The organism is Streptomyces nojiriensis, assembly GCF_017639205.1.
Classification (GTDB): domain Bacteria; phylum Actinomycetota; class Actinomycetes; order Streptomycetales; family Streptomycetaceae; genus Streptomyces; species Streptomyces nojiriensis.
Map to the genome: position 1 here is coordinate 3,072,088 of NZ_CP071139.1, position 114,095 is coordinate 3,186,182.

Here is a 114,095-nt window from a genome sequence, read left to right on the forward strand (position 1 = left end):
GACCCGGCGGGCCTGGTCGGGGCGGTGTGGCGGGACCTCGCGGCCTTCACGAAGGGCGGCCCGAACGACGACGTGGCCCTGCTGCTGCTGTCCCTGGACGGACGGGACCCGGCGGCGTAGACCGTGCCGGGCGGTCCCGGCCGACCACGCTCGGCCGGCCGGAACCCCTGTCATGCGGTGCGTGACGAGCCGTGGCGACCACGGCCGGCAACTGCTGCCCGACGGCTGGCGCCTGACGCCTGACGCCCGACGGCTGACGCCTACGACTCCATGATGAACGCGCGCACCATCTTGCAGGTGACGTTCGACGGCCGGTGGATCCCCGTCCGGACGGCCATCGTCCGGATCTTCCGGTTGGTGGCACGGCGGGCGTCGTACGTCCCCGAGTCGAGCAGGGATATCGCCAGCCGCATCGCCTTCAGACGGCGGTTGTGGCTCTCGTACCACTCGCGGGGAAGCCCCGCCGGCAGCGGCTTCTTCTTGACGTGCTGGACGGTGGTGGCAGTGGCCATCTACAGCCTCCCAAACGGTAGTTGGCTTCCTGTCGTTCTTCCTCGATTTTACCGGGGACCACTGACAAAAGCCCCTGGCCAGACCGACCCTGGGTAGGGTTGGCGCCATGGAGATCTGGATCAATCCCGCCTGTTCCAAGTGCCGCAGCGCCCTGACCCTGCTGGACGCGGAGGGCGCCGACTACACCGTGCGCCGCTACCTGGAGGACGTGCCCTCGGAGGACGAGATCCGCGAGGTGCTGGGCCGTCTCGGACTGGAGCCGTGGGACATCACGCGCACCTCGGACCCGCTGGCCAAGGAGACCGGCGTACGGGACCTGCCGCGCGAGGAGACCGACGCGGCGCGCGGGCTCTGGATCGCCCACCTCGCCGCTCACCCGAAGCTCATCCAGCGCCCGATCATCACCGCCGAGGACGGCACGGCCGTGGTCGGCCGCTCCGAGGAAGCCGTCCGCGAGGCGCTGTCCCGCAAGGGTTAGAAGACGCGCCCGGTGATCTCCGCGGCGGCCGCCAGCGGCAGTGCGTGGTGCGTGACCCCGGGCAGTACGTCGACCCGCACGCCCGGCAGCGCCTCCCGCGCCGCCCGGGCCGCACGGCCGGAGTCGTGGCAGCGGGCGCGACCCGCGAAGAGGACGTCGACCCGGGGGCCCGCGCCCGAGGGCCGCCCGAGCCCGGCCAGGTCCGGCCGCGGCCCGGTGACCGGCCGTACGGTGGGGAAGCCGGCGCTCTCCTCCTGCAGCCGCAGCCAGGCCGGATCGAGCGCGGCCCCACGGGTCTCCCAGGCGAGGAAGGAGCGGATCCGCTCCGGGGTGGGCCGCACCAGCATGGGCAGCGCGCGCAGCACGTAGCCGGGGCGCAGTCCCGCGAAGACCTGGGTCGGGTCGAGCAGCACCAGGCGGCCGAGCCGGTCCGGGCGCAGGGCGGCGTAGTGGGCGGCGATCCAGGCCCCGTACGAGTGCCCGGCGAGGGTCACCGGCCCGTGCTGCGGGCCCAGCCCGTCGAGGACGGCGTCGAGCCAGCCGACCAGGTCCCCGACGGCCCGGACCGCCCGGTCGGGGGCCGGAACGCTGAGCCCCGGGTCCCCCACCAGGTCCACGGCGTGCACCCGGTGGGCGCGGGCCGCCCCGGCGGCGACGCAGGCGCCCCACACGGTGGAAGTGGACCCGCCGCCGGGCAGCAGCACCAGCGGCGGCGCGTCGGCCGGACCGCAGCGGTTGACGCGGGTGACCCCGTACGGGGTGGCCAGGTCGACGGCCTCGACGGGGCCGGGCCACCGGCCGAGCACCGCGTCGTAGGCGGCGCGGAAGGAAGACGTCCGGTACACGTGCCGCTCCAATGCCTCATCCGACATCCCACCCAATGTCTCGCTGGGCGATAATCTCGCTCAACGAGAGATTCCGCCAGGGGGCGACATGGACGACAGCGGGAACCCGGACCACCGGGACCCGGTAACCGGGGAACCCGAAAACCTCCGGCTGGTGCACCTCCTCCGCGCGGTGACCGTCGAGTTCGGGCTGCGCCAGGCCGACTTCGCCGCCCGCAACGGCATGCACCCCACCGACGTACGGGCCCTGATCTGCCTGCTCGACGCGGCCCGCGCGAACGAGGCGGCCACCGCAGGGCTGCTCGGCGCCCGGCTCGGCCTCAACTCCGCCGGCACCACCGCCGTGATCGACCGCCTCGAACGGCTCGGCCACGTGGCACGGATCCGCGACGACCACGACCGGCGCCGGATCCTGCTGCGCGTGGAGCCGCAGGCGATCCGTCTGGGCCGGGAGTTCTTCGGCCCCCTGATCGACGGGGTGCTCCAGGTGCTCGACGCCTTCGACCCCGCCGAACGGGAGACCGTACGCCGCTTCCTGACGGCCACCCACGCCGCCTTCGCGCCGGAGCCGCGCCCGTGACCGCCCCCGGCCAGGGACCCGGCGGCACCGACCTGCACCTGGAACTCCCCGCCGAGGGCGCCCGGCGGACCGCCCTCGCGCAGGCCCTGCGCAGCGCCGTACGCAGCGGCCGACTGGCCGGCGGGACCCGGCTGCCGCCGTACCGGACGCTGGCCGCCGACCTCGGACTGGCCCGCAACGCCGTCGCCGACGCGTACGCCGAGCTGGTCGCCGAGGGCTGGTTCACGGCCCGGCAGGGCTCCGGCACCCGGGTCGCCGAGGGCGTCGCCACCGCCGGCGCACCGGCCGCCCCGGCCGGGCCCGCGCCCGACCGGCCCCGCCACGACCTGCTCCAGGGCAAGCCCGACCCCGCCTCCTTCCCGCGCGCCGCCTGGGCCGCCAGCGCCCGCCGGGCCCTGGCCGAGGCACCCACCGAGGCCTTCGGGCCCGGCGATCCGCAGGGCCGCCCAGAACTGCGGCGGGCCCTGGCCGGCTACCTCTCCCGGGCACGGGGCGTGCGCTGCGGCCCCGAGAACATCGTGATCTGCTCCGGCTTCGCCAACGGACTGCGGCTCCTGTCGTCCGTCCGCCCCCTGGACTGGGCCGTCGAGGCGTACGGGCTCCCCTTCCATCACGGCATCCTCCACGCCGCCGGGGTCCGCCCGCACCCCGTCCCGGTCGACGAGGACGGCGCCCGGACGACGGAACTCCCCTCCCGGGCCCGTACGTTGCTGCTCACACCGGCGCACCAGTTCCCGACGGGCGGCCGCCTGCTGCCCGCGCGACGGGCCGCCGCCGTGGAATGGGCCCGCGCCGCCGACGGCGTGATCGTGGAGGACGACTACGACGGGGAGTTCCGCTACGACCGCAAACCGGTCGGCGCGCTGCAGGGACTGGCCCCCGAACACGTGGTGTACGCGGGCTCGCTGAGCAAGAGCCTCTCCCCCGCGCTGCGCCTGGGCTGGCTGGTCCTCCCCGACCGGCTGCGCGACCAGGTGCTGGCAGCGAAGGGGCTGCGGGAGTCCTGGGCGAGCGCCCTGGACCAGCTGGCGCTGGCCGACTTCATCGAGTGCGGGGCGTACGACCGCCACGTGCGCCGGATGCGCCTGCGCTACCGGGACCGCCGCGACCAGCTGGTAGCGGCACTGGCGGCACGCGCCCCGGAGGTCCGGGTCACGGGCATCTCGGCCGGCCTGCACGCCGTACTGGAACTCCCCGCGGGCAGGGAATCCCCCGCCCTCGCGGCGGCCCACGCGGCGGGCCTGGCCCTGGACGGCCTGTCGTCCTACCAACACCCGGCCGACCCGACTCCACCCCGCGAGGGCCTGGTGATCGGCTACGCGGCACCCCCCGACTCGGCATTCACCCGGGCACTCGGAGCCTTGGCGGGGGTGGCGGGGGCGGCGAGCGGGGCGTGCTGAAGAGGAGCGGGAGCCTCTCGACCACCGAAGCCACCGCCCGCCCGCCCGGCCGCCCCCTCTTCACCTCGCCCCCACCTCCCGACCCCTAGGGTGGCCAGGGCAGCAAAGAGGGACGTATCGGATCAAAGGACCCGTTGTGAATGAGGAGCAGCAGCCACACGGCCAGGCGGCACGGTCGGCCCTTCCCGCCGGGGCGGGCTCGCGACCCGGGCGGCGGGGGGCCGACTGGATGTTCGGCGGGGTGTACGGGACCGTGCTGGCCAGTGCGTTGTTGGCCGCGCTGCACCAGAAGGGCGAGGACTTCACCCCGTACTACGACGCCAGCTGGGTGCTCGTGACGGCCGCGACCGCCGGGCTCGCGCACGGGTACTCGCACCACATGGCCTCGCACCGGCAGGACTCCGCCGCGCACCGGTGGCGGATGCTGGGCCTGGCGCTGTGGAACGAGTGGCCGCTGATCGTGGCCGCCCTGCCCACCGTCCTGCTGCTGGTCGCCGCCGGGCTGTTCGGCTGGGACGCGTACGCGGTGACCGCCGTCGGGCTGGGGCTGAACACCGCCCTGCTGTTCGCCTGGGGTGCGCTGGTCGCGCTCCGCGTGGGCTACCGGCTCGGCTCCGCCCTGGCGATCGGCATGGCGGACGCCACGATCGGCCTGGCCATCATCGTGGCGAACGCGGTGATCAAGTAGGGAGCTGTGCCTCCGCCTCGGCCAGGATCTCCGTCAGCCGGGCCCCGAACTCCGCGCCGCGCGGATCCGGCACCCCGGTCCGGGCCGCGGTGAGCAGCGCGTCCAGGGCGCGCCCGTAGGCGCCCGGTACGTCGCTCCAGCCGGGCAGTTCGTGGACGCCTTCGGTGCCGCGCAGTTCGAGCCCGACCCCGGCGGCCGCGCGCGGCGCGCTCAGGCTGAGCACTGCGGTGCTGGCCGCGCCGGAGGTGTGCCTGAGTGCCAGTTGGACGAGGTCGGAGGGGCCCGCGGTGGCGCTGATCGCGGTGACCTCGCCGAGGACCGGGATCAGGACGGACAGGGCGTGCGGGCCGACGTCCCACAGTCCGCCCTTGGCCTTGCGCCAGGGCGAGTCGGCGTAGGCGCTGGGTGCTCCGTCGGAGGGGAAGACGGCGCCGAGCCAGTGGGCCGCGGCCGTGAACCAGCCGGTGCGTGCGGCCTGCTCCTCGACCCAGCCCGCGGTGGGCTCGGCGAAGCGCAGGGTGAGGAACACGACGGAGGCGACCTGGTGGCGCGCGGCCGCTTCGGCGACGGCGCGGGCGTCCTCCGCGGTGGTGGCGACGGGCTTGTCGAGGAGCAGGTGGCATCCCGCGGCGGCGGCGCGGACGGCCATGGCGGCCTGGACGTCGGGCGGCAGGGCGAAGGCGACGGCATCGCAGTCGGCGAACAGCTCGTCGGGGTCTTCGTACACCTTCACGCCGTACTCGTGCGCCAGCTCGGCCGCGGCCTCGGGCCGGCGGCCCCATACGCCGGCGAAGTCGGAGCCGGCGTGTGCGGCGAGGGCGGGGGCGTGGGTGCGGTGCGCCCAGGGGCCGGTGCCCAGCAGTCCGATCCGGGGGCGGCGGCCCGCGGGGGCCTGATCGGCGGTGTCGGTGGCGTCGGCGCTGCCGGCCGGGCTCTCGGCGGAGTTCCCATCAGACGAAATGCTCACGCGGTCAGTCTGCCCCACCCGGACGGGCGCGCCGCCGTCAACCCGCACAACCCACCCGACCTGCGGTGCAAACCTCGGTAACACGGGGTTCACACACGGGCAACGGAAGAGAAATCGCGGGCGGGCACGCTGCGGTCATCACCGCAGCGATGAAGCAGCGACCAGCAGCACCCGCAGAGTCTGAGGATGGGGCCCGTGAGCTACAAGGCTGAGTACATCTGGATCGACGGCACCGAGCCGACGGCGAAGCTTCGCTCCAAGACGAAGATCATCGGGGACGGCGACGCGCTGCCGATCTGGGGCTTCGACGGATCGAGCACGAACCAGGCCGAGGGCCACGCGTCCGACCGCGTGCTCAACCCGGTCTTCTCCTGCCCGGACCCGATCCGCGGCGGCGACAACGTCCTCGTCCTGTGCGAGGTCCTGAACATCGACATGACCCCGCACGAGTCGAACACCCGCGCGCTGCTGCGTCCGGTCGCCGAGAAGTTCGCGGGCCAGGAGCCGATCTTCGGCATCGAGCAGGAGTACACCTTCTTCGACGGCATCCGTCCGCTCGGCTTCCCGGTGGGCGGCTTCCCGGCCGCGCAGGGCGGCTACTACTGCGGTGTCGGCTCGGACGAGATCTTCGGTCGCGAGATCGTCGAGAAGCACCTGGACCACTGCCTCGCGGCGGGCCTGAGCATCTCCGGCATCAACGCCGAGGTCATGCCCGGCCAGTGGGAGTTCCAGGTCGGCCCGGTCGGTCCGCTGGAGGTCTCGGACCAGCTGTGGATCGCGCGCTGGCTGCTCTACCGCACCGCCGAGGACTTCAACGTCTCCGCGACGCTGAACCCGAAGCCGGTGAAGGGCGACTGGAACGGCGCGGGCGCGCACACCAACTTCTCCACGAAGGCGATGCGCGAGGACTACCGCGCCATCATCTCCGCGTGCGAGGCGCTGGGCGAGGGCAGCAAGCCGCTCGACCACGTGAAGAACTACGGCGCCGGCATCGACGAGCGCCTGACGGGTCTGCACGAGACCGCCCCCTGGAACGAGTTCAGCTACGGCGTCTCGGACCGCGGCGCCTCGGTCCGCATCCCGTGGCAGGTGGAGAAGGACGGCAAGGGCTACATCGAGGACCGCCGTCCGAACGCGAACGTGGACCCGTACGTGGTGACCCGCCTCATCACGGACACCTGCTGCGCGGGCCTGGAGAAGGACGGCCTGGTCTGACGACCGGCACCGCCGGGGCCACGCCCGGCCGATGACCACTGACAGCGCCCGCCGCGCCCCCTCGGGGCCGGCGGGCGCTGTCAGTTACCAGCGGCTGCGTCTCGCCCTGAGCAGCGTGGGGAGTTTCCTTTTGTCCCGGATTGGCCGGGGTGCGAGTTCGACATGTGAGATCTGCATCCACGAGGTGAGACGGAGCCTGCCCCGGAGACATGAGATCTGCTTGAATGGGGCCATGGCCAGTCATTCGCACACCTCGTCAGGTCGCAGCGACCTCGAGCCTTTCTGGCCGTCCCGTCAGGATCACGATTACGACCGGGAGTGTTGCCGCGCGAAGAACGCGCCGGCCCTCTAAAGCCTCCGGGATCACCCACCTGACCTTCCCCGAGGCCTTCGGTCTGCGCGGTATCGACATCGACGACGTACGCACGTCTCCTGCCGACCCTTCCGCGTGAAAGAGCTGACCACTCATGGCGAACACCCGCTCCCTCTCCTCCGCCGCCACCGCTGCGACCTCTCCCCTGACCTATCCGCCCAGTCCGCGCCATCGGCTCCGTTCCGTCGACCGGGACGAAGTGGCCCGAGTCGTGGACTTCCTGCCGCCGGGGGCCACCTGGCTGCCCGCGCCCCAGCACACCCTGCCGGCGCTGCCGGGCCAGCCGCCGATGATCGGTTACCTGGTGCTCGTACCGGCCGAGCACCAGCCTCCGATCGCCTTCGCCCCGCAGGCGGTGGCCGCCGCCGTCGCCCCGGCTCCCGCCGCCCCCGCGACCGCCGCCCCCGCTCCGGCCGGACCGGGTGACGGCCGGGTCCGGATCGACCCGGCGCAGCGCACCGCCGAGATCGACGGCCGGGTGCTCGACCTGACGTACCTGGAGTTCGAGCTGCTCTCCCACCTGGTGCAGCACCCGCACCGGGTGCACAGCCGGGACCAGCTGGTCACCACCGTCTGGGGCTACGGGCACGTCGGCGACGGCCGGACCGTGGACGTCCACATCGCCCGTCTGCGCCGCAAGCTGGGCGCCTCCCACCGCGCCGCGATCCAGACGGTGCGCCGGGTCGGTTACAAGTACGCGCCCTGACGTGCCGGTTGGCCCGACGACGGTGGGCCCGTACTCCCCTGGGGAGTACGGGCCCACCTCGCTCGTGACGGCCGTACGGCCGTGCGCCTGTGCGGCTACGCGGCCTTGGCCTTGCGGCCCGCGACGAAGCCCAGCACGACGTCGACCGCGAGGAAGGCGACCAGGCTGATCCCGAGCAGCGGGACGAACCAGCCGGTCACGACGGTCACCGCGGCCAGCGGCAGCAGCACGGTCACCGGGAGCTTGCGCCACGCACCGCGCGGCTGCGCGCGGCCGACGGACAGCTTGCGGTCCTTCGTCGGCCGGCGCAGCCACCACATGCGGTAGCCCCAGAAGACGAGGAACATCACGGCGACGGCGAGCGCGGCCAGCGCGATCTGGTTGGCGAGCCCGAAGGTCGTACCCATGTGCAGGTCGATGCCGAAGCGGGTCATCTTGGCGAGCAGCGGGTAGTCCGCGAAGCGCAGTTCGTCCATGACACGGGCGTCCGCGGGGTCGACGGCGACCGAGTCCAGGTGCACCGGCACCAGCTTGTCCTGCTCCTTGATGACGTACCCCTTGCCCTTGGCGGGCAGGGTCACGCGGAGCGCCTCGGTCACGCCTGCGGCCCGGGCGGCGTCCACGGCCTTGTCGATGCCGACGTCCGTGGTGGGCGCGGGCGGCGGGGCCATCGGCGTGCCGTCGGGCATGGTGTGCCCGGCGTGCTCGTCGGAGCCGGCGTCCGCCCCGGCGCTGAGCTGCGCGGAGACGGCGGGGGTGGCGCCGCCGAGGCTGTCCTGGAGCTGCCCGATGTTCTCGCCGGCATACTTCGACCAGGTCAGGCCGGTTGCGGAGAGTACGACGAGTCCGGCGACGGCCCACAGGCCGACGACTCCGTGCCAGGACAGGGTGCGGCGCCGGCCGGTGGCCTTGCGGTCCGGGAGGACCAGCTGCGACCTGCGCTTGCGGCGGCGGCCGATCCACAGGGCGAGTCCGCCGAGCGCGACCACCCACATCCAGCTCGCGGCGAGCTCGCTGTAGTTCCGGCCGAACTCGCCGAGCTGGAGGCTGGAGTGGAACTCGCTCAGCCAGGCCCGCAGCGGCAGCGCGTCGCCGGCGGTGGCGAGCTGACCGCGCACCTCGGCCGTATACGGGTCGACGAAGACGGTGAGGGTCTCGCCCTCGGGGAGGCCCGGGCTCTCCATGATCACCCGGGTGGTGGCCTCGGTGTCCGGGGCGGGCCACACGGACACGACCTCGCCCTGGGGGGCGGCGCCCTTGGCCGCCTCGACCTGGGCGCTGAGCGGCAGGGCGCTCTCGCCGACGCGGGCGACGGTCAGCTCGTCGGAGTAGATGATCTTCTCGGCCTGCCAGGAGGCGGCGTAGAGCAGCCCGGTGGCGGCGGCGAGGAAGATCACCGGGGCGATGAGCAGCCCCGCGTAGAAGTGCATGCGAAGGAGCAGCGGCCGTACGGCGGCCCAGCCGCCGCGGTTCTTGGCCGTCGCGGCCGGTTCGGCGTCCGGGGTGCGGACGTCTTGAGCCTCGTCAAGAGACATGGGGATCCTAGGTGTTGGCGAAGACATGGGGACTCGTGCCCCGGGCCTCGCCGCTTCGCCAGGTCAGGCGTGAGCAGGCCGGCCGGGGGCCGTGGGACGCGGGAGCGGAGCGCGTCCGGGCGGCCCGCGGCGCACCACGGCATGGGCGTGTACGGCTCCGCGCAGGCGGCGCGGCCGTTCGTACCGGGCGGGGAAGACGGGCGGCGCCGGTACGGCGGCCGCCCGTGCGCGGACCAGGGCGAGCGCGCGGGCGAGCGGCCGGGCCGCGTGCAGCGCGGCGGTGGCCAGGACGCGGGCCAGCCGGAAGACGGCGGCCTCGCCGCGCGCGAGCCAGGCGGCGCAGAGCAGCCCGGCGAGCACATGGGCGGCGATCATCGCAGCGCCGCCGTGACCGGCCGTGCCGGCCATGTCCGTGGCGCCCGCCATTCCTGCGGTGCCCGCGAGGTGGGCCATGTCGGCCATGTCGGCCGTACCGGGGGATTCGGCGGCCATCGCGCCCGCGTCCGCGGCCGACATGGGGTGGTGGCCGTGCATCGGGGCGGGAGCGGCGAACGGATGCCCGGCCACGCTCCCCGAGAAGACCAGGTGCAGCACGCCCTGCACGGAGAGCACCGCGGCGGTGATGCCCACGGGGCCCCGGCGCCGTCCGGCGGCGAGCCATGCGAACCCGCAGGTCACCACGAAAGCACCCAGAAGGCCGAAGAACGGGATATCCGTTCCGGACATGTACGAATGCCCCGTCGCGCCCAGGGCGACGCACATCGCCGCGAAGGTTGCGGCTCGCGTGGCGCGCATCGGCGCAAATGATTCGAACATGGCCGGGACATGTTCGCACGGGGGGCCTCGGTTCCCGCCAGAGGCTTATCCGATCATGAGTAGATGAATCCAATTCCGTGGGGAGCGGTGTACGCCGGAGGGGTGCAGTTCGGGGCCTACGCCCTGGAGCGCCAGGAGGCGGCCGAGCGGGAGCGGCTGCTCCGGGACTGCTCGACGAATGTCGACAATCTCGCCGCCGGACGCTGGGAGACGCTGCTGAGCAGCGCTTTCGTCGTCGAGGAGCCCATGCCCCTGCCCTACGCGCTGCTGCTCGTCGCGGTCCTCGGATACGCCGAATACGCGTACGGAGCCTGGTGGGCGGCCTCGGTGTTCCTGTTCGGGCACGCCGCGGCGACCCTCCTCGTCTACGGCGCCCTGCGCAGGACCGCCGATCCGCGGACGCGGCGCGCGGTGGACGTGGGGACGAGCTACGGGTTCAACGCCGTGCTCGGCTCGCTGACCTCGGCCCTGCCGCGCGGGGCCGTCCGTACGGCCGCGCGGGTGGGGCTGCTGGCGCTCGCGGCGGCGCCGGTGGTCCGGCGCGGGCGGACCTTCACGGACGCCGGGCACCTGGCCGCGCTCGGGGTGGGCGTCGGGGTCTCGCTGGCCCTCGATTACCTTTCCGGGGCGAAACATCCGAAAATTACATGAACCACACCTCGCAGGAGCCGCCACGATGACCGCCATCCCGTCCACCACCGTCGCCAACGTCCGCGACCTCGGCGGCACCCCGCTCCCCGGCGGCCGCACCGTCCGCAGCGGCCTGGTCCTGCGCTCCGGTCAGCTCGACCGGCTCGACCTCGACGCCGACCCGGTGGTGGCCGGGCTGGGCCTGCGCACCGTCATCGACTTCCGCACCGATGCCGAGCGCGCCGACCATCCCGACCGGATACCCGCGGGGGCCCGGGTCCTGGTCGGCGACGTCCTCGCGGACAAGCTGAACTCCGCCCAGGTGCCCGCCGCGCAGCTGAAGGACCTGCTGTCCGACCCGGCCGTGGCCGAGGAACACCTGGGCGGCGGGCGGGCGCAGGCACTGTTCGCCGACACCTACCGGTCCTTCGTGAACTCCGCATCGGCGCAGGCCGCGTACCGGATGCTGCTCACCGAGGCCGCCGACGCCGACTCGGGCCCGCTGCTGTTCCACTGCACGGCCGGCAAGGACCGCACCGGCTGGGGCGCGACGGTCATCCTGGCGCTGCTGGGCGCGGACGACGAGACGCTGATGGCCGAATACCTCTCCGTCAATCCGGCGGTCAGGCAGGCCTTCGCCCCGATGATCGAGGGCTTCACGGCGGCCGGCGGCGACCCGGACATCGCGCTCGCGCTGATCGGCGTCTTCCCCTCCTACCTGCGGGCGGCACTGGACGAGGTCGAGACGCAGTACGGCTCCATGGAGAAGTACGTGCGCGAGGGGCTCGGTGTCGCCGACGAGACGGTCGAGGCGCTGCGCGCCCGCCTGGTGGTCTGACTCCTCGACCCGTCCGGGGCCGGGAGCCGGGGCCGGGACCGGGGGCCGGGACCGGTGACCATCCGACGATTCGCTCGTTCTGCTGAACGTGACTGCGCCGGATACCGCCACCCGCCCCCTTTCTCCCGTGCCGCCGGACGTCGAGCAGGCCGAGGCCGCCATCGTCGAGCACTACCCCCGGCTGGTGCGGCTCGCCTATCTGGTGCTGCCGCCCGCCCTCGGCCGCAACCGGCGGGTGCTCACCGCCCACTCGCTGGTCCAGCGGGCGCTGCCGCGCGGGCGGCGGGACTCGTCCGCGGCCGCCGTGCGGGGCGGGGTTCCGGGGCAGCGGGACGGGGCGGAGGACTCCGGGTACGCGTACGTCCGGCTGCGGGTGCTGCGCGCCGCCCTGGAGGCGGGGATCCCGCTGACGTTCCGGGCGCTGCCGCGGCGCGCGCAGCTCCCGCCGGTGCTCCCCCAGGTGTGGGGGCTGCGGCTGTTCCCCCGCTCGGGCGGGGCCGAGGAGCTCGCCCTCGACCAGTGGCTGGCCACCCTCGACGGTCCGGGGCGGGCCGCCTGCGTACTGCGGGCCCTGGAACGGCTGTCCGAGCCGGAGGTGCTCCGGGTGCTCGACGAGGCCGGGGTCCCGGATCCGGCCGGCGCGATCGCGGAGTCCGGGGATCCGGCGAACGACGCCCTGTTCACCTCCCCCGAGTTCGACCCGTGCGTGCTCCAGGCCCGGCCCACCGACCTGCTGCGGCGGCGCCGTCTGGGGCGGGCCGCGCTGGCCGCCGGGGCCGCCCTCGCCGTGTGCGGGGCGCTGCTCGCGCTGCCCGGCGGGGGCTGGGGCTCGGACGGGGCCGCCGCCCCGCTGTACGCGCGCAACGCGGCGGCCGAGCAGGCGCTGGATCCCGCGAAGCTGGTCCGGGCCTCGCCCGCCCTCTGGCGTACGTCGTCCCGTACGGACTTCTCCACCTGGCCCGCCCGCGGCGACCGGGCCGGCGACACGGAGCTGCTGCGCCGGGCGCTGGCCGTGTGGGCCCGGCCGGGTCCCTCGGTGGTCACCTCGGCCACCGCGGGCACGCCCGCCGGGCCGCCGATGGGGCCCGCGCAGCTGCTGTTCGCGGGCGCCGTGGACCAGGCGGTCGTGGTCCTGATGTACGACGGCCTGCGCGTGGTCCGCTACGCCGAACCGCGGACCGGGACCGCGGGCGCCGCCCTCGACTTCGCCCGGACCGACGGCGCCTCGGCGGAGACCGCGACCGCGCTGGTGCTCAGCCGGGTCGACGGCAACGTCCGCTATCTCACCGCGCCCTGGGTCACCGGTACGGCCCTGCGGGACCTGCTCAAGCCCGCCGCCCCCGTGGTGGCGCTGAAGCCGACCCCGGACGGGGTGACCCCGCCGGTGGCGGGCCCGGCGCCCGCGGGCACCTGTACGAGCTGGAACGCGCTGGCCCTGACGGGCGACGGCGCCACCCGGCTGATCACCGACCTCGGTGAACTGACCCCGGCCCGGCTGACGTCGGGTGCGCCGGGTGCCGAGCGCGATGTGACGGAGGCCGCGGAGCTCGCGGACTGGTCGCGGATCGCCTGTCTGCTGCCGGCGGTCCGCTCGCACGGGGTCCGTACGGTCAACGCGTGGACGTACGCGAAGCAGCCGCTGCCGGAGGGCGACGGGACGGCGGCCTGGCTGTGCACGCGGGCCGAGACCTGGCAGGGCGCGGCGGACCGGGTGCAGGCGCAGTTCCTGGCCCCGGGTGCCGCGATGGCGGCGCAGGCGGCCCGTTCGGAGGGGTCGGCGGCCTGCGGGCCGCGGGAGCCGCGGGTGCTGGCGGGCGTGCTGTGGAAGTCGCGGGCCGGCCAGTGGTACGTGCTGGCGGCGGGCAGTGCGCAGTTCGCCTCGCTGTCGGTGTCGGGCGGCGGGGTGAGCGGGTCGGCGAACGGCAACCGGCTGGCGGTGAAGGCGCCGGCGGGTGCGCAGGTGGACCTGTCGGGCAAGTTGACGGACGGCACGAAGGCGGGCGTGCTGCGGTAGGGGTGTCTTGTCGATCAGGCCGGATCAGAGCCCCGCGGGTGGGTGAAGCTTCAACAGTCAGGAATGGTCGGGTAGTTGGCGGGATCCGGACATGACGGTCGGCGTGCACACATGGCATGATCGGGTTCCGGTTACCAAGCGGTAACCCCCAACACCCCTCCCCCACCCGAAGGTCACCCCACGTGCGCACGCTCGCCCGAAGCCTCCTCATACCCGGCCTGACCGCCCTCGCCCTCACCGCCACCGGCTGCGGCTCGACCCCCCACACCGCCGCCGACGGACCGGCCGCCCCCGCCGCCGTCAGCCCCTCGTCCGACGGCACGTCGCAGCAGCTCGACGTGGCCGCGGCCCCGCAGGGAACGCCCACACCGGCGGCCGTGGCCCGGGCCGACGGGAAGGGCAAGACCGAGCAGTCCACGCTGAAGGTCGCCTCCTACGACAAGGCCAGCGGTCGGGCCGTCATCGCCAAGTCCGCGCAGGAACCGGTCCGTTCGCCCTCGCCCGGCAAGTCGTCCGGGACGGACAAGTCCCCTGGGACCGGCAAGTCTCCCGAGGCGGGCAAGTCCCCCGAGGCCGACAAGCCCGTCGCGGTGGGCGACGTCATCGCCAGCGCGCCCGCCCCCGGCGCCCCGGCCGGACTGCTCGCCAAGGTCACCGAGGTCGTCGGCAAGACCGACAAGGGCACCGAGGTCAAGACCGCCTCCACCACGCTGGCCGCCGTCCTGGGTGACGACAAGGCCGACGGCAAGGTCCCGGTCGACCCGGCGGCGGTCACCGTCGAACCCCTGACCAAGGGCGTCACCTTCTCCTGGGCCAAGGGCCCGGGCCTGACCTTCGGCCCCGAGGGCGGCAAGCTGCCGCTCGGCAACCTGCGGCTCGACGTCAACGCCTCCGTCGACACCGCCCCGGACGCCCCGGCCTCGGCCGGCGCCTCGGTGTCCGGGTTCGTCCAGCTCGCCCCGCAGGTCGAGTTCGCGTACGACGGCAGCACCGGCGGCACCCCCGGCCCGCGCGGCGCCTTCCTCGGCATGAGCGGCGACTGGTCCTCGCAGTGGAAGCTCCAGGGCCGCGCCGCCGCGAGCACCGGAGCGCCCAAGCGGATCCCGTTCGCCAAGCTGCACAGCTCGCCCGTCATCCAGGTCGGCCCGGTGCCGGTCGTCGTCAACCTCGACCTGACCTGCTACATCCAGGTGGAGGCCGACGGCCGCGTGACCCTCGACGTCCAGCAGGACGTCAAGGGCGACTTCAAGGTCGGCGGCAGCTACGCCGCGGGCAAGGGCTGGACCCCGGTGAGCGCCTCGAACGTCAAGAGCACGCCGGTCAAGGCGAGCGTCACCGCCGCCGGAAAGGTCAAGGGCGCGCTCGGCGCCGAGGCCTCGGTCGGCCTGTACGGCGCCGTCGGCGTCACCGCGGACTTCGCCCCGTACCTGCGCGGCGAGGGGGACGTCAAGGCGTCCGCGTCCAGCGACGGCAAGACCTCCCTCGACGGCGCCTGGGCGCTGTACGGCGGCTTCGACCTGAGCGGGAACCTCCAGCTCCAGCTGTCGCTGTTCGGCACGCCCGTCTTCGAGCGCCGCATCCCGCTGGGCACCCTGAACCGCGAGTGGGCGCTCACGACCGGCCACGTCGGGCGATAGCCCGCGCACCCCTCACGCACACCGACACACAGCAACACACAGCAACACACACTGCCCGGGCCGCGGACGCGCCCGGGCAGTGCGGTGTCCGGAGAAGTCCGCCCAGGGGGCTTCTCCTCCCACCTACCCATCAGTACATTGACGCCATGTCTAATACGCCGCTCGCGCCCGCCCCCGTGGCGTCGGAACACGTGGACCTGAGGCCCCGGAACGTGTCCTTCGGCTGGGAGGACACCCCGCTCCACTGGCTGCCCGGCGACCCCTTCGCCGGGCACATGATCAATGTGCTGCACCTGCTGCTCCCCGCCGGGGAGCGCTGGTTCGTACACGTCTACAAGCAGGTGCTCCCGCACATCGAGGACGAGCAACTGCGGGCGGACGTGGTCGGCTTCATCGGCCAGGAGGCCATGCACGCCACCGCGCACGACGACGTGCTCCCCCACCTGAAGCGGCTCGGGCTGGACCCGACCCCCTACACCGCGCAGGTGGACTGGCTGTTCGAGAAGCTCCTCGGCGACCGGACCCTGCCGCCCGGCCGGGCCCGCCACTGGTGGCTGATGGAGCGGGTCGCGATGATCGCGGCGATCGAGCACTACACGGCGTTCCTGGGCGACTGGGTGCTGAACGCCGACGCGCTCGACCGGCGGGGCGCCGACCCCACCATGCTGGACCTGCTGCGCTGGCACGGGGCGGAGGAGGTCGAGCACCGCTCCGTGGCCTTCGACCTCTTCATGCACGTCGACGGCAACTACCGCCGCCGGGCACGGACCTGGGCGACCGCCTTCTCGGCCCTGGTGTTCCTGTGGCAGCGCGGGGTGCGCTTCTTCATGGAGAACGACCCGCACCTGGTGGACGGCAAGGCCTCCTTCGGGAAGTTCTTCGTGGCCGGGCAGCAGGGGGTGCTCCCGTCGACGGGAGCGATGCTGAAGTCCGTCCCCAAGTACCTCTCCCGCACCTACCACCCCTCGCAGGAGGGCTCGACGGCCCAGGCGGTGGCCTATCTCGCCGCCTCCCCCGGTGCGAACGGCGGGGTACGGGCATGAGGCGCGCCCTCGTGGTCACGGCCGCCCTGGGCACGGCCTGGCTGACCAGGCGCGCCCTGAAGCGCCGCATCGGCGACTCCCCGCTCTGGCCGCTGCCGGCCCTGGAGACGCCGGTCTCCGGCCACTCCCCGCGCCGCGCGCTGCGCGCGCTGATCGTCTCCCGTGCGGAGTCCGCGCAGGGCGTGCTGCTGCTGACCGTGGAGTCGCCGGACCTGCCGGCGTGGACCCCGGGCGCGCACGTGGACGTCACCCTGCCCTCGGGTCTGGTCCGCCAGTACTCGCTGTGCGGCGACCCGGCGGACGCCGGCCGGTACACGATCGCGATCCGGCTGATCGAGGACGGCCGGGGCGGCTCCCGCGAGGCGCACGCCCAGCTGGTCGAGGGCGCCGAGCTGGAGCTGCGCCCGCCGCGCAACCGCTTCGAGCTTGTCCCGGCGGCCTCGTACGTCTTCGTCGCGGGCGGCATCGGCATCACGCCGATCCTGCCGATGCTGCGGGCCGCCACGGCGGCGGGCGCCGACTGGACCCTCCTCTACGGGGGCCGCACCCTCGACTCGATGCCCTTCCTGGACGACCTCGCGCCCTACGGCGACCGGGTGTCGGTCTTCCCCGAGGACGAGACGGGCCGGCCCGACCTGGCCCCGGTGTCCGCGGCGGGGCCGGGCACCCTGGTCTACTGCTGCGGTCCGGAGCCGCTGATGCGGGCCGTCACGGCGGCCGCCGCGGATCCGGCGGCGGTGCACCTGGAGCGGTTCTCCCCGGCGGGCGAGCCCGGTCCGGGGCGGGCCTTCACGGTCGAACTGCGCCGCTCGGGGCGGGTCGTCGAGGTGGCGGCGGACGAGAGCACGCTGGCCGCGGTGCGCCGGGAGCTGCCGGACACCCCGTACTCCTGCGAGCAGGGTTTCTGCGGGACCTGCCAACACCGGTTCCTGGCGGGCGGGGTGGACCACCGCGACGAGCTCCTGACGGATCAGGAGCGCGCGGACTCGATGCTGCTGTGCGTCTCCCGCGCGAAGGAGGACCGGCTGGTCCTGGACCTGTGAACGCTCCCCAGTAGGGTGTCCGCATGACAACCGGGGTGCGACGCAGGATGGGTGTCGAGGAGCGGCGGCAGCAGCTGATCGGGGTTGCCCTGGAGCTGTTCAGCCACCGCTCGCCCGACGATGTGTCGATCGACGAGATCGCGGCGGCCGCGGGGATATCCCGGCCGCTGGTCTACCACTACTTTCCGGGCAAGCTGAGCCTGTACGAGGCCGCGCTGCGGCGGGCGGCCGACGAGCTGGCGCTGCGGTTCGTGGAGCCCCGGGAGGGGCCGCTCGGGGCGCGCCTGCTGCGGGTGATGGGGCGGTTCTTCGATTTCGTCGACGATCACGGGCCGGGTTTCTCGGCGCTGATGCGCGGCGGTCCGGCCGTCGGCAGCAGCCGGACGAACGCGATGATCGACGAGGTCCGGCAGGCGGCGTACGAGCAGATCCTCACGCACCTGGGCATCGGGCCGGAGCGGACTCCCGCGCGGCTGGAGCTCGTCGTGCGGTCCTGGGTGTCGCTCGCCGAGTCCACCGCGCTGATCTGGCTGGACGGGCGCCGGATCCCGCGGGGCGAACTGGAACTGCAGCTGGTGCACGACTTCGCCGCGCTGTCCGCCGTGAGCGCCGCGTACGACGCGGAGATGGCGGGGATCCTCGTACGGATCCTGGCCGACGAGCCCGCCGACGGGCCCTTCGGGGAGCTGGTCGGGCGGCTCGTCGGGCTGGTGCCGGGCGGGGCGCCGGATCCGCGCTGAATCCGCGCCGAATCCGGGGTGTGGCGGCCGCCCATGATCATCGATAATGCCCGCGTGATCATTGACGACGAGATCCTGTTCCGGCCTGCCGAGGAGAAGGACGCCGGCACGCTGGTGCAGCTGTACGACCAGGCTGCCCGGTGGATGCGCAAGCACGGGATCGATCAGTGGAAGCCCGGCGACAAGGACGCCGCGCACTTCCGGTCGAGGATGCGCGAGGGAGAGGTGTGGCTCGCCGGCGACGCCGACGGGCGGGTTTGCGGGGCCTACGAGTTGTGGTGGTCCGACGAGGACGCCTGGGGCGTCCAGCCGCCCGTGGCCGGCTACGTGCACCGGCTGATGGTGGCGCGCGAGGTGGCCCCCGCGGGGGCCGGGCGGCGGCTGCTCGAACACGCCGAGCGCCGGACCGCCCGGACCGGCCGGGAACGGGCGCGGCTGGACTGCGTCTCCACCAACCCCCGGCTGCTCGCGTACTACCGGGGTGCGGGCTACCGGGTGGTCGGGGAGCTCCCCAACAAGGAGGGGAAGGACGGCAGGACCTACGGGGTGATCCTGCTGGAGAAGCGGCTGGACCGGCTCAGCGCCGTGTGAAGACCGAGACGGTGCGGGCGGGGACGGTGAACTCTCCTGTCTTCGCGTCGTACGCGGACTGCTTGACGGTGGCGTCGGAGCCCGCGGCCTGGACCGGGTGCAGCTTGTAGCCGGTGCCGGCGAGGGCGGGGACGCGCTGGGCCTGGGCGGTGGGGGCCGCGTTGAAGACGACCACCAGGTCGCCGAGGGTCATGGTGATCACGCCCGGGGTCTCGTCCTTGCCCGAGAGGGGGAAGGCCAGCCGGGACTGGACCGCCTCGGTCGTGGTGAGGGCGAAGTCCGGCTCGGTGGTGCGGATGCGCAGCAGGTCGCGGTAGGCGGCCGAGGTGGCGCCGATGTCGGTGCAGGTGGGCGCCGGTCCCGTCAGGAGCGGCTTCGCGTAGAGCCATTTCGAGGCGTTGTCGGCGGCCGGCGGCAGACCGCGGCCGAAGCCGTTGCCGTCCCGGCAGTCCCAGTGGATGGCGTTGAACCAGTCCCCGCTGTCGAAGGAGTTGCGGTCCAGGGACTTGGAGCGGAGCAGGTCGGTGCCCGCCTGGGAGAGGGCCGGGCCCTGGGACAGGGTGGCCGTCGCCATGGCCAGGACCTGCATGCGGGCCTGGTCGCGGGGGGCGGTGCCGGTCGGGAGCTTGTAGGTCAGGGCGTCGGCGAGGGATTCGTTGTCGTGGGCGTCGGCGTAGGCGAGGGCGTCGCCGGGGGCGGCCGCGTAGCCGGCCGGGGCGCCGTTGTAGTCCAGCTCGGAGCCCTTGATGCGGCGGCCGGTGGTGTCGGTGAAGGCGTACGAGGCCAGGTTGCCGGAGAGCCCGACCTTGATCAGGTCCTGGGCGTGCAGGAGGCGGGCCTTCTGCTGCTCGGGGGTGCCGTTGGCGGGCGAGGCGTTCGGGGCGGTGAACAGCCCGGACGCGAAGCCCTGGACGCGCGGGTCCTCGTCGAAGGGGCCGCCGCCGCGGACGGCGTCACGGGCCCGGTCGGAGAAGGTGGCGATGCCGGTTCCCGCCATGTTCTTCTGCGTGGCCTGCACGAAGCGGGCGTCGTCGGCGATCTCGCCGAAGTTCCAGCCCTCTCCGTAGAGGACGATCTTCTTGCCGTCGACCCCGTCCTTGGCGACCGTCAGGGCGTCGAGGGCCGAGCGGACGGCGAGGATGTTGGCCTTCGGGTGGTGGCCCATCAGGTCGAAGCGGAACCCGTCGACCTTGTACTCCTTCGCCCAGGTGACGATCGAGTCGACGACCAGGCGCCCCATCATGGCGTTCTCGGGGGCGGTGTTGGCGCAGCAGGTGGAGGTGGCGACGCTGCCGTCGGGCAGCAGGCGCTGGTAGTAGCCGGGGACGATGCGGTCGAGGACCGACTTGTCCGACTGGCCCGCGGCGACGGTGTGGTTGTAGACGACGTCCATCACCGTGCGCAGCCCGGACCCGTTGAGGGACTGGACCATCCTGCGGAACTCGACGGTGCGGGCCGTGCCGTTCGGGTCGCTGGCGTAGCTGCCCTCGGGGACGGTGTAGTGCAGCGGGTCGTAGCCCCAGTTGTACGCGTCCTTCGCGGCCGCGGCGGCCACACAGGCCTGCTGTTCCTGCGAGTCCGGGGCGTACACCTTGAGGTCGCAGGCGGGCTCGGTGCGGTCGGCGGCCTTCTCCGGGACGGTGCCGATGTCGAAGGCCGGCAGGAGGTGGACGTAGGAGGTTCCGGCGGCGGCCAGGTCGCGCAGGTGCCGCATGCCCGCCGAGGCGGTGTCGGTGAAGGCCAGGTACTGGCCGGGGTGGGTGGTGGTGCGGTCCGCGACGGAGAAGTCACGGATGTGCAGCTCCTGGATCTGCGCGGAGGTGAAGGGGACGGGCGCGGGCTTGCGCAGGGTCTTCCAGCCGGGCGGGGCGAGCTTCGGGTCGGCCAGGTCGACGACCAGGCTGTGGACGGAGTCCGCGGTGAGTGCGGTGGAGTAGGGGTCGGTGACGAGGTTGCGGACCACCTGGCGGGTGCTCGGGGCCCAGACGGTCACGTCGTAGCGGTAGGGCTTGCCGGTCCAGGAGCGTTCGCCGCGCACCGACCAGACGCCGGTGGCGTCGTCGCGGCGCATGGCGACCGTGCGGCCGTCGAGTTCGAGGGAGACCTGCCGGGCGGTGGGGGCCCAGACGGAGAGGGTGGGGCGGCCGTCCTTGAAGACGGGGCCGAGGGAGGCGGTGGTCGCGTAGAGGTCGTCGAGGACGCCGGCGAGCTGGACGCCGGTGGCGGCGAGGACCGCGCCGTTCGCGGCGCGGGCGCTCGCGACGAGCTGGCCGCGCAGGGCCTCGCGGACCCGGTCGCGGTCGCGCGGGTCGACGGTGTACGCGCCGTACGAGGCGAGGTGCGGGAATTTCTGCTTCTGGGCGGCGGTGAGCTCGGCCTTGCCCAGCCGCAGCCACTGGGCGCGGCCGGTCAGGGTGCCGTTCTCGGCCTTGACGGCGCCGTCGCGGGAGGCGAGGAGCTGTACGGAGGCGGCCGTGGCGGGGGCGTTCCAGGCGAGGGTGTCGCGGTCGATCCAGACGGCCTCGGACTCGGTGAGGTCCAGGGCGGCGGCGGATCCGGCGGGCTGCGGCAGGAGGTACTTCTCCTGGCCGCCCAGCATCCAGACCTCGTGGCCGGTGGCCTTCAGGTCCAGGGACCGGTCGGTGGGGAGGTCCTTCTCGTCGCCCTTGTGGAGGATGTAGCTGAGGCTGGTGGCGCCGGGCGCGAGGGGGACCTCGTAGACCGCGCCGTAGGAGTCGGTGCGGGTGGGCGGGAGCGGCTTGGACCAGTCGGTGGGGGCGGCGGCCCCGGTCCAGACGTGCAGGCCCCAGCCGTCGTAGGCGCGGTCGGGGCGCTGGTAGTGCAGGACGGCCTTGTTCTGGTCCTGCGGCGGGTAGGCGGGGCGGTCGGTGCGGGCGGGCTCCTTGCCCTGTTCCAGCCAGATCTCGCCGGTCTTCGTCACGTCGATGGTGCGGTCGGCGGCGACGTCCTTGTTGCCGTCCTTGTCGATGACGAGGTAGCCGACGGAGGAGGCGCCGGGCTTCAGCTTGACGTACGCGAAGGCGCCGTAGGCGTCGCGGCCGGTGAAGTCGTGGCCGGCCGGCCAGGGGGTGGCTTCGCCGTCGGCGAGGTCGCCCCAGGCGTACAGGCGCCAGTCGGTGTAGTCGCCGTCGGGGCGGTTGTAGTGGACGACCGCGTGGTCGCGCTGGGTGGCGGTGGGGATCTCGGTGGGCGGGGCCTGGCCGGTGGCGGAGGCGGCGAGGGCGCTCGCGCTGCGGCCGGCGGAGTCGACGACGACGGCCTTGTAGCGCAGTGCGGTGCCGGCCGGGGTCTTGGCGTCGAGGTGCTGGGTGACCTTGTAGGGGGCGTGGTCGGCGGTGCCGAGGACCTGCCACTTCTCGTTGCCGGTCTGGGCGGCGAAGACGACGCGGTTCAGGCCGCCGCCGCTGACGTCGGCGGAGAGCTCGACGGTGCCGGTGGCGCCGGGGGCCGGGGCCTTCAGGGTCAGGGTGGGCTTGACGGTGGGTTTGGCGGCGGGCGCGACGGCCTGGAGGACCACGGAGCCGAGGGCGGGCACGGGCACGGTGAGCTTGCCGGCCGCCGAGGCGCGGATGAGGGCGGTGCCGCCGTAGAGGGTGCGGTACTGGGCGCCGGCCGGGGCGTCGATCTCGACGGTGCGGGATTCGGCGCCGTTGTTGGCGGCGACCAGGTACTCGGTGCGGGTCTTGGTGTCGGTGCGGGCGAAGGCGTAGACCGAGCCGTCGGCGAAACGTTCGCTCTGAACGCCGTCGCGGAGGGCCGGGTGCGCCTTCGTCAGCTTCGAGAGAGCACTGATCTGCTGGTAGAGCGGGTGTCCCGGATCGTAAGCATCGCTCGCGTGCGTGCGCACCGTTCCGAGCTGGTCGTCGTCCAGGTAGTCGGCGACCTGCGTGGCGAACAGCGGCTGCCGGGCGTCCTTGTCGCCGCCGGCCCCAGTGAAGCCCTGCTCGTCACCGGAGTAGATCACCGGATTGCCCCGGGCGAAGAACATCAGCTCGTTGGCCAGCCGGTAGCGCTCCAGCAGCTCCTGCTCCCCGGCCCCCGGCCGGTCCTGCTTCAGGAAGGTGCCGAAACGGCCCATGTCGTGGTTGCCGAGGAAGGTCACCTGCTCGTAGGCGTTGGCCTTGCCCGAGGTGTACCGGTAGTCGTCGCCGAGGACGGAGCCCAGCCGGCCGGCCGCCGCGCCCTGGGAGGCGTACGCGCGGATCGCGTCCTGGAGCGGGAAGTCGAGGGTGGCGTCGAGCTTCCCGCGGGTCACGTAGGGGGAGGTCACGGCCGTGTCGGCGGAGTAGACCTCGCCGAACATGAAGAAGTCGTCACGGCCGCGCTCGGCCGCGTAGGCGTCGAGGGCGGTCGCCCACTGCGTCCAGAACTCGGTGTTGACGTGCTTGACCGTGTCGATCCGGAAGCCGTCGATCCGGAAGTCCCGCACCCACTTCTCGTAGATCTTCTCCATCCCGCTGACGACCTCGGGACGCTCGGTCCACAGGTCGTCGAGACCGACGAAGTCGCCCTGGTCCGAGGACTCGCCCGCGAAGGTGGAGTCCCCTCGGTTGTGGTACATCGTCGGGTCGTTGAGCCAGCCCGGCACCTTCAGGTTCTTCTTCGCGTCCGGCACGAACGGAGTCCTCGGGAAGGACTCCCCGTCCACCTTCGGGAACTTCGCCTTCCCGTCCGCATAGTCCTTGTCCTCGAACGGCACCCCGTCCTTGGTCAGGTAGGGGAACGCCCCCTTCGACAGGTACGAGTACGACGCCTCCCGGTAGTCCACGACGTCGGCGGTGTGGTTGGTGATGACGTCGAAGAAGACCTTCATCCCCTTCCCGTGCGCCTTGTCGATCAGCCGCTCCAGGTCGGCGTTGGTCCCGAAGTGCGGGTCGACCTGCGTGAAGTCGGTGATCCAGTAGCCGTGGTAGCCGGCGGAGACATCGGCCCCCTTGCCCTGCACCGGCTGGTTCTTGAAGATCGGCGCCAGCCAGATGGCCGTGGTGCCGAGCCCCTTGATGTAGTCGAGCTTGTCGGTGAGCCCCTTGAGGTCACCGCCCTGGTAGAAGCCCTTGTCCGTGGGGTCCAGGCCGGTCTCCAGGCGCGAGCCGGTCAGGCCGCCCCGGTCGTTGCCCGGGTCGCCGTTCGCGAAGCGGTCCGGGAGCACGAAGTAGAACTGCTCCCGGGTCAGGTCGTGCCGGGCCGGTTCGGCGGCCAGTTTCGCGTCCGTGGGCGGGGCGGGCGGCCCGCCGGTCGCGGCCGCGGCGGGGAGGGCGGGCAGGAGCGTCACGGCCAGGGCGGCGGCGAGCACTCCTGCGGCAGGGCGTATCAAGGCAGGTCTCCTTGTGTACGTGTGCATGGATGAGGGCCGCCCGGCGTGGTGGCAGGGAGGTGGTGCCGGGCGGCCCTGGTCGGTGGAGCGGCGGCTCAGTTGCGCCAGGTGTCGGTCAGCGTGACCTTGCCGCTCGCGGGGACGGTGGCGGTGCGGTTGGCTCCGCTCTCCCAGGTGACGTTCCCGGCGGCGTCCTTGCGGAGGTACTTGTACGAGAACGCGGTGCCGGCCGGGAGCGTCACGTCGAGCTTCCAGACCGGGTAGGCGGCCGGGTCGAGCTTCAGCGCGCCGCCGGTGTTCCAGTTGCCGAGCTCGGCGCGGTCGCCGGTGACGTAGATGTTCTGCCCTGGAACGGTGGTGGCGCCCACGCCGAAGGAGGCCCCGGCGGAGCCCGCCGGGGTACCGGAGCAGGTACGGGCTCCGGCGTGCAGGGCGAGGGCCGTACCGGCGGCGACCGTGGCGGTGAACTGTCCGCCCGGGCCGACGGTGACCGTCCGCCCGCTCTGCACGTCGCAGTAGTCGCCGCCCGGCAGCGAGGTCTGGAACGTGCGGGTCAGGGCGGAGCCCTCGTGGTTGATCGCCACGTACGCCTTGGTGCCGCGCCCGAAGGCGATCTGGTCACCGCCGTTGTCCCACCAGTTCGTGACACCCTGACCGTGGGCCACGTTCCGGAAGGCGACCATGGAGGAGATCTCCCGCCAGGCGTGCTGGCACTTCCAGCCGTCGGTGTAACAGGCGTTCACCGTGCCCCCGTTGGGCGGGCCGGCGTCCTTGTCGGTCCACTCGTATCCGGAGTGCACGTCGGGCGAACCGTACGGCCAGGCCAGCGCGAAGACACTGGCCAGCGTGTAGGCGGAACCGTCCTTGTAGTTGAGGGTGTCGCCGCCCCGCTCGGTGTCGTGGTTGTCGACGAAGACCCCGGCCTGCCCGCTGGGCATGTACCCCCAGGCTTCGCCGAAGTTCTTCAGGTAGGCGAGGTTCTCGCTCTGGAAGACCCGCTTGAGGTCCCGGGCGTACCGGAACTCCTGCACGTCCCCGTTCCCGAGGTACTCGCTCGGCGAGACGGCCTCGCCGGCCCCGTATATCGCCTCCTGCTTCCAGTACACCCCGGGCTTGGTGAGCCGGGACTTGATGTCGGCGAGGTCGGCGGCGGGCATGTGCTTGGCGGCGTCGATCCGCAGGCCGTCCACGCCCAGCGACAGCAGGTCGTTCAGGTACCCGGCGATGCGCCCGCGCACGTAGTCCTCACCGGTGTCCAGGTCGGCGAGCTGCACGAGCTCGCAGTTCTGGACGTTGCCCCGGTCCTGGTAGTTGGAGATCGAGGCCCGGCAGTCGTCCATGTCGGCACCCGAGTAGAGCCCCGGATACCCGTACTTCGTGTACGAAGATCCGCCGGTCCCGGTGAGGGTGGCGCCGGCGTCCGCCGGTCCGGCCATGTGGTTGACGACGGAGTCGGCGACGACCTTCACCCCGGCGGCGTGACAGGTGTCGATCATGGCCTTGAAGGCGGCCCGGTCCCCGAGCCGCCCGGCGATCTTGTAGCTGACGGGCTGGTACGAGGTCCACCACTGCCCGCCCTGCACGTGCTCCTGCGGCGGCGACACCTGCACGTACCCGTACCCGGCGGGCCCGAGGGAATCGGTGCAGGCCTTGGCGACGGAGTCGAAGCGCCACTCGAACAGGACGGCGGTGACGTCCTTCTCACCGGGCGGCGCGGCGGCGGCCTGCGGCCCGACGGCGGTGAGGGTGGCGGCGGCAAGTGCCGTGGTGATGCAAAAGGTTGCAGCTCTGACGGCTCTGGCAGGCATGCGGGGGGCCTCCTGGCGGAAGAGGTGGGGATTGGAGCGACCGTAGGGGCCAGGTAGGAGCCCTGCAAGACCTTGCGCAAGAGATTGCAGAATTGTTTCCGAGGCGTGTCCTGCCGGGCCGGACCCGTCGACTGCCGTCCCGGCGCCCCGAGTTCGCCCCGCGGGACACGGCCGCGGCCCGCGGACCGCCCGGGCAGGAGTGCGTACGGGATGGACACATCCGGGCGCACCGGGCGGCATGTTTTTTGACCGGCGACAACAACTCGATCTCAATTCCTGCCCGATTGCTGCTGAACGGGCGCTTCTCGCACCGGACCGGCGCGCGTCGACAACGCCCCCGGAGCAGCGCGATATGCCTTCAAGGACACACGGCGTCCACGGAAGGCTGAAGGCGATGGTCGGGCGAAGGAATTTCCTCGTGGCCGGGGCCGTCGGGGGTGCGGCCGTGCTCTCGGGGAGCGGCCGGGGAGCGCAGGCGCACGCGGATCCCGGTCCCGGCCATCACCACGGTCACGGACCGGCGCCCTCCGACGCCCCGATCCCGAAGACCCCTCCGCTGGAGAAGTTCGTCGACCCGCTGCCCACACCGGAGACGGCCGTCGCGGACACCTCCGCCTATCCGGGCGCCGACTACTACGAATTCACGATGCGGCCCGGCACCTGGCAGTTCCACCGGGACCTCGGGCCGGCCGACGTGTGGGGCTACCGGGCCAAGAATCCGGACGATCGCCACCGGCCGATCGGCATGGGCTATCTCGGGCCGACCATCAGCGTGATCAAGGACCAGCCGACGGTCGTCAAGTACCGGACAGGCTGTTCAGCACCATGACGTTCAACGCGGTGCCCTTCATGGAGCCGTCCCAGGACTTCGTCAAGGCGGGAGCGAAGGAGATCTGGGAGTACGTCAATCCCAACCACGACGCCCACCCGATGCACGTCCACCTGGTCAACTTCCAGGTGCTGAACAGGCAACCGATCGACGCGGCCGCCTACCAGGCGGACTACGAGAAGTGGATCGACGGCGGCCGCAAGGCGTCGGACAAGCCGGTGCCGGCGAACTACTTCACCGGGCCGCCGATCCCGCCGGACCCGGACGAAGCGCTGTCCTACAAGGACACCTTGAAGTCCTATCCGGAGACTGTGACGAGGATCATCACCGATCCCTGGAGCCCGCCGATGGAGCCGATCGCGGGGATCGCGAACAGCGGAACCGAGCTCCCGGCGACGTACGTCCACCACTGCCACCTCCTCGAACACGAAGACGACGACCTGATGCGCCCGTTCACGATCGTCGACCCCAATGCCCCCCTCCCCGTCGACCAGGGCGGCGGCCACGGCGGGGGGCACGGCGGGAGCCACTGACCGCGTCGCCCCGCCCGCGGAGACTCGGGTAACCTGCACCCTCGGCAATTGAACTCGTTCAAACCAGGGGGTAGGAACATGGGTGGGTCATCACAACGCCGGCCGGACATCGCGCTGTGGTGGGCGCTCGGCATCGAGGCGGTGGGGCTGCTGGTGGGATTCGCCCTCGCCGACCCCACCGCTCTGCGGCCCGGCGAATCCGACGGCCTGCTCGCCATGTGTGTACTGCTCATCGCCGGGTTCGGGGCGTTCATGGCCCTCCTGCTCGCACTGATGCACCAGCGATCCGGCCCGGCCTGGTGGGCGGCCGCTTCGATGACGGCGACGCTGGCGGTCCTGGTGATGCTGATGGAGTCGGGGATGGGGGACTGGTTCACCGGGTGCGCCATAGCGCTGCTCGCGGCTCCCGCAGGCGCCGTCGTGAGCCTGCGGGATGCGTCCCGGCACGCGCCGGAAGGTGACGCCGAGACAGGTACCGCACCCGGCGGTGGCATCGGGAAGGCCGCGACAGCCCTGGCCGTCGTCGCACTGGTCGCCTCGATGTCCATGGGCGGGGGGATGGATGACGTGCGCCTCTCCGGGACCTGGACCGCCGACCGGAACGACCTCACCCTCACCCTCACCGACAGCCGGCTCGGAGACGGCCAGTACACCCTGCAACGGGAAGGGTGTACGGAGAACGGCTCCTGGACTCTGGACAACCCACCGATGGCGACCGACTTCAAGGCCCGGCTGCACCAGGACACGGCGACCACCGCGTGCCTCCCCGGCACCAACAGCGTCATCCTCTACGTAGCGGGCGGCACGGTGGCCGCCCCGATCCTCGACCTCAGGGGCCCGGACGGCATGAGGTGGACCCTCACGCGGGAATAGCGGAGGGGGCTTCGGCAGCCGGGAGCCACTCGATCGGAATCAGAGTGGCTCCCGACGACCGGAGCCCCCGCCCCCCGTAGCACCCGCCGGAGGGCTACGGAACCTGCGCGGTCGAGCCGCGGACCACCAGTTCCGGCTGGAAGATGTACTCCGTGCGCTGGACCGGGGTGCCCGACACCGCCTCCAGGAGGGCGCCCACCGCCGCCGTCGCCATCGCGCGTACCGGCTGGCGGACCGTCGTCAGCGGCGGGTCCGTGAACGCGATCAGCGGTGAGTCGTCGAAGCCGACCACCGACACGTCCTGCGGCACCCGCAGCCCCCGCTCGCGCGCCGCCCGGATGACGCCGAGCGCCATCGGGTCGCTGCCGCACACGATGCCCGTGCAGCCGCGGTCCAGCAGGGCGATGCCGGCCGCGTGTCCGCCCTCCACCGTGAAGAGCGTGCGCTGGATCAGCCCGTCCGCCTCCGCCTCCGGCAGCGCAGCGAGGAACCCCTGCTCCTTGCGCGCCGACGGCACGTACCGCGTCGGCCCGATCGCGAGCCCGATCCTGCGGTGCCCCAGGTCCTGCAGGTGCCGTACGGCGATGTCCGCCGCCGCCCGGTCGTCCGGGGAGATGAACGGGGCGTTCACCTGCTCGTTGAAGCCGTTGATCAGGACGAACGGCACCCCGCGTGCTGCCAGCCGCTGGTAGCGCGCGGGGTCCGCGTGGCCGTCCGCGTGCAGGCCCGACAGGAAGACGATCCCGGTGACCCCGCGCTCCTCCAGCTGTTCCACCAGTTCGTCCTCGGTGGCCCCGCCGGGGGTCTGCGTGCACAGCACCGGCGTGTACCCGTGCCCGGCCAGCGCCTGCTCTATCACCTGCGCGAACGCCGGGAAGATCGGGTTGGTGAGCTCCGGGATCAGCAGCCCGACCAGCCCGTTGCTGCGGCGTTTGAGCCGTACGGGCCGCTCGTAGCCCAGCAGGTCGAGCGCGGCCAGCACCTTGTGCCGGGTGCCGGCCGCCACGCCCGGTTTCCCGTTGAGCACGCGGCTGACGGTCGCCTCGCTGACCTGGGCCTGCGCGGCGATGTCCGTCAGCCGGAGGGGGGAGGTCACCCCGCCGTCACCTGCCACCACACCGTGGTGTCGGCCGGCAGCACGCCGTCCTCGACCGTCTCGCCGCTGACCAGCAGGGCCTCGCCCTCGACGGGGAACTGCACCGCCGTGCCGGTGGTGTTCGCGGCGCAGAGGAAGTCCCCCCGGCGGAAGACCAGGACGCCCTCGGGGGCCTCCTGCCAGTCCACCGACTCGCCCGCGCCCAGGTCCGGGTGCTCGCGGCGCAGCCGCAGGGCGGTCCGGTACAGCTCCAGGGTGGAGGACGGGTCGCCGGTCTGGGCCTCCACGCTCAGGTCCGCCCAGGAGTCCGGCTGCGGGAGCCAGCTGCCGCCGGTGCCGAAGCCGTACGGGGCCTCGGTCCCCGACCACGGGATGGGGACCCGGCAGCCGTCGCGGAAGCCGTCCTGGCCCGCCGCGCGGGAGAACGACGGGTCCTGGCGGACCTCGTCCGGCAGGTCGGTGACGTCGGGCAGGCCGAGCTCCTCGCCCTGGTAGACGTACGCCGAACCGGGCAGTGCCAGCATCAGCAGGATCGCCGCGCGGGCCCGCCGCAGACCCAGCTCGCGGTCGCCGGGCTCGCGCAGCTGGGTGCCGAGGCCGGCGGGGTTGGCGAAGCGGGTGGCGTGCCGGGTGACGTCGTGGTTGGACAGCACCCAGGTGGTGGGGGCGCCGACGGTGCGCATGGCGGCCAGCGAGCCGTCGATGACCTCGCGGAGCGCCGCCGCCTCCCAGTCGCTGGTCAGGTACTGGAAGTTGAACGCCTGGTGCATCTCGTCGGGGCGGACGTAGAGGGCCGTGCGCTCGACGGTCGGGGTCCATGCCTCGGCGACCAGGACGCGGTCGCCCTCGTACTCGTCGAGGATCCGGCGCCAGGAGCGGTAGATCTCGTGGACGCCGTCCTGGTCGAAGAAGGGCATGACGTCGTTGCCGAGCAGCTTGAGCTGGTCCTTGGCACCGAGGTCGGGCAGGCCGGGCGCCTTGACCAGGCCGTGGGCGACGTCGACGCGGAAGCCGTCGGCGCCGAGGTCGAGCCAGAAGCGCAGGATGGAGCGGAACTCGTCCTGGACGGCGGGGTGCTCCCAGTTGAAGTCGGGCTGCTCGGGGGCGAAGAGGTGGAGGTACCACTCACCGTCGGCGACCCGGGTCCAGGCGGGGCCGCCGAAGATCGACTCCCAGTCGTTCGGGGGCTCCGCGCCGTCCGCACCGCGGCCCGGGCGGAAGTGGAAGCGCTCGCGCAGGGGGGTGCCGGGGCCTTCGCGCAGCGCCTGCTTGAACCATTCGTGCTGGTCGGAGCAGTGGTTGGGGACGAGGTCCACGATGATGCGCAGGCCCAGTTCGTGGGCTTCGCGGATCACGGCGTCGGCGTCGTGCAGGGTGCCGAACATGGGGTCGATGGCCCGGTAGTCGGCGACGTCGTAGCCGGCGTCGGCCTGGGGGGAGGCGTAGAAGGGGCTGAGCCATACGGCGTCGACGCCCAGCTCCTTCAGGTAGGGCAGGCGGCTGCGGATGCCTTCGAGGTCCCCCATGCCGTCCCCGTTGGAGTCGGCGAAACTGCGCGGATAGACCTGGTAGATCACCGCTTCTCTCCACCAGCCGGGCTGCGTGCCGGTGGAGGTGGGGAGCGCGTCGGCGAGGTGCTGGGTCATGGTGTCCTTGGAGAGATCGGGCCGGGGGTGGGAGGGGGCAGGCTCGGGTGGTCAGCCCTTGGTTGCGCCTGCCGTCATCCCGGCGACGAGGTGACGCTGGGCGAAGACGAAGAAGATCGCCGCGGGGATGGCGATGAGGACCGAGGCGGCGCTCATGGCTCCCCAGTTGGAGGTGTACTGCGTGACGAAGGTCTGCAGGCCGCCGGCCAGGGTGAGGTTCTCCTCGCCGACCATGAAGGCGGAGGCGTACGCGACCTCGCCCCAGGCGGTGATGAAGGCGTAGAAGCCGGTGACGGCGAGGCCGGGCTTGGCGAGCGGCAGGATGAGGCGCCAGAAGGTGCCGAAGGGGTTGAGTCCGTCGACGCGGCCCGATTCGTCGATCTCGACCGGGATGGTGTCGAAGAAGCCCTTCATCATCCAGGCGCAGAACGGCACCGCGATGGTGAGGTAGGTGATGATCAGGCCGAGCGGCTGGTTGAGCAGGCCGAGGTCGCCCATGAGGTTGTAGAGCGGGACGATGAGGATCGCCATCGGGAACATCTGCGTGATGAGCAGGGTCCACATGAGCGGCTTCATGCCGGGGAACTTGAAGCGGCTGACCGCGTATCCGGTGGTGGCGGCGATGAAGACACCGAGGACGGTGGTGATGCCGGCGACCAGGACGGAGTTGGCGAACCAGCTGAGGAAGTGGCTCTGCTCCAGCAGGTACGTGTAGTTGCTGAGCGTCGGTTCCTTGACGAAGTCGGTGGTGACCGCGTGCTTGGCCGGCTTGAGCGAGGTCAGCACGATCCACAGCACCGGGAAGACGGCGATGACGGCGGCCACGACGAGGGTGCCGTGCAGGCTGACGGAGGCGAGCGGGGAACGGCTCCCGCGGGGTCGGGCCGCGGTGGCCGTACGAGCGGTTTTCGCAGTGGACATGGTCACCACACCTCTCCCTGCTTGCGCAGCGAGCGCCGGTAGACCAGCGCGAAGATCATGAGCAGGGCGAGGATCAGGACGCCCCAGGTGGCCGAGCCGGCGAAGTCGCGCGGGCTCGACACGAACGCCTCGCGGAAGGCCTGGGTCACCAGGATCTCGGTGGAGTCGCCGGGGCCGCCCCGGGTGAGCAGGAAGATCACCGGGAACATGTTGAAGGTCCAGATGGTGGAGAGCAGGATCACCGTCATGCTCACCGTGCGCAGCCCGGGCAGGGTGATGTGCCGGAAGCGCTGCCAGGCGCTGGCGCCGTCCATCTCGGCGGCCTCGTAGAGCTCGCCGGGGATCGACTGCAGGCCGCCGAGCAGGGCGACCATCATGAAGGGGACGCCGAGCCAGACGTTGACGGCGACGACCGAGAACTTGGCCCAGGTCGGGTCGTCGAGCCACGGGATCGCGGCGATGCCGCCGCCGTCGAGGATCTTGTTGAGGATGCCGTTGTCGCGGTTGAAGAGGAACCGCCAGGCGAAGACCGAGACGAAGCCGGGGACGGCCCAGGGCAGGATGAGCGCCATCCGGTAGGCGGCGCGGCCCCGGAAGTCCCGGTTGAGCATGTTGGCCAGGACCAGCCCGAGCGTGAAGGTGATGGACACGCACGCGACGGTCCACACCACCGTCCACACCAGCCGCTGCAGGAACACCGGGTCGCCGAGGACGGCCACGTAGTTGTCGAGTCCGACGAACTCGTACGTGGCCTCGATGTGCCGGGCGCCGATGGTGCGCGAGACGTTGCGCTCGGTGGCGTCGGTCAGCGACAGGTAGACGCCCCGGACCAGCGGCCAGCCGATGATCACGCCGAGGACGAGCACCACCGGGGCGACCATGGCCCAGGCGTACCAGTGCGTACCGACGGCGCGCCGGAGGCCGGACGCGCCCTTTCCACCGCGGGCACCGCCGCGGTTACCGCTGTCGCTGTCAGTCCTGCGGCTCCGGCCGCGGGCGGCGACGTCGTTCTCGACGTCGTCGCCCGCGGCCTTCGCCACCGACTGGCTGGTGTGAGCAGCCATGGTTTCGTTACTTCCAGCCCTTGAGGATCTTGCGGAACTCGACGCCGGCCGACTTGGCCGCGTCCTCCGGGCTCGACGCCCCGGTGATCGCCTTGGTGTATTCGACCTTCAGCGGCTCGAAGAGGGATCCGTTCTCCGGGATCCAGGCGCGCTCGACGGCCTTGTCCACGGCCGGCTTGAAGAACTGGACCATCTCGTTGCCCTTGACGTCCGGCAGCTCGTAGGCGGCGGTACGGGTCGGGAGCAGGCTGAGGTCCTTGGTCGACTGCACCTGGACCTCCTGAGAGGTCATGTACTCGACGAAGGCGTGCGCGGCGGCGGTGTTCTTGGAACCGGCGTAGACGGCGAGGTCGTGGCCGCCCTGCGGGGCACCGGCCTTGGCCGAGCCGGCCGGGACCGCGGCGATGCCGAGGTTGGCCTTGTCCTTGAACTGGTCGCCGGCGTAGGTGTCGGCGACGGCCCACGGACCGTTGATCATCATGGCGGCCTCGCCGGTCTTGAAGGCCGTCTGCATGTTGGCGTAGCCGTCGGTGGCGTTGGTGATCGCCGCGCCGGAGGCGACCAGGTCGCGGGCGGTCTTGAAGGCCTTGACGCCCGCCTCGTTGTCGACGGTGACCGTCTTGTTCTTCGCGTCGACCAGGTCGCCGCCCTCGCCGTAGATGAGGGGGAGGAACCAGTACGAGTCGTCGCCGCGGAGGTAGAGGCCGGCCTTGCCGGTCTTGCCCTTGATGGCGGCGGCGGCGGTCTTCACCTCTTCCAGCGTCTTGGGGGGCTGGACGCCGGCGTCGGCGAGCATCTTCTTGTTGTAGAAGAGGCCGAGGCTGTCGATGACCTGCGGGACGGCGTAGGTCTTGCCCTCGAACTTGCCGCTGGCCGCGGCCTGCGGGAGGAACTCGGCGTCGATCTTCTTCGCCTGGTCGGCCGGGACCTCGTCGAGGTAGCCCAGGGAGGCGAAGTCCGCGACCCAGCCGACGTCGGCACGGATGACGTCAGGCGCGTCGGAGCCGCTGCTGAAGGCGTTCTTGACCTTGTTCTGCGCGTCGCCGTACGGGACGTTGACGTACTTGACGGTGACCTTGGGGTGCTTCGCCGTGAACGCCTCGGCGATCTTCTGGAAGCTGGCCTTCTCGGCGTCGTTCGAGGTGTCCCACCACGTGACCGTGCCGGAAAGCTCGCCGCCCGCCTTGGTGCCGTCGGCCGCGTTCTTGTCGTCCCCACCGCAAGCCGTTGCCGCGAGCGCCAGGGTCGCGACCAGCGCGGTGGCCGCTATGCCACGCCGCATATGAACTCCTTCGATGATCCCGGCCGCGCCCTCGCGGTCCCGAGTTGCCAGGAACGTAACAAGACTGAAAGAGGACCGAAAGACCTTGCGCAAACTTTCTGCAAGCGGAGCCGATCGTTACATCCGTGTGTCCGTACGGTTGCCGCAGCTTGCTGTTAGTTCGAGTCACCTTCGACTGTCCGGGCCCGCAACCAGGGGGCATGTACCCGCGTTGACCCCGATATGACCCATGACTCGACGGCCGTCCAGCTTGCAAGCTCTTCCAGCAAAGCGACCGCGAGCGGTGGCTGGTGGCGCGATGCCGTCATCTATCAGGTGTACGTACGCTCCTTCGCCGACAGCGACGGAGACGGCATCGGGGACCTGCGCGGGGCCCGCTCCCGCCTCCCCCACCTCGCCCGTCTCGGGGTCGACGCCGTGTGGCTCACCCCCTTCTACGTCTCCCCACAGGCGGACGGCGGCTACGACGTCGCCGACTACCGGGCCGTCGACCCCCTCTTCGGGGACCTCTCCGACGCCGACGAGCTGGTCCGGGCCGCGCACGCGCTGGGGCTGCGGGTCATCGTGGACGTGGTGCCGAACCACACCTCCGAGCAGCACCCGTGGTTCCGCGCCGCCCTCGCCGGGGAGCCGGGGGCCCGCGAGCGCTACCACTTCCGCCCCGGGCGGGGGCCGGACGGCGCCCAGCCCCCGAACGACTGGGAGTCGATCTTCGGCGGCCCCGCCTGGACCCGGGTCGCCGACGGCGCGTGGTACCTGCACCTCTTCGCCCCCGAGCAGCCCGACCTCGACTGGGACCACCCCGAGGTCGCCGCCGAATTCGCCTCCGTCCTGCGCTTCTGGCTCGACCTCGGCATCGACGGGTTCCGCATCGACGTCGCCCACGGCATGGTCAAGGCCCCGGACCTGCCGGACATCGGCCGCGGCGCCCAGGCCACCCTCATCGGCACCGAGCCGCTCCCCTTCTTCGATCAGGACGGGGTCCACGAGATCCACCGCTCCTGGCGCCGCCTCCTCGACTCCTACGGGGGCGGGCGCATCGGGGTCGCCGAGGCCTGGGCGCCCACCTCGGAGCGGCTCGCCCTGTACGTGCGCCCCGACGAACTGCACCAGGCCTTCAATTTCCGCTTCCTGAACTGCCCGTGGGACCCCGCCGCGATGCGCACCGTCATCGACGAGTCCCTGGCCGCCACCACCGCCGTCGGCGCCCCCACCACCTGGGTGCTGTCCAACCACGACGTCGTACGCCATGTGACGCGCTACGGCGGCGGGGCCCGCGGCCTGGCCCGGGCGCGGGCGGCCGCCCTGCTGATGCTGGCCCTGCCCGGGTCGGCGTACCTCTACCAGGGCGAGGAGCTCGGCCTCCCGGAGGTGGCGGACCTCCCGGACCGGGTCCGCCAGGACCCGGCCTTCCGCCGCGGGCGCCGTCGGCTGTGGGACACGGACGGCCCGGCGGGGCCCGTGGGGTCGGAGGGGTCGGAGGGGAAGGCCGGCGGGGCAGGGTCCCCCGCCCCCGATTCCGCGACCGCGTCGGAGCCTGAAGGACAGGACGGGCTGCGCGACGGGTGCCGGGTGCCGCTGCCCTGGTCCGGTGCGGAGCCCCCGTACGGCTTCGGGCCGGCCGGCAGCTGGCTCCCGCAGCCCGCCGGCTGGGGCGGCCTCAGCGTCGCCGCGCAGACCGGCGACCCGCACTCGACGCTGGAGCTCTACCGCGCCGCCCTAGAGCTGCGCCGGGCGATGCCGGGGCTGGGCGCGCCGGAGGCGGGGACGGGGGCGGGGACGGGGGCCGGGGCGGGTGCCGATGCCGCGGCGGAAGCCCCGTACGGCCCGTACGCATGCGGAATGCGCTGGCAGTCCGCCCCCGAGGGCGTGCTCCTCTTCACCCGCCCCGGCTTCGCCTGCACCCTCAACAGCCGCCCCGACCCGGTCGAACTTCCCGCGCCCGGACGCCCCGTACTCTCCAGCGCCCCGGTGGAGACGGACGGCCGCACCGTCCGGCTTCCCCCGGATTCGTGCACGTGGTGGTCATTGTGAACGTCCGACCGGTACAGTCCAATCCCGTGACCGCACGGCTAGCCGACATCGCAGCCCAGGCGGGGGTCAGCGAAGCCACAGTCAGCCGCGTGCTCAACGGCAAGCCCGGTGTGGCCGCAGGCACCCGCGAGTCCGTGCTGGCCGCCCTCGACGTACTCGGCTACGAGCGGCCCGTGAAGCTGCGCCAGCGCAGTGCGGGGCTCGTCGGTCTGATAACTCCCGAACTGGACAACCCGATCTTCCCGGCGCTCGCCCAGGTCATCGGCCAGGCCCTGACCCGGCAGGGGTACACGCCGGTGCTGGCCACGCAGACGCCCGGCGGGTCCACCGAGGACGAGCTGACCGAGATGCTGGTCGACCGCGGGGTCTCCGGGATCATCTTCGTCTCCGGCCTGCACGCCGACACCACGGCCGACATGGGCCGCTACGACCAACTCCGCGGGCAGGGCGTCCCGTACGTCCTCATCAACGGGTTCTCCGAGAAGGTGCAGGCCCCCTTCGTCTCCCCCGACGACCGGGCCGCGATGGTCCTCGCCGTCACCCACCTGACCGCGCTCGGGCACACCCGCATCGGGCTCGCGGTCGGGCCGAAGCGCTTCGTGCCGGTCCTGCGCAAGATCGAGGGCTTCCGGCTCGGGATGAAGGAGCGGCTCGGACTCGGCGAGGCCGAGATCGAGGGGCTGATCCAGCACTCCCTCTATTCGCTGGAGGGCGGGCAGGCCGCCGCGGCCGCGCTGATCTCGCGCGGCTGCACGGCGGTGGTGTGCGCGAGCGACATGATGGCGCTCGGCGCGATCCGGGCGGCCCGGCAGCAGGGCCTGAAGGTCCCGCAGGACGTGTCGGTGGTCGGCTTCGACGACTCCCCGCTCATAGCGTTCACCGACCCGCCGCTGACGACCATCCGCCAGCCCGTACAGGCGATGGGGCAGGCGGCGGTCCGGACCCTGCTGGAGGAGATCGGCGGCACGCCGGCCCCGCACAGCGAGTTCGTCTTCCTCCCCGAGCTGGTGGTGCGCGGCTCCACGGCCTCCGGCCCGGACCAGCGCCGCCGCGACTAGGCCGTCTCTTTCGGATCTTGTCGGCCGAGCCCGCGGCGTCCGGTGCCGTGCCTGGCAAGGCGGAGGAGCGCACCGTGTACTGGACGTACTCGGGCGCCCCGACAACGCGGCCAGGTGCGGTGCCGGGCGTCGCGGGCCCGGCAAGATCCGAAAGAGACGGCCTAGGACGCCCCTTCCGGATCGTGCCGGGCCGGGCTCTCGCGGCCGGAGCTCCACGCGTACGTCATGGGAGCCGTCTCCACGACTTCGCTCGGCCAGGTCTCCCGGACGTGGTCGAGCCGCTGGTGGTGCTCCTGGATCCAGGTGTCCTGGGGGTCGATCCCCAGCAGGACGTTCAGACGGTCGGGGTCCTCCACGCTCAGCCACAGCGTGCGGTCCTCCTGCATGAGCAGGTGGAGAACCAGCCCGCGGTCGCGGCCGAGGGTCGCGCCCCGTCCCGGCGCGAGCCGCGACAGGTCGCGCTGCCAGTTGTCGAGGTCCTCCTGGAACAGGAAGACCTCCAGCCTGGCGTCGACGAAGTCCGCGAAGATCAGGACTTCGGCCCGCAGGGTGTCGTGGCCCGTCAGCACGCCGGGCCGGTAGCGGCCCGTCACGCGTACGACGCAGCGGTCGCCCGCCGCGTCCCGCAGATCGATCAGGTCCACCGGGGCCGGGCGGTCGTGTCCCTGCGGCGGCGCGGCCACCCCGGTCCCGATACTGGGCAGATGCCCATGCCCGGCCGGCTTCGCGACAGGGTCCTGCCCGACCACAAGCGGCGTTCCCTGGAGGACCTCCAGGAGGATCTCGATCTGTCCTCGGGGGACAGCCGGGCGAAGCAGTCGGCCTTCTGGACCATGCTCACGCTGTCCTCCGTGATCGCCGCGTGCGGGATCCTGACGGACTCCACCGCCACCGTCATCGGCGCGATGATCATCGCTCCGCTCTCCACGCCGATCATGGGCATCGCCCTCGGTGCCGTGCAGCGGCGCCGCTCCACCGCCCTCGCCTTCGTGGCGCTCGGCGGCCTGCTGGTGCTCCTGATCGGCGCGGCGGCCTCCCTGGTGGTGCCACCCGCCTACGACCTGCTGTCGGACAGTCAGATCTCCAGCCGGACCTCCCCCGGGCTCCTCGACCTGATCGCCGCGCTCGCCACGGGCTTCGCCGGTGCCGTGGCGCTGTCCCGCAAGGACGTCGCCGCGGTCCTGCCGGGGGTGGCGATCGCGATCTCCCTGGTACCGCCGCTCGTGGTGACGGGCGTGTGCGCCGGCCAGACCTCGTGGTGGCTGGCGCTGGGCGCGCTGGTGCTCTTCGTGTCCAACCTCCTCGCCATGGTGTTCGCCGGCATGGTCGTCTTCGCCGCCCTCGGGTACACCCGGCCCGGCGGCCACCCCGCCCGGGGAGGGGCCCCGCGCCGCGCCTACGTCATGGTCGGGCTGCTGTTCGCGGCGGTCCTGCTGCCGCTGGCCGCCGACACCGTGACCACGGTCCTGCTGAACGCGTGGACCTCGCGGACCTGGACCGCCGCCGAGCGCTGGCTCGCCGCCAGCCCCGGCGCGGCGGTCACCGGGGTCGACGCCCAGTCCAGGACCTTCTACGTCCACGTACGCAGTCCCGGGGCCCTCCCGCCGATCGAGGACCTCCTCGACGACCTCGAAGGACAGGTCCCCGACGGTCTCCCGATCGTGGTCGACGCCACCCGCGGACAGCAGATCGTCGCCGGGAAGGTGGGGGGCTGAGACGGCGGCGTAGTACCCAGGTCTGAGCGGCTGCGGCGAAGACCGTACCGAGGGATGATCGGAGGCGGGAACGCATCTGGCAGACTCTCTCCCCATGGGTGAATCGAGCGTGAAGACACTGGAAACCCGGACGGACGTCTCATCACCCACCGTGGTTGAGACCGAGACCCGCCCGGGGTCCGAGCGCACCCTGCTCTCCCGGTTGCGTGCCCCGCGCCGGCCCCGGATCTGGTTCGAGGTGCTGCTCATCGCGATCAGCTACTGGACCTACTCGCTGATCCGCAACGCGGTGCCCGAGCAGAAGGCGGCGGCCCTCGCCAACGCCGACTGGATCTGGAGCGCCGAGCGGACCCTCGGCATCGCCGTCGAGCAGTCGGTCAACCACGCGGTCAACTCCGTGACGTGGCTGATCGTGGGCATGAACTACTACTACGCCACGCTCCACTTCGTCGTGACGATCGGCGTGCTGGTCTGGATCTACCGTTTCCATCCGGGGCGGTACGCCGCCACCCGCATGGTCCTCTTCGCCACCACCGGCGTCGCCTTGGTCGGCTACTACTGCTACCCGCTCGCGCCGCCCCGGCTGATGAACGGGCAGAACTTCGTCGACACCGTGCTGGTCCACCACACCTGGGGCTCCATGGCCTCCGGCAACCTCAAGCAGATGTCGAACCAGTACGCCGCGATGCCGTCCATGCACATAGGGTGGTCGCTCTGGTGCGGCCTGACGATCTTCGCGGTCGCCTCGGCCCCCTGGGCCCGGATCCTGGGCCTGCTCTACCCGACGGCGACCCTCGTCGTCATCGTGGCCACCGCCAACCACTTCTGGCTCGACGCCGTGGGCGGCATGCTCTGCCTGGCCTTCGGCTACACGGTCTCGCGGTCCTGGTACGGCTCCTTCGCCCACCGCCTGCCCCGCCACCCCGAGCACGCGGACCCGCACCCGGCCACGGAACTGCTGAACCGGGTCCGCACCCGCGCCTGAGGCTACTGCTGCCCGAGGGCCATCCACTTCCCGGGCGTGGTGAGGGGCTCGAAGCCCGCCCGCTCGTAGACGGCGTGCGCGTCGGCGGTGGCGAGCAGCACCCGGCGCAGCCCGTACGGCTCCAGGTGCGCGCACACCGCGTCGACGAGGGCCCCGCCCAGCCCCTTGCCGCGGGCGCCCGGATCTACGTAGACGTCGCAGAGCCAGGCGAAGGTGGCCCGGTCGGTGACGACGCGGGCGTACGCGAGCTGGGCCCCGGAGGCCTGGTCGTAGAGGCCGAAGTTCACGGAGCCCGCGATGGCGTCCTCCTGCTTCTGCCGACTGCGCCCCAGCGCCCAGTACGCGTCTTCGGACAGCCACCGGTGGACGAGACCGACGTCCAGTCGGGCGGCGTCGGTGGAGATCTCGTATCCGTCGGGAAGGTCATCGCTCATCCCGGCATCCAACCAGCGACCGCTCCCCCGGAGAAGTCCGGGGGGCGGGCGCAGTCGTCCGCTCAGGGAGTCAGGACGACTGGTTCGTCAGGATCGCCGGGTCCGACAGGCCGGCCGCGCCGGTCTCGACCTTGCCGGCGAAGCGGCGGCCGAAGTCCGCGGACCCGGACGCGGTGACCGTCACGTCGTACCAGCGTCGGGTGTTCTTCAGGGAGACGCTGTACGTGACGGTGGCCCCCTTGGCGACCGTGAGGCGCTTGGGGCCGCCGCCGTAGGCATTGGTGACGGTGAGCGTCGCGGTCGACGCTCCGGCGTTGGTGAGGGTGAGGTCCAGGTTGCCCGTGGTGGCGTTGTGGCGGGCGGTGACCTCGGGGCCGGAGGTGGTGCCCGGGTTGCGGAAGCCCCGCAGGAAGCCGTTGGGTCCGTGGACGGTCAGGTCGGTGACGCCGGCGGAGTAGCGGGTGTTCCAGGTGTCCGAGATCGACTTGCCGGCCTCGGTGGTGTACGTCCAGGGGGCGTCGGTGCGGTTGCCCGAGGTGACGTAGAACTGCGCGCCCAGGTCCGGGCCGCCGCTGAAGGTCAGCTTGAACCTGCCCTCGCCGGTGAGCGCGGCGCCGTCCACGTACGGGGCGTACTTCAGCGGACGGGTGTGGCGCAGGCCCTTCTCCTGGCGCGGCATGCTCCCCACGGCCGGCGGGGTGGCCCGGAAGTCGGGGTGGCGCTCGCGGTCCTGCGGCTGCCACGCGCCGGTGTCGGGCAGCGACACCGCGGCCGTGTCCCGGCGGGCGAAGTCGAAGGCCGAGGTCAGGTCACCGCAGACGGCACGGCGCCAGGGCGAGATGTTGGGCTCGTGCACCCCGAAGCGCTTCTCCATGAAGCGGATCACGGAGGTGTGGTCGAAGGTCTCGGAGCAGGAGTAGCCGCCGGTGCTCCACGGCGAGACGACGAGCATCGGGACGCGCGGGCCCAGCCCGTACGGTCCGGCGACGTAGCCCGTCTTGCCGGGGAAGACGTCGAGGGAGGTCGGCGTGGTCGACAGGCCCTGGTTGGCGTCGGCCGGGGCGTACGGCGGGACGACGTGGTCGAAGAAGCCGTCGTTCTCGTCGTAGGTGATGAACAGGGCGGTACGGGCCCACACGTCGGGGTTGGAGGTCAGCGCGTCCAGCACCTGCGCGATGTACCACGCGCCGTAGTTGGAGGGCCAGTTGGAGTGCTCGCTGAACGCCTCGGGGGCGGCGATCCAGGAGATCTGGGGCAGGGTGCCGGCGGCGACGTCGGCGCGCAGCCGGTCGAAGTAGCCCTCGCCGGTGCGGGCGTCGGTGCCGGTGCGGGCCTTGTCGTGGAGCGGGTTGCCGGGCTGGGCATTGCGGTAGTTGTTGAAGTAGAGGAGCGAGTTGTCGCCGTAGTTGCCGCGGTAGGCGTCGTCGATCCAGCCCCAGGATCCGGCGGCGTCGAGGCCGTTCCCGATGTCCTGGTAGACCTTCCAGGAGATGCCCGCCTGCTCCAGGCGCTCGGGGTAGGTGGTCCAGCCGTAACCGGCCTCGGCGTTGTTGAGGACCGGGCCGCCGCCCGTGCCGTCGTTGCCGGTGTGGCCCGACCAGAGGTAGTAGCGGTTCGGGTCGGTCGAGCCGATGAAGGAGCAGTGGTAGGCGTCGCAGAGGGTGAACGTGTCGGCGAGGGCGTAGTGGAACGGGATGTCGTCACGCGTCAGGTACGCCATGGTCGCCGGGGTCTTGGCGGGCACCCAGTTGTCGTACTTGCCCTTGTTGAAGGCGCTCTGGCCGCCCGCCCAGTCGTGGTTGAGGCCCTGGAGGAACTCCATGCCGAGGTCGTCGGACGGCGGCCGGAAGGGCAGGGTCTCCTTGCCCGCGTTGTCGGTCTGGTGCCAGACGGACTTGCCGCTGGGCAGGGTCACCGGGCGCGGGTCGCCGAAGCCGCGCACCCCGCGCAGCGCGCCGTAGTAGTGGTCGAAGGAACGGTTCTCCTGCATCAGGACCACGATGTGCTCGACATCGGCGATGGTGCCGGTCGTCCCCTGCGCGGGGATCGCGGCGGCGCGCGCGATGCTCTCGTTGAGCAGGCTCAGGGCGGCGGCGCCACCGGTGAGCTGGAGAAAGCGACGGCGGTTGAGTTCTGCCATGGCGAGAGACCTCTGCTTTGTTCGAGGGTTCGTGAGCGCTCTTCAGAACAACGTGCCCGGAGTACCGCAGGGCGAGACCGATATGACGGCTGCGGGTACGTCAGGCGAACGGCAGGCCAGGAGGTGTCAACACGCCCGCTCGTATTCGACCTGGGTGAGGGGCTTCCCGTCGCCGAAGTCGAAGGGGCGGGCGGCGCCGCTCTCGGTGAAACCGCACTTGGCGTAGAAGCGGCGGGACCGCGGGGTGTCGTGCAGGGTCCACAGGTGGGTGCGGGCGAACCCGTCGTCGCGCAGCCGCTCCAGCGTCCCGGTCATCAGCGCGGCCGCGATGCCGCTGCCCCAGCTGTCGGGGTGGCTGTAGAAGGAGAGGATCTCGGAGAGGCCCGGCCGGGCCGTCGAGGCCCTGAAGGCGGTCAGCGCCAGCGGACGGCCGTCGTGTTCGGCCAGCAGGATCGTGGTGTCCGCCTGCCCGACCCTGTCGTGCCACCGCGTTCGTCTGCTCTCGACGCCGCGTGCGGCGAAATCCGGATCGAAGAGGGGGGCGTAGGCCGCCTCCCAGGCTGCGGCGTGGATCTCGCCGAGGACGCCCCCGTCGTACGGGGCGGCGCGCCGAACGGTGAACATGCCCTCACCGTAACCCCGCGGCGTTCCCGGGCACTTGGGAATGTCAGAACGGGCGCCTGAAGGGGAGGAACCGCCTTGGTGCGGGAGCCGGCAGGGGTACGGGCTCCTTCGAGGGCGCCGGTACGGAGCCGCCCGCGCCCGGGGCGATCCGTCGCAGGGCCTCGGTGAGGGTGCGGACGTAGGCCGCGTCCGCCAGGATCCGTATGCGCTCGAAGGGGTGGCCGAGCCGTTCCTCCCGCGCCAGGATCCGGCCCAGCAGGGGCGCCGCGGCGGCGGCCGGGGCGCCGATCTCCCCGAGGCGGCGGACGGCTTCCTGCACCGGCATGGCCGGATGCCCCGCCCAGGCCGGATCCACCTCCGCCAGCAGCACCGGCACGGCGGGCTCCGGGTCCCCGGTGATCCGCCAGTACGCGTGCGCGGCGGCCACCCGGGTCCACGCGCCGGGCGACTCCATCAGACCGCGCACGGTGTCCGCGTGGGCCGCGGCCGACGGGCCGAGATCGGCGAGGAAGGGCAGGCCGTGGCCGGCCGTTCCGGACCGCACCGCCGCTCCGCACACGTCGAGGGCGAGGGCGGGATCGCCGGTGACCCGCCAGTGCGCCCAGGCGGCCAGCCGCAGGTGGTGGCGGCCGGCGCGCGGGTCACGACCGGTGGCGAAGCCGGTCAGCCGGTTCGCCGTCCCGGCCGCGGCGGGCCCGATCCGGCCGAGGACGCGCAGGGCGTCGTAGGCGTACGGCATGTCCAGGAACCCGGTCACCTCGGGCACGGCGGGCGCGGCGTCGGGTCCCCAGGCCGAGAGCACTTCGAGGGTGGCTTCCGCCCGGTAGCTGCCCTTCAGCAACGTGGCCCGCATCGTGGGAACCAGCCCTGCCGCGGGCAGCTCGGCCAGAATGCGGGCCTGCGGTCGCTGGGTGGGAAGGCCGCCGTGCTCTCCGAGGTTGTGCAGGGCCGGCAACGCGCGCAGGTCGCCCATCCCGGCGAGGGCCAGGGCGCGCACCTTCACGCCGTGACCGACGGCGGTCCCGAAGACCCCCTGCTGTCGACGGAGGTCGTCGGCGATCCGGTCGGCATGCCGGGTGGCGGCCCGGCCCGCCTGGACCAGCGCATGGTCGGCGTCGTAGCTCGGCGCTTCGGAACAGACCGCTTCGACCACGACGTCCCAGCACGCCGGATCCGGCCGCCGGTACCGGTGCACGGCCTCGACGGCAGAAGCCACCCGTCTCACGAGGTGACGGCGTGGGCGACGAAGCCGCTCCAGGCGGCCGGGGTGACCGCGAGTCGGGCGTACTCGGGACGCTTGGAGTCCCGGACGAGGACGGCGGCGGGGGTGTGGGCGACCTCGACGCAGTCGGGGCCGTCGTTGGTGCTGTAGCTGCTCTTGACCCACGTGAGTGCGGCCAGGCCCTCCACCGACGGCTTCATGGTCACGTCTCCCCCAGTACCTTCTCGATGAACGTCAGCGACGCGCGAGGCGTCAGAGCCTGTGCCCGGATCATGCCATAGCGCATGTCCAGGATCTGGACCTCTTTCGGTTCGGTGATCAAGCGACTGACCAGCTGAACTTCGTTGTGTCCGACCGTTGTTCCGTCTTTGAGGCGCATGACCTTGAGAGAGCCCGCCAGACCGGCGTGCTCGTCGACGGCGGTGGGCATCACCTGGATCTCCACGCTGCGGGATTGCCCTACCTCCAGCAGGTGTTCAAGCTGGCGGCGCAACACCATCTTGCCCCCGATGGGCCGCCGGAGGACAGCCTCTTCCTGCACGACGGTCAGCAGCGGGGCCGGATGCCGCCGGAGGATTTCCTGGCGCGCCACCCTCGCCGCGACCAAACGCTCGGTCTCGTCCTCCGAGTAAGCCGGGCGCCTCACCCCATAGAGCGCACGGGTGTACTCCTCGGTCTGGAGCAGGCCCGCCACCGCGACGTTGTCGTACGACCCGATCTCCACCGCCTGGGATTCCAATTTGGCGAGATCCCGGACCTTCTTCGGATACCGCGCCCGCTGAATGTCCTCCTTCATGGCGGCGATTTTCCCGCACGCCCCCAGGACCTCGTCCGCCTTGTCCAGGAACTCCGGACGCGGAATGCGGGCGCCGCGCTCGATCTTGTAGATCAGATTGGCGCCGTAACCCATCCGTTCACCGAACTTGGAACGGTCAAGTCCGCTCGCCTCCCGCCACATTTTCAACTGGCGTCCCACCGCGGCGATGACCGCCCCGGATTCGTCCTCAGGGTCGAGTTCCCAGCTCGACTCGTCCGTGCCGTCCGTGCTCACTTCCACCTCCGCGGGACCGGGAGGACACGGCGGGACGACCTTGGACAGCCGTCGTACACAGCGCCCTCAACTCTGTTCAGGTTACGCACGGATGGCCACGCTGAGTCACGTGAATCAGGAAACCTGCCTCGTCGCCACGCTCCCGTCCACCCCGCGCGGAGCACGCGCCGCCCGCGCCCTCACGGTCACCCAACTCGCGGAACATCGACTTCCGTTCGAGGATGCCGCGCAGGTCGTCGCCGAGCTCGCCGCGAACGCCGTGACCCACGGCCGGGTGCCGGGGCGGAACTTCCGGCTCGCGTTGCGGCTCACGGACGGGCCTACGCTCCGTATCGAGGTGTCGGACACAAGGCGGGAGTTCGCGCCGTCCGCAGTGCCGGCGGGGCCAGGGGCGGAGTCGGGGCGGGGGCTGGTCCTGGTCTCCGCGTTCGCCGCGCGCTGGGGGGTCGATCACGGGCCCGCGCCGCTGAAAACGGTATGGGCGGAAATGGATTTGGGAAGTCCGATTTCACCGGATCGAGGTTTCCGCGATCCGGTGGCTCGACCACCGGTCACGCACGACGCCTAAGGACTGGATAACCGGGGGAAATGACCTCTCCCTACCTCCCCCTCCCCTCTCACCCGGTCGGGTGAATCACCCCAACCCGGCTGGCGCATATGACAATTCGCCGGGCACTCTGGCTCCCGACAACCCCATAAAACGCGTACGGCCCTCGTACGGGACTGGCATCCCGAGCGAGGGCCTGACCACAGAGGAAGCAAACACCTTCCCCATGGCTGACCAGCAGCTTAGCGCCCCTGTGCGCGTCCCGTCGGGCATCCGGCACATCAACCACGACCACCGTCGCGGCTACGTCAAGATCGGCAACCATCTCGCCCAGCACCGCGAGCTGAGCATGACGGCGATCGGGCTGGCCACGCACATCCAGTCCCTCCCCACCGGCTGCAAGGTGACCATCAAGGCCCTGGCCGAACGCTTCCCGGAGGGCGAGGTCCGCATCGCAGCCGCCCTGCGCGAGCTGGAGGCGCACGGCTACCTCATGCGCTCCAAGGAGCGGCTCCCGTCCGGGCATATCGTGACCTGCACGGTCTCGTACAACAACCCGCCCGCCAGGTTGGCGGAGGCGGCCTGCGAGCGGCGCGAGCCGGAGCCGTCCCCGGACCCCGCCCCGGAGCACGAGCCCGAGCCCACGCCTGCCGCCGAAGCCGTGCCGGAGGAAGACGTCCCGGAGGTCGAGCTCCAGGCCCGTGAGCTGCTGGCCCGGCTGCGGCTGCGTGATCCCCGGCTGGTGCTGTCCGAGCGCGACACGGTGCGGCTGGCACCGGCCGTGGCCGTCTGGCTGGAGCGCGGGCTCGTACCGGGCGCCGTCACCGCCGCGCTGACGCGTGCACTGCCGCAGACGGTGATCCACTCCCCGGCCGCCCTGCTCGCCCACCGCCTGCGGGAACAGCTACCGCCCCGGCTCCCGGACCTCTGGTCGGCGTACCCCGCGCTCCCCGACCGCGAGGTCCATCCGCTCCGCTCGTGCGAAGACTGCGACCGCGCCTTCCGCTCCCCCGTCCCCGGGCGATGCACGGACTGCGCGGCAGCAGCATCAGCTGCCTGACGCCTGTACCTGTGTTGCGGATTCGCATGCCGGAGCTCTGCCGCTCCTGGTAACTGTGGAGCCTCAGGGTGTCGGTCCTTCTCATCGGGCGGGGGTGGGTGTCATGGCCTTGCCTGGCGCGAGCAGTTCCGAGGGCGGCGTGGAGGGTCCGCGGCGGTACCTGATCGCCGCAGTGGTGGCCGAGTACCCGAAGAACCGGGACTGGGACCGGCCCGGCCTGCTGGAGGCCCGCGACAAGGTCGTCGACCTGTTCACCGGCCGGCTCGGCTACCGCCTCCACGATTCGCTGCCGCTCAACCCCACGGGACGGCAACTGACAGACGCCCTGCGCGCGTTCTGCACGTCACCGGAGCGCCGGGAGGACGACCTCCTCACGATCTACCTGTCCTGCCACGGCGAGATCCTCGACGACGGCGAGGAACACGTCCTGCTCACCACCGACACCGACCCCGAGGACCTGACCTACACCGCCCTGCCGACCGCCGACCTGACGCGGGCCGTGCTGCGCGGGTCCCGGATCCGGCGGGTCCTGCTCCTGCTGGACGCCTGTTACGTCGGCCAGGGCGGCAACCAGATGGCCGCCGCCGCGCTGGAGCGTCTCGGTGCGACCTGGGGCAGGAGTTCCGGTTCGGGGCTGGTGGTCGTCTCCTCCGCGCAACCGAACCAGTCGGCCGCGACGGGTGCCTTCCCGAAGCTGCTGGAGGACGCGGTCACCGGCCTGTCGGTCGCCGGGCACGGCCCGGACACGCTCTCGGTGAACGCGGTGGTGCAGCACATCAACGGCTCGAAGGAGCGGCCCGGCCATCAGCGGATCGGCCTGGCGATGGTGGGCCTGGACGGCGAGCCTCCGGCGTTCTTCCCCAACCCCCGCCACGACGTCCGGCTGAACGAGGTCGACCTCGCACTGCAGCGGGCCGCCGCGTTCGACGAGGAGGACCGGAGGCGGGAGACGGAGTTCACGTCCCGGCTGCTGGTCCGCGCGATGGGCTACAACAGCCAGGCCGGGGCGGCAGCGTGGTGGTTCAGCGGCCGCCGCACCGCCCTCCGAGATCTCGCGTCATGGCTCAACGACCGTACCGGCGGCGACCGGTCGGTGTGCCGGGTGGTGACCGCGGCCCCCGGCTCGGGCAAGACGGCCGTGCTGGGTCTGGTCGCCGCGCTCACCCATCCCGAGCGGCACGGGACCGTACCCCTGCACGCCCTCGGCCTGCCCGCCGACCTGCTGGACGTCGGCGCGGTCGATGCCGCCGTCTACGCCCAGCGCCTGACCGACACCGAGGTCCTGGAGGCCGTCTGCGCCGCCGCGCGCGTCCGGGCCGCAACCGTCGGCGAACTCCTCGAAGCCCTCGGCCGGCGGGCACGGCCGCTGACCGTCCTCATCGACGCCCTCGACGAAGCCGCCACCCCCGGCACCCTCTGCAGTTCGGTGCTGCGCCCGCTCATCGAGCACTCCGGCGGCCGCCTCCGCCTGCTCCTCGGCACGCGCCCCTATCTCCTGCCCCGCCTCGGCATCGGCCCCGCCGACACCGTCGACCTCGACGACGCCCGCTACGCCGACCCCGAGGCCCTGGCCGTGTACGCCGCGCGCAACCTGCTCGAAGCCCACCGTGCCTCCCCCTACCGCGAGCGGCTCGGGGCCGTGCAGCCCGTGGCGAAGGCCGTCGCCCAGGCCGCCGGGCACTCCTTCCTCATCGCCCGCCTCACCGCCGGCACCCTCGCCGCCACCCCGGCCATCCCCGATGCGAACGACCCCGCCTGGCGCGCATCGCTGCCCCGGCACGCGGGCGACGCCATGCGCCGCGACCTCCACCAACGCCTCGGCGACGACGCCCGACGCGCCACGGACCTGCTGCGGCCGCTGGCCTACTCGCAGGGGCAGGGCCTGCCCTGGGAGGACATCTGGGCCCCTCTCGCCACCGCGATCTCCGGCCGCGCCTACACGGACGACGACCTCGTGTGGCTGCGTAGCGAGGCCGGTTCGTACGTGGTCGAGGCCACCGAGAACGGCCGCTCCGCCTACCGGCTCTACCACGAGGCGATGGCCGAGCACCTGCGCGAGGGCACGGACCCCGAGGCGGTGCACGCGGCGTACGCGCGTGTCCTCACCGCCCGCGTCCCCTGCCACGTCGACGCGACCCCCAACTGGTCCCGGGCCCATCCCTACGCCCTGGCCCACCTCGCCCACCACGCGGCCCAGGCCGGGCTCCTCGACGAGGTGCTGGCCGACAGCGAGTACCTGGTCCACGCCGAGCCCCGCGGCCTCACCCCGTACCTGCACCGCGCCCACGGCGACACGGCCCGGCTGGCCGCCGCGGTGTACCGCACGAGCGTCCACCTCCACCGGGACGCCACCGCGCAACTGCGCCGCCAGACCCTCGCCCTGGACGCGGCCCGCGCCGGCGCCCCCGACCTCCACGGCAGCCTCACGAGCCGCATCCCACCCGGCGACTGGGCCCCCGTCTGGGCCACCGGCAGCACTTTCAGTTCCGCCTTACGGGACACCCTCACCGGCCACGACGGCTCGGTGCATGCGGTGGCATGCACCGAACTGGACGGTCATCCGGTCGCCGTCACCGGCGGAAACGACGGGACCGTACGAATCTGGCACCTGAACGTCGGCCAAGGCATCGGCAAGCCCATCACCGCCCACGACGGTCCCGTGCGCGCCGTGGCCTGCACGGCCGTCAGGGGCAACCCGGTCGCAGTCACCGGCGGGGACGACGGAACGGTGCGGATCTGGGACCTCAGCACCCGCCAAGCCATCGGCGAACCCATCACCGGCCACAACGGGTGGGTCATGACGGTGGCCTGCACAATGATCGACGGCAACCCGGTCGCAGTCACCGGTGGGGACGACGGAACCGTACGGATCTGGGACCTCAGCACCCGCCAAGCCATCGGCGAACCCATCACCGGCCACAACGGGTGGGTCATGACGGTGGCCTGCACAATGATCGACGGAAAACCGGTCGCAGTCACCGGTGGGAATGACGGAACGTTCAAGACGTGGGACCTGAACACCCGCCAAGGCCTCGGCGAAGCCATCACCGGGCACGACTACTGGGTTCGTGCGGTCGCCTGCACGACGATCGACGGAAAACCGGTCGCCGTCACCGCCGGGGACGACGGGACTGCACGGGTCTGGGAGCTGAACACCCGCCAAGGCCTCGGCGAAGCCATCACCGGCCACGACTACTGGGTTCGTGCGGTCGCCTGCACGACGATCGACGGAAAACCGGTCGCAGTCACCGGCGGAAACGACGGGACGGTACGCATGTGGGACGCCGCCACCGGCCAAACCGTCGGCGGCCCCCTCGCCAGCCACGACGGCTGGGTACATGCGGTGGCCTGCACCGTGATCGATGATCGCCCGGTCGCCGTCACCGGCGGACGCGACGGGACCGTACGGGTCTGGGACCTCAACACTCCGCCAACCGTCGGCAGTCCACTCGCCGGCCACGACGACTGGGTGTACGGGGCGGCCTGCACAACGATCGATGGTCACCCGGTCGCTGTCACCGCCGGGGACGACGGGACCGTACGCGTGTGGGACGCGCGCACCGGCCAAACCACCGGCGAACCCCTCACCGGCCACGACGGCTGGGTGCGCGCGGTGGCCTGCACGGTGATCGACGGAAAACCGGTCGCCGTCACCGCCGGACGCGACGCGACCGTACGGATCTGGGACCTCAACAGCCGCCAAGCCATCGGCGAACCAGTCACCGGCCACAACGACCGGATTCGGGCCGTGGCCTGTACGACGATCGACGGCAACCCGGTCGCCGTCACGGGCGGGCACCACGGGACCGTACGGATCTGGGACCTCAGCACCCGCCAAGCCATCGGCGAACCACTCACCGGCCACGACGGGTGGGCGTACGCGGTAGCCTGCACGATGGTCGACGATCGCCCGGTCGCCGTCACCGGCGGACGCGACGGGACCGTACGGATCTGGGACCTCAACACCCGTCAAGCCATCGGCGAACCCCTCACCGGCCACGACGACTGGGTGCGCGCCGTCGCCTGCACGACGATCGACGGAAAACCGGTCGCCGTCACCGCCGGGGACGAGGGGACGCTCAGGATGTGGGACCTGAACACCCACCGAGCCATCGGCGAACCCCTCACCGGCCACGACGGCTGGGTGCGGGCCGTGGCCTGCGGGGTGATCGACGGCAACCCGGTCGCCATCACCGGCGGACGCGACGCGACGATCCGGCTCTGGGACCTGCGGACCTGGTCGGTCAGCACGAGAATCTTCCTCGGCCAACCGACCGCCATCGCTCTCACCGACACCGGCGACCTCGCCTTCTGCTACCGCGACGACGTCGCCCTCTTCCGCCGCAGGCCCCACTCCGCATGACCGACCGCCCCAGGTCGTGGGGACGTGCCACCGGTCGTACCGTGGAAGGAGGCGCGCGCCCCCGCAGCAGCCTGCGGCGGTGCACGTGCCCGCACAGGCCGTGCGGCGCCCTGGCCCCGAGGGGCGGGTGTCATGGGCGGCTACCCACGACCCCCGACGAGGGGAAAACTCTGATGCGTACCAAGAACGGCCGGATCCGTCGCGTGTGCGCCGCCGCCTGTACCGTCCCGCTGCTCGTGCTCGGCGGCGCGGCCACCGCGATCGCCGTCCCGGCGGCCGCCACGGCGACGTCGGCATCCGTCACCAGCAGCGTGCAGCAGTCCACGCCGGACGAGATCCTCGCGCTGGTCAACGCCGAACGCGCCAAGGTGAATTGCGAGCCCCTGACGGTGGACCCGCGGCTCGCGGCGGCCGCCCAGGCGCACGCCGACGACATGGCGGCGAACGGGCTGACCGCACACACCGGCTCGGACGGGTCCAGCGCCCTGTCCCGTATGGAGAAGGCCGGCTACTCGCCCGCAGGCCCGTCCTCGGAGAACGTCTCCGGACCGGGCTACGACTCCTCCAAGGCCCACGTGGACGGCTGGATGAAGAGCACCGGCGGCCACCGGGAGACCATCTTGAACTGCACGTTCAAGCAGACCGGGATCGGCACCAACGGCCAGTACGCCGTCGAGCTCTTCGCCGTCCAGTCGAGGTAGCCGCACAGCCGATCCAGCACCGAACCGATTCGGAGAGCAGGTACGTCCCCATGCACATGTCGACCCGTGTCGCCGGTGTGCTCACCAGCCTGGCCCTCGCCCTCGGCGGCGCCGCCTTCGCGGCGCCCGCCGCCCATGCGGATGTCACGGCCTGCATCAACCAGGTCGAACGCGAGCTGCAGGGCGGCGAGGCCCCGGACTCCGTCCGCATGGCCTGCTACGTCGGCCTGACCGGCGACAACGAGCAGTGCGTGTCCGGCCTGACCGCCGCAGGCGTCACCAACGGGACGTCGGTGAGCGCCTGCCGGGTGGCCCCCGAGTAGGAGTTCCGCCGCCCGTGCCACCGCCCGTGCCCCACTCGTTTCCGAGAGCAGGTGTGTGCCCCATGCGCACGTCGACCCGAATCGCCGGTGTGCTCACCGGCCTGACCCTCGCCCTCGGCGGCGCCGCCCTCGTCGCCCCCGCCGCCCACGCGGACATCCCCGCCTGCACGAACATGGCCGCGCAGGCGGGTGCCGAGGCCACCGACGCCGTCACGGCGGCCTGTCGGCAGGGTGTGAGCGGCGATCTGCAGGGCTGCGTGAGCGGCCTGACCGCGGCCGGAGTGCCGGGTGGCGCCGCGAACGGTGCCTGCCGGACGGCGGCCCTGGAACCGCGGTAGGGCCCGCGGAGCATCGGCGGCGGACGTATCGCCCGTAGCGTCCGTTTTCCCTTCGAGTTGTTCGAGGGGAAAACGGGCGCTTTGCTCTGCCTCGGCCCTTTCGGGTCGATCTCGTCCACCGGCAGCCCTGGCGGCCCGGCCGGGAAACAGTGACATGCGTCACGGGGCGCCCGTCGGCGGTGGGCTTTCTTGACGGGGTGTTAACCCGCCGACATTTCGATATTTGTCCCTTTTGGAATCGACATTCCCCTCTCCGCCGGAAACGGAATATGCGGTACCGGTGGACCCGTCCCCGACCGGCCAGGTCACAGCCGTTTCTGACCGCTCCTCAGACGGTTGCGTGAGTGACCAAATCGTGATGATGCACGATCACGGTCCCGTTTCAAGCCACGTGCCGACCGCCCCAAGCTCGTGATCAGCGGAAACTTGCCAGGCCATTCAGAGGCTTTTAAGAATGGCGGCCTCTTCGGCGCCCTGTGCTTGCGGCGCCGGAAGCTTCGCGATCACTGAATGAGGTCAGGCATGCAGAAGCATCGGAAGAAGACGTCCTACAAGAAAATAGTCATCGGCGTCGGCGCGCTCGCCATCGTGGGTGTTCCCACCGCCGCCATGGCCTGCTTCGACGGCCAGGACAACGGCAACGGCAACCGCAACGGCAACGGCTGGACGCGCACCGCGAGCCACCAGCAGCAGCGCCCGTGGCAGTGGCAGTCCACGCCGTCGGCCACGCCGACCACCCTGGCACCCGTGGACGCACCGCTGCCGAGCGAGACGCCGAGCGACAGCCCCTCCGAGGCCTCCCCCAGCAGCCCCGTCGAGACCGCGCCGCCCGTCGTGGAGACCACGCCGCCCGCGCAGCCCAAGCCCGCGAAGCCGCCGGTCGCCACGAAGAAGCCGCAGGCGCCCCAGCCGTCGAAGCCGGCCGCCCCGCCGGCCTCCGGCGACATCGCCCAGGTCCTCGCGCTCGTCAACCAGGAGCGCGCCGCCGCCGGCTGCCAGGCCGTCTCCCTCAACGCGAAGCTCTCGAAGGCCGCGCAGGACCACAGCGCCGACATGGCCGCCCACAGCAACATGTCCCACACCGGCTCCGACGGCTCGGACCCGGGCGCGCGGATCACCCGCGCCGGGTACACCTGGAGCACGTACGGCGAGAACGTCGCCTACGGCTACAGCACCCCCGAGAAGGTCATGGAAGGCTGGATGAACAGCCAGGGCCACCGGGAGAACATCCTGAACTGCTCCTTCAAGGAGATCGGCATCGGCCTGGCGCAGCCCGGCTACTACTGGACGCAGGACTTCGGCACGGCGCGCTGACCCCGCGCCCGGCCCGGTGGAGCGGACCGCGGACCCACGAGGGGTCCGCGGTCCGCTCCGCCCGTTCCGGTCACAGCCGGAACAGCACTCCGCGCCAGGTCCAGCCCGCTCTGAGGATCGTGTTCTGCAGGGGGTTCTTCATCTCCGCCGTCTCGAAGCGGAACGTCTCCACCTTGCGGCGGCGGCCGTCGGCGCCCCGCTGGAACTCCCACTGCCGGTAGACGGCCTTCCCCGGCCCCCGGCCGTACTGCTCGCCGGAGTGCTCCACAGCCGGCTCCCAGCGCTCTTCGAGCGTGCGCACCTCGTGCTTCGCGGGGACCAGCAGCATGCTGGTCTTCAGAGTCAGGCGCATCTCGCCGATCCGGCACTCCGCCACCAGGTCCGCGCGCTCCCCCGCGGTGCCCTCGCGTACGGCGAAACGGGCGCCCGGGCCGCCCAGCGCGAGCAGGGCCTCCCGGAGCCTGTGCGCGTCCACCGGCGCGACCTGGTGCGGCGGGTACCTGGTGCCCGTGCGCTTGTCCCAGAAACGGCCCACCGTCAGCTCCCCGCCCCGTTGTCCGGGCGCACGGTGCGCACGAAGTCCTGGAAGTCGCCCAGGACGCCGTCGTGCTGGGCGGCGGTGGCGGTGAGCGCCAGCCGGATCACCGCCCGCTTGTGCGGGTCCCCGGTGTCGACGAGGAGCAGATAGACCTGGGACTGGACGAGGTCGCGGCGGACGTCGCCGTCGGTCAGGGCCGAGAAGCCCAGCCGCTGGGTCAGGGCGGGTGCGTCGGCGGAACCGGCCTCGCGGCGGTGGACCACGACCACGGACCCGGGTTCGGCGAACGCGCGCAGGCGCTCCACCGACGCGTCGGCGAGCTCCTCCAGCGTCACCCCGTCCTTCGGGAACCCGCCGTCGATGGTGATGTTCGCGGCGAAGCCGGCGTCCGGCCGTGGATGCACGGCGGCGAAGGCCACCTCCGAGTCGTCCGCTCCCTGCGGACGGGCCGCGAGCCAGCCCTCCGGCAGCCGGAACTCGATCGGTACCGGCAGTGTCGTGGGCATCCGGGGCCCTCCTTCCATGGAAACGGACATCAGTCGAGCAGCCAGTCCTTGAGGTCGCCCGCGGCGTCGCCGACCGCATGCGCCGTATCGCCCACCGCGTCGGCCACGTCGCCGGCGGTCTTGGCCACCTTCTCCGGGTCGACGGTGATCTCCAGGCCTATGGAGCCGCCGAGGAGCGGGGAGGCACCCGCCTTGCCGCCGAGCTTCCATACTCCGGTCTCCTCGTCCTTCTTGTAGCCCCACCAGGCTTCGGCACCGGGACCCGCCCATCCTTCGGCCGTCACGCCGACGCCGATGCCGCCGGACTCCACGCCTCCGGCGACGGTGCCCTTGGCCCCGGCGAACGCCTTCGCGCCCACCGTCACTTCTTCCCTGGTGGCCTTGGCGCTGACTCCGGCCTCGGCACCGGCGAATCCCTCCGCACGCCCGTAGGCACTCTGCCGATCGGTGCCGATCCGGCCTTCGGCCAGGGCCCGCACGCCCGCGGAGGCCTCGGCCTTGGCGACGAAGCCCTTGTCGGTGAAGCCCGCGTTCGCGGTGGCCCGGCCTCCGCCGTAGATGTCGGCGACCCCGGACAGCTTCAAGCCCGCGAGGTCGGTCTCGCCCTTCGCGGTGTGGTGGAAGAGGTCGGCGTACGCCTTGACCGAGGCCTCCTTGCCGTACTGGCCCGGTCCGGTGGTGCTCACGCCGAGGCTGTCGGTCTTCGTCTCGGCCTTGGCCTCGTCGGGCTTCTTGAACTTCGCGAGGTCGCCCTCCGCGTAGTTGTTGAAGCCGGTGATCGTTTCGTCCGCGCCGCTGCCCTGGCCGAAGGCGTCCCGGTTGCTGTCGACCACGGCCGCCGCGAGGGCGTCGTAGACGTGCTGGTCGGCGTCGGAGGCGGCCTTGACCCGGTCGTCGATGTGCTGCTGCCACTTGCCGACCGCGACGCGGATGGTCTCCTGGCCGTCGGGGTCGTGGTGATAGGCGCTGCGCTCGGCGGGCGTCAGTTTGGTGTAGTCGAAGGCGACGCGCCCCTGCTCCGAGACGGTCATACCGGCGGCGACGGCGTCGTCGCGGGCGCTCTCCAGTTTCTTCCTGAGGTCCGTGAACAGCTCGTGGGCTCCCCGTAAGAGGCTCGCGACCGCCTTGGCCTGGCCCTGCGCGGCGGAGTACTCGTAGCGGGTCGCCGTGAACTTCACCCGCGCGGCTTCGACACTGAGACCGGACCAGGTGTCGCCGCCCATGGTGATCTTCTGGACGGAGTCGCCGTAACGGGTCTCGACCTTCTTCAGCTCGCCCGCCATCGACTCCCACTTGGCGGCGGCCGTCGACAGCAGACCCAGATCCGTGGTCAGGATTTCGTGGTACGTCAGCACGACGGCCCCCTACATCCGGTTCAGTTGCGACTGCGACGCGAACTGGTTGCCCAGGCCGACGTCGTTCCGTACGAACTGACCGGAGGCGCCGCGCAGTGCGGTCTTCTCCCCGGCGAGGCGGCCCATCAGGGTCTTGACCTGCTGGTCCCACGTGTCCGCCACCTTCTTCAGGGCGGCGGCCGTCTGCCAGCCGTCGAAGCCCTTCTGGGCGGCGCCGGTCGCCTCGTCCGCGTGGTCGGCGGCACGCTTGGTCCCCGGCTCCAGCTCGTTCTCTATCGTGCTCGCCGCGGCCGTCTTCTCGGCCGGCGTCGAGGCGAAGTCCGGGGACCCGCCCGGAGCCAACGGCCCCGCGGGCCGCGGGGTCACTCCCGGTGCGTACGGCACCACCGACGGCGCGGTGACGCCCGGGGCGTACGGGCCCACCGGCGGCCCGCTGTTCAAGCGCATGTCCACTTGCTGATCCGGTATCGGACCCAACGCATCTGCCATTGCTGCGCCTCCCCCATGATCGGAGGCTGATCCTATGCAAATCGCGAAGGCATCCGCCAGGCATGGAGGGGCAGTTGGGGCGCCGGTTGCGCGGCCCGGGGGGCGGAGCCCATGGGCCCGCGGGCCGCAGCCCGCGGGCCCGGCTACGCCCCGTAGAAGAGTTCGTCCACCACGGCCCGGGCGCGGCGGGTGATGCGGCGGTAGTCGTCCAGCAGCTCCCCGACCGTGCCCTCGGCGTATCCGAGGTAGCGGCCCACGGCCGCGAGTTCCCGGGCCTCGGTCGGGAAGGTGTCCCCGGCGCGGCCGCGCACCAGCATCACGGCGTTGCGGACCCGGGTCGCCAGGACCCAGGCCTCGTCCAGGATCTGCGCCTCCTCGGTCGGGATCAGGCCGGCCGCGTGCGCGGCCGCCAGGGCCTCGCGGGTACGGGTGGTACGCAGGCCCGGTTCGGCCCAGGCGTGCCGCATCTGGATCAGCTGGACGGTCCATTCGACGTCGCTGAGGCCGCCGCGGCCGAGCTTGGTGTGCAGGGTCGGGTCGGCCCCGCGGGGCAGCCGCTCCGACTCCATGCGGGCCTTGAGCCGGCGGATCTCGCGTACGGCGTCCTCGCCGAGCCCCTCCATCGGGTAGCGCAGCGGATCGATCAGCTCGATGAAGCGGGCGCCGATGCCGGCGTCGCCCGCCACCGGTTCGGCGCGCAGCAGGGCCTGGCTCTCCCAGGTCAGGGACCAGCGCCGGTAGTAGGCGGCGTAGGAGGCCAGCGTGCGCACCAGCGGGCCGGAGCGGCCTTCGGGGCGCAGATCGGCGTCGATGAGCAGCGGCGGGTCGGTGGTGGGCAGCTGGAGCAGCCTGCGCATTTCGGCGATGACGGTCTGGGCGGCCTTGGCGGCCTCCTGTTCGTCGACGCCCTCGCGGGGTTCGTGGACGAACAGGACGTCGGCGTCGGATCCGTAGCCGAGTTCGTGGCCGCCGAAGCGGCCGACGCCGATGACGGCGAAGCGGGTGGGCAGCGTGTCGCCGTAGTGGCTGTGGACGGCGGCGCGCAGGGCCCCGGCGACGGTGGCGGCGGTGAGGTCGGAGACGGCTCCGCCGACCCGGTCGACGAGGGCTCCGTGGTCCTCCTCGGCCGGATTGTCCTCCGTACCGTACGAGCCGATGATGTCGGCCGCAGTGGTGCGGAAGAGCTCGCGGCGGCGCACGCCGCGGGCGGCGGCGACTGCGGCCTCGGGGTCCTCGGCACGGCCGACGGCGGCGAGGACCTCCTGCTCCAGGGCCTCGTGCGTACGGGGCTGCAGGCCTTCGGGGTCGCCGAGCAGGGCCACGGCCTCGGGGGCGCGCATCAGCAGGTCGGGGGCGAGGCGCCCGGCGGACAGGACGCGGGCGAGGTTCTCGGCGGCGGCGCCCTCGTCGCGCAGCAGGCGCAGGTACCAGGGGGTCTTGCCGAGGGCGTCGGAGACCTTGCGGAAGTTCAGCAGGCCGGCGTCCGGGTCGGCGGAGTCGGCGAACCAGCCGAGCATCACCGGCAGCAGGGTGCGCTGGATGGCGGCCTTGCGGGTGACGCCGGAGGCGAGGGCTTCGAGGTGGCGCAGGGCCGAGGCCGGGTCGGCGTAGCCGAGGGCTTCGAGGCGCTGGCCGGCGGCGCGCGGGGAGAGCCGGGTCTCGCCGGGGGTGAGCTGGGCGACGGCGTCGAGGAGCGGCCGGTAGAAGAGCTTCTCGTGCAGGCGCCGGACGACGGAGGCGTGCCGGCGCCAGGCCTTGTTGAGCTCGGCGACGGGTTCGGTGCGCAGGCCGAGCGAGCGGCCCAGGCGCCGCAGGTCGCCCTCGTCCTCGGGGACGAGGTGGGTGCGGCGCAGCCGGTAGAGCTGGATGCGGTGCTCCATGGCACGCAGGAAGCGGTACGCGTCGTGCAGTTGGGCGGCGTCGGCGCGCCCGACGTAGCCGCCGGCGGCCAGGGCGTGCAGGGCGTCGAGGGTGGTGCCGGAGTGCAGGGTGGCGTCGCTGCGGCCGTGCACGAGCTGGAGCAGCTGGACGGCGAACTCGACGTCGCGCAGGCCGCCGGGGCCGAGTTTCAGCTCGCGTTCGACCTGGGCGGCGGGGATGTTGTCGACGACGCGGCGGCGCATCTTCTGGACGTCGGCGACGAAGTTCTCGCGTTCGGCGGCCTGCCAGACCAGCGGGCTTATGGCGGCGATGTACTCGGCGCCGAGGGCCTCGTCGCCCGCGACGGCGCGGGCCTTGAGGAGGGCCTGGAACTCCCAGGTCTTGGCCCAGCGCTGGTAGTAGGCCAGGTGGGAGGCGAGGGTGCGGACGAGGGGGCCGTTGCGGCCCTCGGGGCGGAGGTTGGCGTCGACGGGCCAGATGGTGCCCTCGACGGTGGTCTCCGAGCAGATCCGCATGAGGTGGGAGGCGAGGCGGGTGGCGGCCTGGAGGGCCTTGCCCTCGTCGGCGCCGGGGGCCGCGTCGCCGACGAAGATGACGTCGACGTCGGAGACGTAGTTCAGCTCGTTGCCGCCGCACTTGCCCATCGCGATGACGGCGAGGCGGCACAGGGCGGCGTCCTCGGGGGCGGCGGCGGAGGCGATCCGCAGGGCCGCGCGGAGGGTGGCGGTGGCCAGGTCGGCGAGCTCGGCGGCGGTCTGGGCGACGTCGATGGTGCCGCAGACGTCGCGGGCGGCGATGGAGAGCAGGCAGCGGCGGTAGGCGACGCGCAGGCCGACGGGGTCGTGCGCGTCGGCGAGGCCGAGCTCGAACTCGGGGAGCCCGGGGTGCAGGTCGGCGGCCTCGTAGGTGATGAGGCCGAGCCAGTCGCGGGGGTGGCGGGCGAGGTGGTCGCCGAGGGCCTCGGAGGCGCCCAGCACGCCGAGCAGGCGGTCGCGCAGCGGCTTGGCGCTGACGAGGGTGTCGAGGAGCCCGGGCAGCTCGCCGTCGGGCTGGGCCTCGGCGAGCCGGACGAGCCCGAGGAGGGCGAGGTCGGGGTCGGCGGTGGCGCCGAGGGCGTCGAGCAGCACGGGGTCGGCGCGTACGGCCGCGAGCGCGTCGGCGTCGAGCAGCCGGGCGGCGGCCGAGGGGTCGGTGAAGCCGCTGCGGAGCAGCCGGATGAAGGTGCTGCTCCTGCGTCCCGGGACCGTCATCCCCGCCGCCTCCCGCGGTTGTCGCTGCCACTGCCTGCCGCTGCTCGCCAGTGCGTGCCCGTGCTTGCCCGTGCGTGCCGGTGCTTGCCGGTGCTCGCCCGTGCGTGCGGTGCTCGCGCTGCCCTGGCGGGCTCTGCTCCTGAGCCTAGGCCCTGGGGCCTGTCGGCGGAGTCCCGCCCGGGCCGCGGCGCAGATTTGGGCGTGTCCGGATCAAACGTTCGACTCAACGCGCATACGATGCCAAGAATTCTCCGATCATCGGATTATTCATCGCATCATCGGGGTACACCCCGCCGTCCTGCCGGAAGGAGCCTCATGTCCGACTCCTGGCAGGGCCCCGGGACCTGGGACCCGCAGGCCTGGCCGTCCGAGCAGCCGGTCCAGGGGTACGAGGCGCACCAAGGCTACGAGGGGTACCGGGAGCACCAGCCGTATCCGGCGCCACAGCCGCAACAGGGACAGCCGCACCCGTACTCGTACCCGCACTCGCAGATCCACCAGGCGCCGCCGCAGGCCGACTTGGCCGGTCCGGCTGGTCCGGCCGACCCTGTCGACCCGCTTGCCCTGGCCGACCCCGCCGAGGCCCGCGAGCCTGTCGAAGCCCCCGAAGCCCCCGAGGCCGCCGAAGCCACCGGCAGCCCGCGCCGGGCGCGCCGCCCCGCCCGCGGCAAGGGTGGGAGCCGAGGTGGGGCCCGAGGCGGGGCCCGCCCGCGTCGTCGCCGCCGATCCGGCCTCGTCAAGTTCGTCGCCTTCTGCGTGGTCGCCGCCTCCGGCAGCCTCCTCCTGTTCCGGGGCGACGAACTCCTCGACCGCCTCGGCTCCCCCACCGCCCCCGACAAGGCGGCCGGCACCCCCGCCCCCGAGCCGCCCGACCCCGGCCGGGTGCTCCAGGTCATCGCCCACCCCGACGACGACCTGTACTTCATGAACCCGGACCTGCGGTATTCCATATCCGCCGGCCACCCCGTCACCTCCGTCTATCTGACCTCCGGCGAGGCCGACGGCATCAACGCCGGCTCCGCCAAGGCCGCCACCACCAAGCCCGACAAGGCCGCCTACGCCGAGGCCCGCCAGAACGGCATCCGCGCCGCCTACGCCAAGATGGCCACCGGCGACCGCGGCAGCCCCTGGACGCGCACGGTCGTCCCGACCAAGGGCGGCGGCCACGCCGAGGTCGACGTCCTCGTCGCCAAGCCCCAGGTCAACCTCGTCTGGTTGCAGCTCCGCGAGGCCGGCACCGTCTACGACACCGCCCCGGACAGCCTGCACGGCCTGTGGGACGGCAAGGTCGCGCGCCTGGACTCCATGCTCGCGTCCGGCACCCCGGTCCAGCAGAAGTTCTCGTACACCAAGGACCAGGTCGTCCAGACCCTCGTCGGCGTCCTGGAGCAGTACCGGCCGACCACCGTCCGCTCCCAGGACCCGACCCCCGGCCGGCATCCCGACACCAAGCGGTACACCGACCACCAGGACCACTTCTACGGCGCCCGGTTCGTACAGATGGCCACCGCCGCCTACGCCAAGGACGTCGCCGACCGCCCGCACTTCGCGGTGCAGAACTACTCCGGCTACATAAACGGCTCGCTCCCCAGCACCCTGGACCCGGACGAGGCCAAGGAGAAGCTGGACATCCTGGGCACCTACGCCTGGCTCGACCGGGAGAACCACTGCAACAGCCCGGCCGGCTGCGGCGACCTCAAGGTCTCCGACCAGCCGGGCGGCAACCGGTGGTCGGACTCCATCAACTACACCCGCGGCACCAGCACCAGCTGGCTGACCTCCGACGCGGAGCACGGGCTGTGGGCCTTCAAGGTGCTCGACGGCCAGGTGGCGCTCTGGCATCGGCCCGGCCTCGTCGGCCGCTGGAAGGGCCCGGACCTGCTCCCCGGCACCGGTATGGACCCGGGCGTGAGCACCGTGACCCTGGCGGACGGCCGGATAGCCGCCTTCGGCACCCGCACCACCTTCGGCGCGAAGCCCACCGACTACAAGCGCGAGGTCGTCTACGTCGTCCAGAAGCAGCCGGGGGCCGAGGAGTTCACGGAGTGGCAGTCGCTCGGCACCCCCGAGACCGCGGACGAGACCTGGACCTCCGACATCAGCGCGCCCGCCGTATCGGTCGACGGCACCGGCCAGTTGGCGGCGTACGTCCGCGACGGCGCGTACAGCCTGCGCGGCCGGGTGCAGCGGGCGGACGGCAGCTGGGGGCCCTGGGAGAAGTACGGCGGCACCGACCTGCACGGCTCCCCGGCCACCGCGACCGACGGCGCCGGGCGGCGCATGGTGTTCTGCGCCACCTCCAAGTCGGTGGTGGGCTGGGTGCAGCCGAAGCCGGGCGCCCCGCTGGGCCAGGTCACGGCCACCGGGCTGCCCGACACCACGCTCCCGCTGACCGCGGACGGCCGCGAGGGCGGGGTGCGGCTGTGGTTCCGCAAGCCCGGCTCCGGCAATGTCCGTACCGCCCTGATCACGGGAGAGGGCGGGCTGAAGGTGAGCCAGATGACCGACCTCGGCGGCCTCCAGGGCTTCGGCTCGGTGACGGCGAGCGGGCACGTGCTGGCGGGCCGCACGGCGGGCGGGCAGCTGGGCTCGGAGGCCGGGCCGGGGCGGCCGTGGGAACGGTCCCCGCTGATGTTCGTCGGCGCGCCCTCCTCCACGATGACCGGCAAGAGCCTGGTCAGCCTGGCGGTGGTGGGGCTCGACGCGCGGCTGTACGTGACCTCCTCGGCCGATGCGCCGAACGCGCACCTGGCGCCGTGGCAGCCGGTGGGCCCGCGCAACGCGCCTGCGTCGCCGTAGAGCGGACGAATAGCGTCCGTATTTTGTGCCGGAAAAGCGCGGGTCATCTGCGAATTCGGTGAACCAAGTCCGCCGATTCGACCTCTCTCTGACTGTTCGACGCTTTCTCCCGCCCAGAACGAGCCCGAGGCGTGACCCGATGCCCGTGACCCGTCGCCGCTTCGCGGCCCTGCTCACCGTGCTGACAGCCGGCGCGACCGGCGTGCTCTCCGTGGCCGGCGGCCAGCAGACCACCGCCGAAGCCACCCAGGAGAAGAACCCGGCCGCGGCCCGGCCCGCGAGCGTCACCGCCGGTTCGGTCGTCCAGATCGTCGCCCACCCCGACGACGACCTGTTCTTCATGAACCCCGACCTCAGCCGGTCCCTGCTGTCCGGCACCCAGGTCACCACCGCCTACCTCACCTCCGGCGAGTCCGACGGCCGCAACGAGGCCCACGGCGGCGCCGCCTCCGACCCCGAACAGCCCGCCGACCGCGCCCACTACGCGGAGGCCCGGCAGAACGGCATCCGCTCCGCGTACGCGCAGATGGCCACCGGGGACCGCACCAGCGCGTGGAAGCGTACGGTCATGCCCACCGCCGGGGGCGGGCAGGCCGAACTCGACGTCCTCATAGCGAAGCCGCAGGTCAACCTGGTGTGGCTGATGCTCCGGGAGGCCCGCAGCACCGGCGGGGACACCCCCGAGAGCCTGCGCGGCCTGTGGAACGGCCGGATACCCGCGCTGGACGCCCAGCTCACCTCCGGCACCCCGGTCAAGCAGCCGTTCACGTACACGAAGGACCAGCTCGTCCGGACGATAGCCGGGGTCCTGGACCAGTACCGGCCGACGACGATACGGATGCAGGACCCGACGCCGAACCGGTACGGCGAGGACGGGACCGGCCGGTACACCGACCACCAGGACCACATGTACGGGGCCCGTTTCGTGCAGGCCGGCACCGCCGCCTACGCCGCCGAGGTCAGCAGGCGCCCGCACTTCACGGTCCAGAGCTACCTCGGCTACCACAACAGCACCCTCCCGCACGCGCTGGACCCGCAGACCGCCGAGACCAAGACCGGGTTCCTGAAGACCTACGCCTGGCAGGACCGCCAGGACTACTGCGGCAGCCCGTCGGGCTGCGGCGACCGCAAGGTCGCGGGCAACCCGACCGGGCGCAACTGGGCCCAGTCGCTGCGCTACACCCGCGCCGACAACACCTCCTGGCTGACGGAGGGAACGCCCGGCCGCCTGTGGGCCTTCGCCACGCTGGACGGCCAGAGCGCGTACTGGACCCGCAACGCCGCCGGCGACTGGGCGGGCCCGGTCTTCATCCCGGGGACGGGCATCGACCCGGGCGCCACCGCCGCCCGCCTCCCCGGCGGCCGCGTCGGCGTCCTCGCCACCCGCACCACCTTCGGCTCGACGCCCGCGGAGTACCGGCGCGAGGTCGTGTACGCCGTCCAGTCCGCGCCCGACGGCCCGTTCGGCTCGTGGCAGTCGCTCGGCACCCCGGAACGCACCGACGACGAGGGCACCTCGGCGATCAGCGCACCGGCGGCGTCCGTGGACGCGCGGGGCCTGCTCACCGTCTACCTCCGCGACTCGCGCCGCACCCTGCGCGCCAGCACCCAGCAGCCGGACGGCGGCTTCTCCCCGTGGGAGCGGCTGGGCGGCGAGGACCTGCAGAGCGACCCGGTGACGGCGATCGACGCGGCCGGGCGGCGCCACGTGTACGCGACCACCACGACCTCCGTGCTGGCCTGGACCCAGCGCACCCCGGACACCCCGCTGCTCGGCCCCGCCCCGACGGGCCTGCCCGCCACCACGGTCCCCCTCTCGGCCGCCCCGGACGGCGCGGGCGTCCGCCTCTTCTTCCGCCGCCCGGACTCGGGGGTCGTGCGCACCGCCCTGGTCACGGCGGGCCCCTCGGTCCGGCCCCACGTCTCCAGCGTCACGGAGGCGGGCGGCCGCGCGGGCTACGGCGCGGTCGGCGCCGCGGGCCGCCTCATGGTGGGCCGCGCGGACAGCGGCACCATCAGCACCACGGGCCTCGGCGGCCCCCCGGCCTGGGTCGAATCCGGCATGCTCTTCGCGGGCGCCCCCTCAGCCGTCCTCGAACCCTCGGGCACCACCACGACGGCGGTCCTGGGCCTGGACGCCGAACTCCACACGACAACGCCCCCCACCGCCCCCAACCGCCCCACCTGGCACCGCGCGGTCCACTGACGCCGGGGCCCTGGGAATGTTCCCGGTGTCCCCGGCTACAGAACGGTGCTGCGGGCCCAGTACCGGGTTTGCAGGGCGGAGGATGCCTGGTAACGCCTGACCAGCTTCTCGAAGTGCTGTCCTTCAAGGGGAGAAGCAACCGTGCGCCGCGTGAGGATGTAGGGCTCGATCGCCGCCCACACCTGGGGAGGCGAACGATGGAAGCAGGCCAGGACGAGGTCGAAGTCCAGCAAGCGGCGGTCAACGAGGACGCCGAGCATTTCGAGTTGATCGTGAAGTTGCCAGAAGCTGTGGAAGTCATCGACGCCCAAGCGGGCCGGGTCGAATTCTTCAGGCGGCCCGAACTCTCCTGAGAGCAATCGGTACCGGAAGCCGCGAGCCATCGGAGAGTGGTACTTCTCTTGGAACGAAAGGAGAAGGTTCACGTGCCGTGCACTTCGGGCCTCCCTGATCTGCGAGTAGGCGAAGAACGACGCCACGATCACCACGAGAGCGCTGATCGCGGCACTCACGGCGGCCACGCCGGCCCATATGTCCCCCATGCCCTCAGTACAGCACTTGGCGGTCTTCCCGCCCAGACCGCGGGACCAGGCCTGCCGGGGTCTTGGCATCCTCTGCGCGGACGAAGTACGCCTCGATCAGCGGATCTCCATCTAACCGCGCGGGCCGCGGGTCGCTTCGGCGCGGCGGAAGGCCTCTTCACAGGTGCGGCCGGAGCGGGTGGCAACCAGCGAAAGGGTGTCGACGAGGCCGCCGTTGGTGAATTCCAGACGCCAGGAACCGCTCTTCAGGGCCACCGCACCGACGGGCTCGCCCCGGCGGGCCGTGACCTGCCAGCCGCGTTCCTCCAGAGCGGTTTCGAGCGCCGCCAGCCGGCCGTCGTCGGCGGGGCCGTCGCCCCTCCAGTCCGCAATGCAGTCGGCGAGCTCCCCCTGCTCCGCGGGGTGCGGGGCGCCCGGGGTGAGCCCTGCGGCGGTGGCTGCGGCGGCGAGCTCCGCCGCGACCGTGCCACGCGACGGATCTCCCCCCACCCGGGCCGCAACCTCCGCCCCGGCAGGCTCCCTCACCCAGCCGTCGAGCCCGTCCTCATCGTCCGAAGCCAACACGGCCCCACCGACGCCAAGCACCCCAACCCCCACAAGAGCCACCCACACACCCACGCCCCTGCTCACGCTCTTCCCCCACACCGGTATCTCCCGCGGCCCACCCGGACAGCAGCCACATGCTAGGCGGCGCCGGCCCGAGCGGACGAGACGACTCCGGGCCGGTGGTCGATGACCACCGGCCCGGGGTGACGCGCGCTCTGACCTGGCCTTACAGGACCGGGAGGTTCTTGCGGAGTTCGAAGGCCGTGACCTCCGAGCGGTATTCCTCCCACTCCTGCTTCTTGTTGCGGAGGAAGTCATGCCCACCTCACCGGCCAGGCGCAACCTCTACAGACCCCAGCCCAACCGGCATCTGAGAGGCCGTCATTGGTCATCGCCGGTGACCACCGGCCACCCTCCAACGGCCCAGTAACGGCCCAGGCTTCTGCCGGACACAACTTCCGACGGCTTCAACACCAGCTCCGGAGGTCCCGTGCCGTCCGCGCACAGTTGCTGGCCAGAAACGCACAACCCGCGAAGGGGGAGGTCTCCGTCCACGAATTGGCTGCGGGGTCAGCCGGGCCTCGTTCTGCTCGTAGCGGTCGGCCGAGCGCTTAGAAAAGACTGTGGCGTGCTCAGGATCAGCAGGCTCGCGAACCGTGGCGGAGCCTGCTGTCGTCCCTCAGAGAGGCGGCGTCACGCGCATTCACCGGAGGCAGCGATTCGGGCGCGGCCAAGAGGCGTCGATTATCGCACTGACCTTGACGAAGTTACTTCGACTTCGACTTCCACTCACACCCGCAGACCACAGGCCTTGCCCTGAGGTACACGAAACGACAGGGTCTCCCACTAAGCACCGCTTGACGACCCTAGAACATACTGTCGCAACTGTTCCAGGAATTCCACATGCCGCTCATACGAAAGGTGCGAGGTAACGTTAACGATGCCGGTTCCATATTCATCCCGAGCCGTAACCGAGAACTTCATCAGGTTATCCTCGCCCCTGCCGGTGTCTTGATCGAATTTCTTGAACGCGATATGCACCTCATCCGCAAATGCGAGCACCGAGACGTTGTCGGACTTGCCAAAAGAATGCCGAGCGGAAAGCGTGCCCATCTCTGCAGCATATTTAGGACCCGTCAACGCTTGCTCGTCAAGGAAGGCGCGAGTGGGGCCACTGAAGAGCTCTTCGAGCGGGAATCCAAGTTTGACTTTCGTCGCGGTAGCGTACGCTATCAGCTGAACCCTCTCACTTATCTCCTCCCATCGCTTCGTGACTCCACAAGACGCCCAGATTATTTCCGCAAACTCTTTTGCTACGACGTCTGCCACCACGCCCTGTCCGGCTACTCTAGAAGTTATGCTTTCGAAATTAAACGCCATGGACAAGAGGGGTACGAAATCGTACTGGGTTGGGAATTTTCCACCCTCAAAGCCGATCACTACACCTGAGTCCTTCGTCCGCATCAGCTCCTTCAAGGCGTCGACTGTATCCAACTTGGCGATCTGTTCCCCTGAAAATTTTTTGAGTAGCGGCGCCAGGTTCAGCTGCGCCAAGCGGGCGTCGTACGTATCGCGCATTATCCTGACCAGCGTCGACGGGGCAACATGCTCCATCGGTATGGCACCAGAGGGCAGCACGAAATGAACCTCCGATTGCCGTATATCAAGGATGAAATCCGGCTGCGCAACAGCGAGGCTTTCTCGGGTTTGCTCACGTCGCGCACTCGCCAAGGCACTTAGGGACGGAAGGCCACCTTCGGGAGGGGGGGTGGGATTTTGCGGTGCTACCACGTTGATCAACCCCTAATTCTCAGCGAGAGCGCATCGTCTATTTCAGAGACGTGAGCGGCCGCAAGCAATCCCTCTCGCAGAGCGAGAAAGTCCTCATCTTGCAGAATGATTTCTGGCCGGTCGTGAATCTTCACCACGAGCAGATCGATGAACTGGTCCCGAAGGAGAGGAGGCAGCCACATCGCGGCCGAGATTATTTGAGCAAGCCGGGCGTCTTCCAACGTCACGCCTCTCTCAATTTCGTAGAGCTGAAGCCAAAGAGTCTCAATTGCTTGAATCCGATGCGGAACGAGAAGCATCAGTTCCTCATGGGATCGAATATCCCGATTCTGTTCCAGTTGAGATTTCAAGCTAATTCGAGCGATCAAAAACGACAGCAAGGCTGCGGCTAGCCCGACGCATCCCGTAACGATAGCTGGCCCGAGGGAAGCCATCTACGCTCCTCTATCGGCGTCGTATCCATATAGACGCTCCCAAGTTCGCGCCTGGCGATAGCGCGCGGTCGCACCCCTATGGTTAAGCATCCCGCTGGCATCTCGGACTGTCCACTCCAAGTAGTTGGCGGTACAGAGGTGACTCTGAACCGCACGCTGCGCCGCTACCTGTTGCCTGCGTCTATCGGAGGAGTGAGCTTGGCCGTTAGGAGCCGCGGTCGGCAAGCCTGTCAGCGAGGGGCGAACCCGGAAGGCCGTGGACGGGGTCTACAAGGCTTCGGGTTCCGCGTCGGACGGCCCCCAGACGGCCCAGGGGCAGTGAGACGACTCCGGGCCGGTGGTCTTTGACCACCGGCCCGGAGTTTCGTGTGTGGCCCGCAGGGGCTCTGGCCTGGGGTTACAGGACCGGGAGGTTCTTGCGGAGTTCGAAGGCCGTTACCTCCGAGCGGTATTCCTCCCACTCCTGCTTCTTGTTGCGCAGGAAGAAGTCGAAGACGTGCTCGCCGAGGGTTTCGGCGACCAGTTCGCTGCGTTCCATCAGGGAGATGGCCTCGCCGAGGTTCTGCGGGAGGGGTTCGATGCCCATCGCCCGGCGTTCGGCGTCGGAGAGGGCCCAGACGTCGTCGTCGGCGCCCGCCGGGAGTTCGTAGCCCTCCTCGATGCCCTTGAGGCCCGCCGCGAGGAGGACCGCGTAGGTGAGGTACGGGTTGGCGCCCGAGTCGATCGAGCGGACCTCGACGCGTGAGGAGCCCGTCTTGCCCGGCTTGTACATCGGGACGCGGATCAGGGCCGAGCGGTTGTTGTGGCCCCAGCAGATGTACGAGGGGGCCTCGCCGCCCGCGCCGGCGCTGCGGGAGGAGCCGCCCCAGATGCGCTTGTAGGAGTTGACCCACTGGTTGGTGACCGCTGCCGTCTCGGCGGCGTGCTTCAGCAGGCCCGCGATGAAGGAGCGGCCGACCTTGGAGAGCTGGTACTCGGCGCCCGACTCGTAGAAGGCGTTGCGGTCGCCCTCGAAGAGGGAGAGGTGGGTGTGCATGCCCGAGCCGGGGTATTCCGAGAACGGCTTCGGCATGAAGGTGGCCTGGACGCCCTGTTCGAGGGCCACCTGCTTCATGACCAGGCGGAAGGTCATGATGTTGTCGGCCGTGGAGAGGGCGTCGGCGTAGCGGAGGTCGATCTCCTGCTGGCCGGGGGCGCCCTCGTGGTGGCTGAACTCCACCGAGATGCCCATCGATTCGAGCATGGTGATCGCCTGGCGGCGGAAGTCCATGCCCACGTTCTGCGGGGTGTGGTCGAAGTAGCCGGAGTTGTCGGCCGGGACCGGGCGGGTGCCGTCCAGCGGCTTGTCCTTCAGCAGGAAGAACTCGATCTCCGGGTGGGTGTAGAAGGTGAAGCCCAGGTCGGAGGTCTTGGCCAGGATGCGCTTGAGGACGTAGCGCGGGTCCGCGAAGGACGGCGAGCCGTCCGGCATCAGGATGTCGCAGAACATCCGGGCGGTCCCGGGGGCCTCCGCGCGCCACGGCAGTATCTGGAACGTGCTCGGGTCCGGCTTGGCGATCATGTCGGACTCGTAGACCCGCGCGAAGCCCTCGATCGCGGACCCGTCGAAACCGATGCCCTCGTCGAAGGCCTGCTCCAGCTCCGCCGGCGCGACCGCGACGGACTTGAGGAAGCCCAGTACGTCGGTGAACCACAGGCGCACGAAGCGGATGTCGCGCTCCTCAAGCGTCCGGAGGACGAATTCCTGCTGCTTGTCCATGCCTTCATCCTCGCAGTTCAGACGGCCTGTGCACCACCGCCTCGACCGTCGGGGCACAGTCGGGCGCGCCCAGTATCGCCAGTCGTGGTTTCCGCCACATTACGCACACGGGAAAGCTCGCGGCACCCCCGCACTGACCTGGGAGCCGTCATGAGCATTACCATCTGCGCCCATGGGGGGCCGGCAGCACACGCAGCCGGGGCGTCGCGGACGTCCCGGGCTTCGGCGCGCCGTCCTGCTGATCGTCTTCGGGGTGCTGGCCGGCACGGTACTGCTGTGTGCGCGCTCGGGCGAGTCGCACGCCCCGTCGCCGGCTGCGCGGGTGCATCAAGCGGGGGCCGAGGCGGGGGCGGCATCGCACGCCGTCTGCGTGTCCCCGCACGACCTGCCCGGCTGCTCGCCGCTCACGCGCGTCACTCCGGGTGTGCTGCCCGTTCCGCCGCCCGCCGTGACCGGTCCCATGGGTGCTCCGGCGCCCGCCGCGATCGCCTCCGGGGCGGCGCGGATCCGGCCGTACGGGGCTCCGCCGCGCGCCCCCGACCTGTATGCCCTCCAGGTGCTGCGGACCTGAGCGGTCCGGTTCGGTTTCGCGTTCATCCACCCCCCTCAGCAGAAGGAAACCAGGGCACATGGCCAGCAAGTCCGGCAGGACCAACCAGAACACCGACCCGCACTCCCGTCAGGCGCGCATAGCCGAGATGCGCCGCGCCGACCAGATCCGGGAGCGGCGCAAAAAGGCCATCGCGATCACCGCCGCGTCGGCCATCGTCGTCGGCCTCGTCGGCTTCGGCGCCTGGGTGCTGATCGACCAGAAGCAGGCCGAGCAGCGCAAGCAGGCGGCCGCGGAGAAGATCCGCAAGGAGGCCGAGGCGATCCGCAAGCAGCCGGTCGAGGGCGAGCAGCTCTGGGACGCGAAGACGCTGGGCCGCAACCACGTCGAGACCCCGGTGAAGTACGAGATGAACCCGCCGGTCGGCGGTGACCACCACCCCCGCTGGATGAACTGCAACGGTGACGTCTACAAGAACCCGGTGCCGGAGGTGAACGCCGTGCACTCGCTGGAGCACGGCGCGGTCTGGGTGACGTACAACGAGAAGGCCCCCAAGGCCGACGTGGACAGGCTCGCCGCGACCGTCGGCAAGACCCCGTACACGCTGATGAGCCCGATCAAGGAGCAGACCGGCTCGATCATGCTCAGCGCGTGGGGCAAGCAGCTGACCGTGGACAGCGCGGACGACCCGCGGGTGTCGCAGTTCTTCACGAAGTACGTGCAGGGCGAGCAGACCCCGGAGCCGGGCGCGGCCTGCACGAGCGGACTGGCCGGCAAGTGAGCCGCCCGGAACGCCCGGCACACCCGGCACACCCGGCACACCCGGTCCGTCCCGTCCCCCGTACGTACTGGGTCGCGGGCACGGCCGTCCTGCTGGCCCTGCTGTTCGCGGCGGCCGCCACGGTGGCCGCCGCGAACGGCGGCGGTTCCGCCGGTTCCGGCCCGCCGGCCCCTACGGCGGCGCCCCGCACTCCGGGGATCGGCTCGCCGGACGCGGGCTTCGCCCGGGACATGGCGGTGCACCACCAGCAGGCGGTGGAGATGTCCTTCATCGTCCGCGACCGCACCCAGGACGAGGCGGTGCGCACCCTCGCCTACGACATCGCCAACACCCAGGCCAACCAGCGGGGCATGCTGCTCGGCTGGCTGGACCTGTGGGGGCTGCCGAAGGTGGTGGCCGGCGAGTCGCCGATGTCCTGGATGGGGACCTCGAGCGGCGGCCACGGCGGGCACGCGGGGCACGGTGCCGGTGCCGGCGCGGACGCCGCCAAGCCCGGCGCGCTGATGCCGGGCATGGCCACCAAGGAGGAGCTGGACCAGTTGGGCGCCGCCTCGGGCCGGGACGCGGAGGTGCTCTTCCTCCAGCTGATGACCGACCACCACAAGGGCGGCGTCACGATGGCCGAGGGCTGTGCGCAGCAGTGCGAGACCCCGGTGGAGAAGGCGCTGGCGCAGGGCATGGTCGACGCGCAGCGCTCGGAGCTCACCCTGATGGCGGACATGCTCAAGCAGCGCGGAGCCGCGCCGCGCGGGTGACGGGTCACGCCCGTACGGTGGTGAGAGGCGCCCTCTCACCCGTACGGGCGTGTGCTCCGCAGCAGGGGACCCGTATCGACCGCTCTGCGTACCGGCCAGTACGGCCCGTGGGGCCCATGGGGCCCGTACGGCCCGTGGGGGACCGCCGCGCCGGACGCGTCCGCGCCCGGTGTCGAACGGCGTGCTCAGGAGGTTCAGCGATGACCACCGCCGCAGACATCATGCACCCCGGGGCCCAGTGGATACCCGCCACCGAGACCCTCGACCGGGCCGCCCAGCTGATGGCCCGGCTCAATGTGGGCGCCCTGCCCATCAGCGACGCCGAGGAGCGGCTGTGCGGCATCATCACCGACCGCGACATCGTCGTGAACTGTGTGGCCAAGGGCCAGGACCCGGCGAAGGTCACCTGTGGTGACCTGGCCCAGGGCACCCCGCGCTGGATCGACGCGGGCGCGGACGTCGGCGACGTGCTGGAGGAGATGCAGAGCCACCAGATCCGCCGGCTGCCCGTGATCCGGAACAAGAAGCTGGTGGGCATGATCAGCGAGGCCGACCTCGCCCAGCACCTCTCCGACGACCAGATGGCGACCTTCGTGGAGAAGGTCTACGCGCGGGCCTGACCCTGCCCCGCCGTTGCCAGGACCGCCCGGGCCACCTGGCCCGGGCGGTCCAGCATGACCAGGTGGCCGGCGGGTTCGGCGACCTCGAAGCGGGCGCCGAGCAGGTCGGCGAGGTCCGCCTGCCGGGACAGCCAGCGCAGGGCCGAGCGCCCGGCCGAGCCGTCGTGACCGGCGAGGACGGTGGTGGGGGCGGCCAGCGGGTGCGTCCCGCGCAGGGCCTGCAGCTCGGCGGCCATGTCCAGGTAGCGGGAGTTCTCCAGCAGGGCGCCGCGCCAGACCCGCCCGGTGCGGTAGACGCGGCGTACGAGGTCCTGCGCGGCCGGGTCGGAGCCGCCGGTGCGTGAGGCCCGTACGGTGGCGCGCCGGGCCGACGGTCCCAGCGCGGCCGGCAGTCCGGCGGCGGTCACGGCCCGGCCGAGGGCCCGGGCGGCCGCGGTGCGCAGTACGGCGGGCAGGGCCGGGTGCGGGGCCTCCTCGACGCTGCCGTCGACCAGGACGAGCGCGGCGGTCCGCTCGGGATAGAGGCGGGCGAAGGCTTCGGCGTGGAAGGCGGCGATCGAGTGCCCGACGACGGTGACGGGACCGGCGGCGCGGGCGCCGAGCCCCAGCGCGTCGAGCAGCCCGGCGATGCGGTGGGCCTCCCCGGCGGTGGTGGGCGGCTCGGTGGCGGGGCCGCTGAGGCCGTGTCCGGGGCGGTCGAAGCGGACGACGGTGCGGCCCGCGGCGACGAGCGGTGCGACGACCGGGTCCCAGTCGAACCAGGCCATGGCGAGCCCGGCGCTGAGGACGCACACGGGTCCCCGTCCTTCGACGACGACGTGCAGCGGGACCCCGTCGACGCGGTCGACGCCGTGGACCCCGTCGACGCGCAGGACGCGGACGAACCGGCCGGTGACGCTCACGTACGGCCTTCCTTGTGGACGGAGTAGGCGAGCAGGCCCAGCCAGAGCGCGACGAGGAGCACCTGGAGCCGCTGGCCGGCGCCGAGGGCCCAGGTCCCGCGCCCGGCCGTGAACAGGGCGATCGCGGACAGGGTCCAGACGGTGGCGAGCAGTTCGAGGGCGACGAGGGCGGGGCCGTAGCGGGCGAGCGGGGCGAACCAGCCGTAGCGGCGGGCGGCGACCGTCAGGGCCACCAGGCCGACGAGGGCCCCGGCCATGGCGAGGCTGCTGCTGACGGCGTGGGCCTGGTGGGTCGCGGGGACGAGTCCGGCGGTCTCCCGGGCGGCGCATTCGGGGTCCACGGTGGGCTGGCAGCTGAGCGGCAGCCAGGCGTCGGCGGCGGTGGCCGCGCCGAAGAGGGCGACCCCGGCCCAGCCGATGACCGCCCAGGCGCGGCGGGACTCCGCGTACTTCAGCAGCCGGAAGAGGGCCAGGAGCCCTCCGGAGAAGGCCAGCAGCCCGGCGGTGAAGTCGGTGGCCCGGAAGAGGCCGCCGAGCGGCTGGTCCTGGGCGGCGAGTTCGCTGACGTACGTCTCGATGGGGTTGAGGCCGGTGGAGAGGACGACTTCGAGCACCCACGCCGTGTAGGCGGCCGCGGCGAGACCGATCAGGGTGGCGACCGGCCAGGCGGCCCGCGGCGAGAGTCCATGTGGGGACATAGTGTGACTAATCCTAAGCAGACTCGGGGTCGTTCCTACGATCGGATACCCTCCCCCGGTAGGGTTCCCGTCATGACGCGCAGTGCTCAGCGAGCCGCCCCGGGGGCCCGGTTGCTGCTGCTCGCCGCGCTGCTGCTGGGCATCGTCACCATGCACACCCTGGGCCATCCGACTGAGTCCCACGCCGTGCAAGACGTGTCCGCGGCCCACTCCGTTGCCTCGGCGGGGCGGCCCGCCCCTGCCGGGCACGGTGGCCCTCGCCACACCCCGGCCCCGGCGTCCGCCGACGCGCCCTCCCCCACGGTCCCCTTGTGGGGGTACGCGATGCCCGCGACCGAGATGGACCCCACGTCGGTCTGCCTCGCCGTGCTCGCGGGGCTCGTCGTGCTGCTCATCGGCACCGGCCGGACCGGATCCCGACGCGCCGCGCCGCTCGGGGGCGCGGCCCGCATACCGGTCCGGTCCGGCGGTGGTCCGGACCCGCCCTCGCCCCGCGAGCTCCTCACCCGGCTGGCGGTCCTGCGGGTGTAGGCCGACGCCGCCGCCCCCGCATGCCCGCGCATGCGGGGGCGGCGCCGCACCGTGCCCATGCATCCGCAACACCACACCCATGAGGTGCTCCCATGCGCTCTCTTCCCACCCGTCGCACCGTGCTCGGCGCGTCCGCGGCCGTCCTCGGCTCCGGTCTGCTCGCCGCCTGCTCCGGTTCCGCCGGTTCTTCCGATTCCGCCGGGTCCGCCGGCACCGGCACCGGCACCGGCACCGGCCACGGCTCGATGAGCCACGGCGGCTCCGCCGCGGACGTGCCCGAGGGGTACGTGGACCCGGCCGGACCCGAGGTACAGGCCGCCGAGACCGCCCGCAACGCCACCGGCCCCCTCATCGAGGTCAAGATGACCGCCACCGCCACCCCGCTCGACCTCGGCGCCGGCATCACCGTCCGCTCCTGGGCGTACGGGGACAGGCTGCCGGGCCAGGAGGTCCGGGCCACCGCGGGCGGCACGCTCGCCCTCACCCTCGCCAACAACCTCCCCGAGGCCACCTCCCTGCACTGGCACGGCCTCGCCCTGCGCAACGACATGGACGGGGTCCCGGGGGTGACCCAGCGGGACATCGCCCCGGGCGGCTCCTTCCCGTACAAGTTCGCCATCCCGAACCCGGGCACGTACTGGTTCCACCCGCACACCGGGGTCCAGCAGGACCGCGGCCTGTACGGCCCGCTGATCATCGAGGACCCCGATGAGCCCCTCTCCTACGACAAGGAGTGGGTGGTGGTCCTGGACGACTGGATCGACGGGGTGGACGGAGCCACCCCGGACGCCGTCCTCGCCGAGCTCCGCAAGGGCATGAACGGCAACCCCGGAGCCCACGCGGCCCACCGCCGGAGCGCCTCCCCCTCGCCCTCCGCCTCCCCGTCCGCCAAGGGCACCAAGAAGCGCTCCTACGTCGCCATGGGCGGCCACAGCGACTACCTCGGCGGAGACGCGGGCGACGTCGTCTACGCGTACTACCTGATCAACGGGCGGGTGGCGGACGACCCTTCGGTCCTCACCGCCGAACCGGGCGACCGGATCCGGCTGCGCATCATCAACGCCGGCGGGGACACCGCCTTCCGGATCGCCCTCGGCGACCACGAACTGACGGTCACCCACACCGACGGCCACCCGGTGGAGCAGACGAAGACGGGGTCACTGCTGCTGGGCATGGGCGAGCGCTACGACGTCCTGGTCACCGCCAAGGACGGGGTGTTCCCCCTCACCGCGCTGGCCGAGGGCAAGGAGGGCTCGGCGCTCGCGGTACTGCGCACCGGGCCGGGGACGGCGCCCACGGCCGCGACCCGGCCGGCCGAACTGGACGCGCCGCCGCTGATGGCGGACGCGCTCAGGGCCGCCGAACCGGTCGCACTGCCCCCGCGCGACCCGGACCGTACGGTGCGGCTCCGGCTCACCGGCAACATGAGCGCGTACAACTGGGCCTTCGACGGCGCGCCGTACACGCCCGACCAGCGGCACCCGGTGAAGGCGGGCGAGCGGGTCCGCCTGGAGTTCGCCAACGCCACGCCGATGTGGCACCCGGTCCACCTGCACGGGCACACCTTCGCACTGGGCGGGCAGGAGGGCGGGGCGCGCAAGGACACCGCGATCCTCCTGCCGGGGCGCAGGCTGACGGTGGACTTCGACGCGGACAACCCCGGGCTGTGGATGACGCACTGCCACAACGTCTACCACTCGGAGTCCGGGATGATGACGGTGCTCGGCTACCAGCTGTAGGCCACGGCCTTCCCGCCCGGCCTCCTCCGGGCCGGGCGGGAATTCGGGTGGGCCACCGGCGCGGACATGGCACCCTTGCGGTGATCACGACTGCCGCGACAGAAGGACGCCCCCGCCGGTATGAGCACCCCGCCGAACCCGCCCAGCACTCCTGCCGGTCCGCCGACCGAGCCGGCGGGCACCCCGACACCCGAGACGGACTCCATACCGGCGCCCGCGCAGCCGCTCTCGCTGGAGAAGACCCCGGCGGCCCCCGAGGCACCGGCGACCCCCGCGACCCCCGAGACCACCCCGGAGACGGCCGAGACCCCCGAGGCACCCGTCGCGGCCACGCCGGAGCCGGTTCCCGCCCCGTCGCCGTCCCCGTCCCCGTCGCCGTCCCCGTCGCCGTTCGCCCCGCCGACGCCGTCCGCGCCCACGCCCGCCCCCGCGGCCGCAGGCTTCGGCACCCCCGGCCACGCGTGGGGCGCGCCCACGCCCGGCTTCCCCGGAGCCGGGTACCCGGGGTACCCCGGGTACCCGCAGGCCACCCCGAACAGCAACGGCCTGGCCGTCGCCGCCGTCATCACCGGCGGCTTCGGCATCTTCCTGGGCGTCATCCCGTTCCTCTTCTGGGCCGGCACCGTGCTCGCCGCCGTCGGCGTGGGCCTCGGCATCGGCGGTACCGTCCGCGCCAACAAGGGCGCCCCGAAGAAGTCGATGGCCGTCGTCGGCACCGTGCTCGGCGTGCTCGGCATGCTCGCCTCGGTCGGCGGGCTCTTCCTCACCGTCCTGGTCGTCGACCGGGCCGACAGCCGCATCGACCGGCAGATCGACGAGGACCGGGGGCCGGACGGGCACTTCCCCAGCGGTGAGCCCTGGCCTTCCAAGTCCCCTTCGCCCACCCAGGCACCCGGCCTGACCAGCGCACTGCCGTTCGGCGAGACCTTCACCTACCCGAACGGCGTCAAGGTGAGCCTCTCGGTTCCGACGAAGTACGAGGCGCAGAACACGTACTCCCGCGACAGGATCAAGAACGCGGTCCAGCTCACCGTCACCATCACCAACGGCTCGACCACGCCGCACGAAGTGATCTACGCCGTGCCCAACGTCCGCGACGACCAGGGCATGACCGCCGACATGGTCTACGACTCCGGCAGCGTGCCGAAGTTGATCAGGGGCTCGATCCTGCCGGGCGAAACCGCCAGCGGCATCGTGGCCTTCGAGGTCCCCAAGGGCACCAAGAGCATCACCGCGGACATCTCCGCCGGGAGCAGGCTCGACGACGTGAAGTACGCGGGCCCGATCGGCTGACGGGACGTCACCACGCAGGAAACAGGCCGGGCCCAGGACATCGCGTCAGAAAGACGATTACACTGGGCCCCGTGCCTCAACTTCGACTCGCTCTGAATCAGATCGACTCGCACGTCGGCGACATCGCCGCCAACGCCGACTCGGTCGTCCACTGGACCCGGCACTCCGCCGAGCAGGGCGCCCACCTGGTGGCGTTCCCGGAGATGATGCTGACCGGGTACCCCGTCGAGGACCTCGCCCTGCGCGGTTCGTTCGTGGAGGCCTCCCGTACCGCGCTGCGCGAGCTGGCGGAGCGCCTGGCGGCCGAGGGCCTCGGCGAGCTGCCGGTCGTCGTCGGCTACCTCGACCGCACCGAGCGGGCCACGCCCCGTCTGGGCCGCCCGGCCGGCTCCCCCGAGAACGCGGCCGCCGTGCTGCACCGCGGTCGGGTCGTCCTGCGCTTCGCCAAGCACCACCTCCCCAACTACGGCGTGTTCGACGAGTTCCGGTACTTCGTGCCGGGCGACACGCAGCCGGTGATCCGGGTGGGCGGGGTCGACGTGGCCCTGGCCATCTGCGAGGACCTCTGGCAGGAGGGCGGCCGGGTCCCGGCCACCCGCTCCGCCGGGGCCGGGCTGCTGATCTCCGTGAACGCGTCCCCGTACGAGCGCAACAAGGACGACCTGCGCCTCGAACTGGTCCAGAAGCGGGCCCAGGAGGCCGGCTGCACCCTCGCCTACCTGGCGATGATCGGTGGCCAGGACGAGCTGGTCTTCGACGGCGACTCGATCGTGGTCGACGCCGACGGGCAGGTCATCGCCCGCGCCCCGCAGTTCTCCGAGGGCTGCGTCCTGGTCGACCTCGACCTGCCGGCCGCCCGAGCCGATGCACCCGAGGGCGTGGTGGACGACGGGCTGCGCATCGAGCGCGTGATCCTCTCCGAGGAGCCCGTGGAGCCGTACGAGCCGGTCGTCACCGGCGGATACGCCGACCGGCTCGACGACGACGAGGAGATCTACGACGCCCTGGTGGTGGGGCTGCGCGCCTACGTACGGAAGAACGGGTTCCGCTCCGTCCTGATCGGGCTCTCCGGCGGCATCGACTCCGCGCTCGTCGCCGCCATCGCCTGCGACGCGATCGGCGCGCAGAACGTCCACGGCGTCTCGATGCCCTCGAAGTACTCCTCGGACCACTCCCGCAGCGACGCGGCCGACCTGGCCGAGCGCACCGGGCTGAACTTCCGGACCGTCTCCATCGAGCCGATGTTCGACGCGTACATGGGCTCGCTGGGCCTGACCGGCCTGGCCGAGGAGAACCTCCAGTCCCGGCTGCGCGGCACCCTGCTGATGGCGCTGTCCAACCAGGAGGGCCACATCGTGCTGGCCCCGGGCAACAAGTCGGAGCTGGCCGTCGGCTACTCCACCCTGTACGGCGATTCGGTGGGCGCGTACGGCCCGATCAAGGACGTCTACAAGTCGGACGTGTTCCGGCTGGCGGAGTACCGCAACCGGGCCGCCGCCGAGCGCGGTGAGGTCCCGCCGATCCCGGAGAACTCGATCGTGAAGCCGCCGAGCGCCGAGCTGCGCCCGGGCCAGGTGGACACGGACTCGCTGCCGGACTACCCGGTGCTCGACGCGGTCCTGGCCCTGTACGTGGACCGCGACCAGGGCCTGGACGCGATCGTGGCGGCCGGCTTCGACCCCGAGCTGGTGGCCAGGACCCTGCGGATGGTGGACACGGCGGAGTACAAGCGCCGCCAGTACCCGCCGGGCACGAAGATCTCCGCGAAGGGCTTCGGCAAGGACCGCCGGCTGCCCATCACGAACGGCTGGCGCGAGCGGGCGTAGACGCGGGGACGCGAAGGCCCCGGCCGCTCCCCGAGGGGGGCGGCCGGGGCCTTCGTACGGCCGCGTCCGTCAGGGCTTCACGGTGACCCGGGCCGCGACGGGAAGGTGATCGCTGCCGGTGCGGGGCAGGGTCCAGGAGGCGTCCGGCCGGATGCCGCGGACCATGATCTGGTCGATCCGGGCCATCGGGAACTGCGCCGGCCAGCTGAAGCCGAAGCCGTCGCCCGCCGCACCCTGGGTGGAGCGCATCTGCGAGGTGACCTCTGACAGGGCGCGGTCGTTCATGGTTCCGTTGAGGTCACCGAGCAGGATGACCCTCTTCAGCGGTTCGGCGGCGAGCGCGGCGCCCAGCGCGCCGGCGCTGTCGTCGCGCTGGTTGGCGGTGAAGCCGGCGTTCAGCTTGACCCGGACGGAGGGCAGGTGGGCGACGAAGGCGGCGACCTCCCCGTGCGGGGTGGTGACGGTGGCGCGCATGGCCCGGGTCCAGCCCATCCGGATGTCGACGGGCGCACTCCCGCTGAGCGGGTACTTGCTCCACAGGCCGACGGTGCCCTCGACGGAGTGGTAGCGGTACACGGCCGCGAGGGTCTTCTCGTAGACCGGGACGGCGCTGCCCTTGAGCTCGGTCAGGGCCAAGACGTCGGCCCCGGACCGGGCCACCGACTCGGCGGTGCCGCGCGGGTCGGGGTTGTCGGCGTCGACGTTGTGGGTGGCGACCACCAGGTTGCCGCCGGAGCCGGACTTGTCGCTGACCAGGCCGCCGAAGAGGTTCGCCCAGACCGCGGCCGTCAGCAGTATCGCGAGGAGCGCGGTGGCGGACCTGCGGTAGACGGCCCCGGCCAGCAGGAGCGGGACGGCCAGGCCCAGCCAGGGCAGGAAGGTCTCGGTGAGGCTGCCGAGGTTGCCCACGTCGTTGGGCAGCTCCGCATGGAAGATCATGACGAGCGAGATCAGTACGGCGATCCCGGCGAGGACCCAGCCCCGCCGCCAGATTCCCGGGTCCTTGCGCAGTACGGTCAGCCGGCGCCGGAGGCGGGTCCCGGAGGGCTCGGACTCCGAGCCGCCGTTCCCCGACTCCGTCATGTACGCCTGTGCCATACCACTGCCCTCACTGCCGTGCTCGCGCTCCGTCCCCGCCCCTTGACCCTAGGCGATGAACCGGAGCCTTCCGTGCCGTACGTCACGACCGCCGGTCACGGTCGTACGCCCGGGAGGACGAACGGCCGTGCGCGGGGGGTTCCGCTTGTCACGAAACGCGCACATTGGATCCCGTGGCCAGGCTCGCACTACGGACCACTTCCGCCTTTGCCCGAGCGGATGCCACCATGGGGGGTGAGTCCGGGGACGTCGTAAGGGCGCCTCGAGATGACACAAGGAGCAGTTGCAATGACGCCTGCCGTTTCGCCTGCCCGCGAACCCGCATCCGCGGCCTCCGCCACCCTGTACGGAGGCACGGGCACCCGGCGCATCACCGTCCGCGACCTGACCCTCGCCAAGGAACGCGGCGAGAAGTGGCCCATGCTCACCGCCTACGACGCGATGACCGCGTCCGTCTTCGACGAGGCCGGTATCCCGGTCATCCTCGTCGGCGACTCCATGGGCAATTGCCACCTCGGCTACGACTCCACCGTCCCGGTGACGATGGACCAGATGACCATGCTCTCGGCGGCCGTCGTGCGCGGTACGAGCCGTGCGCTGGTCATCGGCGACATGCCGTTCGGCTCGTACCAGGAAGGCGCGGTGCAGGCCCTGCGCAGCGCCACCCGTCTCGTCAAGGAGGCCGGGGTCGGCGCGGTGAAGCTGGAGGGCGGCGAGCGCTCGCTGGCCCAGACCGAGCTGATCGTGCAGTCCGGCATCCCCGTCATGTCCCACCTGGGTCTGACCCCGCAGTCCGTCAACGCCATGGGCTACCGGGTCCAGGGCCGCGGCGACGAGGCCGCGCACCAGCTGCTGCGCGACGCGAAGGCGGCGCAGGACGCGGGCGCGTTCGCGGTGGTGCTGGAGCTCGTCCCGGCCGAGCTGGCCGCCGAGGTCACCCGGTCGCTGCACATCCCGACGGTCGGCATCGGCGCGGGCGCGGACTGCGACGCGCAGGTGCTGGTGTGGACCGACATGATGGGCCTGACCGGCGGGAAGATGCCGAAGTTCGTCAAGCAGTACGCGAAGCTCCGCGAGACCATGACGGACGCGGCGAAGGCCTTCGCCGAGGACGTGGTCGGCGGAACGTTCCCGCAGGCGGAGCACGCCTTCCACTGATCGCGCGCGTGATCGCTCCGACAGCCCGCCGACCGCGTGTCGGCGGGCTGTCGTATGTCTGTCGTACGTTTGTCGGTCGGCTGTCGGTGCTTTGTCAGTGGCGGCTGGTCCCATGTGGACATGACGCGAAACGACAACAAGCCCAACGCCGTGGAGGTACGGGGGCTGGTCAAGCACTACGGCGAGACCAAGGCCCTCGACGGTGTCGACCTGGACGTACGGGAGGGCACGGTCCTCGGGGTCCTCGGCCCCAACGGCGCCGGCAAGACCACGCTCGTCCGCTGCCTCTCCACCCTGATCGTCCCGGACTCCGGCACGGCGACCGTCGCCGGTTTCGACGTGGTCCGCCAGCCGCGGCAGCTGCGCCGCACCATCGGCCTCACCGGCCAGTACGCCTCGGTCGACGAGAAGCTCTCCGGCTGGGAGAACCTCTACATGATCGGGCGGCTGCTCGACCTCTCCCGCAAGGACTCCCGCCGCCGCGCGGACGAGATGCTGGAGCGGTTCTCCCTGACCGAGGCGGCCAGGAAGGCCGTCATGAACTACTCCGGCGGCATGCGCCGCCGGCTCGACCTCGCCGCCTCCCTGATCGGCAACCCGGCCGTGCTGTACCTGGACGAGCCGACCACCGGTCTCGACCCCCGCACCCGCAACGAGGTGTGGGACGAGGTCCAGCGCCTGGTCGCCGAGGGCGCCACCGTGCTGCTCACCACCCAGTACATGGAGGAGGCCGAGCAGCTCGCCAGCGAGCTGACGGTCATCGACCGCGGCAAGGTCATCGCCAACGGCAAGGTCGACGAGTTGAAGGCGCGCGTCGGCGGCCGCACCCTGAAGATCCGCCCCGTGGCCGCGTCGGACCTGCCGGGCATGGCCCGCGCGCTGGCCGAGGCCGGACTGGACGGCGTGGCCGGCAGCCAGGCCGTACCGGACGAGGGCGTGCTGCTGGTCCCGATCCTCAGCGACGAGCAGCTGACGGCCGTCGTCGGCCTGCTGGCCGCCCGCGGGTACGCGATCGCCGACCTCGGCACCTACCTGCCCAGCCTGGACGAGGTGTTCCTGGCCATCACCGGCCAGAAGCCCCTCTCCGTCGAGGACTCCGTTCCCACCGAGAAGACCGAGGAGGTCGCGGCATGAGCACCGTAACCACGACGAAGCCCGCCCCCACCGCGCCCGGTCCGGCCTCGGTGGCCGTCCCGCACGGCGAGGGCCGGATCGGCCTGCGGGGCAACCTGCGGCACATCGGCGCCCTGGTGCGCCGCAACGCCCTGCAGATCAAGCAGGATCCCGAGTCGATGGTCGACGTCGTGCTCATGCCGATCATCTTCGCGCTGTTGTTCGTGTTCGTCTTCGGCGGCGCGATCTCCGGCAAGGGGAACCAGGCGGAGTACGTCAACTACGTGATCCCCGGCCTCATGGCCATGATGGGCATGAACATCGCCATGGGTGTCGGCACCGGGGTCAACGACGACTTCAAGAAGGGCGTGATGGACCGGTTCCGGTCCATGCCCATCGCCCGGTCGTCGGTGCTCATCGCCAAGATCGTCGTCGAGCTCGGCCGGATGATGGTGGCCATCGCCATCCTGCTCGCCGTGGGCTTCCTGCTCGGCCTGTCGATCAAGGGCCCGGTGACGGGCCTGTTCCTCGCCATCGGGCTGTCGGCCGTCTTCGGCGCGTCGCTGATGTGGATCTTCGTCCTGCTCGGTCTCACCATGAAGACCCCGCAGGCCGTCCAGGGCATGGCGATGATGGTCCTGATGCCGCTGCAGTTCGGCAGCTCGATCTTCGCCCCGCCCACCACGATGCCTGACTGGCTGCAGTCCTTCACGGACTACAACCCGCTGTCGAACCTGGCCGACGCGGCCCGCGCCCTGATCAACGACGCTCCGGTCGGCGACTCGGTGTGGATGACGCTGATCTGGTCGCTGGCCATCACCGCGGTCACCATGCCGCTCGCGGTGCGGAAGTTCCGCCAGAAGACCTGACCCGCGGACCGATCCGTTCGGATCGCGTCCCGGACGGGCACCGGCCGGGGGCCGGGTCAGATGAGGGCGGTGGCCTCCTCCAGGGAGAGGCCACCGCCTTCGGCGTACGCCTTCTCGTAGACGGCGTCGCCCAGCGCCGCCCGGGTCAGCTCCTGCACGCGGGCGCTGTCCTCGCGCTCCGTCGTGACCGGGAAGTGGGCGGGCGGCAGCTGCGCCCGGTAGGCACCCAGCAGCCTGGCGGCGTCGTACTCCCGGCGCGGTCCGCCGAGCAAGACCTGCGAGAGGGCTGCTGTCAGCAGGTAGACCGCGGGCATCTGGGGGGCCACCATGCGCGCCATCGGGTCCATGACGGTGCCCATGCCGTGGCGCAGCCGGTCGAGGGCCTCCTCGTACAGCCCCTGCCGGTTGTCGAGCCAGGCCATCGTGGCGAGCAGGAAGCCGTCGAAGATGGCGAACGCGCCGAAGGCGAACTCGTCCCGCAGGAGCTGCAGCTGGCCGCGCGCCTCGGCGATCCGTCCCGTGCGGCCGAGGATGCCCGCGAGGAACATCCGGGCGGCGGGCATGGCCTCGTTGCCGTACCGCTGCGCCCTCGCGGTGACCTCGGTGAGGATCTGCTCGGCCTCCTCGATCCGGCCGGCCTCGGTCAGCGTCCCGGCCATCCGTACGCGCAGCACCGTCACCTGGGCCAGGGCGCCGAGGCGTTCGGCGTAGGCGATGGCCTCCCGGTAGTCGCGGGCGGCCAGTGCGTACTCGCCGCGCTTCTCCCGGGCCTCGGCGCGGGCGGACAGGGCCTCGGCGCAGCCCCAGGCATCGCCGAGTTCGCGGAACAGGGCCAGGCTCTCGTCGGCGTCGCGCGAGGCGTCGCCCGCCCAGTCGGCCCGGTTCGCGAGGATGTTGGCGCGCAGCTGGAGGGCGGAGGCCAGTTCCCAGCGGTAGCCGAGCTCGCGGGCGGTCGCGACGGTCGCGTCGACGACCCGCTGCATCAGTCCGGGGTTGCCGGCGATCATGACGGCGTAGATCCACAGGGAGGCGGGGGTCCGGCAGGTCTGCGGCAGTCCGGGCCGGTAGGTGGCGAGGACCCCGTCGATCAGGGCGCGGACCGAAGGGGTGTTCCAGGTCTCGTTGGTCTGGTCGCGGGAGGCCAGCAGGACCAGGTTGAGGGCGCGCCAGCCCTCGGTGCGCGTTTCGCCGGAGTAGGGCGGCGGCGTGTCGACGAGCCGTTCGTAGACGGGCTCGGCGGGGACGAAGGGCGGCTCGAAGGGGTTGGGGCCGAGGGTGGCGGCGGCCTCGGCCCAGTGCCGGGACTCGGAGCGCAGGTCGTGCATGTGCCAGTACCAGCCGAGCGAGTGGACCAGGCACAGGGCCTCGTCGGCGTCGCGGACGGCGACGGCCCGGCGCAGGGCGGTACGCAGGTTCTCGTACTCGGTGGCGAGCCGGTCGGTGGCCGCCCGCTGGCCGTGGCCGCGCAGCAGCGGCTCGGTGGTGCGGGCGAGCTCCCGGTAGTGCACGAGGTGGCGGTGCTCGGTGGCCTCTCGGTCGCCGTCGGTCTCGGCGAGGCGTTCGGCGGCGTACTCGCCGACCGTCTCCAGGAGGCGGTAGCGCATGCCGCGGCCGTCGGCTCCCGGGGTGGCCACGACGAGGGACTTGTCGACGAGGGAGCCGAGGACGTCGGCGGGGTCGTACGAGGGGTCGCGGGCCGGGTCGGCGCAGACGGCCTCGGCGGCGGCGAGGTCGCAGCCGCCGGCGAAGACGGACAGCCGGCGCAGGACGGTGCGTTCGGCCTCGTCGAGCAGTTCCCAGGACCAGTCGACGACCGCGCGCAGGGTCTGCTGGCGGGGCAGGACGGTACGGGCACCGCTGGTCAGCAGGCGGAAGCGGTCGTCGAGGCGGTCGGCGATCTGGCGCGGGGTGAGCAGCCGCAGCCGGGCGGCCGCCAGCTCGATGGCGAGCGGCAGACCGTCGAGGCGGCGGCAGATCTCGGCGGCCGCGGCCGGGTCCTCCTCGACGGTGAACCCGGCGCGGGCGGCGGCCCCGCGGTCGCCGAGCAGCCGCAGCGCGATCGGGTCGGGCAGCGGTTCGACCGGGCGCAGGGACTCCCCCGGAACGCCGAGGGGTTCGCGGCTGGTGGCCAGGATCCGGACGTCGGGGCAGTGCGTGAGGAGGCGTTCCGCGAGGGCGGCGGCCGCGCCGATGACGTGCTCGCAGTTGTCGAGCAGCAGCAGGAGCCGGCGTCGTGCGCAGTGCTCGGCGAGCCGGTCGAGGGGGTCGTCCCCGGCGCGTTCGGTGAGGGCGCGCAGTTCCTCGGCGGCGGCGCCGCGCAGCTTGGTCTCCCGGGCCCCGAGTGCGGCGAGGGTGGCTTCGGCGACGTCCTCCGGGTCGCCGGGCCCGTCGATGGGGGCGAGTTCGACGAGCCAGACCCCGTCGGGCCAGGCGCTCGCGTCCTGGGCCTCGGCGGCCTCCTGGGACAGCCGCGTCTTGCCTGCGCCGCCGGGCCCGAGGAGCGTGACGAGGCGGGCTCTCGCGAGGTCGTCCCCGATGACGCGGATGTCGTCCTCACGGCCGACGAAGGTGGTCAGGCGCGCCCGCAGGTTTCCCGCGGACGCGGGGGCGGCCCGGGGCCCGTCGGCGGCGGCAGCGGTGGTGGCCGTGGCGGCGACCGTGGCGGCAGCGGCCGGCGGCCGCGCGTCCGAGGACAGCAGTTCGGCGTGCAGGGCCCGCAGTTCCGGACCCGGGTCGGTGCCCAGCCGGTCGGACAGCTCCCGGCGGAGGCCGTCGTACTCGGCCAGCGCCTCCGCCGGGCGGCCGGCGTCGCGCAGGGCCCGGATGCGCAGGGTGTGCAACGGCTCGTCCAGCGGCTGCTGCGCGCACAGCGCGGTCAGCTCCGGCAGGCACCGCTCCGCCTCGCCCATGGCCAGGGCCGCCGCGAGCCGCCCCCGGCGCGCGTCCATGCGTACGGCCTCCCAGCGGGCGGCCTCGGCGGCCGGGTCCGGCAGGTCGGCGAGGGCCGGTCCGCGCCACAGGGCGAGGGCCTCCTCGTACAGGGCCGCCGCCTCGGCCGGGTCCGGTGCCCCGCCGCCGGCCCGGACCAGCCGCTCGAAGCGGTACAGGTCGACGTCCTCGCGCTCGGCGGCCAGCTGGTAGCCGCCTTCCGCGGACCGCACGGCCGTGTGCCCGAGCGCCCGCCGCAGCCGGGCGACCAGCGCCTGCAGGGCCGCCACCGCGTCGGCCGGCGGATCGCCGGCCCACACCTCGGTGACGAGCAGCTGGGCGGGCACCACCCGCCCCGGCCGCACCGCGAGCGCTGTCAGGAGCGCCCGCAGGCGTGCTCCGCCGACGGCGACGGGAGTCCCGTCGTCGTGGATGGCCTGGGCGGTTCCGAGGATCGCGTAACGCACCGGCCCATTGTCCCCGCACCCGGCCCGGGACCCGCACAGTTTTCCGTTCGGCCTGCGGGATAGGTTTCGCGCATGGGTCATCAGGGCGGTCGCGGCGAGCGGCAGATCAGTTCGGTATTCCTCGGCATCTTCGCGATCATGGCCGTCACGGGCTGGGCGGTGTGGACGGGGTACGCGGCGAGCCCCGGACTGGCCGTGTTCCTCTTCGTGACGTCGGCGTGGATCGTCTCCCTGTGCCTGCACGAGTACGCGCACGCCCGCACCGCCCTGCACGGCGGTGACCTCACGGTGGGCGCCAAGGGTTACCTGACGCTGAATCCGCTCAAGTACACGCACGCGCTCCTCAGCATCGTGCTGCCGGTGATCTTCGTGATCCTGGGCGGCATCGGCCTGCCCGGCGGCGCGGTGTTCATCGAGCGGGGCCGGATCCAGGGCCGCTGGAAGCACAGCCTCATCTCGGCGGCGGGCCCGCTGACCAATGTGGCCTTCGCCGTCGTGTGCACGGCCCCCTTCTGGCTGGACGCCCTCGACGGGGTGCCGCTGGCGTTCCGCTACGCGCTCGCCTTCCTCGCCATGCTGCAGGTCTCGGCGGCGATCCTGAACTTCCTGCCGGTACCCGGCCTGGACGGCTACGGGGTCATCGAGCCCTGGCTGTCCTACCGGGTGCGCCGCGAGATGGAGCCGCTGGCGCAGTTCGGCCTGCTGGCCGTGTTCGCACTGCTGTGGATCCCGGGGGTCAACGCGTTCTTCTTCGGCGCGGTGGACGGCCTGATGTCCGCGCTCGGCGTGTCGGACCTGGAGACGTACTGCGGCCGCGACCTCTACAGCTTCTGGCGGGACACCGACGGCTTCTGCGCCGTCCCGCAGGACTGACGGCCCGGGGCCGGGCGGGGACCGTAGCGGCCCGAGCCGCCCACCCGATCAAATGTCAGTGCGATCTGCTATCCCTTTCGGGAACACTGCGACTGATCCGATCGATCAACAGCATTGATCCCAGGGGGGACTTCGCACCCATGACACCCAAGGCACGCTTACACGCCCTGCCCGCGGCGGCCCTGTCGCTGGCGCTCGGCCTGGCCGCCGCGGCGCCGGCTTCAGCCGCCGCCGACCCGGCGGCGCCCACGGTCACGGCGCCCCGCACCGGCCCGGCCCCCGGGTTCGCCGGCGAGGACCAGCGGTCCGACTGCTACACCGACCCGTACACAGGATCCGGAGCCGGCTGGATCGGCCTGAACGACGTCACCACCAAGGTCACCGCCGCTTCGCCGTCCCATGCCCAGCTGCAGACGACGTTCCAGCTGTGGGACACCTCGTACGGGGGCAAGCGCACCGACTTCCCGACCTCGTGGTCCACCTACCCCGAGGCCACCACGCACCTCTCCCGCGACCTGCTGAAGGACGGCGGCCAGTACGCATGGCGGGCCCGGGCCACCGACGGGAAACTGACCAGCCCTTACACGGCCTGGTGCTACTTCCGCGTGGACCACACCCAGCCCACCGCCGAGGTCACCACGGACGAGACCCCCAAGAAGGTCGGCGAGGAGGCCACCTTCACCCTGAAGGGGACCGACACCGGCTCGGGGATCGCCTGCGCCCGCTGGCAGACGACCCCGGTCTTCGGCGTCGGCTGGAGCTGCGCGGACGAGGCGACCGACTCCCGCGTCGTCCGGCTGACGGACGGCTCGGCCGACATCAAGGTCAAGCCGGCCACCTGGGGCAGCCAGGCGGTGTACCTCCAGACGATGGACAACGCGGGCAACCTCGGACAGGCGCAGGCGTACTACTACGCGCAGCCCGCCACCAAGCCCGCCGCCTTCGGCGACATCGACGCCGACGGAAAGCCGGACGTCCTCGTCCCGGACGCGGCGGGCAACCTCCGCAAGCGGGGCGCGAACCCGCTGGACCCCGCGAACGCCCACCGCATGGCCGCCCCGGGCGGCGGCGAGAGCTGGGCCGGCGTCCAGTACACCCACCGAGGGTCCTTCAGGGGTCAGACCGTCGACGACCTACTGGCCCATGCCCCCGGCGGGGAGTACCTCTACCAGTTCAGGAACGACGGCGCGGGACGCTTCACGGGGCAGGCTCCGATGCACATCGAGAAGCCCACCGCGTGCGTGGACGCGGCAGGTTCGGTCATCGACTGCGCTCGGCACGGCTTCGGTCCGGACTGGTCGAAGGTCAAGCAGATCGCCGCATACGGATCGCCCACCGGCGACAGCACGGTAGGTGGCTTCCTGCCGCTCAGCTCCCTGTTGTTCGTCGAGAACGGGCGGCTGTGGCTCGCGAAGCCGAGCGGCATGGAACTGCCGACGGCCACGCTGCTCTCCGGTAACAACACCCGTTGGGGCGGCTACGACCTGCTCACCCCGGGCCGGGCGCAGGGTACGGACTTCCCGACCCTGTGGGCCCGCTCCCGGGCGGACGGCGCGATCCGCGCCTTCTCCGTCAAGGGCACCGCGGACGCACCGGACTTCTCCGCCTTCGTGAACCCGGCCGCCGGGCCGGTCCTGTCCACCCTGACTCCGGCCGCGCACCCGCGCGTCGGCTCCGACGGCGATCTCACGGGTGACGGCCTGCCGGACCTGTGGTCCGCGGACGCCACCGGCAAGGTCACCGTGTTCCCGGGTACGGGCACGACCACCCCGCACCCCGCGGTCACCGGCTTCGGCCCGGCCGCCTGACCTGCCGGAGTTCCTATCCGACCTGGCGCGCGGCGGAGGCCTTCTCGGCCTTCGCCTTGCGCAGGTAGTACCAGGCCATGTTGGACGTGAGGCCGGCCAGCAGCACCCAGACGATCCCGAGGAAGCTGCCCTCGACGAAGGCGATGACGGCCGCGGCCACCGCACAGGCGCAGACGACGATGGCGAAGACGGCAAGGCGGGGCATGGGATGAGCTCCTCGGAAACACTGAACGGGTCGAGCCCCTCCAGTGTCCCCCATGCCCCGCAGTGCTGCCGTAAGGGCGCCGGCGATCCCGTCCGGCCCGTTTCCGGCTTCACCTGATCTTCTGCGCCCCGTGGCACTAGGTTCGGCGGGTACGCGCCGTATCCGGGCGTGACAGAACGGACAGCCCGGCCTGCTCGGCCCGCGACGGACGACGCCGGGCGAGTGGGGGGAGCACGTATGCAGGAGATCTCCAAGGGCGCGAACGTCAGCCTGACCGCCCTCAGCGAGGACGCCGGGGCGGTCGTCGTGAGCCTGGGCTGGACCAGCGCCACCGGAGCCGGCGATGCCGATGTCTCCGTGCTGCTCCTGGACGAGAACGGCAAGATCCGCAGCGAGAACGACTTCTACTTCTACAACCACCCCGCCGCCGCGGACGGAAGCGTCCAGCTCCTCGGCAAGACGCCGACCTCGAACGGCGACGAGGACCGCATCAGCGTGGACCTCACCGCCGTTCCCGAGGACGTGGCGCGGATCGTGGTGGCGGCCAGCCAGTACGGCGGCGCACGCTTCGGGGACCTCGACGATCTGCGGATGACGGTCTCGGACCGGACGGGGGAGCCGCTCGTCGGGTACTCCATCGAGGACGCGGGCGTGGAGACGGCCTTCATCTTCGGTGAGCTGTACCGGCGCGGCGAGGAGTGGAAGTTCCGTGCCGTGGGACAGGGGTACGAGACCGGCCTCACCGGGCTGGCGACGGACTTCGGCATCGACGTACTGGAGGACACCGAGCCTGCGGCGGCGACAGCGCCGGCGGCCGGGCCCGGCGCCGTGCCCGCGCCGCCTGAGGAGGGCGGGGTGGCCGCCGTCCCGGTCCCGGCCGAGGCGCCCGCGACGGCCCCCGAGGCCACGGCGGCGACCGAGGCGGCGGCTGCGTCGGGCGCCACCGTGCCCGCCCAGACCCGCGGCCGCGCACCCCGAACGACGCGGAAGAAGGTCACCCTGCCCAAGGTGGCCAAGAAGTCGCTCGCCGAGAACGACACCTGGCGCACCGCGCGGCTGTTCCCCGTGCCGTCCCTCAAGAGCGACAAGGAGCGCGAGGTCCGGGCGACCTCCGTACTGCTCTCCGTCATGGCGCAGGTGCCCGAGCTGGGCCGCCGCCTCACCGCCGGGTTCGGGGCACCCGCGGGCCGCATGCAGACCTTCACCGAGGTCCCCCTCCCCCACGGCGACACCCCGAAGCGGCCGGACGGGGTGATCCGGGTGGAACGCGCGGGCAAGCTGTGGACGGCGCTCGTGGAGACGAAGACGCACGGCAATCCGCTCAAGGACGAGCAGGTCCAGCAGTACATGGACATCGCGGCGCGCCGCGGCTACGAGGCGGTGATCACGCTCTCCAACGACGTGGCCCTGGACGGCTCGCCCGTGGTCGACGTCAAGATCGACGGGCGGCGCAAGCACAAGGTCAGCCTCTGGCACCTGTCCTGGGCGGAGGTGGCCCACCAGGCCCAGATGCTGATCCGCCACGAGGGCGTCGGCAACGCCGCCCACGCCTGGCTCCTCCAGGAGCTCCTGGAGTACCTCCAGCACGAGAACTCGGGCTGCCACGGATTCCAGAACATGGGTCCCGCCTGGGTGCCCGTGCGCAAGGGCATCGAGGACGAGACCATCAGCCCCGACGACGAGCGCGCCGTCGACGTCGTCGAGAGCTGGGAGCGGCTGATCCGCCAGGTCTGCCTGCGCCTCGGCGGCGAGTTGGGGCAGAAGGCCCTGCCCGTGCAGCGCACCCGGCGCGACAGCGATCCGCGGGCCCGCCGGATCGCGGCGGCCGCGGCCCTGTGCGCCGACGGGAAGCTCTCCGCCGAACTGCGCATCGACGGAACGAGTTCCGTCATCGCCGTCACCGCCGATCTGCGGACCGGCAAGGTCCGGACCTCCGTGGACATCCCGGCCCCGGAGGGCTCGTACCCGCTGGCCACGACGAAGCGGCTGCTGCGGGCGCTGGCCGAGGCGCCGGCGGACCTGCACGTCCAGACGCTGGTGGAGGGCGAGAACGGGCCGCGCGGCACCCTGGAGCGGCTGCGTCCCGAGCCCGGCGACCTGCTGCCCAAGGACGGGGCCGCGCCGACCGGGTTCCGGCTGTCGCTGATCAAGGGGATGGGGAACACCCGGGGCAACACGGAGTCCGGTTTCATCCGCGGCGTCGACGGCGCGGTCGACCGCTTCTACCACGGTGTGGTGGCCCACCTGGGCGCCTTCGAGGCGCGCGGCGGCCGCCGGAGCTGATCCGCGTGCCTGGCGGTCCGGTCCCGGCCCGGGAGGGGCGGGACCGGACGGACCGGATCAGACGTCCGTGACGCGCAGGCCCGCGTGGGCCTTGTAGCGGCGGTTGGTGGAGATCAGGTTGGCCACCAGCGACTCGACCTGGTGGGCGTTGCGCAGGCGGCCGGCGAAGACGCCGCGCATGCCCGGGATGCGGGCGGCCAGGGCCTGGACGATGTCGGTGTCGGCGCGGACCTCGCCGAGGACCATCACGTCGGTGTCGATCTCGTCGATCGACTCGTCCTGGAGCAGGACGGCCGAGAGGTGGTGGAAGGCGGCGGTCACCCGGGAGTCCGGGAGCAGGGCGGCGGCCTGCTGGGCGGCGCTGCCCTCTTCGACCTGGAGGGCGTAGGCGCCCTGCTTGTCGAAGCCGAGCGGGTTGACGCAGTCCACCACGAGCTTGCCCGCGAGGTCCTCGCGCAGCGCTTCGAGGGTCTTGGCGTGGCCCTCCCACGGCACCGCGATGATGACGATGTCGCTGCGGCGCGCGCACTCGGCGTTGTCCGCGCCCTCCACGCCGAGGCCCAGTTCGTCGGCCGCGGTCTGCGCGCGGTCGGCGGCGCGGGAGCCGATGATCACCTTCTGGCCGGCCCTGGCGAGCCGGTAGGCCAGGCCCCGGCCCTGGTCACCGGTGCCGCCGAGGACGCCGACGACGAGGCCGGACACGTCCGGCAGCTCCCACGGGTCCTTGACCGGCGGCTTCTGCGTGTTGTCTGAGGAAGTCATGGGGGCGAGGGTACTGCCGGGTAGCCCACAGTCGAAGGGTGGTGAAGGGGAAGGAACCGCTCCCCGTGTCGCCCGCATGGTGCAGGATGCCGATATGGACGCCGTGAGGGTCGCGCTGCTGCGCGAGGTGCTCGCCGGTACGCAGTGGCCGGGAGACGCGCGCCGCTTCGCCGGATCGCTGCGCCGGTCCGTCGTACCGGCCGGCGGTCACCTGCTGCTGGTGGGGACCGAGGGCTACGAGCCCTGGCATCTGGCGGCGCACCTGGTGGACGAAGCCGCCTGGTCGGGCCTGCCGGAGCTGGCGCCCACGCTCGTACGCCACCACGTGCGGCCCGGGGAGCCGCCGCACCTCTCGGTGGGGCTGGGCCGGCTGGCGGCGGCCCGGCGCGGGCACACGCTGCTGGTGGTGGCGCCCGGAACGCCGGGTGCGGGACTGCTGGAGCGCGTCCACGACGCGCGGCGCGCGGGGGCGACCGTACTGTCCCTGGACGGCGGGGACCCGGATCTGGGCGCGCTCGCCCACGACGGGCTGTCGGTACCGGCACCGGTGCCGGACGACGGAATGGACCTGGACACCGTGCAGCACCTGGTCAGCGCGGCGGCCGGGGAGAACACGCCGCCGGTGCGGCGCGGACCGCGCCGGTTCGGGGACCGGCTGGCGCGGCTGGCCGACCACCTGACCGCGCCGCCGCCCAGCCGCTGGTGAGGCCTACGCCCCGCCCGTGCCGGTGGTGCCCTCTTCGTCCTCGCGGGTCCTGTCGTTCCACTTGGGGTCGTTCTGCCATTCCAGGTTGCGTTCCTGCGCCGTCTCCATGGCGTGGTTCGCCTCCTCCGGGGTGCCGTACGGACCGAACCGGTCCTTCGCCGGGCAGTCGGGGCCTTCCTCGACCTTCTTGTGGACCAGGCAGTAGTACCACTCGCCGGGTTTGCCCACCTGACGCTTCTTGAACAGGGCCATCGTCGTCGGGCTCCTCTCGTACCGCTCTATCCCGCCATGCTGCCCCATCCCCGCTGGATACACTCGCTCGCATGTCTGGCCAGTCGCTGCTCGTACCAGGCGAGCTCTCTCCCGTCCGTTCCGTTCCCGGAAACATCCGCCGGCCCGAGTACGTGGGCAAGCCCGCGCCCGCTCCGTACACCGGACCGGAGGTGCAGACCGCCGAGACCATCGAGGCCATGCGCATCGCCGGCCGGATCGCCGCCCAGGCGATGGAAGAGGCCGCGAAGCTGATCGCGCCGGGGGTGACCACCGACGAGCTCGACCGGGTCGCCCACGCGTACATGTGCGACCACGGGGCCTACCCCTCGACGCTCGGCTACCGGGGCTTCCCGAAGTCGCTGTGCTCCTCCGTGAACGAGGTCATCTGCCACGGCATCCCCGATTCCACCGTCCTGCGCGACGGTGACATCGTGAACCTCGACGTGACCGCGTACATCGGCGGCGTGCACGGCGACAACAACGCGACCTACCTGTGCGGGGAGGTGGACGAGGAGTCGCGGCTGCTGGTGGAGCGCACCCGGGAGGCACTGAACCGGGCCATCAAGGCCGTCAAGCCGGGCCGCCAGATCAACATCATCGGCCGGGTCATCGAGTCGTACGCGAAGCGCTTCGGCTACGGCGTGGTCCGGGACTTCACCGGCCACGGCATCAACACCTCCTTCCACTCGGGCCTGATCGTCCCGCACTACGACAGCCCGCACGCCACCACCGTCATCGAGCCCGGCATGACCTTCACCATCGAGCCGATGCTGACGCTGGGCACCCACGAGTACGACATGTGGGAGGACGGCTGGACGGTCGTCACGAAGGACCGCAAGCGGACCGCGCAGTTCGAGCACACGCTGGTGGTCACGGACTCCGGCGCGGAAATCCTGACCCTCCCCTAGCCGTTCCGGCCGCCTCCACGGAGGCGAACGGGGCCGGGCCCGGTGCACCTGTGCACCGGGCCCGGCCCTGTTTTCCCGTGCACTGCCCGAGGGCTACGCGCTGAGCGGGAACTCCTCGCCCAGCTCCCGGAAGACCGCGCCGTTGAAGTCGAAGGCGCGCTTGCACTCGTCGATGATGCGCTGCTTCTCCAGGTCGTCCGCCGCTATGGCGTCCAGCAGCTCGCGGTAGGTCCGCTTGAAGGCCGCCGGGTTGGAGATGTCCGCGAAGACGTAGAACCGGACGCCGTCGCCCTTGCGCTCGAAGCCCCAGGTGCGCTCCGCCTTGTCGCGGATGATCTGGCCGCCGGAGAGGTCGCCCAGGTAGCGGGTGTAGTGGTGGGCGACGTACCCGCCCGGCCACTGCGCCGCGCACTCGGCCACCCGGTCGGCGTACGCCCGCGTCGCGGGCAGGGCCACCACGCTCTCGCGCCAGTCCGGGCCGACCAGGTGGGCGAGGTCGCGCTCGATCTCGGCGACGCGCATGAGCTCGGGCTGGATGAAGGGGCCGGCCACCGGGTCGTCCTTGAGGGATTCGGCCGCTTCCTCCAGGGCCCGGTACACGAACCACAGTTGCTCCGTGTAGCGCGTGTACGCCTCCACGCCGAGCCGTCCACCCAGCAGATCGCTCATGAAGGTCGACGTCTCGGCCTCGGTGTGCTGCTCGTGCGAGGCGACGCGGATGACCGTAGAGAAGGCGTCCAAGGCGGACCTCCAGGAAGAGGAAACAGGCGTGACGGCATCACCGTCACGCCCGATCCTCCTACTTAGGCTTGCCTAAGTCAATGAGTTCCCGACGCCTTGTCGGTAAAAAATCCGGCCCCGTGACCGCGTCAGCCGCCCGAGAGCGCCCAGAGCGCGAGCAACCCGACGAGGACCACGTGGGGGTAGAGGAAGGCCAGGAGGCAGCCGATGCTCCCCAGCGCAAGACGCCGCCTGCGCTGCGCGTCGGTCCGGGGCGGAATCCAGGTGAAGGCCACCATCGCCAGCGGCAGGGCGTAGAAGTAGGCGAACCCGGGCGGGAACCCGGGCAGGTACGAGCTCGCCCGGCCGCACCACACGGCCACCGGCGCCAGCGCGGTGAAGAGCGCCGCCACCGGCAGCCACCGCTGCCGCTCGTCGGGGCGGCGGATCACCGAAGTCTTCGTCATGACGCCATCACACCGCGGCGCCCGCCGGCCGCGTCAGCGCCGGCGTACTCAGTTCCCCCTGTACGGGATACCCAGGAAGGGGTGGGTCAGATCCTGTCCGGGGCCGGGGCGAAACGGACGCGGCCGCCGATCTCCACCGTGCCGTCCGGGCCGGGGGCGGTGAGGATCTGGGAGCCGGCGCCCTGGGTGATGTTCAGGGCGCGGTTCAGCTCGGCCGTCAGCAGGATCGCCGCCGATCCGGTGGCCTCGTCCTCGGTGATGATCCCGTCGGGGCGGCGCGGAAAGCCCCGGGCCCGGACGCGGCCCGCGGCCTCGTCCTCCCAGGCCCAGGCGTACAACCAGCCCTCGCCGGGCGGCGGGGCGGGCAGCGCCTCGACCTCGGCAACGGATCCGTACTGCTCGGTGCGCTTGCCCTCGACCCACTCGGGGCGGGCCGTGATCCAGGTGAACTCCCCGTCGTCACGCGCCCATACGGATCCGGCGGGCGGCTGGAGCTCTTCGATGTCCAGCAGCCACGCGGCCCCGACCAGCGGATGTCCCGCGAAGGACATGCGCGTGCCGGGGGTGCGGATGTCGACGACCCCGCGCTCGGGGTCGTCGACGAACACCGTCTCGCTGTAGCCGAGTTCGGCGGCCAGGGCCTGCCGCGACGCGTCGTCGGGGCAGGTCCGGCCGTCGCGTACGACACCGAGCAGGTTGCCGAAGCGGCCGTCACCCGCGCAGAAGACCTTCAACACGTCGAGATCGTTCACGCGGGAAATTGAAGCACGGCTCAGACCCGGGCCGTACGGCGCCTGCGCGCGAGGTACACCGCGCCCGCGCCGGCCGCGATCACCACGCCGGAGGTGGTGAGCAGGGCCCCGGCCGGGATCTCGGCCCCGGTGTTGGCCAGGTTGCCGCCGACGGTGGAGGAGCCGCCGCCCACGGTGCCGCCCGTACCGCCGGTGGTGCCGCCGGTGCTGCCACCGGCCGTACCGCCCGTGGTCCCGGCGTTCGAACCGCCCGTCGAGCCACCGGTCGTACCGCCGGTGCTCGGCAGGGTGGCGTCCTTGTCCACCGCCACGGCGAAGGTGAGCGGGTCGATCGCGTCGCCCGCCTTGTACATGGAGCCGGTGGTGTCGTTGGCGAAGGCGGCCGCGCCCTCGGCGGTGAAGACCGCCGGGACCGCGTTCAGCGCCAGGACGCCGTTCTTGGTCTTGTAGTCGGTCTTCGACAGGTCGAGCGCGGCGAAGCGGAGGCCCGCCTTGGTGCCGGAGGCGTTCTTGACGTCCACGTAGAGGGTGCCGGTCTTGCCGGTGGCCTCGACGCGGGGGCTGCCGAAGGTCATGTCGATGCCGTGGGCCGCGTACTGGAAGCGCAGGTTGCCCTGGAAGGAGGCGTTCAGCTGCTGCTTCTTGACGTCGAGGTCGCCCTTGCCGAAGGCGAAGTCGAAGGTGTCGCCGTTCTTGGCGGCGCCGCCGGCCGGGGTGATCGACCCCGCGCTCAGCACGTACTTGCGGAAGGACTCCTTCACACCCCAGGTCAGCTTGCCGCTGAGCACCTTCTGCGTGTCGTCGGCAGGAGGGGTCGGCTTCTTGGTGGTGTTCTCCGGGGTCGGCTCCGGGTCGGGCTTCTTCTCGAGGTCCAGCTTCGCGGTGAGCGGGTCGCCCGGCTTGTCCTTGTAGCTCGGCGAACCGAGCACGTCCGCGGCTTCCTGGGTGAGCGTGGTCGCCAGGCCGTTCATCGTCTGGCCGGCGAAAGCCACGGTGGCCATCGGCACGTCCTGGGTGGTCGCGCCGCCCTTGGTGACGTCCGCGGTGAGCTTCTTGGTGCCGGTGTCGATCCGGATGTCCGAGAGCTTGACCTCGAAGCCGTGGCCGGTCGGCGGGGCGGGCGAGGAGAAGGTGACACTGCCCTTGAAGGCCGCCTTCACCACGTGCCCGTTGGCCGGCTCGTACGCGCCGGTGGGCTCGACGAAGCGCAGGGTGCCGTCCTCGTTCTGCCTGGCGCCGTCCGCGACGGTGATGGTGCCCTTGGCCATGCCGGTCACGTAGGTGCGGTAGCTCGCGAGCACGCCCCAGTCGAGGGTGCCGCCGGTGATCTTCACCGGGTCGGTGGGCGGGCCGCCCGCGGCGGTGGCCGGCAGGGCGAAGGCGGTGGCGCCGAGCGCTGCGGCGGTCAGGACCGCGGCCGCGAGGGAGATCGGGCGTCGGATGGACGACATGGCTGGGTACTCCTGGAGGAACAGGGGAAGGGGAGGAAGGAGGGGGTGCCTACTGGGGCGCGTCGGCCGGCGCCGGCGAGGCGGCTGCCGTACGACGCTTGCGCACGACCAGGAAGGTGCCGCCGCCGGCCAGGGCCAGGACGGCCACGGCGAGGGCGACGAAGAGCCCGGTGTTCGAGGGCTCCGCGGCCTGCGCGGCGGGGGCGGGCTCGGCGGAGGGCGACGCGGACGCGGACGCGGGCGGGGGCGGGGCCGTCGAGCCCAGGTCGGGCAGGGCGGGCAGCTGGGCGGTGGAATCCAGGGCGACGGCGAGCGAGACGGGATCCATCTCGGTGCCGGCCTTGTACATGGAGTTGAAGGCCTGGGAGCCGCCCTCGGTGAGGGTGGCCGGGGCTTCGGTCAGGGTGGCCAACTTGCCCTCGGTCTTCAGACCCTTGGCGTCGAACTCCACGAGCGGGACGGCGTTCTTCGTCGCGCCGCCGGTGGTGACGTCCGCGGACAGGACGCCCTTGCCGTTCTCCACCTTCACGCCCATCTTGCCGAGCGTGAGGTCCAGGTGGGCGCCGGTGAACTGGACCGTACCGGCGAAGGCCGCGTCAAGGGTGCCTTTCGCGCCGTCGAACGAGCCCTTGCCCTGCGGGAAGCGGAACAGCGCGCCGCCGTCCTGGGCGCCCTCGGCGAGGACCCACTTGCCCTGGCCGATGGAGCCGGTGACGTACTCGCGGAAGGTACGGCGCACCCCCCAGTCGACGGCGGCGTCGGCGAAGGCGCCCGCCGCCTGCGGGGTCTGCGCGGTGGCGCTCGGCTGCGCCGTGGCCGACTGCGCGGGCGCGGCGGCCGCGGCGGCCTTGACGTCGGCGGAGAGCGAGATCGGGTCGAGCTGGGTGCCGGCGCCGTAGTAGCCGGCGAACGCCGTGGCGCCTTCCGTGGTGAGGGTGGCCGGGATGTTCGTGAGGGACAGCGGGCCGGCGCCGCCCTTCATGTTGATGCCGCCGACGCCGAGCGCGGCGAAGGCGACCTGCGACTGGTCGGTGACCGCGCCGCTGTCCTTGGCCTTGCTGGAGACGTCCACGTACAGGGTGCCCTTGCCGCCGGAGATCTTGACGGTCGGGCGGCTGATGGTCATGTCCAACTCGTGGACTCCGTCGGGCTTCTGGTGGCCCTGGAAGGTCACCCCGCCCGAGTAGGAGGCCTCGAAGGTTCCGGAGTCGGGGTCGTAGGAGCCGGCCGCGGAATGGAAGCGGAAGAGGCTGCCGCCCACGGTGGCTGCGCCACTCTTCAGCTTGAAACCGCCTTTTGCCACCGGACCGGTGACATAACTCTGGAAAGACGATTTGATGCCCCAGTCGAGACGACCCCCCTGCACGGTGCCCGCCTGGGCGGCGGTCGCCGGGAGCAGAGCGCCCAGCAAGGCCGCCAACAGGGCAACGGCGAACGCACGGACGGGTCTTGCGGGCATGAATGCCCCCTCCTGAGGTCTAGCGAGCAAGGTTAGGCTAACCTAAGCTAACCACGGCCGGATGAACACCCCCCGGTCTCCAGAACCTCAGTCGGACGATCAGGACGGTGCCTTCGTGCCTACGCCCGCCGCGTCACACCGCTTTCCCCGTCTCGCAGTTGCCGTGGCAGCACTGGCACTCGCACTGACGGCCTGCGGAGGTACGGCCACCACCCCGGGCTCATCCGCCCCCGCCGCAGCCGCGGTCCCGGACCGGCTGGAACCGCTCCCGGCGCCACAGCCCGCCCTGCCGGTCACCGTGCCCTCGGCCGACGGCACGCAGGTCACGATCGCGTCCGCGGACCGGATCGTCCCGCTGAGCGGCAGCCTCAACGAGATCGTCCACACGCTGGGCCTCGGCAACCAGGTCGTCGCCCGGGACATCACGGCCACCTTCGAACAGGCCGCCCAGCTGCCGGTGGTGACACGCGGCCACGACGTCTCCGCCGAGAGCGTCCTGTCCCTGCGCCCGACCCTCGTCGTCGCGGAGACCACCAGCGGCCCCGCGGAAGCGGTTCAGCAGATCCGCGACGCCGGCATCCCGCTCCTGGTCATCGCCCCCGCCAAGGGGCTGGACGACGTCCCGAAGCGCATCGACGCCGTGGCCGCCGCGCTCGGCGTGAAAGAGGCCGGCACGCAGCTGAACCAGCGCACCGCCGACCGGATCGCCACCGTCCGCAGGGACATCCCGGTCGCCTCCGGCAAGAAGCCCCGGGTGGCCTTCCTCTACCTGCGCGGCACCGCCTCCGTCTACCTGCTGGGCGGTTCGGACTCCGGCGCCTCCTCACTGCTGGAGGCGGCCGGCGCGGTCGACACCGGCAAGGACTCCGGACTCGGCAAGGACTTCACCCCGATCACCAGCGAGGCCCTGGCGGCCGCCGCGCCCGACGCGATCCTCGTCATGTCCAAGGGCCTCGAATCGGTCGGCGGCATCGACGGCCTGGTGAAGATCCCGGGCGTCGCCCAGACCCCGGCCGGCATGGACCGCCGGGTGGTCACGGTCGACGACGGCGTCCTCCTCAACTACGGCCCCCGCACCGACCAGGTCCTCTCCTCCCTGGTCACCCAGCTCTACGGCCGCCTGCGGTGACCCGCCACGACCCCGAAGCAAGGACCGCTCCCGAGACGGACTCCAACGAGTCGGCAGTCGCGGCGGCATCGCACGGTTCCGCCGGGGACGGGAGTGTGCCGGGGCGATCCCCGCAGGGCGCCGAACGCACTGCCGCCGCGCTTTCCGACCCCTCGCCACGTTCGGCGCCCGAGGAGACGCCCCGGCGCGCGCCCGGCCCCGGCGGAACCGCCGCCCCCACCGCCGCCCCGGCAAAGCCCCGCGGCCGCGACCGCGACGGCAACGGCGACGGCAGACGCAGCGGGAGCGGCACCGGCACCCGCAGGCCCGCCCTGCTCACCGCCGCCCTCGTGGGGACGCTCGCCCTCCTCGCCCTGCTCTCCGCAGGAGTCGGCGCGTACGACATCCCCCTCACCGACGTCCTCGCCTCCGTCCGGCACCACCTCGGCCTCGGCGGAGCCCCCCTCGACCGGGTCGGCGAGAGCGTGCTGTGGAACGTCCGGCTCCCCCGCGTCGTGCTCGCCCTGCTCGTCGGCGCCAGCCTCGGCTGCGCGGGCGCGCTCATGCAGGGCGTCTTCGGCAACCCCCTCGCCGAGCCCGGCGTCATCGGCATCTCGGCCGGCGCCGCCGTCGGCGCGGTCGCCGCCATCGGCCTCGGCCTCAGCTTCTTCGGCAACTGGACCATCACCGTCTGCGCGTTCATCGCGGGCCTGATCACCGTCAGCTCGGTGTACCTCCTCTCCCGCAACGGCGGGAAGACGGAGGTCGTCACCCTCATCCTCACCGGCATCGCCGTCAACGCCTTCGCCGGCGCCCTCATCGGCCTGTTCGTCTTCTTCGCGGACAGCGGACAGGTCAACCAGATCACCTTCTGGCAGCTCGGCTCCCTCGCCCAGGCCACCTGGCCCAAGGTCCTCGCCGTCCTGCCCTGCGCCGTCGCCGGCCTCGTGATCGCCCCCCTCTACTCCCGCCGCCTCGACCTCCTCTCCCTCGGCGAACGCCCGGCCCGCCACCTCGGCATCGACGTCGAGCGGCTGCGCCTCTCCCTCATCCTGGTCGTCGCGCTGCTCACCGCCGCCGCCGTCGCCGTGGCCGGCGTCATCACCTTCATCGGGCTGCTCGTCCCGCACCTGCTGCGCATGGCCAACGGCCCCGGGCACCGCTTCCTGGTCCCCGGCAGCGCCCTCGCCGGCGCCGTCGTCCTGGTCGCGGGCGACCTGGCCGCCCGTACCCTCGCCCAGCCCGCCGAGCTCCCGCTCGGCGTACTGACCGCACTGCTCGGCAGCCCCTTCTTCTTCTGGCTGCTGCGCCGCACCCGCCGCAAGCAAGGAGGCTGGGCGTGACCGGCAAGCTGACCGGGCTGCTCACCCGCTCCCGCAGGACCGTCCCGGCCCGCCCCGCCCCGGGCGACGTGGTCGCCGAGTCCGTGGACCTGCACCTGCGGCTCGGGCAGCGCGAGGTCCTCGCCGGGATCGACCTGACCGCCCGGGCCGGCGAGGTGCTGGCGCTGGTCGGCCCGAACGGTGCCGGCAAGTCCACGCTGCTGGGCGCACTCGCCGCCGACCTGCCCGCCGCCTCCGGAGTGATCCGGATCGACGGCCGCCCGGTGGGCGACTGGAGCGCCCCGGATCTCGCCCTGCGCCGCTCCGTACTTCCCCAGTCGGCCGCGCTGTCGTTCCCCTTCCCGGTGGAGGACGTCGTACGGATGGGCCGCGCGCCCTGGGCCGGCACCCCGCTCGCCGAGGCCGACGAGGAGGCGGTGGCGCTCGCCATGGCCGCCACCGAGGTCGCGGACTTCGCCGCGCGGCCCTTCTCCGCCCTCTCCGGCGGCGAGCGGGCCCGGGTCGCGCTGGCCCGCGTACTGGCCCAGCGGGCCCCGCTGCTGCTGCTCGACGAGCCGACCGCCGCCCTCGACCTGCGCCACCAGGAGCTCGTGCTGCGCATCTGCCGGGAGCGGGCGGCGGCCGGGGACGCGGTCGTCGTCGTCCTGCACGACCTGGGGCTGGCCGCCGCCTACGCGGACCGGGCCGCCGTCCTGCACGACGGGCGGATCGCCGCGGACGGCCCGCCGGCCGAGGTGTTCGAGGGCGAGCTGCTGAGCCGGGTCTACCGGCAGCCGGTGGAGGTCCTCCCGCACCCCCGCACCGGGGCCCCGCTGGTGATTCCGGTACGGGCCTGACCCGCGGCCCGACGTCCGGCCCGGACTACGGCTCGTACCGCGGCTCGGACCGCGGCTCGGACCGCGGCTCGGACCGCGGCTCGGACCGCGGCTCGGACCGCGGCTCGGACCGCGGCTCGGACCGCGGCTCGGACCGCGGCTCGGACCGCGGCTCGGACCGCGGCTCGGACCGCGGCTCGGACCGCGGCTCGGACTGCGATTCTACCCCCCTCTTTACTTCTGCTTGACCGTGCCATGGGACTGTCGTGAAGGTGCCGTGACAGCGCCGTGTCCGGGACACAAACATATGAGCTGAATCACGGTAGGCGGGGGTATGGGTGAGGTAAGCCTCGGTTAAGTTAGGTCCGCCTCATCGGCCTTTCCCTCCTCGGGACGGCCCCTTCGTCCGACGCCAGGAGCCCTTGTATGCGCCCCGCCCGCCTCACTGTCATCGCCGCGGCCTCCGTGGCGGCCGCACTGACCGCCGTCACCGGCTGCTCCCAGAAGAGTGACGCGGGCGGCAACGACGCGATCAAGGTGGCTGCGTCCGACAGTGCCTGCGACGTGTCGAAGACGGAGTTCCCGGCCGGCAAGGTGCAGTTCGACGTCGAGAACAAGGGCGCCAAGGTCACCGAGGTCTACGTCCTCTTCCCCGACGCCCGCATCGTGACCGAGCGCGAGAACATCGGCCCCGGCACCAAGGCCTCCATCACCGCCGAGATCAAGGCGGGCGAATACGAGATCGTCTGCAAGCCCGGCATGAAGGGCGACGGCATCAAGCAGAAGGTCAAGGTCACCGGCAAGGGTGCCGCCGAGGAGAAGCGCAGCCCCGAGGCGGACGCCGCGGTCGCCGCCTACCGCGCGTACGTGGTCACGCAGGCCGAGGAGACCCTCCCCAAGGCGCAGGCCTTCGCGGACGCGGTGAAGGCCGGTGACATCGAGGGCGCGAAGAAGCTCTACGCCACCTCGCGCATCGGCTGGGAGCGCACCGAGCCGGTCGCCGAGTCCTTCGGCGACATCGACCCGAAGGTGGACGTCCGCGAGGACGGCCTGGAGGCCGGCCAGGACCTGGAGAAGGACTGGACCGGCTGGCACCGCCTGGAGAAGGCCCTGTGGGCCGACAACAAGATCGGTGACCGGGAGAAGCAGCTCGCCGACACCCTGATCACGGACCTGACCGACTGGCAGAAGAAGGTCGGCCAGGCGGAGATCACCCCGACCTCGATCGCCAACGGCGCCAAGGAGCTCCTCGACGAGGTCGCCACCGGCAAGGTCACCGGTGAGGAGGAGCGCTACTCGCGCACCGACCTCGTCGACTTCAAGGCCAACGTCGAGGGTGCGCAGAAGGCGTACGAGCTGCTCAAGCCGATCGCGTCGAAGAACGACCCGGAGCTGGTCAAGCAGCTCGACACCCAGTTCGCGGCCCTGAACACCCTTCTGGACAAGTACCGCGCCGACCAGACCACCTACGAGTTCACCTCGTACGACAAGGTCGGCGAGCCGGAGCGCAAGGAGCTCTCGGACGGCGTGAACGCGCTCGCCGAGCCGCTCTCCAAGCTCGCCGCCGCGGTCACCAAGTAACCGGCAGAGACGGAAGCAGGCGAGAGACCACGATGAGCGAGTCGGAGTCGGCGGCGCAGCCGCAGCCGGAACAGCAGGCGGTCGGCGAGTCCTCGACCGCGCCCTCACGACGCGCGGTGCTGGGCTGGGGCGGGGCCGGGTTCGCGCTCGGCGCCGCCGCGGCCGGCGGTGCGGTGTCGGCCTTCGGGAGCGGCCCGGACATGGTGTCGGCGGCGTCCTCCGGGGCGTCCGTGCCGTTCCACGGCGAGCACCAGGCCGGTATCGCCAGCGCCGTGCAGGACCGCCTGCACTTCGCGGCCTTCGACGTGAAGACGAAGGACCGCGAGGAACTGGTCAAGCTCCTCAAGGAGTGGACGGTGGCGGCCCGGCTGATGACGGCCGGTCTGCCGGTCGGCGAGGGCGGCTTCGGCGGCCTCCCGGAGGCCCCGCCGGACGACACGGGCGAGGCGCTGGGCCTGAAGGCCTCCCGGCTCACCCTGACCATCGGCTTCGGGCCGGGCCTGTTCGCCAAGGGCCGGTTCGGGCTGGAGGGCAAGCGCCCCGAGGCGCTGGTGGACCTGGAGCTGTTCCCCGGCGACAACCTGGACCCGGCCCGCTCCGGCGGCGACCTGTGCGTCCAGGCCTGCGCCGACGACCCGCAGGTCGCCGTGCACGCGATCCGCCAGCTGGCCCGCATCGGCTTCGGCAAGGTCGCCGTGCGCTGGTCGCAGCTCGGCTTCGGCAAGACCTCGTCGACCACCCCCGACGAGCAGACCCCGCGCAACATGATGGGCTTCAAGGACGGCACCCGGAACATCTCCGGCACCGACAAGGCCGCCCTGGACAAGCACGTGTGGGTCGGCGCGGGCGACGGCAGCGACTGGCTGACCGGCGGCTCGTACCTGGTGGCGCGCCGGATCCGGATGAACATCGAGACCTGGGACCGCACCCCGCTCCAGGAGCAGGAGGACATCTTCGGCCGCGACAAGGGCGAAGGTGCCCCGGTCGGCAAGTCCAAGGAGCGCGAAGAGCCGTTCCTGAAGGCGATGAAGCCGGAGGCGCACGTGCGCCTCGCGCACCCGGACACCAACAACGGTGCGACGATCCTGCGCCGCGGCTATTCCTTCACCGACGGCACGGACGGACTGGGCCGCCTGGACGCGGGCCTGTTCTTCCTGGCCTACCAGCGCGACGTCCGCAAGGGCTTCATCCCGATCCAGCGCAATCTGGCCAAGTCCGACGGCCTCAACGAATACATCCAGCACGTGGGTTCGGCCGTCTTCGCCGTCCCGCCGGGCGTCCGCGACAAGGACGACTGGTGGGGCCGGACGCTGTTCGCGTAGTCCCCGCCGGAGAGGAACAACCGCCGTGTTCGGCAACTATCTGATCGGCCTGCGCGAGGGGCTGGAGGCCAGTCTGGTCGTCTGCATCCTCGTCGCCTACCTGGTGAAGACCGAGCGCCGGGACGCCCTGCGTCCCGTGTGGCTGGGCATCGCGATCGCCTGCGGGATCTCCCTCGCCTTCGGCGCGATGCTCGAATTCGGCACCCAGGAGCTCACCTTCGAGGCGCAGGAGCTGCTCGGCGGCACCCTGTCGATCGTCTCCGTGGGTCTGGTGACGTGGATGGTCTTCTGGATGAAGCGCACCGCGCGGCATCTGAAGGCCGATCTGCACGGCAAGCTGGACACGGCGCTGGCCATGGGCACCGGGGCGCTGGTGGCCACCGCCTTCCTGGCCGTCGGCCGGGAAGGCCTGGAGACGGCGCTGTTCGTGTGGGCGTCGGTACGGGCGAGCGGCGAGGGTTCCTCGGCTCCGCTGATCGGTGTGCTGCTGGGCATCGCCACGGCGATCGCCCTGGGGTACCTCTTCTACCGGGGCACGCTGAAGATCAATCTGGCGAAGTTCTTCCGGTGGACCGGCGCCATGCTGGTGGTCGTGGCCGCGGGTGTGCTCGCGTACGGGGTGCACGACCTCCAGGAGGCCCGTTTCCTGGGCGGCCTGGGCGACAAGGCCTTCGACATCAGCCAGACGATCCCGCCGGACAGCTGGTACGGCACCCTGCTCAAGGGCGTCTTCAACTTCCAGCCCGACCCGACCGTCCTCCAGCTCTCGGTGTGGCTGCTGTACCTGGTCCCCGTGCTGACGCTGTTCCTGCTCGACCGTGGCCGCCCGGCGGCCGCGCCGCAGGTGCGGCCCGCGGACTCGGACTCCACGCCCGCGGGCTGAGGGCGGGCGGCCGGACGGCTGTCGCCGACAGGCTGTGGTGAAGGGCCTTCGGGCCCGTCACCACAGCCTGTCGGTGTTTCCGGGGTGGAGCGGGACGCGGACGCCCGTGAAGGCGGCGCGGTCCCGGCCCGGGTCGTCCGTGAAGAAGGCCGCGAGCACCACCTTGTCGAAGCCGGGTTCGTCGGTGGCCAGGGGATCCTCGGGGGTCCCGCCCACCAGGACCGTGCCGGGCAGCACGTCGAAGCCGGCCGCCTCGTAGAAGGCCGCCAGGGGCCGGTCGCAGCTGAACAGCGCCAGGTCCACGGCCGGGTCGGCCGCCAGCTCGGCGCGGGCCGCCGCCACCAGCCGCGCTCCGCATCCCCGGCCGCGCAGCTCCGGCAGGGTGACCACGGAACTGAGTCCGGCGGCCCGATACGTGCGGTCCGCGAGCGGAATCGGCTTGTACAGCAGCGACAGCGCGGCGATCACCGTGCCGACCGCGTCCACGAGCAGCATCGTCCTCGGGTGGAGCGCCGGGTCATGGCCGGGCGTGGAGCCGGGCCACACTCTCGCCTCCAGCTCGGCAACCTGCCGGGCCGGGCCCGCGGGCAGGTCCGCCTCGGCATATCCGATCACCCTCATGGGCGGACCTCCCGACTCTGCCGCAGCACCGTTGCCGGGGGCGCTGCCCCCGGACCCCCGCGCCTCAAACTCCGGCAGGGCTGGACGGTGCTCACGGGATGCGGACGCCCTCGCCGCCCACCCTGACCCGGGGGTCACCGGCGCGCAGTTCCACGGTGAGCACCCCGGGGCGGCCCATGTCCGCTCCCTGGTGGAGGGTGAGCACGGCGTCCGCCGGGACCAGGCCGCGCTCGCGGGCGTACGCGCCGAAGGCGGCCGCGGCCGCTCCCGTGGCGGGGTCCTCGACCACGCCGCCCACCGGGAAGGGGTTGCGTACGTGGAACTCCGCCGGGCCGGCCCGGTGCACCAGCTGGACCGTGGTGAGGTCCAGGCGCCGCATCAGGGCCTCCAGCCGGGCGAAGTCGTAGGCCAGGTCGGCGAGCCGGGCCCGGGTGCGGGCGCCGATCACCAGGTGCCGGGCTCCGGCGTAGGCGATGGCGGGCGGGAACGCCGGGTCCAGGTCGGCCTCGGGCCAGTCCAGCGCGGCCAGTGCCTCGGCGAGGTCCGCCGCGCCGATCTCCTCGGTGTGCGGTTCGACGCTGGTGAGCGTGGCCCGCAGCTGCCCGCCCTCGGAGGTGACGGACACCGGTACGGTCCCCGCGCGGGTGGCGAGCAGGAGTTCGCCCGGCCCGATCCGCTCCCCCAGCGCGATGGCCGTGGCCACGGTCGCGTGCCCGCAGAAGGGGACCTCCGCCTTCGGGCTGAAGTAGCGCACGGTGAAGGACCGGCCCTCCTCGCCGCCGAACCCCTCGGGCGGGGCCGTCAGGAACGCCGTCTCGCTGTAGCCCAGCCCGGCGGCGATCTCCAGCATGGCGCGCTCGTCCAGTCCGGCGGCGTCGAGCACGACCCCGGCGGGGTTGCCGCCGTCCGGGTCGTGGGAGAAGGCCGTGTAGCGCAGTACCTCGGTGTCGGTCATGCCGACATGATCGACTGCGTCCCGGCGGCCTGGCAATGCGTTTCGGGCGGTGGATCCCGCGGGGCTCAGCCGCGGCCGATGTACGGCATCGAGGTCGCCATCACCGTCGCGAACTGCACGTTCGCCTCCAGCGGGAGCTCCGCCATGTGCAGGACCGTGCGGGCCACGTCGGCGGCGTCCATCACCGGCTCGACGGCCAGCTGACCATTGGCCTGGAGGATGCCGGTCTGCATCCGCTCGGTCATATCGGTCGCCGCGTTGCCGATGTCGATCTGGCCGCAGGCGATCCGGTAGGGCCGCCCGTCCAGCGACAGGGACTTGGTCAGGCCGGTCATCGCGTGCTTGGTCGCGGTGTAGGCGATGGAGTTCGGGCGCGGCACGTGCGCCGAGATGGAGCCGTTGTTGATGATCCGGCCGCCCTGCGGGTCCTGCCGCTTCATCTGCCGGAAGGCGGCCTGCGCGCAGAGGAAGGCGCCGGTGAGGTTGACGTCGACGACCGAGCGCCAGGCCTCGTAGGTGAGGTCCTCCAGCGGGACTCCGCCCGGTCCGAAGGTGCCCGCGTTGTTGAAGAGCAGGTCGAGGCGCCCGTACCGGGCCCGGACCGACTCGAACAGCGCAGTGACGTCGTCCGGGTCGCCCACGTCCGCCCGGACGCACAGCACGTCGGCGGCCTTCCCGGCGGCCGCGGCGGTCTCCTGCAGCGGCTCGGTGCGGCGGCCGGCCACGGCCACGGCCCAGCCCGCGGCGGCCAGGGTCAGCGCCACGGAGCGGCCGATCCCTGAGCCGGCGCCGGTCACCACGGCGATCTTCTTCGTACTTTCGTCCATGGGGCCGCAGGGTACGTCACACGGCGCCGCGTTCCCCGGACGTTCCGATTGCTGAGAGCATGGGTCGGTCAGGGGTGCGTAGATCAGATGAGAAGACTGGAGTTCCGCATGTCGGAGAGAGGCCCCGCGACGGCCGCCTCGCACGACTCGTCGCCCGATTCGCCCTCTGCCCCCACCGCCACAGCGCCCCTGACGGCCGCCCGCCGTACGGGCCTTCTGGTCACCTTCGTGCTCGGCGGGCTCACCGCCCTCCCCCCGCTTTCCATGGACATGTACCTGCCGGCCCTGCCGCAGGTCACCGACGCCCTGCACAGCCCTGCCGCGACCATCCAGCTCACCCTCACGGCCTGCCTCGCCGGCATGGCCCTGGGCCAGCTCGTCATCGGCCCGATGAGCGACAAGTGGGGCCGCCGCCGGCCCCTGCTCATCGGCATGGTCGTCTACGTCCTGGCCACCGCGATCTGCGCGCTCGCCCCGACCACCGAGCTGCTGATCTCCTTCCGGCTGCTCCAGGGCCTGGCCGGCGCCGCCGCGATCGTCATCGCCCGGGCCGTCGTACGCGACCTGTACGACGGGGACGAGATGGCCCGCTTCTTCTCCACCCTGATGCTCATATCCGGGGCCGCCCCGATCATCGCCCCGCTCATCGGCGGCCAGGTGCTGCGCTTCGCCGACTGGCGCGGGGTCTTCGTCGTCCTCACCGTCGTCGGCACGGTCCTCACCCTGATGGTCTGGCGCGGCCTCGGCGAGACCCTGCCGCCCGAGCGGCGGCACACCGGCGGCGTCGGCTCGGCCCTGCGGACCATGCGCGGGCTGCTCGGCGACCGCGTCTTCGCGGGCTACACCCTGACCGGCGGCTTCTCCTTCGCCGTGCTCTTCTCCTACATATCCGCCTCGCCGTTCGTGGTGCAGGAGATCTACGGGGCCTCGCCCCAGGCCTTCTCCCTGCTCTTCGGGCTGAACTCCGTCGGCCTGATCCTCGTCGGCCAGATCAACGGCAAGCTGCTGGTGGGCCGGGTCCGCCTGGACAAGGTGCTGGGCGTCGGGCTCGCGGTGGTCCTGGCCGCCGCGGTGTCGCTGCTGCTGATGTCGACCGGAGTGTTCGGGGAGGTCGGGCTGACCCCGATCGCCGCCGCCCTGTTCGTCCTGATGTCGGCCATGGGCGTGGTGCTGCCGAACACCAACGCGCAGGCCCTGATGCGGACCCCGCACGCGGCCGGATCGGCCTCCGCGCTGCTCGGCACCTCCTCGTTCCTGATCGGCGCGATCGCCTCGCCGCTGGTGGGCATCGCGGGCGAGGACACGGCGGTGCCGATGGCACTGGTCCAGCTGGTCTGCGCCCTCCTCGCCGTGAGCACCTTCCTCGGCCTGTGCCGCCCGTGGCAGACCACATCCGCCCAATCCGGCCCCGCCGGCGTTTGAGGCGCGGGGTCAGGGGCGGAGCCCCGGTCCTCGAGCCGCACCGGACCAGCCGGCCCCGCCCGGGGTCGGCGGCCCCGCCCCGGACCGGCGTCATAAACTTCGCAGGTGAACGCCTCCGCCCCCACCTCCGCCGACACCCTCCGCCGCACGCTCGGCGGGCTGCTCGACGGGCTCCCGCCCAAGCAGGCCGCGGCCGCCGTCGAGCGGCTCATCGCCAGCTACCGGGGGCAGACCCCGACCGACGCGCCCGTGCTGCGCGACCGCTCCGACGTGGCGGCGTACGCGGCGTACCGGATGCCCGCCACCTTCGAGGCCGTCCGGAGCGCCCTCGACGGGCTGGCCGAGGCGGCGCCCGACTGGGCGCCGGGCTCGCACGTGGACGTGGGCGGCGGTACGGGCGCCGCGACCTGGGCGGTGGACGCCACCTGGGACGGCCCGCGGGAGACCACGGTGCTGGACTGGGCGGAGCCGGCCCTGGCCCTCGGCCGGGAACTGGCGGCCGCCTCGACCTCCGAGGTGCTGCGCGGGGCCGCGTGGCGGCGGGCCGTCATCGGCTCGGGGCTGAGCCTGCCCGAGGCCGACCTGGTGACGGTGTCGTACGTACTGGGCGAACTGACCGCGCCGGCGCGCACGGCCGTCGTCGCCGAGGCGGCGCGGGCCGGCCAGGCCGTGGTGCTGATCGAGCCGGGCACGCCGGAGGGGTACCTGCGCATCCGCGAGGCCCGCAACCAGCTGATCGAGGCCGGGCTGCGGATCGCCGCCCCGTGCCCGCACGACGGGACCTGTCCGATCGAGGTCGGCAAGGACTGGTGCCACTTCTCTGCGCGGGTCAGCCGGTCCTCGCTGCACCGGCAGGTCAAGGGCGGCTCGCTCCCGTACGAGGACGAGAAGTTCAGCTACGTCGCCGCAACCCGCTTCCCGACGGAGCCGGCCACCTCCCGGATCACGCGGAAGCCGCAGATCCGGAAGGGGCTCGTCCTGCTGGAGCTGTGCGGCCCCGAGGGTGAGGGCCTGACCCGGGTCAATGTGACCAAGCGCCACGGCGACCTCTACAAGGCCGCCCGGGACGCCGACTGGGGCCAGGCCTGGCCCCCGGCGTAGACGGCCTAGGCCGTGTCCGCAAAGTAGCTCCGGCCGCCCGGAGGGCGGGCCCCGCGGCGTCTGGTGCCGTGCATCGCAAGGCGGAGGGCCGCCCGTGTACTGGACGTACTCGGGCGGCCCGACAACGCGGCGAGGTGCGGTGCCAGGCGTCGCGGGGCAGGCGGGACTTTGCGGACACGGCCTAGGGCCGCAGCTCCTGGGTGCAGCACTTCACGCTGCCGCCGCCCTTGAGCAGCTCGCCCAGGTCCATCGGGACCGGCTCGAACCCCCGGTCCCGCAGCGGCTCCAGCAGTCCGGTGGCCGCCTGCGGGAGCAGGACGTGCAGGCCGTCGGAGACCGCGTTCAGGCCGAGGGCGGCCGCGTCCCGGCCGTCGGCGATGAGGGCGTCCGGGAAGAGCCGCCTGAGCACTCCCTGGCTGCCGGGCGAGAAGGCGTCCGGGTAGTACATGATCTCGTCGCCGTCGAGGACGCTGAGCGCCGTGTCCAGGTGGTAGTAGCGCGGGTCCACCAGGTCGAGGCCGATGACCGGGCGGCCGAAGAACTCCTGGGCCTCGTCGTGCGAGAGCGGACTGGAGCGGAAGCCCCGGCCGGCCAGGATGTAGTTCTCGGTGACCGCGAAGTCCCCCTCGCCCTCGTTGACGTGGGACGGCTCGTGGATGTCCGGGTAGCCGTGGGTACGGAACCAGTCGAGGTGGATCTCGGCCTCGGCGGCCCGTTCCGGGTAGGCGAACCGGGCCCCGAGGACCCGGCCGTCGACGACGAGGGCCCCGTTCGCCGCGAAGACCATGTCGGGCAGCCCGGGGTCGGGTTCGAGGGTCTCGACGACGTGTCCGAGGGAGCGGTAGCGGTCCCTCAGGTCTTCCCACTGGGCCAGTGCGAGGGGCAGGTCCACCGGTTTCGTGGGATCCATCCACGGATTGATGGAGTACGTGACCTTGAAGTGTGCGGGTGGGCACATCAGGTAGCGCCGGGGTGTGGCGTCTCTGCGCAAAGAAGGCTCCTCACGACTTTCACGACTCGGGGTCGAGTGCTGGAGAGAATCGTCTCTCCTCCACCTGGACAGCACAGTGAACTGATTGGGTGGTTTACGCAAACCTGTGAAAAGACGAGACGTCTCGCTTTGATACTTTCGGGCCATGCCCAAGACCCCTGACGCCACCCGCCGCAGCGACCGCTCCCGGCGCGCCATCCTCGACGCCGCGCTCGCCCTCGTCGGGGAGGTCGGCTACAACAAGCTGACCATCGAGGCCATCGCCGCCCGCGCGGGCGTCGGCAAGCAGACCATCTACCGCTGGTGGCCGTCGAAGGCCGCCGTCCTCCTCGACGCCTCCGTGGCCCTCGCCGGGGACGCGGAGACGGAGGCCGGGTGGACCGGCTTCCCCGACACCGGGGACCTCGCCGCCGACCTGAAGCAGGTCATGCGGGCGACCGTCGACGAGTTCAACGACGAGAAGTACGACGCCCCCGCACGCGCCCTGACGGCGGCCGGGGCCACCGACCCCGAGCTCGGCGCCCGCTTCACCGAGCGGCTGCTGGAGCCCCAGCTCGCCCTGTACGAGGCCCGGCTGCGCACGGCCCGCGAGGCCGGCCGGCTCGCGCCGGACACGGACCTGCGCCTCACGGTCGAGATGCTCGTCGGACCGCTCACCTACCGCTGGCTGATGCGCACCGCGCCCCTGACGCACGCGTACACCGACGCGCTCGTGGACCGGGTGCTAGGTGGGGTGGCCAACGTCACCGCCCGATAGCGGGCAGGGAATCGAAGATCGGCCGAGAACATTTGGCCTGTTTCTATGGCTATGTGGGGATTTCCGGCCGTGCATCTCCAACCCCCCGGTCGTCCAGAGCGGTCACCCGGGGCTCAGGATGGTGGGACCATGGGTTGGTCCGCCGGGGATACGGTGAGGTGAGGGGATAGATGGGGTCTGAGTCCGGCCGCGTCAAACGCGGCGAGCAGAGCAGGATTTCCCAGTGGCTGCGCCGGCGGCAGAAACCCACCGCCGAAGATCCGGGAGCGGAGCGCGAGGCGCTCCTCCTGGCCGTCGCCGCCGCGGGCCTGCCGCTCGCCCCCGCCGCCC

The 114,095-nt window shown here is 72.0% G+C and carries 102 protein-coding genes and 1 pseudogene (2 of these 103 only partly in view); 57 read left to right on the plus strand and 46 right to left on the minus strand.

Annotated elements, in window-relative coordinates:
• Positions 1-120, plus strand: partial view of a PP2C family protein-serine/threonine phosphatase gene (locus tag JYK04_RS14315; RefSeq protein WP_189736398.1) — the final stretch only. It extends 972 nt beyond the left edge of the window; 120 of the gene's 1,092 nt are visible here — the last part of the coding sequence; the start codon falls outside the window, past its left edge; it ends in the stop codon at positions 118-120.
• Positions 121-260: 140 nt separating this feature from the next.
• Here JYK04_RS14315 and JYK04_RS14320 read toward each other — a convergent pair whose 3' ends face one another.
• Positions 261-512, minus strand: a complete 252-nt coding sequence (locus JYK04_RS14320; protein ID WP_030012991.1) for a hypothetical protein — start codon at positions 510-512, stop codon at positions 261-263.
• A gap of 107 nt (positions 513-619) precedes the next feature.
• Here JYK04_RS14320 and JYK04_RS14325 point away from each other — a divergent pair, with 107 nt between their 5' ends.
• Positions 620-991, plus strand: a complete 372-nt coding sequence (locus JYK04_RS14325) for an ArsC/Spx/MgsR family protein (RefSeq protein WP_030012990.1) — start codon at positions 620-622, stop codon at positions 989-991.
• Here JYK04_RS14325 and JYK04_RS14330 read toward each other — a convergent pair.
• A complete protein-coding gene (locus JYK04_RS14330) occupies positions 988-1,863 on the minus strand; it encodes an alpha/beta fold hydrolase (protein WP_189736400.1) in 876 nt (291 codons plus the stop codon). The genes JYK04_RS14325 and JYK04_RS14330 overlap by 4 nt on opposite strands.
• 61 nt (positions 1,864-1,924) lie before the next feature.
• On the opposite strand from JYK04_RS14330, the gene JYK04_RS14335 reads away from it, so the two are divergent.
• From JYK04_RS14335 to JYK04_RS14345, 3 genes are all read left to right on the plus strand, one after another.
• On the plus strand, positions 1,925-2,416 hold the full coding sequence (locus JYK04_RS14335; protein WP_189736402.1) for a MarR family transcriptional regulator: 492 nt from the start codon (positions 1,925-1,927) through the stop codon (positions 2,414-2,416).
• The gene (gene pdxR, locus JYK04_RS14340) at positions 2,413-3,816 is read left to right on the plus strand and encodes a MocR-like pyridoxine biosynthesis transcription factor PdxR (RefSeq protein ID WP_189736404.1); all 1,404 of its coding nucleotides are present in this window, start codon (positions 2,413-2,415) and stop codon (positions 3,814-3,816) included. Before JYK04_RS14335 ends, pdxR begins: the two co-directional genes overlap by 4 nt.
• A gap of 136 nt (positions 3,817-3,952) precedes the next feature.
• Complete coding sequence (locus JYK04_RS14345) at positions 3,953-4,504, plus strand: hypothetical protein (RefSeq protein ID WP_229875163.1); 552 nt, start codon at positions 3,953-3,955, stop codon at positions 4,502-4,504.
• Here the strand turns inward: JYK04_RS14345 and JYK04_RS14350 are convergent.
• Entirely contained in the window at positions 4,497-5,372 is an 876-nt protein-coding gene (locus JYK04_RS14350; protein ID WP_229875202.1) for a Gfo/Idh/MocA family protein, read from the minus strand. The two genes, JYK04_RS14345 and JYK04_RS14350, sit on opposite strands and share 8 nt — an antisense overlap.
• Before the next feature lie 294 nt (positions 5,373-5,666).
• Between JYK04_RS14350 and glnII the strand changes: the two genes are divergently transcribed.
• A complete protein-coding gene (gene glnII, locus JYK04_RS14355; protein WP_030011621.1) occupies positions 5,667-6,686 on the plus strand; it encodes a glutamine synthetase in 1,020 nt (339 codons plus the stop codon).
• A 467-nt stretch (positions 6,687-7,153) separates the two neighbouring features.
• Positions 7,154-7,765, plus strand: a complete 612-nt coding sequence (locus JYK04_RS14360) for a winged helix-turn-helix domain-containing protein (RefSeq protein WP_189736406.1) — start codon at positions 7,154-7,156, stop codon at positions 7,763-7,765.
• Between the two features lie 95 nt (positions 7,766-7,860).
• Here the strand turns inward: JYK04_RS14360 and JYK04_RS14365 are convergent, their stop codons facing one another.
• Entirely contained in the window at positions 7,861-9,300 is a 1,440-nt protein-coding gene (locus JYK04_RS14365; RefSeq protein WP_189736408.1) for a PepSY-associated TM helix domain-containing protein, read from the minus strand.
• A gap of 63 nt (positions 9,301-9,363) precedes the next feature.
• Entirely contained in the window at positions 9,364-10,095 is a 732-nt protein-coding gene (locus JYK04_RS14370) for a hypothetical protein (protein ID WP_229875164.1), read from the minus strand.
• Between the two features lie 84 nt (positions 10,096-10,179).
• On the opposite strand from JYK04_RS14370, the gene JYK04_RS14375 reads away from it, so the two are divergent.
• The 8 genes from JYK04_RS14375 to JYK04_RS14410 all read left to right on the plus strand — a co-directional run bounded on the left by JYK04_RS14375 (position 10,180) and on the right by JYK04_RS14410 (position 18,652).
• Positions 10,180-10,767, plus strand: a complete 588-nt coding sequence (locus tag JYK04_RS14375) for a rhomboid-like protein (RefSeq protein ID WP_189736410.1) — start codon at positions 10,180-10,182, stop codon at positions 10,765-10,767.
• Between the two features lie 25 nt (positions 10,768-10,792).
• Complete coding sequence (locus tag JYK04_RS14380; protein WP_189736412.1) at positions 10,793-11,584, plus strand: tyrosine-protein phosphatase; 792 nt, start codon at positions 10,793-10,795, stop codon at positions 11,582-11,584.
• Between the two features lie 88 nt (positions 11,585-11,672).
• Complete coding sequence (locus tag JYK04_RS14385; protein WP_373297410.1) at positions 11,673-13,598, plus strand: hypothetical protein; 1,926 nt, start codon at positions 11,673-11,675, stop codon at positions 13,596-13,598.
• Positions 13,599-13,780: 182 nt separating this feature from the next.
• The gene (locus tag JYK04_RS14390) at positions 13,781-15,235 is read left to right on the plus strand and encodes a hypothetical protein (protein ID WP_189736413.1); all 1,455 of its coding nucleotides are present in this window, start codon (positions 13,781-13,783) and stop codon (positions 15,233-15,235) included.
• A gap of 146 nt (positions 15,236-15,381) precedes the next feature.
• Positions 15,382-16,278 carry a metal-dependent hydrolase gene (locus JYK04_RS14395; protein WP_189736415.1) on the plus strand — a complete coding sequence of 299 codons (897 nt, stop codon included), beginning with the start codon at positions 15,382-15,384 and terminating at the stop codon, positions 16,276-16,278.
• Positions 16,275-17,321 carry a PDR/VanB family oxidoreductase gene (locus tag JYK04_RS14400; RefSeq protein ID WP_189736418.1) on the plus strand — a complete coding sequence of 349 codons (1,047 nt, stop codon included), beginning with the start codon at positions 16,275-16,277 and terminating at the stop codon, positions 17,319-17,321. Before JYK04_RS14395 ends, JYK04_RS14400 begins: the two co-directional genes overlap by 4 nt.
• Before the next feature lie 23 nt (positions 17,322-17,344).
• Positions 17,345-18,061 carry a TetR/AcrR family transcriptional regulator gene (locus JYK04_RS14405; protein WP_189736420.1) on the plus strand — a complete coding sequence of 239 codons (717 nt, stop codon included), beginning with the start codon at positions 17,345-17,347 and terminating at the stop codon, positions 18,059-18,061.
• A 54-nt stretch (positions 18,062-18,115) separates the two neighbouring features.
• Positions 18,116-18,652 carry a GNAT family N-acetyltransferase gene (locus JYK04_RS14410; protein ID WP_229875165.1) on the plus strand — a complete coding sequence of 179 codons (537 nt, stop codon included), beginning with the start codon at positions 18,116-18,118 and terminating at the stop codon, positions 18,650-18,652.
• Here JYK04_RS14410 and pulA read toward each other — a convergent pair.
• Both pulA and JYK04_RS14420 read right to left on the minus strand, forming a co-directional pair.
• The gene (gene pulA / locus JYK04_RS14415; RefSeq protein ID WP_189736425.1) at positions 18,639-24,014 is read right to left on the minus strand and encodes a pullulanase-type alpha-1,6-glucosidase; all 5,376 of its coding nucleotides are present in this window, start codon (positions 24,012-24,014) and stop codon (positions 18,639-18,641) included. The two genes, JYK04_RS14410 and pulA, sit on opposite strands and share 14 nt — an antisense overlap.
• 68 nt (positions 24,015-24,082) lie before the next feature.
• Positions 24,083-25,795, minus strand: a complete 1,713-nt coding sequence (locus JYK04_RS14420) for a carbohydrate-binding module family 20 domain-containing protein (RefSeq protein ID WP_189736426.1) — start codon at positions 25,793-25,795, stop codon at positions 24,083-24,085.
• Positions 25,796-26,213: 418 nt separating this feature from the next.
• On the opposite strand from JYK04_RS14420, the gene JYK04_RS14425 reads away from it, so the two are divergent.
• The 3 genes from JYK04_RS14425 (at position 26,214) to JYK04_RS14435 (ending at position 28,030) form a co-directional block, all read left to right on the plus strand.
• Complete coding sequence (locus tag JYK04_RS14425) at positions 26,214-26,624, plus strand: cupredoxin domain-containing protein (RefSeq protein ID WP_189736428.1); 411 nt, start codon at positions 26,214-26,216, stop codon at positions 26,622-26,624.
• The gene (locus JYK04_RS14430) at positions 26,621-27,157 is read left to right on the plus strand and encodes a multicopper oxidase domain-containing protein (protein ID WP_229875166.1); all 537 of its coding nucleotides are present in this window, start codon (positions 26,621-26,623) and stop codon (positions 27,155-27,157) included. The genes JYK04_RS14425 and JYK04_RS14430 overlap by 4 nt, the downstream gene beginning before the upstream one ends.
• 78 nt (positions 27,158-27,235) lie before the next feature.
• A complete protein-coding gene (locus tag JYK04_RS14435; protein ID WP_189736430.1) occupies positions 27,236-28,030 on the plus strand; it encodes a hypothetical protein in 795 nt (264 codons plus the stop codon).
• Positions 28,031-28,124: 94 nt separating this feature from the next.
• Here JYK04_RS14435 and JYK04_RS14440 read toward each other — a convergent pair whose 3' ends face one another.
• Genes JYK04_RS14440 through JYK04_RS14460 form a run of 5 tightly spaced genes read right to left on the minus strand, consistent with a single transcriptional unit; the run spans position 28,125 to position 34,039 of the window.
• Positions 28,125-29,126 carry a LacI family DNA-binding transcriptional regulator gene (locus tag JYK04_RS14440; RefSeq protein WP_229875167.1) on the minus strand — a complete coding sequence of 334 codons (1,002 nt, stop codon included), beginning with the start codon at positions 29,124-29,126 and terminating at the stop codon, positions 28,125-28,127.
• Positions 29,123-30,772 (minus strand): glycoside hydrolase family 13 protein, encoded by a 1,650-nt coding sequence (locus JYK04_RS14445; protein ID WP_189736434.1) that lies wholly within the window; start codon positions 30,770-30,772, stop codon positions 29,123-29,125. Before JYK04_RS14445 ends, JYK04_RS14440 begins: the two co-directional genes overlap by 4 nt.
• A gap of 51 nt (positions 30,773-30,823) precedes the next feature.
• Positions 30,824-31,693 (minus strand): sugar ABC transporter permease, encoded by an 870-nt coding sequence (locus JYK04_RS14450; protein WP_189736436.1) that lies wholly within the window; start codon positions 31,691-31,693, stop codon positions 30,824-30,826.
• Positions 31,694-31,695: 2 nt separating this feature from the next.
• Entirely contained in the window at positions 31,696-32,757 is a 1,062-nt protein-coding gene (locus JYK04_RS14455) for a carbohydrate ABC transporter permease (protein WP_189736438.1), read from the minus strand.
• A 7-nt stretch (positions 32,758-32,764) separates the two neighbouring features.
• A complete protein-coding gene (locus JYK04_RS14460) occupies positions 32,765-34,039 on the minus strand; it encodes an extracellular solute-binding protein (protein WP_189736440.1) in 1,275 nt (424 codons plus the stop codon).
• Positions 34,040-34,261: 222 nt separating this feature from the next.
• Between JYK04_RS14460 and JYK04_RS14465 the strand changes: the two genes are divergently transcribed.
• Positions 34,262-36,073 (plus strand): glycoside hydrolase family 13 protein, encoded by a 1,812-nt coding sequence (locus tag JYK04_RS14465; RefSeq protein ID WP_189736442.1) that lies wholly within the window; start codon positions 34,262-34,264, stop codon positions 36,071-36,073.
• A gap of 26 nt (positions 36,074-36,099) precedes the next feature.
• Complete coding sequence (locus JYK04_RS14470; protein WP_189736444.1) at positions 36,100-37,131, plus strand: LacI family DNA-binding transcriptional regulator; 1,032 nt, start codon at positions 36,100-36,102, stop codon at positions 37,129-37,131.
• Positions 37,132-37,292: 161 nt separating this feature from the next.
• Here the strand turns inward: JYK04_RS14470 and JYK04_RS14475 are convergent, their stop codons facing one another.
• A complete protein-coding gene (locus JYK04_RS14475) occupies positions 37,293-37,814 on the minus strand; it encodes a DUF5959 family protein (protein WP_189736446.1) in 522 nt (173 codons plus the stop codon).
• A 21-nt stretch (positions 37,815-37,835) separates the two neighbouring features.
• Here JYK04_RS14475 and JYK04_RS14480 point away from each other — a divergent pair, with 21 nt between their 5' ends.
• Complete coding sequence (locus JYK04_RS14480) at positions 37,836-38,846, plus strand: DUF389 domain-containing protein (protein WP_229875168.1); 1,011 nt, start codon at positions 37,836-37,838, stop codon at positions 38,844-38,846.
• A gap of 94 nt (positions 38,847-38,940) precedes the next feature.
• Complete coding sequence (locus JYK04_RS14485) at positions 38,941-39,831, plus strand: phosphatase PAP2 family protein (RefSeq protein ID WP_189736449.1); 891 nt, start codon at positions 38,941-38,943, stop codon at positions 39,829-39,831.
• Positions 39,832-39,833: 2 nt separating this feature from the next.
• Here the strand turns inward: JYK04_RS14485 and JYK04_RS14490 are convergent, their stop codons facing one another.
• The 6 genes from JYK04_RS14490 to JYK04_RS14515 form a co-directional block, all read right to left on the minus strand.
• Entirely contained in the window at positions 39,834-40,265 is a 432-nt protein-coding gene (locus JYK04_RS14490; protein WP_189736451.1) for a GNAT family N-acetyltransferase, read from the minus strand.
• A gap of 70 nt (positions 40,266-40,335) precedes the next feature.
• Positions 40,336-42,405 (minus strand): phosphocholine-specific phospholipase C, encoded by a 2,070-nt coding sequence (locus JYK04_RS14495; protein ID WP_189736453.1) that lies wholly within the window; start codon positions 42,403-42,405, stop codon positions 40,336-40,338.
• A gap of 126 nt (positions 42,406-42,531) precedes the next feature.
• Entirely contained in the window at positions 42,532-43,029 is a 498-nt protein-coding gene (locus tag JYK04_RS14500) for a GNAT family N-acetyltransferase (protein WP_189736455.1), read from the minus strand.
• A gap of 43 nt (positions 43,030-43,072) precedes the next feature.
• On the minus strand, positions 43,073-44,245 hold the full coding sequence (locus JYK04_RS14505) for a hypothetical protein (protein ID WP_189736457.1): 1,173 nt from the start codon (positions 44,243-44,245) through the stop codon (positions 43,073-43,075).
• 5 nt (positions 44,246-44,250) lie between these two features.
• Positions 44,251-44,451, minus strand: coding sequence for a DUF397 domain-containing protein (locus tag JYK04_RS14510; RefSeq protein WP_189736643.1), 201 nt, complete (start codon positions 44,449-44,451; stop codon positions 44,251-44,253).
• A gap of 2 nt (positions 44,452-44,453) precedes the next feature.
• Entirely contained in the window at positions 44,454-45,302 is an 849-nt protein-coding gene (locus JYK04_RS14515) for a helix-turn-helix domain-containing protein (protein WP_189736459.1), read from the minus strand.
• A gap of 109 nt (positions 45,303-45,411) precedes the next feature.
• Here JYK04_RS14515 and JYK04_RS14520 point away from each other — a divergent pair, with 109 nt between their 5' ends.
• The 7 genes from JYK04_RS14520 (at position 45,412) to JYK04_RS14550 (ending at position 53,948) form a co-directional block, all read left to right on the plus strand.
• Positions 45,412-45,870, plus strand: coding sequence for an ATP-binding protein (locus tag JYK04_RS14520; RefSeq protein WP_308431025.1), 459 nt, complete (start codon positions 45,412-45,414; stop codon positions 45,868-45,870).
• Positions 45,871-46,075: 205 nt separating this feature from the next.
• A complete protein-coding gene (locus tag JYK04_RS14525) occupies positions 46,076-46,909 on the plus strand; it encodes a helix-turn-helix domain-containing protein (RefSeq protein ID WP_229875169.1) in 834 nt (277 codons plus the stop codon).
• Positions 46,910-47,012: 103 nt separating this feature from the next.
• Complete coding sequence (locus JYK04_RS14530; RefSeq protein WP_229875170.1) at positions 47,013-51,272, plus strand: caspase family protein; 4,260 nt, start codon at positions 47,013-47,015, stop codon at positions 51,270-51,272.
• A 173-nt stretch (positions 51,273-51,445) separates the two neighbouring features.
• Positions 51,446-51,973: a CAP domain-containing protein gene (locus JYK04_RS14535; protein WP_189736462.1), complete on the plus strand. Its 528-nt coding sequence runs from the start codon at positions 51,446-51,448 to the stop codon at positions 51,971-51,973.
• Positions 51,974-52,023: 50 nt separating this feature from the next.
• Positions 52,024-52,296, plus strand: a complete 273-nt coding sequence (locus tag JYK04_RS14540; RefSeq protein WP_189736464.1) for a hypothetical protein — start codon at positions 52,024-52,026, stop codon at positions 52,294-52,296.
• Positions 52,297-52,358: 62 nt separating this feature from the next.
• Positions 52,359-52,634, plus strand: coding sequence for a hypothetical protein (locus JYK04_RS14545; protein WP_189736466.1), 276 nt, complete (start codon positions 52,359-52,361; stop codon positions 52,632-52,634).
• A 522-nt stretch (positions 52,635-53,156) separates the two neighbouring features.
• On the plus strand, positions 53,157-53,948 hold the full coding sequence (locus JYK04_RS14550) for a CAP domain-containing protein (protein WP_189736468.1): 792 nt from the start codon (positions 53,157-53,159) through the stop codon (positions 53,946-53,948).
• A 70-nt stretch (positions 53,949-54,018) separates the two neighbouring features.
• Here the strand turns inward: JYK04_RS14550 and JYK04_RS14555 are convergent, their stop codons facing one another.
• The 5 genes from JYK04_RS14555 to JYK04_RS14575 form a co-directional block, all read right to left on the minus strand.
• Complete coding sequence (locus JYK04_RS14555; protein WP_189736470.1) at positions 54,019-54,483, minus strand: hypothetical protein; 465 nt, start codon at positions 54,481-54,483, stop codon at positions 54,019-54,021.
• A 2-nt stretch (positions 54,484-54,485) separates the two neighbouring features.
• Entirely contained in the window at positions 54,486-54,992 is a 507-nt protein-coding gene (locus JYK04_RS14560; protein ID WP_189736472.1) for a hypothetical protein, read from the minus strand.
• 29 nt (positions 54,993-55,021) lie between these two features.
• Complete coding sequence (locus JYK04_RS14565) at positions 55,022-56,347, minus strand: hypothetical protein (RefSeq protein ID WP_189736473.1); 1,326 nt, start codon at positions 56,345-56,347, stop codon at positions 55,022-55,024.
• Positions 56,348-56,356: 9 nt separating this feature from the next.
• A complete protein-coding gene (locus JYK04_RS14570; RefSeq protein ID WP_229875171.1) occupies positions 56,357-56,794 on the minus strand; it encodes a hypothetical protein in 438 nt (145 codons plus the stop codon).
• A 185-nt stretch (positions 56,795-56,979) separates the two neighbouring features.
• Positions 56,980-59,967, minus strand: coding sequence for a bifunctional [glutamine synthetase] adenylyltransferase/[glutamine synthetase]-adenylyl-L-tyrosine phosphorylase (locus JYK04_RS14575; RefSeq protein ID WP_189736475.1), 2,988 nt, complete (start codon positions 59,965-59,967; stop codon positions 56,980-56,982).
• 315 nt (positions 59,968-60,282) lie between these two features.
• Between JYK04_RS14575 and JYK04_RS14580 the strand changes: the two genes are divergently transcribed.
• Positions 60,283-62,766 (plus strand): PIG-L family deacetylase, encoded by a 2,484-nt coding sequence (locus tag JYK04_RS14580; RefSeq protein ID WP_189736477.1) that lies wholly within the window; start codon positions 60,283-60,285, stop codon positions 62,764-62,766.
• Between the two features lie 139 nt (positions 62,767-62,905).
• A complete protein-coding gene (locus JYK04_RS14585) occupies positions 62,906-64,972 on the plus strand; it encodes a PIG-L family deacetylase (protein WP_189736479.1) in 2,067 nt (688 codons plus the stop codon).
• Between the two features lie 35 nt (positions 64,973-65,007).
• Here the strand turns inward: JYK04_RS14585 and JYK04_RS14590 are convergent, their stop codons facing one another.
• From JYK04_RS14590 to JYK04_RS14615, 6 genes and pseudogenes are all read right to left on the minus strand, one after another.
• Complete coding sequence (locus JYK04_RS14590) at positions 65,008-65,514, minus strand: DUF4760 domain-containing protein (protein WP_189736480.1); 507 nt, start codon at positions 65,512-65,514, stop codon at positions 65,008-65,010.
• 111 nt (positions 65,515-65,625) lie between these two features.
• Complete coding sequence (locus JYK04_RS14595; protein WP_189736482.1) at positions 65,626-66,075, minus strand: hypothetical protein; 450 nt, start codon at positions 66,073-66,075, stop codon at positions 65,626-65,628.
• Positions 66,076-66,286: 211 nt separating this feature from the next.
• A pseudogene (locus JYK04_RS14600) lies at positions 66,287-66,373 on the minus strand (glutamine synthetase); the annotation flags it as partial.
• A 533-nt stretch (positions 66,374-66,906) separates the two neighbouring features.
• The gene (locus tag JYK04_RS14605; RefSeq protein ID WP_189736484.1) at positions 66,907-67,860 is read right to left on the minus strand and encodes a hypothetical protein; all 954 of its coding nucleotides are present in this window, start codon (positions 67,858-67,860) and stop codon (positions 66,907-66,909) included.
• Positions 67,857-68,285: a hypothetical protein gene (locus tag JYK04_RS14610; protein ID WP_189736486.1), complete on the minus strand. Its 429-nt coding sequence runs from the start codon at positions 68,283-68,285 to the stop codon at positions 67,857-67,859. The genes JYK04_RS14605 and JYK04_RS14610 overlap by 4 nt, the downstream gene beginning before the upstream one ends.
• 397 nt (positions 68,286-68,682) lie before the next feature.
• The gene (locus JYK04_RS14615) at positions 68,683-70,044 is read right to left on the minus strand and encodes a glutamine synthetase family protein (protein ID WP_030717411.1); all 1,362 of its coding nucleotides are present in this window, start codon (positions 70,042-70,044) and stop codon (positions 68,683-68,685) included.
• A gap of 172 nt (positions 70,045-70,216) precedes the next feature.
• Between JYK04_RS14615 and JYK04_RS14620 the strand changes: the two genes are divergently transcribed.
• The 4 genes from JYK04_RS14620 to JYK04_RS14635 all read left to right on the plus strand — a co-directional run bounded on the left by JYK04_RS14620 (position 70,217) and on the right by JYK04_RS14635 (position 72,750).
• On the plus strand, positions 70,217-70,615 hold the full coding sequence (locus tag JYK04_RS14620; protein WP_189736488.1) for a hypothetical protein: 399 nt from the start codon (positions 70,217-70,219) through the stop codon (positions 70,613-70,615).
• 58 nt (positions 70,616-70,673) lie between these two features.
• Positions 70,674-71,375: a DUF3105 domain-containing protein gene (locus JYK04_RS14625; protein WP_189736490.1), complete on the plus strand. Its 702-nt coding sequence runs from the start codon at positions 70,674-70,676 to the stop codon at positions 71,373-71,375.
• Positions 71,376-71,473: 98 nt separating this feature from the next.
• On the plus strand, positions 71,474-72,130 hold the full coding sequence (locus JYK04_RS14630; protein ID WP_189736651.1) for a DUF305 domain-containing protein: 657 nt from the start codon (positions 71,474-71,476) through the stop codon (positions 72,128-72,130).
• 200 nt (positions 72,131-72,330) lie between these two features.
• Positions 72,331-72,750, plus strand: a complete 420-nt coding sequence (locus JYK04_RS14635; protein WP_189736492.1) for a CBS domain-containing protein — start codon at positions 72,331-72,333, stop codon at positions 72,748-72,750.
• Here the strand turns inward: JYK04_RS14635 and JYK04_RS14640 are convergent.
• Positions 72,735-73,652 (minus strand): alpha/beta fold hydrolase, encoded by a 918-nt coding sequence (locus tag JYK04_RS14640; protein WP_229875172.1) that lies wholly within the window; start codon positions 73,650-73,652, stop codon positions 72,735-72,737. The two genes, JYK04_RS14635 and JYK04_RS14640, sit on opposite strands and share 16 nt — an antisense overlap.
• Positions 73,649-74,350 carry a DUF998 domain-containing protein gene (locus JYK04_RS41190; RefSeq protein WP_229875173.1) on the minus strand — a complete coding sequence of 234 codons (702 nt, stop codon included), beginning with the start codon at positions 74,348-74,350 and terminating at the stop codon, positions 73,649-73,651. The genes JYK04_RS14640 and JYK04_RS41190 overlap by 4 nt, the downstream gene beginning before the upstream one ends.
• Positions 74,351-74,422: 72 nt before the next feature.
• Between JYK04_RS41190 and JYK04_RS14645 the strand changes: the two genes are divergently transcribed.
• From JYK04_RS14645 to JYK04_RS14660, 4 genes are all read left to right on the plus strand, one after another.
• On the plus strand, positions 74,423-74,881 hold the full coding sequence (locus JYK04_RS14645; RefSeq protein WP_189736496.1) for a hypothetical protein: 459 nt from the start codon (positions 74,423-74,425) through the stop codon (positions 74,879-74,881).
• Positions 74,882-74,973: 92 nt separating this feature from the next.
• Positions 74,974-76,620, plus strand: a complete 1,647-nt coding sequence (locus tag JYK04_RS14650) for a multicopper oxidase family protein (RefSeq protein ID WP_189736498.1) — start codon at positions 74,974-74,976, stop codon at positions 76,618-76,620.
• A 120-nt stretch (positions 76,621-76,740) separates the two neighbouring features.
• Entirely contained in the window at positions 76,741-77,913 is a 1,173-nt protein-coding gene (locus tag JYK04_RS14655) for a DUF4190 domain-containing protein (protein ID WP_189736500.1), read from the plus strand.
• Positions 77,914-77,984: 71 nt separating this feature from the next.
• Positions 77,985-79,739 carry an NAD+ synthase gene (locus tag JYK04_RS14660; protein WP_189736502.1) on the plus strand — a complete coding sequence of 585 codons (1,755 nt, stop codon included), beginning with the start codon at positions 77,985-77,987 and terminating at the stop codon, positions 79,737-79,739.
• A 69-nt stretch (positions 79,740-79,808) separates the two neighbouring features.
• Here JYK04_RS14660 and JYK04_RS14665 read toward each other — a convergent pair whose 3' ends face one another.
• The gene (locus tag JYK04_RS14665) at positions 79,809-80,837 is read right to left on the minus strand and encodes an endonuclease/exonuclease/phosphatase family protein (RefSeq protein ID WP_189736504.1); all 1,029 of its coding nucleotides are present in this window, start codon (positions 80,835-80,837) and stop codon (positions 79,809-79,811) included.
• A gap of 288 nt (positions 80,838-81,125) precedes the next feature.
• Between JYK04_RS14665 and panB the strand changes: the two genes are divergently transcribed.
• The 3 genes from panB to JYK04_RS14680 all read left to right on the plus strand — a co-directional run bounded on the left by panB (position 81,126) and on the right by JYK04_RS14680 (position 83,977).
• Positions 81,126-81,995 carry a 3-methyl-2-oxobutanoate hydroxymethyltransferase gene (gene panB, locus JYK04_RS14670; RefSeq protein WP_189736506.1) on the plus strand — a complete coding sequence of 290 codons (870 nt, stop codon included), beginning with the start codon at positions 81,126-81,128 and terminating at the stop codon, positions 81,993-81,995.
• Between the two features lie 120 nt (positions 81,996-82,115).
• Positions 82,116-83,129: an ATP-binding cassette domain-containing protein gene (locus tag JYK04_RS14675; protein WP_189736508.1), complete on the plus strand. Its 1,014-nt coding sequence runs from the start codon at positions 82,116-82,118 to the stop codon at positions 83,127-83,129.
• Positions 83,126-83,977: an ABC transporter permease gene (locus JYK04_RS14680; RefSeq protein WP_189736510.1), complete on the plus strand. Its 852-nt coding sequence runs from the start codon at positions 83,126-83,128 to the stop codon at positions 83,975-83,977. The genes JYK04_RS14675 and JYK04_RS14680 overlap by 4 nt, the downstream gene beginning before the upstream one ends.
• A 56-nt stretch (positions 83,978-84,033) precedes the next feature.
• Here the strand turns inward: JYK04_RS14680 and JYK04_RS14685 are convergent, their stop codons facing one another.
• A complete protein-coding gene (locus JYK04_RS14685) occupies positions 84,034-87,372 on the minus strand; it encodes an AfsR/SARP family transcriptional regulator (RefSeq protein WP_229875174.1) in 3,339 nt (1,112 codons plus the stop codon).
• Between the two features lie 72 nt (positions 87,373-87,444).
• On the opposite strand from JYK04_RS14685, the gene JYK04_RS14690 reads away from it, so the two are divergent.
• Complete coding sequence (locus tag JYK04_RS14690) at positions 87,445-88,245, plus strand: site-2 protease family protein (RefSeq protein ID WP_189736514.1); 801 nt, start codon at positions 87,445-87,447, stop codon at positions 88,243-88,245.
• Between the two features lie 140 nt (positions 88,246-88,385).
• Positions 88,386-90,053: an FG-GAP repeat domain-containing protein gene (locus tag JYK04_RS14695; RefSeq protein WP_189736516.1), complete on the plus strand. Its 1,668-nt coding sequence runs from the start codon at positions 88,386-88,388 to the stop codon at positions 90,051-90,053.
• Between the two features lie 13 nt (positions 90,054-90,066).
• On the opposite strand, the gene JYK04_RS14700 is transcribed toward JYK04_RS14695, so the two are convergent.
• On the minus strand, positions 90,067-90,258 hold the full coding sequence (locus JYK04_RS14700; RefSeq protein WP_189736518.1) for a hypothetical protein: 192 nt from the start codon (positions 90,256-90,258) through the stop codon (positions 90,067-90,069).
• 237 nt (positions 90,259-90,495) lie between these two features.
• Here JYK04_RS14700 and JYK04_RS14705 point away from each other — a divergent pair, with 237 nt between their 5' ends.
• A complete protein-coding gene (locus JYK04_RS14705) occupies positions 90,496-92,541 on the plus strand; it encodes a TerD family protein (protein WP_189736520.1) in 2,046 nt (681 codons plus the stop codon).
• Positions 92,542-92,598: 57 nt separating this feature from the next.
• Here the strand turns inward: JYK04_RS14705 and npdG are convergent, their stop codons facing one another.
• A complete protein-coding gene (gene npdG, locus JYK04_RS14710; protein ID WP_189736522.1) occupies positions 92,599-93,303 on the minus strand; it encodes an NADPH-dependent F420 reductase in 705 nt (234 codons plus the stop codon).
• Positions 93,304-93,397: 94 nt separating this feature from the next.
• Here npdG and JYK04_RS14715 point away from each other — a divergent pair, with 94 nt between their 5' ends.
• Positions 93,398-94,009 carry a hypothetical protein gene (locus tag JYK04_RS14715; protein WP_189736524.1) on the plus strand — a complete coding sequence of 204 codons (612 nt, stop codon included), beginning with the start codon at positions 93,398-93,400 and terminating at the stop codon, positions 94,007-94,009.
• Positions 94,010-94,012: 3 nt separating this feature from the next.
• Here the strand turns inward: JYK04_RS14715 and JYK04_RS14720 are convergent, their stop codons facing one another.
• Positions 94,013-94,261 (minus strand): hypothetical protein, encoded by a 249-nt coding sequence (locus JYK04_RS14720; protein ID WP_189736526.1) that lies wholly within the window; start codon positions 94,259-94,261, stop codon positions 94,013-94,015.
• A gap of 71 nt (positions 94,262-94,332) precedes the next feature.
• Here JYK04_RS14720 and map point away from each other — a divergent pair, with 71 nt between their 5' ends.
• The gene (gene map, locus JYK04_RS14725) at positions 94,333-95,190 is read left to right on the plus strand and encodes a type I methionyl aminopeptidase (RefSeq protein WP_189736528.1); all 858 of its coding nucleotides are present in this window, start codon (positions 94,333-94,335) and stop codon (positions 95,188-95,190) included.
• A gap of 93 nt (positions 95,191-95,283) precedes the next feature.
• On the opposite strand, the gene JYK04_RS14730 is transcribed toward map, so the two are convergent.
• The 5 genes from JYK04_RS14730 to JYK04_RS14750 form a co-directional block, all read right to left on the minus strand.
• Positions 95,284-95,931 carry a biliverdin-producing heme oxygenase gene (locus tag JYK04_RS14730; protein ID WP_189736530.1) on the minus strand — a complete coding sequence of 216 codons (648 nt, stop codon included), beginning with the start codon at positions 95,929-95,931 and terminating at the stop codon, positions 95,284-95,286.
• Positions 95,932-96,059: 128 nt separating this feature from the next.
• Entirely contained in the window at positions 96,060-96,377 is a 318-nt protein-coding gene (locus tag JYK04_RS14735; protein ID WP_189736532.1) for a hypothetical protein, read from the minus strand.
• An 86-nt stretch (positions 96,378-96,463) separates the two neighbouring features.
• The gene (locus tag JYK04_RS14740; RefSeq protein WP_189736534.1) at positions 96,464-97,129 is read right to left on the minus strand and encodes a PhzF family phenazine biosynthesis protein; all 666 of its coding nucleotides are present in this window, start codon (positions 97,127-97,129) and stop codon (positions 96,464-96,466) included.
• A gap of 20 nt (positions 97,130-97,149) precedes the next feature.
• Complete coding sequence (locus tag JYK04_RS14745; RefSeq protein ID WP_189736536.1) at positions 97,150-98,580, minus strand: HtaA domain-containing protein; 1,431 nt, start codon at positions 98,578-98,580, stop codon at positions 97,150-97,152.
• A 49-nt stretch (positions 98,581-98,629) separates the two neighbouring features.
• Positions 98,630-100,039, minus strand: coding sequence for an HtaA domain-containing protein (locus tag JYK04_RS14750; RefSeq protein WP_189736538.1), 1,410 nt, complete (start codon positions 100,037-100,039; stop codon positions 98,630-98,632).
• 61 nt (positions 100,040-100,100) lie between these two features.
• On the opposite strand from JYK04_RS14750, the gene JYK04_RS14755 reads away from it, so the two are divergent.
• The 6 genes from JYK04_RS14755 (at position 100,101) to efeU (ending at position 107,091) form a co-directional block, all read left to right on the plus strand.
• Positions 100,101-101,168 carry a heme/hemin ABC transporter substrate-binding protein gene (locus JYK04_RS14755; protein ID WP_189736540.1) on the plus strand — a complete coding sequence of 356 codons (1,068 nt, stop codon included), beginning with the start codon at positions 100,101-100,103 and terminating at the stop codon, positions 101,166-101,168.
• Positions 101,169-101,479: 311 nt separating this feature from the next.
• Positions 101,480-102,490, plus strand: a complete 1,011-nt coding sequence (locus JYK04_RS14760; RefSeq protein WP_189736653.1) for a FecCD family ABC transporter permease — start codon at positions 101,480-101,482, stop codon at positions 102,488-102,490.
• Positions 102,487-103,326 carry a heme ABC transporter ATP-binding protein gene (locus tag JYK04_RS14765; RefSeq protein ID WP_229875176.1) on the plus strand — a complete coding sequence of 280 codons (840 nt, stop codon included), beginning with the start codon at positions 102,487-102,489 and terminating at the stop codon, positions 103,324-103,326. Before JYK04_RS14760 ends, JYK04_RS14765 begins: the two co-directional genes overlap by 4 nt.
• A gap of 405 nt (positions 103,327-103,731) precedes the next feature.
• Complete coding sequence (gene efeO / locus JYK04_RS14770; protein ID WP_189736542.1) at positions 103,732-104,886, plus strand: iron uptake system protein EfeO; 1,155 nt, start codon at positions 103,732-103,734, stop codon at positions 104,884-104,886.
• 32 nt (positions 104,887-104,918) lie between these two features.
• Entirely contained in the window at positions 104,919-106,208 is a 1,290-nt protein-coding gene (efeB, locus tag JYK04_RS14775) for an iron uptake transporter deferrochelatase/peroxidase subunit (RefSeq protein WP_202186058.1), read from the plus strand.
• Between the two features lie 25 nt (positions 106,209-106,233).
• Entirely contained in the window at positions 106,234-107,091 is an 858-nt protein-coding gene (gene efeU, locus JYK04_RS14780; RefSeq protein ID WP_189748618.1) for an iron uptake transporter permease EfeU, read from the plus strand.
• A 57-nt stretch (positions 107,092-107,148) separates the two neighbouring features.
• On the opposite strand, the gene JYK04_RS14785 is transcribed toward efeU, so the two are convergent.
• The 3 genes from JYK04_RS14785 to JYK04_RS14795 form a co-directional block, all read right to left on the minus strand.
• A complete protein-coding gene (locus JYK04_RS14785) occupies positions 107,149-107,712 on the minus strand; it encodes a GNAT family N-acetyltransferase (protein WP_189748619.1) in 564 nt (187 codons plus the stop codon).
• A 91-nt stretch (positions 107,713-107,803) separates the two neighbouring features.
• On the minus strand, positions 107,804-108,667 hold the full coding sequence (locus JYK04_RS14790; protein ID WP_189748622.1) for a PhzF family phenazine biosynthesis protein: 864 nt from the start codon (positions 108,665-108,667) through the stop codon (positions 107,804-107,806).
• 65 nt (positions 108,668-108,732) lie between these two features.
• Positions 108,733-109,494 carry an SDR family oxidoreductase gene (locus tag JYK04_RS14795; RefSeq protein WP_189748625.1) on the minus strand — a complete coding sequence of 254 codons (762 nt, stop codon included), beginning with the start codon at positions 109,492-109,494 and terminating at the stop codon, positions 108,733-108,735.
• Positions 109,495-109,602: 108 nt separating this feature from the next.
• Here JYK04_RS14795 and JYK04_RS14800 point away from each other — a divergent pair, with 108 nt between their 5' ends.
• Positions 109,603-110,916: a Bcr/CflA family multidrug efflux MFS transporter gene (locus JYK04_RS14800; protein ID WP_189748628.1), complete on the plus strand. Its 1,314-nt coding sequence runs from the start codon at positions 109,603-109,605 to the stop codon at positions 110,914-110,916.
• Between the two features lie 105 nt (positions 110,917-111,021).
• On the plus strand, positions 111,022-112,017 hold the full coding sequence (locus JYK04_RS14805) for a small ribosomal subunit Rsm22 family protein (protein ID WP_189748631.1): 996 nt from the start codon (positions 111,022-111,024) through the stop codon (positions 112,015-112,017).
• Positions 112,018-112,198: 181 nt separating this feature from the next.
• Here the strand turns inward: JYK04_RS14805 and ddaH are convergent, their stop codons facing one another.
• Positions 112,199-113,008 carry a dimethylargininase gene (gene ddaH, locus JYK04_RS14810; RefSeq protein ID WP_189747865.1) on the minus strand — a complete coding sequence of 270 codons (810 nt, stop codon included), beginning with the start codon at positions 113,006-113,008 and terminating at the stop codon, positions 112,199-112,201.
• Positions 113,009-113,153: 145 nt separating this feature from the next.
• Here ddaH and JYK04_RS14815 point away from each other — a divergent pair, with 145 nt between their 5' ends.
• Complete coding sequence (locus JYK04_RS14815; RefSeq protein ID WP_189747863.1) at positions 113,154-113,765, plus strand: TetR/AcrR family transcriptional regulator; 612 nt, start codon at positions 113,154-113,156, stop codon at positions 113,763-113,765.
• A 170-nt stretch (positions 113,766-113,935) separates the two neighbouring features.
• A protein-coding gene (locus tag JYK04_RS14820) for a bifunctional DNA primase/polymerase (RefSeq protein WP_189747861.1) crosses the window boundary here: on the plus strand, positions 113,936-114,095 show its start. The gene runs 590 nt beyond the window's last position; the window shows 160 of its 750 coding nt (coding positions 1-160); the start codon lies at positions 113,936-113,938; the stop codon falls past the right edge of the window.

Coding starts and splice junctions, on each gene's coding strand:
- JYK04_RS14580 (WP_189736477.1), top strand. CDS start 60,283: ATGTCCGACTCCTGGCAGGGCCCCGGGACCTGGGACCCGCAGGCCTGG.
- JYK04_RS14695 (WP_189736516.1), top strand. CDS start 88,386: ATGACACCCAAGGCACGCTTACACGCCCTGCCCGCGGCGGCCCTGTCG.
- JYK04_RS14675 (WP_189736508.1), top strand. CDS start 82,116: ATGACGCGAAACGACAACAAGCCCAACGCCGTGGAGGTACGGGGGCTG.
- JYK04_RS14460 (WP_189736440.1), bottom strand. CDS start 34,039: ATGCGGCGTGGCATAGCGGCCACCGCGCTGGTCGCGACCCTGGCGCTC.
- JYK04_RS14450 (WP_189736436.1), bottom strand. CDS start 31,693: ATGTCCACTGCGAAAACCGCTCGTACGGCCACCGCGGCCCGACCCCGC.
- JYK04_RS14750 (WP_189736538.1), bottom strand. CDS start 100,039: ATGCCCGCAAGACCCGTCCGTGCGTTCGCCGTTGCCCTGTTGGCGGCC.
- JYK04_RS14405 (WP_189736420.1), top strand. CDS start 17,345: ATGACAACCGGGGTGCGACGCAGGATGGGTGTCGAGGAGCGGCGGCAG.
- JYK04_RS14690 (WP_189736514.1), top strand. CDS start 87,445: ATGGGTCATCAGGGCGGTCGCGGCGAGCGGCAGATCAGTTCGGTATTC.
- JYK04_RS14500 (WP_189736455.1), bottom strand. CDS start 43,029: ATGTTCACCGTTCGGCGCGCCGCCCCGTACGACGGGGGCGTCCTCGGC.
- JYK04_RS14735 (WP_189736532.1), bottom strand. CDS start 96,377: ATGACGAAGACTTCGGTGATCCGCCGCCCCGACGAGCGGCAGCGGTGG.
- JYK04_RS14615 (WP_030717411.1), bottom strand. CDS start 70,044: ATGGACAAGCAGCAGGAATTCGTCCTCCGGACGCTTGAGGAGCGCGAC.
- JYK04_RS14680 (WP_189736510.1), top strand. CDS start 83,126: ATGAGCACCGTAACCACGACGAAGCCCGCCCCCACCGCGCCCGGTCCG.
- JYK04_RS14420 (WP_189736426.1), bottom strand. CDS start 25,795: ATGCCTGCCAGAGCCGTCAGAGCTGCAACCTTTTGCATCACCACGGCA.
- JYK04_RS14545 (WP_189736466.1), top strand. CDS start 52,359: ATGCGCACGTCGACCCGAATCGCCGGTGTGCTCACCGGCCTGACCCTC.
- JYK04_RS14610 (WP_189736486.1), bottom strand. CDS start 68,285: ATGGCTTCCCTCGGGCCAGCTATCGTTACGGGATGCGTCGGGCTAGCC.
- JYK04_RS14360 (WP_189736406.1), top strand. CDS start 7,154: ATGGCGAACACCCGCTCCCTCTCCTCCGCCGCCACCGCTGCGACCTCT.
- pulA (WP_189736425.1), bottom strand. CDS start 24,014: ATGCACACGTACACAAGGAGACCTGCCTTGATACGCCCTGCCGCAGGA.
- JYK04_RS14395 (WP_189736415.1), top strand. CDS start 15,382: ATGTCTAATACGCCGCTCGCGCCCGCCCCCGTGGCGTCGGAACACGTG.
- JYK04_RS14330 (WP_189736400.1), bottom strand. CDS start 1,863: ATGTCGGATGAGGCATTGGAGCGGCACGTGTACCGGACGTCTTCCTTC.
- JYK04_RS14720 (WP_189736526.1), bottom strand. CDS start 94,261: ATGGCCCTGTTCAAGAAGCGTCAGGTGGGCAAACCCGGCGAGTGGTAC.
- JYK04_RS14570 (WP_229875171.1), bottom strand. CDS start 56,794: ATGCGCTTGAACAGCGGGCCGCCGGTGGGCCCGTACGCCCCGGGCGTC.
- JYK04_RS14755 (WP_189736540.1), top strand. CDS start 100,101: ATGAACACCCCCCGGTCTCCAGAACCTCAGTCGGACGATCAGGACGGT.
- JYK04_RS14705 (WP_189736520.1), top strand. CDS start 90,496: ATGCAGGAGATCTCCAAGGGCGCGAACGTCAGCCTGACCGCCCTCAGC.
- JYK04_RS14560 (WP_189736472.1), bottom strand. CDS start 54,992: ATGCCCACGACACTGCCGGTACCGATCGAGTTCCGGCTGCCGGAGGGC.
- JYK04_RS14790 (WP_189748622.1), bottom strand. CDS start 108,667: ATGACCGACACCGAGGTACTGCGCTACACGGCCTTCTCCCACGACCCG.
- JYK04_RS14800 (WP_189748628.1), top strand. CDS start 109,603: ATGTCGGAGAGAGGCCCCGCGACGGCCGCCTCGCACGACTCGTCGCCC.
- JYK04_RS14365 (WP_189736408.1), bottom strand. CDS start 9,300: ATGTCTCTTGACGAGGCTCAAGACGTCCGCACCCCGGACGCCGAACCG.
- JYK04_RS14320 (WP_030012991.1), bottom strand. CDS start 512: ATGGCCACTGCCACCACCGTCCAGCACGTCAAGAAGAAGCCGCTGCCG.
- JYK04_RS14510 (WP_189736643.1), bottom strand. CDS start 44,451: ATGAAGCCGTCGGTGGAGGGCCTGGCCGCACTCACGTGGGTCAAGAGC.
- efeB (WP_202186058.1), top strand. CDS start 104,919: ATGAGCGAGTCGGAGTCGGCGGCGCAGCCGCAGCCGGAACAGCAGGCG.
- JYK04_RS14785 (WP_189748619.1), bottom strand. CDS start 107,712: ATGAGGGTGATCGGATATGCCGAGGCGGACCTGCCCGCGGGCCCGGCC.
- JYK04_RS14485 (WP_189736449.1), top strand. CDS start 38,941: ATGGGTGAATCGAGCGTGAAGACACTGGAAACCCGGACGGACGTCTCA.
- JYK04_RS14530 (WP_229875170.1), top strand. CDS start 47,013: ATGGCCTTGCCTGGCGCGAGCAGTTCCGAGGGCGGCGTGGAGGGTCCG.
- JYK04_RS14645 (WP_189736496.1), top strand. CDS start 74,423: ATGACGCGCAGTGCTCAGCGAGCCGCCCCGGGGGCCCGGTTGCTGCTG.
- JYK04_RS14815 (WP_189747863.1), top strand. CDS start 113,154: ATGCCCAAGACCCCTGACGCCACCCGCCGCAGCGACCGCTCCCGGCGC.
- JYK04_RS14370 (WP_229875164.1), bottom strand. CDS start 10,095: ATGCGCGCCACGCGAGCCGCAACCTTCGCGGCGATGTGCGTCGCCCTG.
- JYK04_RS14455 (WP_189736438.1), bottom strand. CDS start 32,757: ATGGCTGCTCACACCAGCCAGTCGGTGGCGAAGGCCGCGGGCGACGAC.
- JYK04_RS14480 (WP_229875168.1), top strand. CDS start 37,836: ATGCCCATGCCCGGCCGGCTTCGCGACAGGGTCCTGCCCGACCACAAG.
- JYK04_RS14465 (WP_189736442.1), top strand. CDS start 34,262: ATGACCCATGACTCGACGGCCGTCCAGCTTGCAAGCTCTTCCAGCAAA.
- JYK04_RS14635 (WP_189736492.1), top strand. CDS start 72,331: ATGACCACCGCCGCAGACATCATGCACCCCGGGGCCCAGTGGATACCC.
- npdG (WP_189736522.1), bottom strand. CDS start 93,303: ATGACTTCCTCAGACAACACGCAGAAGCCGCCGGTCAAGGACCCGTGG.
- JYK04_RS14590 (WP_189736480.1), bottom strand. CDS start 65,514: ATGGGGGACATATGGGCCGGCGTGGCCGCCGTGAGTGCCGCGATCAGC.
- JYK04_RS14715 (WP_189736524.1), top strand. CDS start 93,398: ATGGACGCCGTGAGGGTCGCGCTGCTGCGCGAGGTGCTCGCCGGTACG.
- JYK04_RS14625 (WP_189736490.1), top strand. CDS start 70,674: ATGGCCAGCAAGTCCGGCAGGACCAACCAGAACACCGACCCGCACTCC.
- JYK04_RS14335 (WP_189736402.1), top strand. CDS start 1,925: ATGGACGACAGCGGGAACCCGGACCACCGGGACCCGGTAACCGGGGAA.
- JYK04_RS14490 (WP_189736451.1), bottom strand. CDS start 40,265: ATGAGCGATGACCTTCCCGACGGATACGAGATCTCCACCGACGCCGCC.
- JYK04_RS14325 (WP_030012990.1), top strand. CDS start 620: ATGGAGATCTGGATCAATCCCGCCTGTTCCAAGTGCCGCAGCGCCCTG.
- JYK04_RS14795 (WP_189748625.1), bottom strand. CDS start 109,494: ATGGACGAAAGTACGAAGAAGATCGCCGTGGTGACCGGCGCCGGCTCA.
- JYK04_RS14380 (WP_189736412.1), top strand. CDS start 10,793: ATGACCGCCATCCCGTCCACCACCGTCGCCAACGTCCGCGACCTCGGC.
- JYK04_RS14745 (WP_189736536.1), bottom strand. CDS start 98,580: ATGTCGTCCATCCGACGCCCGATCTCCCTCGCGGCCGCGGTCCTGACC.
- JYK04_RS14575 (WP_189736475.1), bottom strand. CDS start 59,967: ATGACGGTCCCGGGACGCAGGAGCAGCACCTTCATCCGGCTGCTCCGC.
- JYK04_RS14375 (WP_189736410.1), top strand. CDS start 10,180: ATGAATCCAATTCCGTGGGGAGCGGTGTACGCCGGAGGGGTGCAGTTC.
- JYK04_RS14665 (WP_189736504.1), bottom strand. CDS start 80,837: ATGGCACAGGCGTACATGACGGAGTCGGGGAACGGCGGCTCGGAGTCC.
- JYK04_RS14700 (WP_189736518.1), bottom strand. CDS start 90,258: ATGCCCCGCCTTGCCGTCTTCGCCATCGTCGTCTGCGCCTGTGCGGTG.
- JYK04_RS41190 (WP_229875173.1), bottom strand. CDS start 74,350: ATGTCCCCACATGGACTCTCGCCGCGGGCCGCCTGGCCGGTCGCCACC.
- JYK04_RS14445 (WP_189736434.1), bottom strand. CDS start 30,772: ATGACCCAGCACCTCGCCGACGCGCTCCCCACCTCCACCGGCACGCAG.
- JYK04_RS14585 (WP_189736479.1), top strand. CDS start 62,906: ATGCCCGTGACCCGTCGCCGCTTCGCGGCCCTGCTCACCGTGCTGACA.
- map (WP_189736528.1), top strand. CDS start 94,333: ATGTCTGGCCAGTCGCTGCTCGTACCAGGCGAGCTCTCTCCCGTCCGT.
- JYK04_RS14525 (WP_229875169.1), top strand. CDS start 46,076: ATGGCTGACCAGCAGCTTAGCGCCCCTGTGCGCGTCCCGTCGGGCATC.
- JYK04_RS14400 (WP_189736418.1), top strand. CDS start 16,275: ATGAGGCGCGCCCTCGTGGTCACGGCCGCCCTGGGCACGGCCTGGCTG.
- efeO (WP_189736542.1), top strand. CDS start 103,732: ATGCGCCCCGCCCGCCTCACTGTCATCGCCGCGGCCTCCGTGGCGGCC.
- JYK04_RS14535 (WP_189736462.1), top strand. CDS start 51,446: ATGCGTACCAAGAACGGCCGGATCCGTCGCGTGTGCGCCGCCGCCTGT.
- JYK04_RS14550 (WP_189736468.1), top strand. CDS start 53,157: ATGCAGAAGCATCGGAAGAAGACGTCCTACAAGAAAATAGTCATCGGC.
- JYK04_RS14435 (WP_189736430.1), top strand. CDS start 27,236: ATGGGTGGGTCATCACAACGCCGGCCGGACATCGCGCTGTGGTGGGCG.
- panB (WP_189736506.1), top strand. CDS start 81,126: ATGACGCCTGCCGTTTCGCCTGCCCGCGAACCCGCATCCGCGGCCTCC.
- JYK04_RS14430 (WP_229875166.1), top strand. CDS start 26,621: ATGACGTTCAACGCGGTGCCCTTCATGGAGCCGTCCCAGGACTTCGTC.
- JYK04_RS14495 (WP_189736453.1), bottom strand. CDS start 42,405: ATGGCAGAACTCAACCGCCGTCGCTTTCTCCAGCTCACCGGTGGCGCC.
- JYK04_RS14620 (WP_189736488.1), top strand. CDS start 70,217: ATGGGGGGCCGGCAGCACACGCAGCCGGGGCGTCGCGGACGTCCCGGG.
- JYK04_RS14655 (WP_189736500.1), top strand. CDS start 76,741: ATGAGCACCCCGCCGAACCCGCCCAGCACTCCTGCCGGTCCGCCGACC.
- JYK04_RS14540 (WP_189736464.1), top strand. CDS start 52,024: ATGCACATGTCGACCCGTGTCGCCGGTGTGCTCACCAGCCTGGCCCTC.
- JYK04_RS14650 (WP_189736498.1), top strand. CDS start 74,974: ATGCGCTCTCTTCCCACCCGTCGCACCGTGCTCGGCGCGTCCGCGGCC.